The sequence below is a fragment of the Sessilibacter sp. MAH1 genome (assembly GCF_054658315.1).
In genome coordinates, this window is record NZ_BAAGIC010000003.1 from 115,343 (window position 1) to 230,685 (window position 115,343).

Sequence of the window (115,343 nt, forward strand, 5' to 3'; positions counted from 1 at the left end):
TTAGATGTGTGCAAGTCGTACGCGGCTCTAAGCCGTTAAGTATTTAATCTCGGAGAAATGCGTGGAAATTCTCTACATTCTCGTTCCCATTGCACTGGTATTTGTGTTCATTGCCATAAAAGTTTTATTCTGGGCAATTAACAACGGTCAGTACGATGACTTAAATACCGAAGCTCATCGGATTTTATTCGACGAGCAAGAATCCAAAAAAAAGCCATCAAATCCCGTTGACGAGAAATCATCTCATTAAATGGCAGACGATTTTCTGGCCGCATTCATTCATAACGTTTTCGATGTTACATGCCCGATATTAATTACGCACTTATAGCCACTACTTTTATTTTGGGTTTTTTCGGTAGTGGCCATTGCATTGCGATGTGCGGTGGAATTTGCAGTGCACTCAGCTTTGCTTTACCGGCTGCAAAAATTGGCCTAAGAATTAAAATTATTCTTGGTTACAATTTAGGGCGTATTGCCAGTTATATGACTATTGCACTGGTTTTTTCTGCACTTACCGAAACCTTTGCAAAATCATTATCACCAAATTTCTCTCAAGTATATTTATCAAGCTTAAGAATCATTGCCGGATGCTTACTCATCGCTATGGGATTGTATCTTGCGAACTGGTGGCGGGGTTTAACCCATCTTGAACGAGTTGGGCAATTGCTGTGGAAGCATATTGCACCGGTTAGCAAAAAATTCATTCCAGTAACCAGTTTCTTAAAAGCTGTTCTTTACGGAGCCGTTTGGGGATGGTTGCCATGCGGTTTAGTGTATAGCGCCTTGGCTGTGAGTGTGGCGGAAGCAAACACCTTGAACTCCAGTTTGGCTATGGGTGCATTTGGTTTGGGAACCTTGCCTGCATTATTTGCCACCGGCATGTTGGCCGACAAATTTAAAAAGATTTTAAACAATAAACATTTAAGACTTTTCTTTGCGTTATCGATTATCGGTTTTGGTGTGTGGACGCTCATGTATTCTGGTGGTCATAACCATGCACAGCATAATAATTCTGGAAACGATCATTCTACCCATATGCATAACCATTAATAGGAATCTCTGATTAATTTATAAATGAGTAAATGAGAGGTTCCAATAGTGTGTAGCTGACTAAGTTGGTTTAAATTACGTTGGTTTAAATTAAGTTGACCTGACTTGATCTAGTTTAGATGAAATTGGTTTGGATAAAATTGGTTTCGCTTAAACTTGCTTAATATTATTTAATTCAACACATCCGAAGAAAAAATTCTGCTAGAGCGTTATTATGATAAAAGTGAAAGGCAAAATAGCTGGAATTGATGTTGATCTAGAAATAGACGGTTTGAGTCAAGAACTGTTTAAACAATTCACACAGCTGGTAAGTTCTTCTTCGGCAACGTTGGCTTCTTCACAGGAGAGCACCGAGCTTTCGCACACGTCTGATAATCAGCACAGTGAAAACGGCCAGCTTACAAACAGTCCTCCTTACTTTCCTGTCGCGCAACAATCCGCACAGTTAGCACTTCAATACCTAAAAGAACATGGCGATACCAGTTCTAGTGTGTTGATTGACTACTTAAGTAGTCATGGCTGCTCTGATCAAGAAATAAAAAAATCGCTTATGGCTCTGCGTGAGAGTGATGATGTGAGAACTTATAAGTCCGACGACGGCCAACAACGCTTTTACCAATTCATCAGTAAAATCTAGTTTACGTTGCGCAACGAGCTTCTCTTTTAACTCTGCTGTTTACTCTGCCAATAGTTTGCCTTCTGTTCTATTCATCTCTAACCCTTTTTGATTTTATAAATTCACTATTTACGATTCTTAATAGTTAATTCAAAAAATAGAAGCCGCTCGTGCTTTTTATAATTTTTTACGAATTGATACCGTGCTTCTGGATTTCAGTGAAGAGTGTATTTGCTGTAAAAATGTGTGCTGCTTGAATTTGTGTTATTTCGCCGTATATTTTTCTGTCAATATTTCTTGCTGTAAAAACCATTTGTCGTAAATGCTTCTTGTTTTTGTATGCGTAATTTTGATTTAAATTCTATTGGTCATTTTTAATGAAAGACTTTGTCAATACTTCAATAATGATTTTTCATTCAAGCAAATGAACGTTGCTTTTTTAATGGCTTGTTCTATCTTTATCTGTATATCGAAATAAGTGTATCTTTCTTGAATATTTATAAACAAACCTAAGCTTACAGCTCGAATTTCTGCATTTTAGTTTTAATGCAGTCTGTTGGAGTTTTTATTATAAATAAGACAGACGTTGTAAAAGAAAATACGTTTAAATCATTTTTAATGCGCCGAATTCTAATTGCCCATATTTACGGTCGTATTATGTTTCTGTTTCGATCAAAAATAATAATTATGCGCTAATTCATTAGACGCAAAATCACCTTATATTTATTCACTAGGAAACACAGCATGTTCACAAAATCAAAAGTCTTTATGGCTTTCGCTTCGGCAATGGTTTTATCCGCTTGTGGTGGTGGTGGCAGCAGCAGCTCATCTACACCCGTAGAAAAACTGTCTGCGGATCTAACAGCCACTTTAGAATCTGTCAGTGGTGGCGAAGGCCTTGCTGCGTTTACACTGCCAGACTCTGATGACTATGAAAATATTCCTCAAGATCCTAATAACCCATTGTCGGCAGAAAAAGTGGCGTTGGGCCAACGGCTTTATCATGAAACCGCTTTAGGTACTAACGGTGTCAATCCTGATCGTGTGGGTACTTGGTCCTGTGCGTCTTGCCATCACGCAGCAGCAGGATTTAAATCGGGTATTTTACAAGGTATCGCCGAAGGCGGTGAAGGCTTTGGTATGGCCGGTGAAAGTCGAGTACTTGCCGAAGGCTTTGATGCGCAATCAAGCGATCCAACATTAAGACCCGATGTGCAACCGGTAACTTCTCCGGCGGTATTAAACGCAACCTATCAAGAAGTTATGTTGTGGAACGGCCAGTTTGGCAATATGGTTGGCGGCTTGGTAAACCTTGGCCTTGCTGACGAGGTATTGGCAACACCCGGCACGCCAAAAGCGCAAAATAATCGTCAATTAGCGGGCATAGAAATTCAAGCCATCGCAGGTCTTGGCGTACACCGTATGAGTGTAACGGGCGATTCCATCTTGCAAACAAACAGTGAGTATCAAACGCTATTTAATGCTGCTTATCCCGATGGTAGCAGCGATGTTTTAGGCGATGCCGGTAAAGCGATTGCCGCGTTTGAACGTACCATTATTGCTAATCAGTCACCGTTTCAACGCTGGTTGCGCGGCGAAACCGATGCCATGAGCGAGCAAGAATTACGCGGTGCGATTTTATTCTTTGGTGAAGCGGGTTGTGGCGATTGTCACCGTGGCCCCGCGTTGAGTTCAGAAGTTGGTGCAACCGAAGATCAAGTATTCTTCGCAATCGGCTTTTCGGATTTTGATCCGAATAATCCTGCTGTTACTGGCGTGGTAGATGATGCTACCGCGCGCGGACGCGGTGGTTTTACCGGTGAATCGGCCGATAACTTTAAATTTAAAATTCCACAGTTATACAATCTAGCCGATACCAACGTGTTTGGTCATGGTGGTTCATTTAACTCTGTGCGTGATGTGGTTGCGTTCAAAAATACCGGTTTATCTCAAAAAGTATTGCCGGTGGGCGTAATAGACAATCGAGTAAGTCCTTTGGGTTTATCTGAGCAAGAAATTGATGATATAACAACATTCTTAGAGTCTGCGTTATACGACCCTAATTTAACACGATATTCTCCAGAGTCAGTTCCATCTGGCAACTGTATTCCTGTTAACGACGCAATTGCTCAAATCGATTTGGGTTGTTAATTGAGCTAGTCGTGAAAAAACCTCGACATTTTAGCCGAGGTTTTTTTATTTTATAAAGCGCTCAAAGCGAGAAATTTTTATTAATGATATTTTTAAAAAAATTAAGCGAGCAAAATCCAGAATTTACCTGATCTGGTTTCTACTCGATCTAGACGTTATGCGAGTTTCATAATATAAATTTTTCTTCCTTGATAAACGCTTTCTTTTATTATTTGCCAACCTAATTTTTCGTAGAAGCCGATTTTATCTTCGGTAAATAAATAAAAGTCTAAACCATTCTTTTTAATAATCTCTGATATAGACTTTACTAGAATAAGCCCAAAGCCTTGGTTTCTAAATCTAGGATGAATATAAATATCACCCAGCCAAGGCCCTAGAGATGGCTCACAGGGTAAATCACTGGATAGGAACGATGCCGTTCCCACCAATTCATTATTGTGAAACATACACCACGATTTTGGCGCATTTGTGGAGTGGTTACGACTGCTGTCTAGCAAACAATTTCGGAAGTCTTCCTGCGTATCGTGAGGGTACAAGTGATTCCATTCTTCAAAGTGCCACTGGCTAATTTGTTCTATGTATTGCGGGCATTCGTTAATATCCTTAATAACGATTCCCGCGGGGAGCTTAGGCGTTAACAGCCAAACACTTTCATAGACTTCTGAGAGATTGCGTAAACCTTGTGGTGGAACTTCATGGGCTAGGCGTGTTGTCTCGTAATTATCGGCGTAATGAAGCAAGATTTCATCATCGGTTACCGAAAACGGCGGCCCGGCCATCTCTGATTGATTGTATTGGTAGGTAATAATTAATTGTTTCGCTCTAGCTGCAATGGTTTGCAGATGCTTTGCGTATTTTGGTCGCATTTCGGTTGGTAATGCGACCAATGCAGCGCGGTCGTAAATAGCCTTGATAAATGCGTCTTGGCTCGAAAATAATGTTCGTAGCGATTCGGTTACTATTTCTGGCGATAATTGAAAGAAATCGCCTACAAATGCAATTAGGTTATCTTTGTGATAACGTTTTAATGCTCCAATTTCTTCAATTACCGGTGATAATTGCATTTCTGTAAATAACTGATTGATGGCTTGTTCACTAAGATCAATACCTACCACCTTAAAGCCTTGTTCAACCAGCCAGTGAATATCGTGGGTTTTACCGCATAAAGGTACAAAGACCACGTCACTCGGTGCTAAATTTAACGCCGTGACAAACTCGAAAAGATGGCGGTTAACATCACCCTCATGAAATCCTATTTCATTTTTTTGCCATTTATTGAGCCAAAACTGATGGTCCATTAAGTAATACTCTTTGTTCGCATGTAAATCGTTCGCATGTAAATCGTTCGCATGTAAATCGTGTGTGGAAATAATCTATGGTTGTTAAAGTACCATTTCGAAAATATTTATTCAAAATATAATTTTGTAATCGCCAAGTGTATTTTCAATAACGTAATTTTGTTTGATCTCTGTTTTTGGCAGTGTTTTGAAATAACGTGTTTTTATGATATGCGTAAGAGTTTTGGAATGAAAGATAATTCTTTTTTTTGATTTGCTGGTTTTTATACAAGATTTTGGTTTTTTATAAAAAAATAACGAATTATTTTTTTGAAAAAACATTATCTTTTATAAGATGCATTTATTTTTAATATTTTTTGCATGTCTGCTTTATTTGGTTGGTTTATTGGCTACATTTAAGACAAATAAATATCAAATTGTTGAATGCATTCGTCAGTTTTTAAAAAGCGACTGAAGCAAAACAACAATAAACATGCTGAGGTTGATTGTGAAAGTATTAAAGAGCGTTGGTGTATTTGCGTTTTACTCTATACCTGTTTGGGCGATGACCGCCTTTGCTGAAAGTGACGGACATAAATCGGCGGTAACTCCACCGTTTGGTGGCTGTGAAAACTACGGCCCGCAAGCCCCAAGAGATATCGATTCTTTGTTAGGTGAGGATTCTACGGAATTTAGGCTTGCCATGCCGAGCACCGAACTCAATTTATGCAACATTCATTTACACACCAATGCCGAACATAAAGCTAAGGAGTTTTCCATAATGGGCGGTGAGGGTGATCATACCGGTTACCAATGTACAATCAGCACAGAGTTAACTACGCGAGAACAAAAAATTCCATCGGGCGATATCTGTGGCGGTCTAAAACCCGGTGATACCATAGAAGTACATTGGGTTCATACTTCTTGCAATACCGAGCCCGGTGCAGGTTTAGGCTCTTGTTCGTCACAAGCGTGTTTAAATCCCGAATTACGTGTTGAGGCGCAGGTCTTTACTTTGGTGAACGATTGATCAGCCATGCAATTTTCCGATTTTGATTTAGCGCCCAATAAATTAAACGGGAAATTCCAACCGGCAAGCCTGCCAATTTCAACCGGTGCGCCAGTTGAATACTTGGGTTCAACCACCGGCCCTAAATATAACGATCAACAATGTTCACCTTATCAGGTGACATGGAGTGTTAGGCCGCAGTGCGCAAAGTTGGATATCAATAGTCTGGGCAAATGGTGTAAGACAAATAAATTCGATGAGCATCACGCTCATGGCGTTCGAAAATTGGTCGTAAATCCGAGTTTAATATCCACCATTAAATGACAGATTAACATTGGTATAGGCTGAAATGCATTTACAGGCTGAGGAATTTATCGAGTTATTTTCTGAAATTAAACGTAATCTTTAAAATCAATTTTCACCGTTAAAGAAACTCCCATTAACCTGAAGCTTGCAGTAAAACAAACCGGAGCTCCCAGTAATAAAAAAGAGTGGCTAATTTCAAGAAAGATTTGAGATGTAAATTGTGAAGGAATTAAAGTTTTCAGTCTATGTCCTCTGATTAAATCACCGAAGAGTTAATCAGAGGTTCTTTAAGTTTAATGCCTCTGTTTTTGTTAACAGAGGCATTAACGTTTAAACATAAATTCCGAAGAAAATGTATTGATCGAATTAATTTTCAATAACGGTCACAGCGTGTTTTAAATTCAAGTCAATAATTTCTCGAATATGACTTGCCAACTCTCTGAAGAAATTTCTAGCCGGAGAAGTATTTCGCCAAACTAAGCTGTGGTGTCGAACAATGGGTTTACCTAACAGCTCGCACACGTGAAGCTCTTCGGGTCTGTGTAACTCAGAATTAACATAAAGCCCCGGCATAAATGCCACACCCATTCCCATAACAACCATTTGTCGCAATGTGTCCAAACTGGTGCCTTCGTAATCTCTTAAGACCTTTGCGCCCAGTTTTTGGCAGATTTCCAGCACCTCGTAATGGAAATGATGCGTATTTTCTAGAGTCAAAACCTTTTCTTCACGTATATCTATTGGGTTGATAAATTTTTGACCGGCTAATCTGTGATCACTGGGTATTACAAATTTGAGTGGTTCTGTGAATAATTCTGACGAAACTAACTGCGGCGAGTCTAAGACAAACGGCGAAATAACCAAATCGTACTCGCCACTTAATAGACCTTCTTCAAGATTTCTTGGTGCTTCATCTCGCACGTAAAATCGTAATTTTGAAAACATTTTGTGCAACTGAGGCAAAATGCTCGGTAATAGGTAGGGGCCGAGCGTCGGTGGAACTCCTAAACGGTAAGTTGTCTCCGATCCCTCCGCAATATTGCGCGCTTTTTCTTCAAATCTTAAAGAAGCCTGTAGAACTGCCTCCGCGTACTCCAGCAATGCTCTGCCTTGGGGCGAAAGTTGAGTGCCAACTCTAGAACGTTCAAAAAGAGTAACCCCAAGGTTTTTTTCCAGTGTGCTAATTTGGCTCGTTAACGTCGGTTGGCTGATTCCAAGCACTTGGGCCGATCGCCGAAAATTGTTCTCGTGGGCCACGGTTACGAAATAACGTAATTGATTCACCGAAGGCATTTTATTGTTGGGCATATGTTTATCCGCACATGAAAATTAATGCTTGATAGGAAAGTGTGATCACCAGTTCCTATTTTTTTCTATAGAGCTTTCATTCCAAACTAAGTTAACAGACTTTTTAACGATTGTGATTTACCTCAAATTTTTAATCTTTTGGAGAAATTTCTATGCAGCATGTAATTTCTGGTATTGCCAAATTTCAAAGGGAAATATTTCCAGAAAAAAAAGCGGCGTTCAAAAAACTTGCTACCGGGCAAAACCCGGAAGTGTTGTTCATAACTTGTGCAGATTCCCGCATTGATCCTAACTTAGTTACGCAAACTGAGCCAGGTGATTTATTTATATGTCGCAATGCCGGCAATATAGTTCCCCCGCACAGTAATCAAACCGGCGGCATGACCGCATCGATCGAGTTCGCCGTCGCGGCTTTGGGTGTTAGTCATATTGTTGTTTGCGGTCATACCGATTGCGGCGCAATGAAAGGTGCCTTGGAGCCCGAAAAATTAGAGTCCTTACCTCATGTATCGGAATGGTTGGGACATTGTCGATGTGCTACGGCGGTTTTAAAAGAAAAACACGGTCAATTAAATAAAGATCACTTGGATGAATTAACCAAGGAAAACGTAATTCAACAATTACAGCACCTTAGAACTCATCCTGCGGTTGCTGCAAAATTAGCCAGCGATCAAATCGAACTTCACGGTTGGGTTTATGATATCGCCACGGGAAAAATTCATTGCTTCGACTCTGCAACTCGTTCATTCGTTGAAATGAATGAAAGCTATGCAGAGCAAAAAATAGCTTCAAACAGTTAATTGGAGATACTGGAAATGAAATTGGATGTATCATTTCAAGATATCAAAAGTGATTTACCAGCGAGTATTGTAGTCTTTTTCGTAGCTTTACCATTGTGTTTAGGTATTGCTCTAGCTTCAGGTGCACCGTTATTTGCCGGAATTATTTCGGGTGTTATTGGTGGTATTGTAGTCGGTGCTGCCAGTGGTTCAAGATTGGGGGTAAGTGGTCCGGCCGCGGGATTGGCCGTTATCGTTTTTGATGCAATCTCTTCTTTAGGTGGTTGGGAAGTATTTTTAGTTGCCGTAGTTTTGGCGGGTATCTTTCAGCTGATTTTAGGTTATGCAAAGGCTGGATTTATCGCGTACTTTTTCCCAACGTCTGTTATTGCGGGTATGTTAACCGGTATTGGTTTGCTGATTATTCTAAAACAAATTCCGTATTTGTTTGGTTGGCATGCCGACTTTTTAGGTGAACAATCTTTTACGCAAATTAATGGAGAAAATACTGTAACTGCTATTGAGCATGCATTAGCATTAATGTCGCCAACGGCAATTGCAATTTCTTTGATATCACTGGCTATTTTAATTTTTTGGGATAAATATTTAGCCAAAAGCCATAAAATATTCCAGTTAATTCAAGGGCCAATTGTTGTTGTATTACTGGGTATATTAACGTCTTACCTCTTGGCTCTAAACGGCAAACCGTTAGACCAAGCTCAGTTGGTGACTCTACCAGTTATTGAAAGCTTTGATGAGCTAAGTGCGGTAATCGCTTTTCCAGATTTTAGTAAAATACTGAGTGTGGAAGTTATTGGCGTTGCCTTGGTACTTGCTATTGTCGCCAGCATTGAAACCTTATTAAGTGTTGAAGCGACGGATAAACTTGATCCAATGCGTAATACCACGCCAACCAATCGCGAATTAAAAGCGCAAGGTTTGGGTAACATTGTTTCTGGTTTATGCGGTGGTTTGCCAATAACCCAAGTGATCGTGCGCAGTTCTGCGAACATTACCTTCGGTGCTAAATCAAAACTTTCAGCGATTATGCACGGTTTCTTTTTGCTGATTAGTGTTGTGACTGTCGCAAACATGCTGAATTTAATTCCGTTAGCGTCGCTTGCCGCAGTTCTGATGGTCGTCGGCTACAAACTGGCTAAACCATCGGTATTTAAGTTGATGTTTAAGCACGGTCCAGAACAAGCATTACCATTTTTAACCACTATTGTCGCAATGTTGTTTACCGATTTATTAACGGGTGTTGTTGCCGGTTTGGTTGTGGGTGTTTTCTTCACCTTAAAACACAGCTACCGCAACTCTTACCACTTCAGAGAAATCGTTGATTCTAACAGTGACAAAGAAACCCATCATATTGTGTTAGCAGAAGAAGTCTCGTTTTTTAACAAGCCGAGCATTCTTAAAAAATTGAATGAAATCCCTAAAGATTCACGGGTGATCCTCGATTTTTCTAACTCAAAATCGGTGGCATTTGATGTAGTTGAACTGGTAAAAGAATACGTTGCGCAAGCAAAATATCGGAATATAGAAGTAGAAACCATACAATTTAAACCCACTCTATAGTCCGATTTTAGTAAAAGTCTTTACGTTGCAATAGGCTCAGGCCTTTGATGAGAGCGGGCACAACCGCTCTCTTTTTTTAGCTTTCTAAAAAGTTCTTTTTTTAAATGCAGCCCTTTTAAATACAGTCCTTTTAAATTCAGTCCCTTTAAATAAAAAAAGCAATTAAGAATAAAAATCCAATGCACCCGCAGGCCAGGTAATATTTACTGGTCATCATATCAATATTTTCTTCATGCTCTGGTGATCCGAGGCAAAGATACAAAAAGCTTCTGATCGAAAATATTGCGTTCAAAGAAATAACGACCATCCAACCGAACATAATTAACGATTCGTGCGAAAACACGATTTCGGCTAACAGGTCTATACCTACGTATCCCAGTGATAACGGAAATCCTGCGCTCAATAAACTGAAAAACAGCAGTGTATTTGCGAGGCGTGGATAAGAATTGTAATTTCCCTGCGGTGAGAACAGTGACAGATGACCAACCCTAGATTCCAAGGCGCCAAAGGTTAATATCACGCCCGGAGTTGCTAAGGTAAATACCGCAATAATGTACAGTTTTGCTTTGGCTAAGCCATCAAACGGTAGCATGGCGATAAACGCTATGAACAACAATTGACTGGCGGCCATTGCTGCAAAACCACGTTTGGCGTTGACCTGAAACGCAGCTGCCAATGACGACAGCAATGCAACAATCAAGAAAATACCGTGAATTAAGCTGCTAGACTCCGGAATAAACAACGCGCTTTTGCTGGCAAACAAACCTTGTACCACCAAAAAGCCCGCGCAAATACCGGTAGAAGAATTTTCGTAAAGTTTTCCATACCAGCTTGCTAATGGGAATCCACCGAGAATTAGCAAGTAGGCTGCAATGGATAATCCTTGAAAAGCAGCACCTTGTGAACCGGTAATCAGGTTGCTAACTATAAACAGAGCAAAAATCACCACCCCATAAATTATTAACAGACGTAAAAGCACAGGCTTATTCTTTTCGCTAACGACTAAAAAGATATACGCAAGAAAAACCAAACCTAGGCTAGTAAGTGCATTATCTGTAAATATCAGCAAGCAACTGCAAATCGCAAAGATTAATACACTGATAAAACCTCGGTTGGTGGTAGACCAAGAAGGTGAAAACACCGATATTAGAATGAAACTGATTAATACCACCAAACTTTGTAAATAAGGTGTTAAATCTAAGTTCGAGTGCTCGTTGAATAATCCCTTGGATATTAAGGCGCAAGCCATAACAATGGCTGCTGCCGATAACACAGAAATAAGCCAGGTACGAAATTGCTGCGGATTGTTACTGTTAGCGATTGATATCGCATCATGAGACGGTGAATGTAGAGAATGATTAATTAAGACGTTGCTCATGCTTCGTCTCCTTTAACGGTATTTTTGTTGTCGGCCGCAGCATTCCCAAGTATTGCCGCAATGTTGTTATCTAGGCGATCAAAACTCAGAATGATAATTTTTAAGGTACCAAGAAATCGGTCTTTCCAGAAGGTTTCGAGGAGACCACGTTCCAGCGAAATACGATAAATAAATTGGCGAAAACGGCTGACTTTATGATCGTATTCTTGAGTTGCGGCGAGTGAATGGCCAAGCATTTGATTAATCAGCTTGTAATCTTGTAATAAGCTTGGCGCACGTAAAATTTGCAGCGCTCTTAAGCTTGCATGGGTTACCACGTGAATTAGCGCTAATATTTCCCAACCTAAGGCAATTTCACAAACAATAATTCCCAACTGAGTTACCGAGCCGTAGGCTAATTTTGATTTAATATCGTTTTGCACCTGCCATGATAAAAAGCCGATTAGCGCCGTTAATACACCAATTACCAATAACAGTGTCATTAATAACTGACTTTCGGCAAAAAAGTTAATGCTGCGTAAAAGCAATAATGGGCCTAAGTGTACCGATAATGCACCATAGAAAATCGCGCTCGACGGCGTTGGTCCTTCCATTGCGCGAGGAATCCACGAGCTGAACGGAAATAAAGCTGCTTTACCAGAAGCCGCAAATAATAAGCACAACCCTATAATTAATAAACCATCGTGTGGTGCTTCTATTCCGTACCAATAGGAGTTTTCTAATAACTCGAAATTAGAGTGATGGGTAAAGTAGTGAAGTAATAGCGCAGCGGTTATTAAACCAATGTCACAGCAACGATAAATAATAAAAACATACAGTGCATTGCGTGGCGGGCCGTCTCGTGTGGTATAAAAAGCAATTAATAATACCGAAGAGATACCCACCAGCTCCCAGCCAATAATTAATATTTCTAAAATACCGGCAAAGGCTACGATTAAAAGACCACAGCAAAATATCGTAAATAATAAATAGAAACGATGAAATCCCGGATCTTTATGAAGATATCGTTTAGAGAAATAGCAAATAGTGCCTAATAATGTTAGCGACAACAGCCCGTACACAATCGATAAATAATCGGTTACAAAAATAATTTTGTAATTGTAATCACTCGAACCAAACCAGTTGCTAATATGGTGGCTAGACGGGCCGTGCAAAATAACATTAATACTTAACACCAACACGCCCAACAAACAGGCCAGTATTGGCAGCATCACTAAATAATAGGTAGTTTTTTCAGCTTGAACACCGGCTGCCGAAATATTTTTTATGGCAAAAAATCTCAGCAATTGCAAAACTAAAGAAAATGCTGGAGCAAAAATTAACAATATCAGTACATTATTCATCTTTAAATCCCTTTCGGGTTTTGACTAACAATATGGGCGCAACCAAGATGGTCTGAAACACCTCGGAAGAAAGATTCGGAGCGATCAATCACAGGGAAACCCGTGGCGGTCACTGTGTGTGGTACAAATTTACCTTTATAAAAATGAAATAACTCGCCAGTTTGAGGATGCCAAGAAATCAGTTGAATCCAGCCATTGCCAACTAAACGTCCAATCATTGGATATTTATCGGCAATTTCAAGTAAGCGCTCAGGTGTTGCCTCAACGATGGTTAATAATCTAACCGGCTCGTGAATCTCTACCATCTGCCAGGTTAAACCTGTTCTTAAATCGGAGGAGTGACCATTCATGACACCCACTAATCCGGCGATATTATGTGGCAGCTTTGTGCCGCAACCGTATACAACCGGATCGGTAACGCTGAAATAATATTCCAAATTAATGCCTGCACCCACGGGGCCTGCGGCTTGTAAAATATTCGCCACGATGGTGCCGTCTGAATCTTGCTCGGGATCGTAGGAAATTAAAAAGGCACGACGATCCATGTACAGATTTCGCGTTTTCTCACGACGTCCAATAATACAAACAGCGTTGGTAGAATGACCGTACTCGGGTCGCGGCTGCGCTAAATCGGTGGAGTGACGTTGCACGACTTTTAAAGCTTGTTGCACAGTGATATTGGCAGGAGCGTCGTTAAAGCGACGACAACGCTCGTGGGCACTGTGAGCACAGGCGTCGAGCAGCGCGTCCTCCATGGATTCCAACTGGTCTCGCAAATGGGTGGCAACGGTTTCTAGCTCGTAAAAGGTTAGCGTATCGTCTGCGGTGTTGTGGTAACCACCAACAACGTGGGTTGTGTCGGGAATATCAAGACCACGCTGCTTTAGATTAGCGCGCACCGTTGGATGATTCGCCATCATTGCAAACGCTCGCGCATTAGGGCCGCCGCGGCCACCACCGGTTGCACCGCAGTCGTAGGCGGCTTCGTGGGGGTTATTCATGCTCGATGAACCATGACCAATAATCGTAATTAACGGCGCAAAATGTTTGGTAAGTCCCATGGTGCGCAGCAGCTTTTCAACGATGTCGGTGGCTTCTTGAAGCGTGAATCCGGGCAAGAGTCCGGCGGCGTTACGTTGATCATTAATATTGCCTTTATCATCTTCACGAAACAGCTTAAGCGTGGTTTTGGGTCGGTCGTGATGATGGCCGGTAATACGATGCAATAGATTGTGAGAGAAACTGGGAAACAAGGTATGGCTTAACAGCGATGCCACATGTAAACCACCCATGGCAACGGTCCAAATACTGCTGCTCAATAACTTTAAACGACTGCGTTGCAAAAATTTAAGCCATTGGCCCTGACGCAATCGTTTTGAGCGATAGTTTTTTTCGTTGTCAATTGCTATCTCTTCGACAAAATGTTGAGGCGTTGCTGTAACCGGGCACAGTGGTCGCGAGTGAACATCGTCAAAACCTTTGTATTGCATCACCACGCCAAAAAATCCGGGGCAGCCATAGGTTTCAGCTTCGGGTAAAATTTCTTCCAGATGGCGACGAGTTGACTCTTCTCGGTCATCCATACAGAACACCGCCTGAACCTTAGGTACCGCTTTTGAACTATGATCACAGGATTTGTCGGCGCAGACGTCGGTCGCCATCAACGGTTTTTGATGCTCCGTTAATGCATTTAAAATGTGGTTGCGGTGATGGCGTTCAAATGCGAGGTGCAATAGATAAGAGCGCTCAAAGTGATTAAATCGCTCATGCTCAGCGAGCCACGCAGACGCTTTTGTTTTATCGGCAAACAACGCCGGTAAAAAAGTAAAAGCCTGCGCACTGACAAAAGCTTCGTACACCAAAGAGATTTTGCTGTCGGTAACCGTTTCGGGTGTCGTCCACGTTGCTTGGTAATCGGTCATAGCAACGGTGCTTTCACGCTCGGCTTTGTAAGCTGCCGCTAAATCAAGCGTTAGTTGCACGGCTAAAAAGTCGATGAGTTTACCCGGAACAGGATTGATCGGTAACTTATCGGGATGACACTCAAATTGGCGGAACATGCCTGCCCAACCGCGCAATGAATGCAAGGTCTCAAAAATAGTCTGTTCCCAGTGCTCTTTGGGAACAGCCATTGTTTCTAAAAGATGAATAACGGTCTGGGCGCTGCTCCAATTATTGTCAATTTGTTTCTTGCATTGCTGCTTAACCGACTTCAGCCAACTTTCTTGTAACACAGGCGTAAGCATGTAAGCCTGGAAAGCCGCGAGAAAACCTTGTCCGCGCAACGGTAAGGCGTGATTCGATACGCCTTGATCAACAAACGCAGACGCAAGCTTAACCAGAAGAGGATGTACCCAAGAATCGGTATCAATACCGGTGCGAGCCAGATAAAAATCGCGAGCACGGGGGTAAGTCACGGTTTTGTGTTCGGGTTTTACCACTTCTGCTAAATACAGCCACAGTTGCTTTAAACTGCCTTTTTCAGGAATCTTCGAGGCTTTGCAATATATGGTAGAGCTTGCCAGAGTCGCAGCACTTGCGTACAAGGCATGAGGTTTATCTAAACTGCTGTGTTCGTGCAGCCACCAACGCACCGAGCTTGATGAAGGAACATCGAACAAGGTTGTTAAACGCCAAACTAAATAATCGCGTCTGGTAGGACCGCCCGGGAAAATAACCGCATCGAGATTTTCGATTTCCGCTTCCAATACCGCACTAATATCGTCAGGTAAAATACGGCCGTTATTGACCGCGGTACGATAATACATTTCACTCATAAACGAATGTGCTTGAAAACGATTACCGGCTTCACGCACGGCATCTTTAAAGCTCAAATGCTCAAAGGTGTGTAACGGGTTGTGATGCACAAACGCATGAATAGGAGCCTGTTCGGGAAGATAATGCGCTACCTTGTCGATTAATTCGTGAACAAGATCTTCGGCGGCCAAACTCTCAATTGACGCTTTCCCGAGTGTTGAATTCATGACTGTCATAAAGCTATACCTTCATACGTACCGCAAGAGGATGGTCGCTAACTGCACGCATTGTATCCATGCCCACAATATCCATTTTTAAGTCTGGTCGAACACTAAAGACTACGTCCAGTCCACTTAAGAAAGTGTGGTCTACTAATTTTGCGTGAGATACATCTACTTGAACCAAAATATCTTTATCAGGAATTGCTGCTACCGTTTTTTTCAATTTAAGCAAGCTTGTGAATGCAGCGTTACCAGAAATACTAATCACCCAAATATTACCTTGTTTCTTACTGGAAATATGGCTTTTAAACAGTGCAATTGGGCCAACACCGCGAATGCCATGAAAAACCACTTTGGCGATAAGTCCTGCGGCCACACCCATTAATAAGTCGGTTAATAGGGTCACCACTACCGTCAACGAGAATAAGAACAGCTGATCTTTACCAATTTCATTGGCATGCAACACTTCTTTTAGCGAAGCCAAGCGTAAACCCGTCACAATCAACATCGCAGCAAGGGCTGACAGCGGAATCAACTGAATAAGATCGGTTAGCACCGCCACATACAACAATAAGAATACGCCATGGAAGAAGTTGGCTCTATGACTTTGCGCTCCGGCGTCAACATTGGCTTTGCTGCGCACAATTTCAGAAATCATAGGTAATCCACCCAAAAACGCCGCAATTGTATTGCCAACCGCAACAGCAAATAGATCGCGATTTAAATCCGAAGGGTGTTTGTATTCTTTGATAGCATCAACGGCAACAACGCTCAAGGTTGATTCGATAGAACCCACCAACGCAAACATTAAAATGTATTTAATCGAAGTTAGAGAAAATATTGCCGAAAAATCTGGAAAGGTGAGGCCGTCTAAAATCGAGTCTGGTAACTGCACCATAAATTTCGATCCGGTGGCTACTGTGCTACCAAAAAATTGAGTGCCCGCATCCGAAGGTAAGCCAAAATAGACCGCCATAGGTACCGCTAAAAACAACACAACTAAATGCGCAGGAATCAGCTTCAATTTACCAAAAGCAATCTTCGGCCAAGCCAGTAACACAATAAGAGAGACAAAACCGATTAAACTCACCACAAAATTTGCATCAATAAATGAAGCAGGAATTTCGGCGATAAGACCAATAGCTTCGTGAGCTTCTGGCTTAACACCCAAGGCAACGTGAACTTGTTTAGAGACAATGATAATACCAATGGCCGCAAGCATACCGTGCACAACCGTCTTCGACATAGCAATGCCGAGACCTGCCGTGCGTGCGAGCGCTAATATCAATTGCAAAATCCCAGCACCAACGCCCACGGCAATGGCTTGGTGGTAGCCTTTGCTCATATCACCTTGGCCCAATTCAACCACCGCGCCTAGGGCAATAACAATAAGACCTGCCGCCGGGCCTTTAATCGTAAAGCGTGCGCTACCAATCCAAGAAACAATCAGTGCGCCAACAATTGCGGTAATTAGTCCGGCAAACGGAGGAAAACCACTTGCGGTAGCGATACCCAAACACAACGGCAGGGCAATTAAAGAAATAATAAATCCGGCTTTAATATCCGCCAGCCAAAATGCCGGCGAATTTAGAGAGGTAGGTTTAGACATAGAAATACCCAAAGAAATTAAAATGTAATTTAAATTGAGTGTCTTCACGAATTTTGCACGCAAGCAGACCTACTTCGAACTCTACAGAACAAAGAAGATTTAAATTTGTGCATAATTCTTCCGGGTGCAAAAGCGCCTAAGCAATAAAGCCTATAAACACACGGAAAGAAGTCACGAAAGACCGTTAAAGAATTAAAAAATTATGCGCGAGCAGGCGGTGCTCTTGAGTTGTAAATGGAACTGCTGGAGTACTTATAATAAGGAAGGATAAAAATATTTGGCGTATACGAATAGACTACGGGCGATAATCGATAGGTATAAACAAAACTGATGCTGTCTAAACCTTCATAAAACTTATAGCTCTCATATCTTTCCGGTTGATCATCGTTAATATCAATTTCGGGTAAATCATCTAAAAAACCGAAAAAGGATGCCGACGGTAATTCGTGGTGTGAAGAATTAGGTGATAGCGAAAAAGAGCTGGAAAAATAAAAAAGGCAGCAGAAAGCCAAAACCCAAAGGTGCTTTAGGTGGTAATAATGCAAGTATTTTTTACTAAGCATTGATCGTAAAAGCTCCGGTTAAAGGGATAACAACTGCAATAATGTTACGTTTGGTTAACTGACTACAAAAACTTCAGATTAGCCTCTCTAAAAGTCAAGCAGAGGCAGAAATTGAGATTTCCAATTTCGTCACAATTTTATTCATTTACTGTATTTAAAAGTGGCGACACATTCTTGCTGTTTAGTGTGGCTATTGTAGTGTGGTTACTGATTGAGGAATAACTAGGCATTATTCGCCGTAAAATAGCTACACTCAATTAAACAGATTGTTACCGCCTTTTATAAACATCATGTTAAACAATGTATTGAAACTGATTCTGTGTTTTGTAGCGCTGGATGCCTTTTTAAAAATACTTGTAGAAAATTTATATACCGTTGGTTTTTTTAAATATCTGAGGTTGGCAAAAAAGACTTATAAACCATTGAGAAGTTCTTAGGTATTTAAAAATATTTTTAAGGATTAATGTGTCACAAATTTAAAACATAAACACAGTTTGTGAAAAAACTGTGACGGTTTTAATCTTCTCAAATTACCTTGTAGTTTTTTTGAAAACTATTTAACCAATTTATCTAAAAAAAGGGAGTTTAAATAGTTATCAGTTTTGTAAAACTGTTGCTTGATTAAAGTGCTTATCAAATAAAGCATATATATGGCGATAAAATACCATAATTAAATCAGTAAAAATTTAAAGGTAAATTCTTTGTTCATCAGCAAGGATATAAACATATATAAACAAACCTCAAGAAAACCTCAAAAAAATCTCAAAATATCGAATTTTTATAGCTTTGTTAAACATGCCTTTGCGCATAATCGCATATTGAGTATTGCATCACATAGATTTTTTATGTTGCTTTAATAGGTGATTTTTAAACGTATTAAATTTACAACAAATTGCCCAAATTAAAACGGATATTCTCTTTTGTGAATGTGTATAAGATGTATGCATTTTTAAGAAATGATGAGATCAATTATTCTACAGATGTCTTTAATTGATTCTTCATGAATTAATTGCATTGAGAAGGTGAAAATTTAACTTTCAATTTTTATCCGTTTTAATAACTTACTGTTACACAAAACGACAATACGCTTTTGCGGTGTCAAAAACTCTAGGTCGATCCTAGAGCAAGGTAAATATTCTTTTAAAGTTCAACAAATTTTCTGCGTGAATGACACTAAAACTCAAACTATTGAGCGATACCGAGTTTGTGCGCGTAGTCAATGTTGGTTAGCAGCAACAAATACCTGCAAACCAAGTCCTATCCGAAAATCCTACATGTGTATATGACCAGTTATTGATCTCGAAATTATTACTCGTATACATTCCTAAGTATCTTAAGTTGTTCGGGAACAAGTTTGCCATGCACAAATCGTATTTTCGCTACTGGGGTAAGTCTCGTGCCAAAGATATATCCGGTAAACCCATCGTGAACCCAGATTATCACCTACTACCATTTCACTCGTTAGACGTTGCTGCTGTCGGTTACGAGCTGCTATCACCCAGCGGCCCATACAACTCGGTGTTAGCGCAGCAATTAGAGGTAGATGGCGAGTGGTTGCAGAATTGGTTTAGCTTCTGTTTGGCATTGCACGATTTGGGTAAATTCTGCTCAGGCTTTCAGCAACAGTGCGCGGGATTGTCTGATCGGTTAGTTCAAGAGCCTAAGCCGTATTCCTATAATCTACGCCACGATGCTTTAGGTTACCTGTTACTTAAAGAAATCAATAATTTACCTAAAAAAATCGACAATCAATGGTTATCGACTAAAAACCAGCGTTGGTTAAACATTACGGTAGGCCACCACGGTAAACCCGTCGATCAACGAGATGAGAAAAGTCGAAATATTCATACCTATGCCAGCGAGCAAGATATTCAAGCGGCCACGGAATTTGCGCAAGATTGCATCGAGTTATTTCAGTTAGATTCATCAACTCATCCCAAAGTAAAACCAAATAAAATCAATCAAGCCTCTTGGATGTTAGCAGGCATCAGTGTGCTGGCAGACTGGATTGGCTCAAACCCAGAGTTTTTTCCTTATAGAAATTTCGAAAATCCAGACAATTCAGAAGACTTACAGCCAGAAAACATAGAGCCAGAAAATATCAATTTACAATATTATTGGCAAAAGGTTGCCTTGCCTCAGGCTCAAAAAGCATTAAATTCCCCCGCGTTTGCGTTTAAAAAGAAAAACCCCTTTACCGGTATTACTCAGCAGTTTGATTACATTAAAACCCCAACGCCTTTGCAAGCAAAAGCCGCTCAAATCGAAATTTTAAATAGCCCGCAATTATTTATTTTAGAAGACGTGACCGGTGCCGGAAAAACCGAAGCCGCAATGATATTAGCTCATCGATTAATGGCAGAAAACCTTGCCGACGGACTTTATGTGGGTTTGCCAACCATGGCTACCGCAAATTCGATGTATCAACGCTTGGCCAAAAGTTATCGCGCTTTGTATGACGAGACTGAATTGCCGTCATTGGTACTGGCCCACGGCGCCAGTACCCAAAATCAAGATTTTTCTGATGCAATTATGTTATCTGAGCAACAGCAAGACAGCGATTACATTGCCGACGAAACCTCCGCCAGCAATTACTGCAATGCTTGGTTTGCCGACAGCCGCAAAAAAGCGTTAATGGCCGAGGTGGGCGTGGGTACGATTGATCAGGCCATGCTGGGTGTGTTGCCGGTACGCCACCAAGCTTTACGATTATTAGGGTTACACCGAAAAATATTAATTATTGATGAAGTACACGCCTACGACGCCTACATGACACAAATTTTAGAAAGGCTAATTGAATATCACGCCAATACCGGCGGTTGCGTGATTTTGTTATCTGCCACTTTGCCCAATAATCAGCGAGATAAATACAACAACGCCTTTATTAACGGTTTAAGTGCGAAAAACAATTTAAAACAAGTCGGAAAAATTAAAAGTAAAGCAACGCTCGACAGTTTTCCGTGGTTTACACGAACCTCTCTGAAAATAACCGACTTTAAAGAAGTAAAAGTCGGTACCAGAAAAAGCGTAGAACGCACCGTGCAGGTGGATTTAATCCATAATGAACAACGCGCAATAGATCTAATTATTAAAGCGACCAATAATAATCAATGCATTTGTTGGATTCGCAATACCGTAGCGTTGGCGCAAAAAACCTATCAAGAGCTAAAAAATCACCCAGATTTACAAGACACCGAAATTACGCTCTTTCACAGCCGTTACGCATTATTAGATCGCCGAAAAATCGAAGAAAGTGTACTCAAAAAATTTAACAATCAATCGGAATTTAACGGACGGAAAAAACAAATATTAATCGCCACCCAAGTGGTGGAGCAAAGCCTCGACCTTGATTTTGATTACATGATAACCGATCTCGCACCCATCGATTTAATTATCCAAAGGGCGGGGCGCTTACAACGCCATGTTCGCGATCAATACGGTAATCCCGCTGAACAAGAACAACGTTCCGCACCGACACTCACCGTGTTAACGCCAGAGCTGGATTCGGCAACGCATCGAAACTGGCTAGAAGCCTTATTGCCCAAAACTTCCGGCGTTTACCAAAATATTGGCCAACAATGGTTAACCGCAAAAATACTCAGCGATAAAGGGCAATTTACCCTGCCCAACGATGCACGCTTACTGGTCGAAAGCGTTTACGGTGACGACTGTGAACAAATCCCCGAAGCGTTAACGAAAGCAACCGAAGAAGCCATTGGTAAAGACAAAGCAAAATCCAGTACCGCCCATAACGCGGTGTTAGACATTGCCGATGGCTACTCTGCAACAAATGGCAGATGGGACGACAAAGCAGACTTTGGCTCCCGACTTACGGAACAAGAGACCGTAGAAGTCGCCCTAGCAACCCTAGAAAACAACCAACTCGTTCCTTACGCCAAAGGCGAACAACATGCCTGGGCACTGAGCATAATAAAAGTACCGCAAAAGCAATGGCATCAAGCACAAAACACATTGGACGAAAAAACGAAAGACACCATTTTCGAGCTAAAGCAAACAGTTAAAGCACTAAAGTGGCTTGAGGTGTGGTTGCTGGTTGATAAACCTCAATTTGATTTTTATTCAGACGAGTTAGGTTGGCGTAGCAATGAATTATTATTTAATCCACCTGTAAATAATAATGGTGAAATAAACTGATACACCTTTTTATAAAATAGCACTATATGTGATAACCAAAACACCCCAGATGGAGCTGACATGTGAATTTAATTACTACTCCTTGGTTAAACGTTATTCGCGCCAATGGTGATTTAGACGTCATTACACCTGCGCAATTGGTTGAAACCGATAATCCCGTTCTTGATTTAAACAGTTGTCGCCCAGATTTTAAGGGCGGTTTGTATCAATTATTAATTGGTTTATTCCAAACTTTTTTTGCGCCAGAGGATAATGATGACTGGTCGCAATGGTATGAATCGCCACCACCCATTGATGATGTTATTCAAGCATTCGCAAATTACGTTGATTACTTTGAGTTGTTTTCGGAAAAAATCGCTTTTTTACAAGATTTTGATTTGCCCGAAGCAGAAGCAAAATCTGTGTCTGCGTTATTAATTGAAGCGCCGGGTGCGAAAACCATTAAAGATAATCTGGATCATTTTGTTAAGCGCAATCAGGTCAATGCCATTTGCCCAGAATGTTTATCGGCGGCGTTATATACCTTACAAACTAATGCACCTAGTGGTGGTGCCGGGCATCGTACTGGAATGCGTGGTGGTGGCCCGTTAACTACCTTGGTTATGCCCCATGATCCAAAAGCCACGCTTTGGCAAAAAATCTGGTTAAATATTTTAACCGCGATTAACGAACCCGATGACTATTCAGACGTGTTTCCGTGGTTAAAACCCACCAAAACCTCTGAAAAAAAAGATACAGGAACGTACATAACTGAGGTGCATCCGTTACAAATGCATTGGGGGATGCCACGACGTATTCGCATTAATTTAGATTCTATGCACGAAGGCGATTGTGATTTATGCGGTAAGCATTCCCAGCAATTGATTAGCGAATATCGTACAAAAAATTACGGCATTAATTACGACGGTGAATGGATTCATCCACTGACACCACACCGTGAAGACTCTACGGGTAAAAAACCAACCTTAAGTATAAAAGGCCAACCCGGCGGTGTAGGTTATCGCGATTGGTTAACCTTAAATTTTACCTATAAAAATGGCGATACCTTACCTGCCAAGGTCGTGAATGTTTTTTATTCTGGTGAGCGTGTGGACCTTTTAAAAGAAGGGTATCCCGATATTGCCAAAAGCTTTGGCCTCTGGTGTTTCGGTTACGATATGGACAACATGAAGGCCCGCTGTTGGTATGAAAACCAAATGCCAGTGGTGGGTATCAATACCCATTTAATCTATGCCGATAAATCGTCGTTTATCGATTTAGTCGAGGCCTACGTTAAAAAAGCACAGTTTGTTTTAAAATTCCTAAAAGAAGCCTTAAAGAAAGCAAACTCTGATACAAAATTTGTGGACGATCAATTTTGGTTAGCAACCGAAGACGTGTTTTTTAAACAGATTATCGACATTTCTAAATACGACCAGTTGGCTAACAGTATTCCTAAAAAGGTATTTGATCGTTGGATTTATACCTTAAGAAATACGGTTTTTTCAATTTTCGATCACAAGACTCTTGATTACCCAGTCGATGAAAAAAATCTAAAGAATATTGCCGCCGGTAGAGCCAGTTTAACCAAAAAGCTAGGTGATAAAAAAATTATGGATGATTTCAATAGCTACATACTGAATGAAGAAGGTGACAGCTAATATGAAAATAAACCCAACCAGTTTAAGTGAATTAGAAGTTAACTTTATTGTAACCTGGCGGAAAAATTTAGAAGATATCCGTGGTGACCGGGCTCAGTTACGCAGAGCGGCAAACCCGCAAGATGTAATTAATTCTCCAGCGTTTTATCGCTTTTTAAATTTTTTAAAAGTGATTAAGCCAGAATTATATGGCACCGAAAAATTTACCGAAAACAAGTTGTTGCTATTGGCCATTGTGGCAGGGCTTATCGCTAGAGTAAATCCAGAAGGCAAAGCTCCATTTGCGCAATCATTGGGGCATGGTGAGCGGCAATATTCCGAAATTCGTTTTCAGCAATTATTGCAAAGCCGCGATGAAGAGGAATTTTTCCGTCGTATGGGTACCGCTATTCATTTTGTAAAAGGTGATGTATCGGTAAAAGATGTTTGCGGCTGCATTAGCAGTTGGTACAAAGAATACAAAATGTCATTTAAAACTAAGGTTTCTGATCAATTTAAGTTTCAAATGGCAAGCAAATACTATCAAGTTTGATAAATACTATTTTAACCGGTAAACAGAATTCGAGATTATTATGAAAAATTTCCTTCAGTTGCATTTATTAACTCACTACCCACCCGCTAACTTAAACCGTGACGATTTAGGCAGACCTAAAACCGCGAAAATGGGTGGCGTTGATCGTTTGCGCATTTCTTCACAAAGCTTAAAACGCCATTGGCGCACGTCAGATATTTTTGCAAGCGCTATGGCGGGTCACGTGGGTACACGCACTAAAAAACTTGGTGTTAAAGCCTATGAAGATTTATGTGCAAAAGGTCTCGATGAGAAAAACGCGATAAAATTTGCCCAAGCCATTGCCGGGGAATTTGGTAAGCTTAAAAAAGAAGACAAAGAAAAGCCGCTTGAAGGCTTAGAAATTGAACAGCTTGTACATATTAGCCCGGCAGAGCAGCAAAACATTGATAATCTTGTGGCCGAAATCGCAAAATCCGGTACTGCACCCACTAAAGAACAATTACAATTATTTCGCAAAGACGAAACCGCTGTAGATATTGCATTATTTGGTAGAATGCTGGCTTCAAAAGCGGAATATAACGTAGAGGCCGCCGCACAGGTTGCTCATGCGTTAACCGTGCATGGTGTAACCATCGAGAATGATTTTTTTACCGCCGTTGATGACTTTGATCAATACAAAGCCGATGCGGGTTCTTCACACTTGGGCGAAACCGGTTTTGCAGCGGGTCTTTTTTACACCTATATTTGCATCAATAAAACCGAGCTTTTAAATAATCTCGACGGCAATACCGAACTTGCCAATAAAGCGCTGCAAGCGTTAACCGAAGCTGCTATTAAAGTTGCGCCCAAAGGCAAACAAAATAGTTTTGGTTCTCACGGTTATGCCAATTATGTGTTGGCCGAAATTGGCGATCAACAACCACGTTCGTTGTCCGCTGCATTTTTAAAACCCATTATGCAAGATGCGGATTATCTTAAGGCGTCTATTGAACAACTTAATCGACAAAAAGAAAATTTCGATAAGGTTTACGGTAATTGTTCCGATGCTAAATACGCATTAAATGCGTTAGAAGGCGAAGGTTCAATGAGCGAATTAATGGCGTTTATCTGCGAATAAGAGGTGATTATGAATTACCTAGTTTTTCGCTTATACGGCCCCATGGCCAGTTGGGGCAAAATTGCGGTGGGTGAATCTCGCCGTACCGCGATTGCACCTAAAAAGTCCGCCATTACCGGTTTATTGGCCTCGGCGTTGGGTATTCGCCGTGATCAAGAAGAACAGCAACAAACGCTGGTTAATAGTTTCACCTTGGCGACAAAAATTCTTCGCCAAGGTGAATTGCAATCGGATTATCACACCACGCAAGCGCCAGATTCCGCCGGTAAATTCGTCTATAAAACTCGGCGCGACGAAGTTATTACCGGTAAAGATCGGTTGGGTACGGTGTTGTCTACTCGGGGTTATTTGTGTGATGTGCATTGTGTGATTGCCATCGCCTTAACGGAGCAAAGCTCGTTATCGTTAATGGATTTGCAACAAGCATTAATTACACCGAAATTTCACTTGTTTTTAGGGCGTAAATCCCATCCGTTAGCGGCACCGTTAAACCCAGAAATTATCGAAGCCGATAATTTTTACGGCGCGTTTAATTTGTATGAGGTAAAACCGGTACTTAATATTGCATCTGAAAAACAAATGAGCAGTTTCATTCCCGATTTTATTACCGACAAGCGTTGGTTATCGTCTGATGAATACGTGAAATATTATTGGGAAGGCGACGACAATCATTTTCGTGCAGCCAGCGACGAGTTTAAACCCGAACAGATACAAACCTTGTATCGTCGCGACGTGCCATCATCCCGTAAACGTTGGCAGTTTTCCGAGCGCACCGAAAGCCATTGGTCTGAAAAAATCGTGGTTGAGGAGAAAAATTAATGTTTTTATCGAAATTCAGTTTAAAAACACCGTTACAGCAACATCAATTGCACTTGATATTAAGCCAACAGGTTTATGGCTTGCACAGATTATTAAAACAAGCTTTTAACGACTCGTTTTATTTGTTTCGCGAAGAGGTAATTCAAAGCGTCGGTAATAACAGCCAGCGTTTGTATTACGTGTTATCAGCCGAAGAGCCAAAACCCAATAATGAAGTATTTGATGTAGAAACCAAACGCTTTGAGCCGCATTTATTGGTTGATCAGCAATTGGAGTTTCGCGTGCGAGTAAATCCAGTGGTAGCTCGAAAAACGCCGGGTAAAAAAAATTCGCCACGTCACGATGTGGTAATGGATGCTCAACGGCAATATTTAATGAATTTATTAAATATTACCGACGCATTCAGTGTTAAAAACGTAAAAAAATCAGAACTAAAAGAACGCGTATTAACCGAAGTAACCGGTTATACCGCTCGTGATTTAGACTCGGAACTAAAAATTGCGACCGAAAATGCCTTAAAAACCTGGTTAGACAACAAAGCCAAAAAACACGGTTTTGAATGTTTGTCTTTTCAGGCCGATGGTTATCAGTGGCAATCATTACCCGAGAAAGATCGCAGAGCGGGTTTTAGCACCGTCGATTACCAAGGCATTTTAAAGGTCACCGAGCCACAAGCGTTTTTAGCTCAGCTCTACAAAGGCTTTGGCCCCAGTAAAGCGTTTGGTTGCGGATTAATGATGATTCGGCCAGCCTGGTAAAAATCACCAACAGGGAGGTTGTTGTGGCGTTTATTCCTTTAAAACCCATTCCCATAAAAGACCGGGTTTCGCTGATTTTTGTCGAATACGGACAAATTGATGTGAAAGACGGCGCTTTTGTGGTGATCGATAAAAACGGTATTCGTACCCACATTCCTGTGGGAACCGTTGCTTGTATTTTATTAGAGCCGGGCACGCGAGTTTCTCATGCTGCAATAAAACTCGCCGCCACCGTGGGTACTTTATTGGTTTGGGTGGGCGAAGCAGGCGTGCGCTTGTACGCCAGCGGCCAACCCGGCGGCGCGCGCAGCGATAAATTATTGTATCAAGCCAAACTGGCGCTGGATGACAATTTGCGTTTAAAGGTGGTTCGCAAAATGTACGAAATGCGCTTTGGCGAAGAACCACCACAAAAACGCAGCGTTGATCAATTGCGCGGAATAGAAGGTGCCCGCGTTCGCGAAACCTATAAAATATTGGCCAAACAATACGGCGTAAAATGGAGCGGGCGTAATTACGACCCCACCAATTGGAATGCCGGAGATCACGTTAACCAATGTTTAAGCGCGGCCACCAGTTGTTTATACGGCATTACCGAAGCCGCCATTCTTGCTGCTGGTTACGCACCGGCGGTGGGATTTATTCACACAGGCAAACCGCTTTCATTTGTTTACGATATTGCCGACATCGTTAAATTCGAAACCGTGGTGCCGTTGGCATTTCGCATCGCGGCAAAAACCGTACATGCACCTGATAAACACGTGCGCCGCGAATGTCGAGAATTATTTCGATCCAGCAAATTATTAAATCGAATTATTCCCATGATTGAAGAAGTGCTTTCCGCTGGAGAAATCGACCCGCCGTTACCGCCGGAAGAATCTATTCCGCCTGCCATACCCGTGCCCGAAAACATCGGCGATAAAGGCCATCGTACTTAAGGAGCACGTATGGCTTTTACCGTTGTTGTAACAGAAACCATTCCACCGCGGCTGCGCGGGCGACTCGCCGTTTTTATGATCGAAGTGCGTGCCGGCGTTTATATTGCTGATTTAAGTAAGCGCGTACGAGAAAAAATCTGGCAATACATCGAAGCCGATATCGAAGGCGGCAATGTAGTAATTGCCTGGGCCACCAACACCGAATCGGGCTATGAATTTCAAACCCTTGGTGAAAACCGAAGAGAGCCAGTGGATTGGGACGGATTACGCTTGGTGAGCTTTAAACCCTTGGATTATAGCGAGGAAAATACCGATTAAAGTTAGTCTAAAAAACACACAAAGTATTTGGTAGAAAAAACAGGGTAGTATTTTTCTTTTAAAAACAATCATATACAGTAAGAGTGTTCCCCACACACGTGGGGCTAAACCGAGACGTCAGTCTCAAAAAATTAAATAAAATCTGTGTTCCCCACACACGTGGGGCTAAACCGACCTTGCGCTAGCCGAAATAGATTCAATAAAAGTGTTCCCCACACACGTGGGGCTAAACCGGGGCTACCGCCAAAGCGAAATATATCGCCATCGTGTTCCCCACACACGTGGGGCTAAACCGCGCTGTCTCAAGGCCGCCGGTTAACCCTAACGGTGTTCCCCACACACGTGGGGCTAAACCGGACTCCTTCACATAACCGTTAAAAAACGCAATGTGTTCCCCACACACGTGGGGCTAAACCGCGTACGCCATTCGTGCATTACTCGATTTGTACGTGTTCCCCACACACGTGGGGCTAAACCGAACGTGCCATAATAATAGACCCTGTCGGAAACGTGTTCCCCACACACGTGGGGCTAAACCGGCAACACCCCTACGGTTACAAGATACTTTGAAGTGTTCCCCACACACGTGGGGCTAAACCGAGCGTTTGGTATGACTGGGAGTCAGGAAATAAGTGTTCCCCACACACGTGGGGCTAAACCGTCAGGCATATAGAAATCAGGCGTTACCTGCCGGTGTTCCCCACACACGTGGGGCTAAACCGGAGGCTGTCAACAACTTTCCTCAGCTAATAGGGTGTTCCCCACACACGTGGGGCTAAACCGACCGCGATAATGTTTTGACGTGTCTGTCTGAAGTGTTCCCCACACACGTGGGGCTAAACCGACATTGGCCCTCAGTGTTAATCACAACCTCATGTGTTCCCCACACACGTGGGGCTAAACCGCGGAAATATTGCCAATGGTGTCAAATAAGTGAGTGTTCCCCACACACGTGGGGCTAAACCGTTCATATTTTCGCTCTGCCAGATCCTGAGCGTGTGTTCCCCACACACGTGGGGCTAAACCGATGATGCTTGGCATTATCAGGTTCTATTGCTGGTGTTCCCCACACACGTGGGGCTAAACCGAAACCGAAGCTTCACAACCAACTGAAACTTTAGTGTTCCCCACACACGTGGGGCTAAACCGACAGACGTGAAGACGATTGTGCTAAGCGTAATGTGTTCCCCACACACGTGGGGCTAAACCGTAAATTGCCCCACAAGATTTGAATCTAATGATGTGTTCCCCACACACGTGGGGCTAAACCGCAATTTCATTGATGATAAAACATCATCAGCACGTGTTCCCCACACACGTGGGGCTAAACCGTAATCGAGGGGGAAATTGTCAATGATGGCCAAGTGTTCCCCACACACGTGGGGCTAAACCGCCCTATAAAGAAATGTTCGAAGCTGGTAGCAGGTGTTCCCCACACACGTGGGGCTAAACCGTCGCCTGATTTTTGGGGTGCTGATTGTTGCTCGTGTTCCCCACACACGTGGGGCTAAACCGACAGAGCGATTTATGCCGCCGCCACACCAGTTGTGTTCCCCACACACGTGGGGCTAAACCGAGTTCGAAATTCCTAAATCTGCCCGAATAGAGGTGTTCCCCACACACGTGGGGCTAAACCGGTAAACCCTCTGAAAAGGTTAGGGAATTGATCGTGTTCCCCACACACGTGGGGCTAAACCGTCGACGGCGGTTTGGTTGATGCCGTTGTTGATGTGTTCCCCACACACGTGGGGCTAAACCGCCTGTTAAATCCTGTGCAGTTTCCTGACTCTGGTGTTCCCCACACACGTGGGGCTAAACCGAAACCCAAACCCTTTAATAATAGTGTTTGGATGTGTTCCCCACACACGTGGGGCTAAACCGTTCACTATGCAAAAATTGTTCGGCGGTATGGGGTGTTCCCCACACACGTGGGGCTAAACCGTGGCTGGCGTAGGTGTGCCGTAAAACGTGAGTGTGTTCCCCACACACGTGGGGCTAAACCGGTTTTCTGGAGTCCTGTTATATAGAGACCCAAGTGTTCCCCACACACATGGGGCTAAACCGATTGCCGCAAGTAGCGCGGGCATTTGTTCCGGGTGTTCCCCACACACGTGGGGCTAAACCGTTTTTACGGGCGCCTTCCGTGGCTTCTGCGATGCGTTCCCCACACACGTGGGGCTAAACCGGACATCGAAATTAAATTCCAGATTACCGAAACGTGTTCCCCGCACACGCGGGGCTAAACCGACTGGGGTATGGAAACTGTATTTACATCCAGTACGTTCCTTGTGCACTTGGAGTGCTTTACCCATCAAACCGAGATAACCAACGTTGGGTAAACGCTTTGTTGTCTTTTCCTTCTGGATCATAAAATAAGGTCTTACTAAATTCGGCACGTGTCGGTTTTAATGCTCGACCTAAATTAATATATTCTTGGGGGATAAAATCAGGCGACCCGATTTGGGGAATATTACCCGCTTGGAAAATAACACCGTTACTGTAAGGACAAGACAAGGTCGATTGGCCTGCATTCGCTAACACGGCTTGAGCGCCGCCAGCTTTTTCTAAGATACGGTTAGAAACCGCTGTTAGAAAGCCAATCGATTTAGTTCCGTCACCGGCCTGAATTTTGGTCATCGTCAGAGAATAGGCGTTAAAGCAGGGATAATTAAATAATTGTGAACCTATAACTTCCAGTGCTGCATCCATTCCGCCAACATTAAAAGGTTCTATAAAACTCGGGCCAGCATAAGCGTGCTCTACTTCCATGGCATTGCACATTGAGACAAACTGCTGAATAAATCCGTTAAGACCGATTTGATCAAGAATAGAAAAAGGGTAGGTAATAAGTAAGTCGCCTAAATAAGTTTGCCTTTCAACTTTGTTGCAAGCACTACTTAATGCCCAAAATTGGGCTTTATCTTCTTCACCGCCCGCCTCAATTTCGTAGTCTGCGTCAGGGTCTACCATTGCTTCGATTAAAGCAGGGTCAATATTTTCTCCGGGTTTTAATCTGCGCATAACGCGATCGTTGGCAACCGCGTAGCTGCGAAATTGCCCTTGAGCTTGTGTTAGATAGGTTTGTACGCAATCGGCCATTGCTCGAACACGACCGGGTTGACCGGGGCCACCAATATAAAACTCCATTGCCAAGCCTAAAACGGCGGATGGATTGCCACTTCTCGGGTAATAGACAACAGGCTCTTGCGTGATAGTGCTGTAATCAAATGTTGGCATTCTGAAGGTCCTTAAATAATTTGGCCGGGGTTTTTACAGTTACAGGCTGCCTCTCTATCTTGAAGCGTTCCTCCAATGCGATAAATGTCGTAGTTCTCGATCCCTCCGGCAATCTCTTTGTAAGCCTCATCTTGCTTTTTGTCGCGCCGATCATTTCTGAATTTATACTCTATCACGCGTTCTATATTATCAACGGTAGGTGGTTTGGCGGGATTTTTCACAATGGTTAAATCCGGCCTTCGAATATAACCCTTTCCCGGTTTATAACCCATTACCTCTTTTGTGCGAGCCATCCAATTATGCGAAGGTTCTGTACAGTCTGGGTTATTCGGGTCGCGGTGCATTAACGGTTTAGGTATACCGTTGGTCGCCAATCCCATATCGTAGGATATTTCAGACTTATAGCGGCTTTTGTAGTTAAGCGCAGCGTCGGCGGTAGTAAAAACGCCATGCACACAGGCTTGATACAAATTTTGATCCGACGAGCCTGCGCTGGGATTTTGATTGCAACAACAGGCAACGCTGCAAAGAACCGATTGATCTAAAGCCTTTTGCTTTTCGATGGGTTCTGCGGGTAATTCTGTTTGAGTTTCGCTAATAATCAGTTCTTCGCGAGTTGCCTTGCCGGAAGCGAGTTTATTTTTAAAATCGTTTTTAACTTGCTCGGCGCGGATTTGAATTTTTTTAATTTCTTCGCTGATACGATTTGTGATTACAGCCATCTCGTTCATTGAAAAACATTCCGAATGTGACAGTAGTGTGCAAGACATAATATGACCCACACAAGAATCTTGGCATTGCGTACTCATAATTAACGTTACCTAGTATCGAAATCCATTTTAATCTAGGTGCAGGTTTATAAATTTAAATCGCAGAAGAAATAATTTTGAAGCGTGAATAAAATCACATTTTGAAATATTTTAAAAATAATTACTGATGCTTATTTGCATTGATCAAAAAATTTTTAAAGAAATAAATCGGAAAAGAGTAAAATTAATATTTCTGTGACGGTGTGGTGTTTTCTTAAAAAATTATTGCCTAATGGAAGCATAAAATATATTTACAACAATCGCACTCAAATTATTTTTAGGTTTAATGGAATGGTAGATGATTAATTTGCCTGAATCTCTGATTAAGTCGTGGATGAGTTAATCAGAGGTTCTTTACGTATGTACGCTAGATAAAGTATTTTTAAAATCTATAAGACACGCCTATCGATCCAAATGCATCGCCTTCGGTTTGTTTTTCAAATTCGTGAGAGCGAATAATATTAGTGAAGGTAACGCGCCAATCTCCTGCGCCTGCAACCAATCCTAATTGTACGTCGCCAATCCATTCATTTTTGTCAACGCTATGGCTGTTGCCATCGGTGTTGCCATCTAAGAATATATTGTGTTCAACGTAGCGGCCAAAAACGCCGGTAAAAAAGTACCAATAAAAGTCTTGGTGATTATTAAAATAATTACTGCCGGTAGCGCTGGGTCTTAGTAGAGGTGGGCCGTAGTCGGCGTTAACGCCTTTACCGATACGAAAGGTGGCGCCGGTTCCGACAGATCGGTTTGAGCTGCCAAGAATGGTGTTAATTTGTGGCACTACGTCTATGCGGTTATCTAAAATGGGAATCATCCATTGGCGTTGGAACTGTATATCTAAGGTAAATTCGTTGTGCAGTTGATTGTCCCAACCTTCTGGGCGCTGCACGCCAACCAATTTATGCGCGGTTTTTTGTGCGGCTTCCGCGCCTGAATCTGGACCTACTAAACCGACGATAATTTCTGATTTATCAAGGGTTCGATATTTTCCTTCGTTTGAGTCTGCTAATAACCCGGCGCTAAAATACAACCAACCGGCGTAGGGTCGGTCATCTTCGATTAATTCTGATCGTGAAATATCGGCGGGTGCGTAAATTTGTTGGCCGATGGTAGTAACGTAACGAATGTCAGTGTAGTTTGTATCGTAGGATAACTTTTCGGCAGCTCTCTGTGCCCAGTGCGGCATATAGGTATCGCTGACGTAGCTAATTTGCGAGCCGTGGGTGTAATTGTCGTCTTCGCCGGGGCCAAATAAATCATTTTCGAAACTTATTGATACAGTGCCCTTGCGATCTGCACCGTAACTGGTGATTGAGTATGCAGAGAGCAACACCAATATGGCGGTTGCTATTTTTTTCTTGTGCAATGTTTTTTTTCTCATGGTTTTAATGTGAAGCTTGCTCTTAGTTTAATAAATTATTTAATTGCAATGTGTTGAGCAATGCTTGTGCCAGTAATTTTTGTGTTTGTAACTGATTGATTTTAATAAATTATTTTTAAGTTTTCGAACAGTTGCTTGAGTTTAAAAAAATAGTTAGGTATTTTTTGCAAACTTTTAAAGTGGCTTTGTAAGAAAGAAATAGGGCAATGTATGTGGATATTTTATTAAAAGAAACTCTATTTGTTCGAGGTTTCTAGCTATTTATTCATCTGTATTTAAATATAATGGATTCAGTAATTGTTAGTGAGAAAAATCAAGTTCTGGCCCCGGTTGTTTTAACTCGTCGCTGATAATTTCTAATGCTGTGCGTAAGTCGGCAAGGCTTGTGTGTCCGCCGGTGCAAAAGCGGATAGCTTGAGGAGCATTAAAATGTCCGGCGGCAAATGCGGTTGAAGGTTTTACCAGTACTTTGCGGTTGGCAAGGCTTTTAGTAAATTCTTGCGCGCGTCGGGTTTCTGGTAAGGGGAGCCATACATTGTAGCCTTTTTCTGCGGCTTTAAAGGATGAGTCTTTCAAAAATTCGCCCACGAGCTTTTGGCGTTTGTCCATAATGTCGCGTTGGCTGTTAATAATATTTTGGGCGGTTCCGTTGGTAATCCAACGGCTAACAATTTCTGCCATCATGGGTGCCGCCATCCAACAGCTTGCTTGCACGGCGCTGCGAATGGCTCTGTCGACGGCTTGCGGCGCTAATAAATAGCCAATTCTTAAACCGCCGGTTAAAGCTTTTGAAGTACCGGTTACGAATACACTAATGTCGGGATGTCGATTGGTAAACGTTGGTAATGTTTTATCTTGCAAGCAACCTTGCACGTCGTCTTCAATAACCCATACTTGATGTTCTCGCAGAATTTCCGCGATGCTGTCGATGCGTGCTTCGGTCATTACTTCGCAGGTTGGATTATTAATGCGTGTGTTAACGTAAAGTATGCGCGGTTTAAAACGCTGGCAGGCGAGTTTAACGGCTTCGGGTAAAACACCTTGGTCGTCCCATTCCAGTCCCACGTGGCGTAAACCCAATTGCTGGGCAACGGCGCTAAATCCGGGATAGGTTAATCCGCACGAAAGTGCTGTGTCACCCGCTTGGCAAAGCGCTGCGGTGGCCGAGTGAAAACCGTGTTGGCCGCCGTTGGTGATAATTAAGCGTTCCATTTCGGCGCTTTGAATACCGGTAATATCCAACCACTGTAATCCGGCTTCGCGATGGTGAAGCATGCCGCCCGGTGGTTGATATTCTAAAATGTGTTGCAGTATTTTTTTATCTTGGCTGAGCAGTTGTAACTCTTGGGATAAGAGTTCTGCCTGATTTAACGGCAGCGCAAAACTGAATCCTAAATCGATAACGCCTTGCTCAGCATGGCTGATTTCAAAACTGGTACCGGAGCCGGTGGTGCGCACAAAGGTGCCACTGCCAATTTTGGATTCAATTAAATGTTTGCGTTCGGCCTCGGCATAAGCGCGCGTCACGGTGCCAACGGTAACGCCGAGCAGGTCGGCTAGCTTGCGATGGGTTGGCAGTTTTTCACCGGGACGAAGCTCACCTTTGGCAATGGCGTCATCAATGGCTTGAGCCAAGGCTTTGTACTTAGGAGATGAGTACTTTTCGAGGTTGGGTTGCCAAATTGTCATGGTGACAAAAATCCGATTGACCTAGTTTAATTTGCCTATAAACTCCTTTGTACGCGAACAATCTGCGTAATTCAACTCATTCATTACCTTATTTGAGTAACTTTTATTAGTTTAATACGAGTTTATATTCGACTAATAAGAGTTTAGCGATCTTTTGTCGATATTACCTCAATATTGTATGCATACAATTTAACAAGGAGATTTCTCATGCGTTTTCCCATCTATCAAGTCGATGCGTTTACCTCTGTCGTGTTTGCCGGTAATCCAGCGGCGGTGATGATGTGTGAGAAACCTATGCCCAAATGGATGATGCAAAAACTCGCGGACGAAAATAACTTGTCTGAAACCGCATTTTTATATGCCCAAGAAGGTGGCTTTAATTTGCGTTGGTTTACGCCAATCACAGAAGTGAATTTATGTGGCCACGCTACTTTAGCCAGTGCGCATATCTTGTTTAGTGAAAATCTGATTAGCACTAAGACAATCAGTTTTTTCACAAAAAGCGGTGAATTAACGGTGACTCGTGCCAGCACTCGGTTTGGCGACGGCTATGAAATGAATTTTCCTGCAAAAACCTTTGTTCACGATACAGCACCTGGTTACGTTTTAGAGCGTTTGGGTTTTGAGCCCATCGAAACCTTTTACGCAGAAGATAATTGGGTATTTGTGTGCAGCGAACAACAGGTGCGAGAATTTGATCGTTCGTTTATTGATTTAGAAGGCAAGCACGGTGTTATTTTAACGGCGCAATCTAACCTTGATGATTTAGATATTGTTAGTCGTTATTTTGGTTTTAAATCTTTAGGCATTGAAGAAGATCCGGTCACAGGTTCTGCTCATTGTGCCATTGTTCGATACTGGACGGCGGTGCTCGATAAAACTTTATTGGTGTGTGAACAGGCCTCTGCACGAGGCGGTTTTATGGAGTGCGATTTAAGAGACGATCGAGTATTGCTACGCGGTGTAGCGGCAACCTTTATGAAAGGTGAATGTTTTCTCGATGCTATTGAACAAACCGATACCGATGCTGATCAACAGGGGCCCAGTTGTGAGTGATACCAGTCTTTTTTCTTCTGATTTAGTAACAAACACCGGCATTACGCTGGGTTATTTAACATCATTATTAGCCTATACGTTTTCGGTTAATATTACTCCCGGCCCCAATAACATAATGTTAACGGCATCGGGTATTAATTTTGGTTACAAAAAAAGTTTGCCGCATTTGTTGGGCATTACCACCGGTAGCTTTATTTTATTTTCATCGGTGGCATTAGGTTTGGGCAGTGTTTTTAAGGCGTTTCCTTTTTTACATACGGCGTTAAAAATTATTGGTTCGGCGTATTTGTTGTGGTTGGCCTATAAAATCTTTACTGCCAAAGGCGACAAGTTTAGTAGCGATAGAGCAAGACCATTAACCTATTTTCAGGCTTTAGCCTTTCAGGCGGTTAACCCCAAAGCTTGGACTATGTCGATCACGGCGGTGTCTGCGTTTAGTTTGATGGGCGATTTATTGTGGGTGAGTTTAATCGCTATTGTGATTATGCAAACCGTTATGGTTTTTCCCTGTTGTTCGGTTTGGACATTAATTGGCGTGAAAATAAAACAATTTATTCAAACACCTAAAAACCTGCTGATGTTTAATCGTGTACTAGGCGCTCTAACGGCATCTTGTGTGATTATGATTTTCTCGTAAATGCATTGATTATTCATAGGAAACTCTGATTAACCTAGAGTTTCTCGCGACACAAGGATGTGTCGTCAATTTCAAGAACCGTAAGTGATTAAAATTGTGAAGAAATTGGAAATCACATTTTCAATTTCTGCCCTCTGATTAAATCAAGGATGAGTTAATCAGAGGTTCCCATAAGTAAAAAAAGCTAGCGAAATGCTATCTTTTATTGGGCGATAGAAATTGAGTGCTTATATTTTTCTGTTTTTCTTGCTAGAAATGATCTTCATTATTCCGATTTTGTAATAATTTCTTCCAGCACCGCAAATAGAACCTCTGCGCCAATGCGTGAAACTTCATCGTCGTAAATATGTTCAACATTAACGCCTTCTTGGCCGCCAGCCAAATCGCTAATGGCGCGAATAATAATCCAATCAATATCATTGACATAAGCCACATGCGCCACAGAAGCCGATTCCATTTCGGTAACTTCGGCGTTAAATACGTCTCTGACCCATTTGCGATATTCGCGATTATCTAAAAAGACTGAACCGGTTACGCCGTTACCGCTAACCGTTAATACGGCTTCACGTTCATCCAATACTTTTTGTGTTGGCATGTTGGCAATAGCCTTTTTGGCCGCGTCGAGTAAACGCGGTGTTGCCGAAAAATAGGCTTTATCTTCTGGCTTTTCTTGGCCTTCTTTAATGACCACCACTTCATCTGGGTGAACGTAACCAAACGATTTGTAGTTGGGTAAATGAGGGTCTTTTTGACGGCGATTGTCTTGATCGTCTAAAAATTTGCGGTAGTAGTTCGGTAATAAATATTCACCGGGATTTTCTGGGTCGGGATTAATGTAAACGCTTTCATCGTGGTAGTACCAACGCTCGGGAACAATCACATCTCCGGGTTGCCACTGGGGATTTACCGCTCCGGCAATGCCCATGTAAACCACTTGTTTTATGGGAAAGTAATCAAACGCCATTTGCATAGACATAGCAGCATTGGCGATGCTCATGCCTGTGGCAAACACTAAAATCGGCTGATCACGAAATTTACCCAAACGATAGGTAACGCCTTTAAATTTTAAGGTGCTATCGATATTGGCTTCGCCGTGATTTTGCAGCGTTTTTAAAATGCCATTCAATTCTGGCTCGTAAGCCACTACAACGGCGGTAAATTCAGGCGTTTGGCCGGAGAATTTTTTGGGGCCAAAGGTTTCAGGAACCTCTTTTGAGCCACAAGCCGTAATCAAAAGCGTAATGCTCAGTAAAACACAGTATTTGTAGGCTTTAATCATAGAGTTATCCGTATTTGTGATTGGTTTTCAGTTATGACGACTGATTATGGTGACTCCAGACTAGAATGGTGATTATTTTTTTGAATGACTTTAAAAGCCGTGTTCTGAAAAATAGTGTTTACAAAAATAGGTTGTTTTACAAAAAACAGAATGAGGCTTCAGAGGAGCATCGGTAGGGTTTTTTAACGACAGTTAAAAACTAGAGAAAACTTCGACTAACCGAGACAAGAGTTTTCTGCGGTCTAAGGATAAACCGTTCATTTCAGGAACGATAGGTGATTAAAATTGTGCTGAAATCTGTGAAGGAATTTTAAATCACATGTTCAATTTCTGTTCTCTGATTAAATTATGGATAAGTTAGTCAGAGGTTCTTAACGTTAAATAAATGACGAAGGTCTAATTTATTCGGAAAAAGCAAAGACTTTGAATAGGTGTTTACTCTGGTATTAATAACAGAAACTCCGGCAATACCGGAGTTTTTAAGTTTTGCGCAAATCGATTAACTGTACTGTTCTAACTTATGTTTACCGGCTTGGCATTGATAGGTTGGCCCTTGAATTGGCTGATATTCTTTGGTTTTAACAGTGCTGACAAATTGCCATTGGTTAATGGCCGCTTCTGGCGTTAATTCTAGAAGCATCCAACCGCGTTGATGACTATTTTGGTAACGCAGGTTTTTATTAATTTTTACCAAACGTTCAGAGAGCTGCTCTGGCGAGGTTGTAGAAATATAATTTTCCATTCCCGGAGAGCTTACGCTAGACGTTGCAAACTCCACAGCGACGGAATCTGATTCGCCGTCGGGAATTAAATCGAACGCCCAAGCATTGTGGGTATCGCCCGCCAAACTTACGGCATTTACCGCGTGGTTTTTCAATAATTGCAGGTAGCGTTGTCGTGCAACATTGTAGCCGTCCCAAGCATCGGTATTAAATGGAATACCCATTTGGCCTAAAAGAATAATGGCATTAATGATGTTGGCTGGAATGGAGGCTTTGCCAGACAAGATGTCGCGTACATCGGGAATTAAGACTTCGCCGGTTAATACCTGCTGCCCCAGAATTTGCCATGTGGCGCCGCGTTGTTTGGATTCATCCAGTGTGTTTTCGAGCCAGGCCTCTTGGGCTTTACCCAGTAGGTTGCGCTGTGGATTATTGAGGAGCTTTTCGCGAACTTGTTTTGCGTCGGGTAAAAATGCCCAGCCAGCAGGCAGGTTTTTAGGATCAAGTGCGGTAATGGTTTCCCAATCTAAAATTGGTGTCGGTGGATTTTTGGTAAGATCAAAAGGCACTGTAATCATTTGAATATGTGCAGGATCAACCTTTGCCATTTGATCAGCGCTTAGCACTGGTACGCCTGAGCCACCGGTGGATACCGAAGAAACATCAAATGGAATTTGTCGCCAAATCATTTCTTGTAAATAGTCGATGGGTTTATCACGACCAATCACTCGGGTGTCGAGCATGATTAGATCGGCGAGGTTACCAATTTTAAAGTTACGGTAGGTAATGGCTGTATTTTCGTTATTTTCTGGATCGCGAATCGGCAACCACTCTCGATAGGCCTGAATTGCATAGGCTTTGCGTTGTTCCCAATCGCCCTCGTCGGGTTGGTGGTTTTCTGCGCCGCCTATCCACGCGTCGTTGGCAAGTTCGTGATCGTCCCAAACGCAAATAAACGGCGTTTTAGCGTGTAGTTTTTGTAACGACGGATCGCGTCTGTACAAGCTGTAGCGTTGACGATAATCATCAAGCACTAACAGTTCCCCGGGTGGTAAGAGTTTGCGTTGCTGGCCGACTAAATCGGGATCATTGTATTTTTCAACATTGTATTCGTAGATGTAATCGCCCAAATGCACCACGGCAACAAGATCGTCTTGCTTACTGATTTCTTCGTAAACGTTGAAATAACCAAAACCAAAGTTGGAGCAAGATACAACCGCGAATTTTGCGGAATCTATGTCACCTTCGGGCAAAGTTTTGGTTTGGCCCACCGGGCTTAGGGTTTGACCAACATTAAAACGGTAGTAGTAGGTTGTATTAGGCTTTAGCGCTTTAACGTCTATTTTAACGGTGTAGTCGCGTTCTGCACTGGTAGAAACGCTGTCTTCAAAAACAATGTTATTGAAGTTTGGTTGTGTAGAAACCTGCCAAACGACGTTGATCGCATCCTGTGGTGTTTCGGTGGTGGGTGTAACGCGAGTCCATAAAATTACCGAGTCGGACAGCGGATCGCCACTGGCGACGCCATGATCAAAGCTTACCGACGGTTGATCGATGGGGGAGGTGCATCCGGGTAATAATGCAGCGCTACTGGCTGCTGCCGAAACAGAGGTAAGAAATTGGCGGCGATTAAGTTTTGGCATAACACGTCTCTACAATACAGGCAGAAAAAATACGGGCAGAAAAATGCGCGAATAATTCTGAAAAAATTTGTGCACAAGTCACCGGCACTTCATTCAGAATTTTTTGAAGATTAAACGATGACAACGGTAAAAATAAAATGCCCAGAGTCTTTATTTTCGACACTGGGCACAGAGCAATTTTTACAGGTTTAACGTTGAGAACCTTTAATTCACCCAATAGAGTGCCGCTAAAGGAACCGAAATTGAGCGGATTTTTTCAATGGTTATCCTGCAATTTCTGCCCTCTGATTAACTTCTCTCAGATTTAACCGGAGATCAGTTAATCAGACGTTCTTATCCTTAGAAGAAGCGTTTGGTTGCTTGGATTCCAAGAATTTGTGGAGCGCCCTCAACAAATGTTGGGTAACCAAATACATCGCCGGTGTTACCCGCGTCGATGATGTATTCTTTATCAAACAGGTTATTGGCGAAAAGCTCCACCGACCAGTTTTCATCAAGTGCTGCGATACCGAAGCGCAGATTAACCAAACTTACTGCGCTTTCTTCAAATTCGTTTTCAATGTCGAAGAAGACATCATCACGATATACCCAGCTACCACTGGAAGTGAATTGCAGAGCGTCACTCAACGGACGACGATAAATGTAGCTAATTGCCCCGGTGGTTTCTGGTTGTAAACGGAATTGGTTGCCTGCGAACTCACCGTTTTGAGCGTCATCATCAATTTCGGCATCAATATAAGCAAAGTTTGCCAAAAGAGTTAAATGCGCATCAACCTGCCAAGTGACATCGGTTTCTAAACCAACGTTTGATGCATCACCAGCGTTTTGTGGAACTCGCTGACCGGCGTCGTTAAGAACGGTAACTTGGAAGTTTTCGTAATCTTGGTAAAAGGTGGCGACAGAGTAGCTCAAACGTTTGTCGAGCAAGCTGCCTTTGATACCAATTTCGAAGTTGGTAATTTCTTCTGAAGGAATTAGGTTTTCTCGGCCCTCTGAGAAGTCCAATACTTCAGAGCGTTCACCTTCTGCCCAGCTCGCATAAACACTAAAGTTGTCGTTCACATCGTAGCGAATGTTGATGCGTGGCAGGATCACGGTATCGTCGGTGTCACCACCAATGGTTGCGCCACCGGTGTTAAACATGGCGCCGCCGAATAAATCTAACGGAATGCCCAGTGCTAAAAGTGTGGCTTCATCAAGACCGGTTGCGGCCTGTGTTGCAGCAGATACCAAAACAGAAACCGGTAAGTTTGAGGTGTAGGTTGATTCACGTTGTTCATCAACGTAGCGAATACCGGCGGTGATTTCGAGTTTCTCAGTGAGCTGGTAAGAAACGTCGGCAAACACCGAAGTTGCTTGGTTATCGGCACTGTTCGAGAAAAATGCTTCGTAAGGAAGTTGATTAACAAGACCACCGGTTGCAAGGGAGGTCGTCACTGACGCGCAACCCGGAATGCCGGCGCCTGCAAAAGCACCAACGCAGCTTAAGAACAGACCTTCTTCGGTAGCGATTGGTACGGTTTGCGTGGCTTGTTCATCGAAATAGCTCAAGCCAAAAAAGCCGGTTAAACGATCGCCACTGAAGTTAAAACGAAATTCGTGGCTGTTTTGATCACCATCAGCAGTTTCGCCAAAGTTCAAGAATTCGAAAGGCGTACCGTCGGCATCAAAGACTTCTACCGAGTCATGGTCACGATAGGCGCCGATGTAGGTAAATGCCCACTCATCGTTAATGTCCCATTTTACGGTAGCATTAAAGTCGTTGGTTTCGCGATCTACACCAACTTCGTTGTCGCCTAAGTTGGTGGAGTCAAGCACGCTAATGAATGCGTTGTCGGTAAATAGCAGCTCTTCGGCAACGAAACCTGTACCCGGGTCATCGGCATCTTCGTAGTTGTATACAAAATCGATGGTTAGGTTATCGTTAGGTGTAATGCGAACGCTTGGGCGAATGGCGAAGCGCTCGTAGCCGTTGAGGTCGTCACCGGCATTATTTTCTGTGTAGCCGTCGCGTTCACGCGAAAGTATCGCAAGACGACCTTGAACCAATGAGTTACCACCGGTCACGAAACCGGTAACTTCTTGTGTGTCGAATTCGCCAGCGCGTGCGGTAATTTCAGCTTCAAATTCTTCTTGCGGCTTGGCGGTGATAAAACTGATGGCTCCAATGGATGCAGCCGTGCCAAACAAAGTGGCCTGTGGACCTTTAACAACCTCAACGCGTTCCATGTCGTAAACTTCGAAATACGAACCGCGCGAGCGAGAAACATCGGCGCCGTTTAAATACACCGAAACACGTGGCGCAATGGGGGCGCCGCCGTCGTCTGAGGTGATGCCGCGAATGACATAACCGTTGTTGTTAACGCTTTGCTGTTGAACTACAAGTCCGGGAATTAGATCGGAAAGCTCATCGAATTGATCAATACCGAGTTCGTCGAGTGTGCTGCCACTTAATGCCGAAATGGTGATAGGAACATCCTGGATACTTTGCTCACGCTTTTGCGCGGTAACAACAATTTCAACCAATTCTTCTTTTTTCTGGGAGGCTGATTGAGCAAAGGTTTGGTTGGCAAGAGTAATAGCAGATAGCAGGCTAAGTGCCACAACTGAACGAGCTGGGAACATGAGGTACCTCAAATTCTGATTTATTGTGTAGTTATAAAAGAGCGATACTTTGCGACAAAATTGCTACAGTATTGCGACAAAAATCAAGATAAACCAGTAAATTCTTATACGAACTGTACTTTTATGCACTGGTTTCAAAATTCGCAAATTTCTGGCGCAAATTAGTTCAAAAATCGGCTTTAAATTTCGTACAAAAGTTTATCGCTCATACATTTCAGTTTTCAGCACATTAATCAGCGACAAGGTATTTTAGTGCTCAATAGTGCTAATTTTTGTTGGGTTAGGTTATCAATAGAGTAATTTTCGACAGTATTGGCTGAATTAATCGCCATTGATCGTTCAATGGTCAACGATTACAGATATACATTTTGGGATATGCTATTAAAATCAAGCTGATGTGGTACAAGCTTTTAGTACTAGAATAGATGCACGAATTGTTTACGGGGTTTTACACTCAATAGACGACTTTTCAAGAGATATTGATGTCTCACGACAGTATCCAAAATCATCGAGTGGATTTTTTCATCGATGGACAATAACAAACAACCAGTAGGAGTGATGTGGCATGATTCATACAACTAAAAAGTTCGCGAAAATGTTTACTGTAGCGGGCTTAGGCGCGGCGGCATTGTTGTCTGCATCGCTTGCGAGTGCAGAAATGAGTTTGGACAAAGGCCTATCTCAGTTAACTTTTTTGACGACTAAAAACTCTGCGGTAACTGAGGCTCATACCTTTAAAAATATTGTGGGTACTATTTCTGACGACGGTAAGGTGACTGTAGATATCGACTTAACCAGTGTTGATACCGCAATTGCGATCCGCGATGAGAGAATGCAGAACATTTTATTTGAAACGGCTAAATTCGCGACAGCAACATTTACCGCAGATGTGTCGGCCGTACTTGCTGAAGTCAATCAAAAAAGTATTGCTAAGGCGACTGTAGAAGGCGAGCTTTCTTTACACGGTAAAACTGTACCGGTAACTTTTGACGTTTTAGCCAATGAAATGGAAACCGGTGTTGTGGTTTCTACATTAAAACCAACCATGATTAAAGCAGATCAATTTGATTTGTTGGCAGGCGTACAACAACTTCAAGAAATTGCTAAGTTAAACAGTATTACTCCGGTTGTTCCTACGTCGTTTGTATTAACATTTAAAAATTAATACGGCATATGTGGGAGTTATTCACTCCCACACGCTTTTACCAAATTACAGTTGTTTACAGCGCTTTAAATTCCGCCAAGGCTTTGTGGAATTCACTAATAATACTAATACCGGGCGCAAAATCGTTGGTCATTACCTTGGCTAGTGCCGGAATATCTCGATAACCGGGCATTCCTTCAATATTATTACTGAGCATTCTTAGGTGAACATTGGCGGTTATTAAAACATCGCAGTAATTTGGAATTTCTTGCTCAGAGTCGTACAACCAGTTACCACCGTTTTTAATACTTTCCAAAATGATGGTTGGAATTTTCCAGAAATTTAAAATTTTTTCGGTAATTTTTACGGAGTATTTCTCTGCGATATTTTGAACTTTACTGAGTTCATTGACATCGTCGACAAATTCGCTCACGTATTGATAGGTTACAAGGTCACCTAAACGAAATAATAATCCACATAAAAAGGCGGTGTCTGGATTTAAATTGCAGTTGACGTGTACAGCAATAATTTTTGCTAAAATTGCTCTTTCTAACGATTTTTCCCAAGACGAATAAAATAATTGCCGCAATAAAGAAGACGGTGTTTCAAATAGCTCTTTACTGGAGTAATAAAATACTAAGCTTTTTGTAGTATTTCGCCCTAATCTAGAAATAGCGTCTTCGATGGTTGAGGTGCTTTCTAGTCCCTTGTATAAAGCGCTGTTTGATGCGGCAATTAATTTTGTGGCAATAGATGTATCGTAAGAAATAATATAAGCAATTTCTCGGTTTTTAGTTTCTGCATCTTCACAGGCAATGCGAACTTTTTCGGCGACCTCGGGAAGCGTTGGAATAATTAAGGCGCCGCGCTCAATTTCTCTTTGTACCTTTTCAAGAAGAGTTTCTTGGTTAAAGTGGCCAATAACCACAATCTCTTCGTGATCCCACTCAGAACTTTTTTTGGCTTGCTCAAAAATAGACTCAACAAAATTATGCGGTAGTTTTAAAAATCGACCTGTGATGCTCTTGGTGATGGCTTTGTAGCGTATCGGGCGCAAATACGCCAAGGGTTTAAGTGCGCGTGCGGTGCCGCTGGTAATTAGCGATTCTCTACCGTCATCAGCAATGATTTTTACTGCACCTTGAATTAAGTAGTAATCATGTGCGTCGTCACTTTCGTTGTCGAAAAGAACCAAGTTCTGACCGAGTTCAATAATTTGGGCAAAGCTCATAGCAAGAATTAAGGTAGATTCTTGAACATGATCAAAGGGTGTTAAGGTGCTGAGATATTCGCGATTAAAAACCTGTGTAGAATTATCTTCACGCCTAGGTTTGATAGTGTTTTCAGGCTTTTTTTCGCGACGGAAGTATTTCGTAAGCATGTTGGTTCTCAAGCTACATCAGTGGTTACTAAAGGAAACTCTGATTAACCTAGAGTTTCTCGCGGCACAAGGATGTGTCGTCAATTTCAAGAACTGTAAGTGATTGAAATTGTGAAGAAATTGGAAATCGCATTTTCAATTTCTGTAATCTGATTAAATCATGGATGAGTTAATCAGAGATTCCTAAAGTGTAGTAGAGAACTTTTATTTTTTCTGATTTTGATGGTAAAAATGTAGGTCGATAATTTGAGTGAGAGTTAAAGATTATTGGCTAGATTAATTCCAAAATAATGCAAACTTATTTTGTAAAAAATCAATCTGTAGTGGCGGTCAACCATTCGACCGGTTAATTGATTCATGTTGAATTAATCGTGGTTTTATTAACGGCGGGCCGCTTTGACCGAGTGATAATATAGGAAACTCTGATTAACCTAGAGTTTCCAGCGATACAAGGATGTGTTTTCAATTTCTGACCTCTGATTAAATCAGCGACGAGTTAGTCAGAGGTTCTTATAGTCATGTTGAGTTTCAGGAGTTGCGCAATCTATACAAATAAATAGAGCGGGTTTGTGTTTAATTAAAAAAAGGTCTAAATGCCACTTCGACGATCTTTGACGTGACGCCTGTCATCGGGTTTCTTATTTTTGTTGTTTCTTCTTTGTTGCCATAATTCCCATAGATTTCTTCTGTCGGGATTTTGACGTCGATCGGCGAATTGCTTATACGAACATAGACAGTCCGGCTGCGTACAGCCCGGCAGTGGTAGGCTTGGAGCTTCAGTCAACAAATACATTTTGCCATTCATAGCCTTAGCAGACTCACAGCAGCCCGGTAGTGTGACAATAGACACGCTTTGGTAATTGCGTTCGGTTTTTGTCTTATTGGGTTGACCAAAACCTTGAGGCTCTTCAACGGGTTTATTGCGCTGATAACGAACAACTGCAAGAGCAATGAATAACAGGCCGACACCAAAAAACAGAACCACAGGTGGTGAAAATTGAATCATGAATAACTCTTAATGATACTGTGTGGGGAATGTAGAATTCACTGATATTTTCTAAAAGTTTTTATTGAGCAATTGTATATTAGCTAATTAAGCCAATCAGTTAACTTTGACCAAATTAATACTAAATCGATTTGTTATCGTCAGAAGAGATCACAACTTTGACACTGTTTTAATATTAATGCGGTATTTGTTCACATTAAGATACTGCGTGTTTATCTTTTGATCCAATATTCGCAGTTGGTTTTTACAACTTTTATTCAAAGTCAATAGTGGTTTTTAAACATAGAAATTGTCAAGGTAACAGCCGATAATTTTTGAATTAAAAGTCAAAAATATAAACGCAAGAGGTTTCTATTTCTTCTCTTTATCGCTAAAAAGTATAGAAGTGTTTAATTTTATAGTCGGATTGGTTTTTTTCCGAATTACTTAAGTAATTACTGACTTACAAGGATGGGAAGGTCTTGAACTTGTGATGCTATACCAATAGATAACAGAACAATGGCAGCTTTTTGATAAAGATCGATATACCTTTGGTCTAGCAATATATTGGTAGTGAAAATATTTTTTAGTCGAAGAATTACTAGAAATTTTTTGATAAGAATGTTGTTGAGGTATTTGTCTTAAAAACTCTAGGTTGATCAGAGTTTTTCATAAATACGAGGTGCGAAACTTCTTACAAAACCAAGGTTTTGTAAACTTCTATTCGAAATACAACAACATATAAAAGTAATACAAAGGCCGTATAAAATAAAGGCCGTGTGAAATAGAAAATAGAGTTTAGATTAAAAAAGGCAGCTATTGTGCTGCCTTTTTTGTGGTAATCAATTAAGTAATGTTGCCAGTAGTACGAACTCGTCGGCTGGATTTTTCTTCCGGTGCCAACGCTTGTCGAGCTTTTTTCCGACGTGCTGCTTCGCTGTCGATGATATTTTTTAAGGCTATTAAAAATCCGGTTACTAAAAATGCACCCGGTGGTAATACAGCTACCAAAAAGCCCGGATAATTATCGCTGATGCTGATGGTCCAATTGCGACCAAATTCACCCAGCAATAAATGCATGTCGGCAAACAGAGTTCCGTTGCCTAATAGTTCACGAACCGCACCAACCACCATTAGCACAAGCGCAAATCCTAAGCCCATCATAAAGCCATCAATCATAGATGGAATGGGTTTGTTTTTGCTGGCAAATGCGTCTGCTCTACCCAAGATGGCACAGTTGGTCACAATTAACGCAATAAAAATCCCCAGAATTTGGTACAGCTCGTAGGTGAATGCTTGCATTAATAATTCGGCACAGGTTGTGAACGACGCGATAATCATTACAAACGCAGGCAGTTTAATGGCGTCGGTCACGGCGTTACGAATTAAAGATACTGCGAGGTTTGAGCCAACCAAAACGACCAGAGTCGCAATTCCTAATCCTAGCGCGTTTACGACCGATCCACTGACCGCCAATAAGGGGCACAAGCCCAACAGCTGAACAAGTGCTGGGTTGTTTTTCCACAGACCGTTTTCGGTAATTTCTTGATAACTGACCTGACTCATGGTGATTCCGTTAATTCGGTTTGAGTTTCAAAGAGCATGTCTTTGTGTTCATCGACAAACTGCAACACTTTTTCAACTTGTCGAACCACAGCGCGAGGCGTAATGGTAGCGCCGGTAAATTGGTCGAATTCGCCACCGTCTTTTTTCACCGCCCAAACACTGGGATTGGTGAGAGATTTACCGTTAAAACCATGAACCCAGTTGGTTTTTTTGGTATCTACCTTGTCGCCAAGCCCCGGAGTTTCTTTGTGCGAAAGCACTCGAACACCGGTAATGTTCATGTTGTGATCAACACCAACAATTAAGCGAATCGCACCACTGTAACCGTCTGGCGCGATAGCTGGCACGATAACCGCGTTAATATGCCCGTCTACGCGGGCGATATTGACAACTTCTGGTTCTTTTAAGCCCAGTTGCGCCAGAGCCGTTTCGGGAATCTGTTTGGTATCGGCCAGAAGGTCGTTGTCGTGTTTGGTTACAACTTCTAATAATGCTTTTTGCGCGGCCGCTCGTTCACTTGCGGTGATTCTTTCTTTGGTGCCTTGAAAGGTTACTGCCAGTAAACCCGCGGTACAAATAGCGAATACTGTTAAAATAATGCTGTTTTTACGAATGGCTTGAGTAATCATCACACGTCTACCTTTTCTGTTGCGCGACGCGGTTTGCTGTGACCATAACTGCGCGGTACGGTGTAATAATCGATAAACGGTGCGGCAAAGTTCATTAGCAGTACCGAAAAGGCTACCGCATCTGGATAGTTACCAAAGTGGCGAATCAGAAATACCAGTAATCCTATGCAGCCACCAAAAATAAGTCGTCCTTTATTGGATACCGCTGAGCTGACCGGGTCGGTGATGATAAAGAATGCACCGAGCATGGTTGCGCCGGAGAATAAATGCGTAAGCACTGGTGCCGAGCTCTCTGAACTACCGTCGTAAAATACGATCGACATCAACGCGAGTACCGCCAACATGGAAACGGGTGCGTGCCAAGTGAATATTTTGCGCCATAGCAAAAATAAGCCGCCCAACAAAAATCCTGCGTTAACCCATTCCCAACCGGCGCCGGCAAAAAACGCTTCCGAAAAAATAGGTTTTTGAGAATAAATATCGGCAACCGTTAGGGATTCTGATTGCTTAAAGGCATCTAGCGGAGTCGCCCCTGAATATCCATCTATCGTTGCGCCGGTAAAGACCTTCGCCAAGGCTTCACCAATGCTGGGTAGATCACCCAAATTAACCGGCGCTGCCCATTGTGTCATTTGTACTGGAAACGATATCAGTAAAACAACGTAGGCAATCATTGCCGGGTTAAACGGGTTAAATCCCAAGCCGCCATAAAGCTGTTTGGCAACAACAATGGCAAAGAAACACCCGACAAAAATCATCCACCAAGGACTGTAGGGTGGTAAGGCTAAACCTAAAAGAACCGCGGTAACCAAGGCGCTAAAGTCTTTTAAATAAAAACCGATAGGGCGTTTTCGCAAATATAACACTGCGGCTTCAAAGCCTAGGCAAAATCCAATGGTTAACGTCAAATTGATAACGACGCCAATGCCAAAGAAATACACCATGGCCAGCGCGCCGGGAATTGTTGCCAAAACCACGGTTAGCATTACACGCTGTGTGCTGTTGGTCGCGTGAGCGTGTGGAGATGATTGACTGATGAAGCTCATCGAAAATATAACAACCTTTTTAATGAATCTCGTAGAGATTGAGTAACTGCTGGCGGTCTGCCTGCGCGCAGACCGTTTCTCGAACCGCTAAAGCTTAAGGGTTTAGTTGCTCCAACTCCTGTTGAGTGGAGGCAAGTTTGGCTTTGAGCTTTTCAACACCTAATCCCAATGCTTCAACTGTGTCGGCGTTCTCGGCTTGTGCGGCGGCAAGTTTTTGCTCGGCCTTGGCAATTCGTCCCGTTAAACTTTCGATTTGATTCTCCAGTTTTTCTTTGGGCGACATGCTGGCCATGGCTTCTGCTTTTGCTTTGGCGCGTTCAATGGCCGCCGCCGCTGGATCATCGGGAGCCGGCGCAGTTTTTTCAGTACTGCTAATAGACTCCGCCTGTAAACCTTGCAGTTCAGTGCGTGCTTGTTCGAGTTTTTCTGTGAGTTTATTAACACCAATTAACAGCGCAGATGCATTATCGGCACCTTCACTGACGGCTTGCTGATGTTTCTCTTGGGCTTTGCTTAAGCGGTTTTCAAGCGATTCAACATTCGACTGTGCTTTTTCAAGCGGTGACATGGCGTTTTTCGCTTGGGCCTTGGCTATGGCTCTCGCTACCGGATCATCGCTATTCGTATCAACCGTTGACGCGGTTGGTGTGTGCTGGGTTTCGCTTAATTTTGCTTGTGCTTCTTGTACCTTCAGTTCGGCCTGTTTTACGCGAGCCGCCATTTGATCTACTCGATCACTGCCTTCGGCAACGGCTTCGGCATGTTTTGCCTGCGCTGACTCTAAGCGGGTTTGCGCAGACGCAAGCGCTCGCTCAAGACGTGCTCGTGTATCTTCTGGTGATTCGGTTGTAGCAGGGGCAGCAGCAGCTGGCGGTGTTTTCGCTTTTTGCTCTGCCATTTTCTGTTGCGCTTCTTGAGCCGCTTTTTGTCGAGCAATACGCTTGGCTTCTTTTTCGGCCTCGGCCTTGGCGATACGTTCTTGTTTGAACTCAAAGCGACGACGTGATCGATCTGATTTAGCCTTTTCTTCGCGTTCAGTTCGAATTGCGCCTTTCGAAGCGCGGTAGTACTGCACCAAGGGAATATGGCTTGGGCAAACAAACGAGCAAGCTCCGCACTCAATACAATCAAACAAATTGTGCGCCTGAAGCTTTTCGTGATCTTCCGAGCGAGCGTACCAATACAATTGTTGCGGTAATAAACCGGCTGGACAGGCTTCTGCACAAAGTCCACAACGAATGCAGGGTTGCGCCGGTGCTACCGGAGGCATTTCTGCGTAATTTGGCGCGATAATGCAGTTGCTGGTTTTTACAATCGGAATTTCAGCGGTTTCTAGGGTAAATCCCATCATCGGGCCGCCCATAATCAACTGCGATGCTTGGCGCTCTTTAAAGCCAAACTCACTAAGAGCGTCGGCGACAGGTGTCCCGATACGTACAATAACATTGCCTTGTTTTTGTAAGGCGCCGCCAACAACCGTTGTAATGCGTTCGATCAACGGTTCGCCGTATTTCACCGCACGATATGCCGCGTAAACGGTACCTACATTTTGCACCACGGCACCAACATCAGAAGGTAATTTACCGCTGGGTACTTCTTTGCCTGTTAAGCGTTGGATTAATTGTTTCTCGCCGCCGGATGGGTATTTTCCGGGAAAGGCAACTACTTGCACGTTAGTGCCTTTAGCCGCTTCTTTAAGCGCGGTGAACGCTTTGGGTTTATTGTCTTCCATGCCGATAACAACATCGGCGGGATTACCCAATAAATGCGCAAGCAGTTTTACCCCTTCAATAATTTCTTGGGGATAAGTCTGCATCAAAATATCGTCGGCGGTGATGTAAGGCTCACACTCGGTGCCGTTGATAATAAGGTGTTCAATCTTACCGCGACCGCCAAGCTTCACCGAGGTTGGAAACCCGGCGCCACCCATGCCGACAATACCAGCACTCTGGATTTTCGCGATTACCTGCTCTTTGGGCAGCTCGAAATAATTCTCACAAGGCTCGTAGGTTACAGACTCGTCAAGATTGTCTGAACGAATGACAATGCTCATAGCTGGTAAGCCAGACGGGTGCGGCACCGGTAATTCTTCAATGGCGGTAACCGTACCGCTAATGCTGGAATGAATATTAGCGCTGATAAAGCCTTTAGCGCTGGCCACTAGTTGGCCTTTTAATACTCGCTCACCAATCGCGACCAAAGGTTTTGCCGGTGCACCTATGTGCTGGTTTAACGGCAAAATAATTTTCGCGGGCGCGGGCAGAGCACTTAATGGCAGATTAAGTGACTGGCTTTTGTTTTCGGGCGGATGAACGCCGCCCGGAATCGGGAACAACTTGCGTTCGCTTTGGCTGCTAGTAGCAATAATCTGATGAGTCACGGCTTGTGCAGTCACCTAAAAATATCCTTGGGCAAAAAACGTTATGCGGCTTGATGAGCGGGTTGCTTGTCGGTAGCAATAATGTTGCTGTTACTGGCTGGCTTTTCCCAAGTCCAGTTCTGCACCGTGGTTGGGATTGGGATCATGTCAATACAATCCACCGGACATGGCTCTACGCATAGATCGCAACCGGTACACTCGTCAGAGATAACGGTGTGCATTTGTTTTGCAGCGCCCAAAATGGCGTCCATTGGGCACGCTTGAATGCATTTTGTACAACCGATGCACTCGTCTTCACGAATGTACGCAACACGCGTAACCTCGGCTGACTCAGCGCCACCGGTATCAAGTTCTGGTGCATCAACACCCATTAGCTGAGCGATGGCCTCTACGGTAGCTTGGCCACCGGGAGGGCACTTGTTGATTTCATCGCCTTGAGCAATTTGTTCTGCGTAAGGTCGGCAGCCTGGGTATCCGCATTGACCACATTGTGTTTGTGGCAGTAAGGCGTCGAGCTGGTCAACAATAGGATCGCCTTCAACTTTGAAGCGCACCGAGGCAAACCCTAAAAGGGCGCCAAACACCAAAGCGAGAAAACCCAAAGCAACAAGCGCAGTAACAACCGCGTTTTCAGTGATTAATTCCAACACGAGTACTCCTTAGACTAAGCCTGCAAAACCCAAAAACGCTAAAGACATTAAGCCTGCGGTGATCATACCGATGGCAGCGCCTTTAAATGGGGTAGGTACGTCGGCAACAGCCAAACGCTCTCGCATCGCTGAAAATAGGATCAACACCAGTGAAAAACCTACCGCTGCGCCAAATCCATACAGGCTGGACTCGAAGAAGTTAAGGTTTTTGTTGGTGTTTTGTAGCGCAACACCTAATACCGCACAGTTAGTGGTAATAAGTGGTAAGAAAACGCCAAGTACGCGATACAACAGCGGACTGGTTTTTTCGATGAACATCTTCGCGAACTGCACAACAACCGCGATAACCATAATAAACGTAATGGTTCGCAAGTATTCTAGACCGAGTGGCTCAAGCAGAAATGTATACACCAAATAACTGCAAATAGATGCCAATGTCAGTACAAAGGTTGTAGCGCCAGCCATGCCGATCGCCGTCTCTAATTTATTTGAGACGCCCATGAACGGGCATAAGCCTAAAAATTGCACAAGTACGTAGTTGTTGACCAGTACGGTGCCTAATAATATTGCTGCGAATTCAGCCATATGAATGCGTGTATATCTCGTTGAAATCTAACTGTTTAGGGCGCAAGTGCGAGAGACTTTGCTTGGGCGCGGATTGTAGCAGTAAAGAACAAAGACATCTAAACAGAAGTGCTTGTATTCATTATCTATAAAACGAATTAAAAGAAATTCATTAACTTTTAAACTCGATGGAATTTGCAGGTTTTATTCAGTACATATTTTGAACTAAGTTGCCTGCCAATGAAAACCTAACGACCAAGATTGGTTGCGATTGTGAATGGTTTTGTAGAAACGAATTTTGATTGAGATTGGTTATGCTGAAAATGTGCGTATTAGTCTTGATCGCAACAGTCTTAATGTTCTGTTTGAATCCTTTAGCGCTGATAACGAAGATTATGCCGGATAATAAGACCTAGCTGAGAAATGGATGGCATTCTACAGGTTTGAATAAGTGCAAGGCCTCTGATTCACTCGTTCATGAATGAATCCAAAATGGGGTGAATCAGAGCCTTCTGGGTTTAGCGCAGCTGAACGACGGTTAAGTTACTGCCTTTTTGAGTAAATTCGACCTGTTTAAGGGCAGACATTCCAAGTAAGACTTCTTTACCGTCCATGGCAGGATTGACGATGGCGTCAATATTGGTGAGTTTGATGGGACCGAATTCAATTTGGTCTAGCTCGGTTAAATAACCGGTAGCGATGCCGTTGGCGGTTTCCATTCGGGTTTCTCCCAAATTTTCCACATCTAAAACACTGGCCAGTTCGTCAGAGATCACCACGTGGGTGGCGCCCGTATCTAACAAAAACCTTACGGGTACTTGGTCTATTTTCCCAGAAGTTGAGTATTGGCCACTGAAGCCATTAATGGTAATGCTATTTTCAGAGCGATTACTCGCATAAAGCAAAATGAATATAACGGCCAATATGGCAAGCCAAAGACCCCACATCATAAATTTGCCAAAACGTTGAGTTGCATCTTCTATCGGTTGATTCATTGGTTTGTCTTAGTAGGCTTGTGATCGATTTGTCTGAAAATTAATCGGTACTGATTTTGAAAATATAAGTGAGATCATTGTCGCATATTCGAGTAACCAATCTGATTAAAAAGTAGTAAAAACGATTTTTAGGGTGGTTGTCTCGATTCAATCGTTTTGTCTATAACTCTCAAACGTGCCCGCAGTTGTTAAAAAGTCTCAAAGATAGATTTTAAATATTTAATTTTCAGTCTGACGGGAGAGAATTTGCGAACTCAATTTTTTTCATTAACTTTTTGCTGATTTTGTTTCATACGATTGTGATCTTTTCTCTTTAATTTTTGTGAATACGATGTTTCTAGTGACGAAAATGTGAACTCTATTGGATTGCAAGTTAAGTAGTAAAAATTGCTTTGATTTTGAGCTGTTAGATGTCAGGGTTATCTTTTTGTTGGGTTTCGATTAACCTTGTCATAAGTCCAAATGTATTTAATATTTATGCGCATTTTGTAAGAAAATTTTATATACCTGATAGTTTGAATTAACAATATTTTCGAGCGATTTGAACATAAGTTATTGGCCTTCATTATTACCGTAACTGAGTGTATTTAGCGGTAAATACTGATCGTGTAATAAGCACATGCTGTTTAAATTTTAATGTGTGAAACCTTTCTCGAAGTAAAACATTAGTATTACCAGTCAAGACAAATTAGAGGTATAACTGTAAGGGAAGGCAGTTTAGGTCTGTATCGGGATATACGGTCATTTCGATTTATAACGCTCATCATTGAGCGTCATCAAACAGCTTTATACATTCGAATTTTCATACCTTTATTGCTAAAAATTGTGACGGTGTTTTGAATTGTGGGTGGAACAAAAATTCTTAGAATTGTTCTTAGCTCAGTCTTTTTGAATCTGCATACTTAATTTATCGTTTTATCTTAGTGAATAATCATGGATCGGTTTACGTGCAATGGTGTTGCGAATTACTGCAAGTTATACGTATTCATTAACTGCTTAATGGTAAACGGATAGGGTTTATGTTGAACAAATCTCAAGGTAATGTCGTAGAGCTTAGGCCCTCCACTAATATGTCCAACAAACCACAAAATAAAATGGTTCGTTTGCCGGCTGCCGTTCACCTGTTAAAAGAGAAAACGACCTACTTTCTTCAGTCTTCTATGTTGAGTTTGTTCGACAACGTTGACGACACTCTTTTTGAACTTGCCGACAAGTCTGATAACAACCAAGATCAGAACTTATACTTCGAATCCATGCGTCAAATGCGTTTGCGTCGCCGCGACATGGAAGGCGAGTTTATTCAACGTATTCACGCGTCTTTCGACCAACTTGCCGATCCTGAAGCAGAAAATCGAGAAAACAGCTGGGAAAAATCTCTTGATATCGACAATTTGTCGCTGGTTAATAACGACCAGTTGGAGCAAAACGTCGCTATTGAAGCAATGATCAATAAAGCTGTAGAAAAGTCAGCTACAGCGTTACAGCATCTAACCTTACGTTTAAACAGTCTTGTGCCAATACAAGTGACTCAACGCACCAACCCAATGGGCCCTAACGAGGTTTGTAATGCGTTCGTTGCCGTTGCGGAAGGTTTAGAAGCCAATATCAAAATTAAGCTAGTATTGCTTAAGTTGTTTGATCGCCATCTTGTGGCTGAGTTGCCTGGTTTTTATGCGCTAATTAATGATGTATTGGTGCAACGTAACGTTCTACCCGAGTTAGGCGAAGGTTCTTCTCGTCCTAAGCAACCAAATTCTCCTCGCGGTTATCAAAAACAAGTTGTTAGTGATCAGTCGCAAGACGCTGTGGCGTCTGAAGACGTGCTACAAACGTTCCGTAATCTTATGTCGAGTGTTCAAGGTGAGTCTTCTTTACCTAGCACCGATGACGGCGTAGTCGTTCCTCAAAATACTTTGATTCATTTGCTGTCTCAGCTGCAAATTCGCCAGCCAACCAATGCAAGCCGAGCTGTTGAGGTTAATAACCTACAGCGAATTATCTCGGCAAATAACCAAGGCGCAATCGGCCAGATTGATCGTGATGTGATCAATCTCATCAACATGCTGTTCGAGTTTATTGTTGATGACCGCAACCTTGCTGCCGAAATGAAAGCGTTGTTGAGTCGATTACAGATTCCAATGCTTAAGATTGCCATTGCTGATAAGTCATTCTTTGATCGTGGTGGTCATCCTGCTAAACGTCTTCTTAACGAGATGGCAACAGCAGCACTTGGCTGGGTACCTAACGCAAAAGGTCGCGATAATCTATTATCCAAAGTTCAAGAAACTGTTAATAAAATCTGCGATGACCCAAATGTTGGCGCCGATGTTTTTGAGCAAATGCTCACGGATTTCTTATCCTTTGTAGAAAAAGAGAAAAAACAAGCCGCAATTCTTGAAAAACGCACCCTTGATGCAGAAGCTGGCAAAGCTAAGGCAGAGGCTGCGCGTAAATTGGTTGAAAAAACCATCGGCAGATTGAGCAACATTGATCAGCTCTCTGAAGCAATGGGAACCTTGGTTCATGAAGCGTGGGCCAATGTGATGTTTTTAATTGCGTTAAAAGATGGCACCGACAGTCCGCAGTGGGTTTCTGCGCAAAGTACCGTTCGTAATTTGGTTTGGAGCCTAACGGCTACTATTACCTCAGAAAACAAAGTTAAGCTGGTTAAATTATTGCCCGAGCTGCTAAAACGTCTTCGTGTTGGTCTTGAGAGCATCAGTTACAACGCTTATGACATGGGTAAACTATTCAAGCAACTTGAAGTTGAGCATTTGGCGCAATTGAAAGGTTTGCCTAAACCTGTTGAACCTAAGGTTATTAAGTCTGAAGAAGCTGCCAAACCGGTACACAGTTCTGAGTCCACATTGGCTAAATTAGCAAAAGCTCGACAAGAAGTTCGTCGTCCTGTTGCCGAAAATGCTTTGCATCACAGTCCAGTTGGCCCAGGTAGTGTGAATACTCCGGTAGTTTCTAAACCCGAACCACAACCTGTTGTTGAAGTCGCGAAAGTTGAAGAACAACCAGTGGCGGCGCCAACGCCCCGTGGCCCAGAACCTCAGTTTTTGGATCAGGTAGATGGTTTATCGCAAGGTAGTTGGTTTGAACTTAAAGAAGGTTCAGCACCTATTCGTTGTCGATTGGCTGCCATTCTTCGTCCAATGGGTAAGTATATTTTCGTTAACCGCAGTGGTATGAAGGTCGCTGAAAAAGATCGTCCAGAACTTGCGCTATGTTTGCAAAGTGGGTCGATTCGTATGCTCGACAACAGCATGTTGTTCGATCGTGCACTTGAGTCTGTGATCAGTAATCTACGTCAAACCTTATACAGTCTATTCCCCGCTTTCCATTATTCAAAACTTCCTCTACTATTTCTCACTTCGTTTTAAACCTATAGTTTGCTCTTAGAATCTTAAATTTGAATTGATCATCCTATAATCTAATGTGATCAATCTTGGGCTTAGAGTCTAAGCTATGTGTTTAAGGTATTAAGACAATGAAGCTACTTGGAAGTAAAACGGAGAGTCAATTTCGCGAAGAATTACAGCGATCTAATGAAGCACTCCAAAACCCTGACTCTAAGCTGCGAAAGGTGTTAGAACGGGGAGGTCATAACATCCAAAGTGCATATGTTCTTCACTATATTCCAGAGCAGCTCGAAGATCTATATACAGTATTAGTAAGTTGCTCATATCTTTTAGAGATAGAGATTGATAAATACGATGACTCTATTCCTCCAATAGTGAAGAGGCGCGAGTTGAAATCTTATCTAATTGGTCTCAGTAAAGTTAATCAAATTAGACTGGCGACAGCGTACGACTTGGCATCCACTAAGACATAACAAGTCAGCCGAGAAGGGATGTGGCAAAGCCTTATAGCTCTATCTTGATAATCAATTCGTTAATTTGCAAACTCCACAAATTTTCTATGACCGGGTTAGAATAGAGCCGCTCAAGAATCTTGGTGGTGTAGACATGATTGATAAAAACGGTTGGTTATTACCTTGCGAAGAGTTTGAATTCCGCAAGGTTCTATCACCCAATTACAACCAGCGTCCTTCAAACGAAGATATAAGCTTGCTGGTTATTCACAACATCAGTTTACCTGCGGGTAACTTTGGAACTCCGTTTGTGGAGGATCTATTTTTAAATCGGCTAGAAAAGTCCGCAGATCCAAGTTTTGAAGAAATACACACCTTAAAAGTATCCAGTCATTTGTTTATTCGTCGCGATGGTGAGGTGATTCAATTCGTCTCTTTCTGTAATCGTGCTTGGCATGCTGGAGTTTCGAGCCATCTGGGGCGTGAAAACTGTAACGATTTTTCCATTGGGATTGAACTTGAGGGTACCGACACTGAGGCGTACACCAGTATTCAGTATCAGGTGTTATCTATAATTACAAAAAAAATTATTTCGGCTTATCCGCAAATTAACGCCGACAATATAGTTGGTCATGAGCATATCGCTGCGGGAAGAAAAACCGATCCGGGCGCATCGTTTGATTGGCCACGTTTTAAAAATAGTGTGTTTTGAAAATAGTATGTTTTGAGAGTTTTTACCCGTTAATGCAGTTGATGCGTAATATCGCCATACAGAGGCTGGAATGACTTTAATTGTTTTATTGATCGCGTTGGGTATTTTACAGTTTGTCGATATTGGAAAATATATCCACAAAGACGACTGGTTTCATCGTTGGATAGACGCCGTGAAGAGAAAAAATACGGTAAAACCCAATAATCTGACCGCTCTTGCTTTATCGATTTTTATTCCGTCTCTTTTATTGTTAATTGTGGTGATTGTTTTCAAGAAATTATCCATATTACTGTTGATAGCGCTGTCAGTATTAGTTTTAGTATACAGTTTTGGTCGTGGTGAATTTAACAGCGTCGCCAAAAAATACTTAGTAGCTTGGCGCTCTAATGATTGGTCGTTAGCATGCACCTATGCCAAGCGCTTAGATATTAACTGTGGCGAAGTTGAAGCCAATGATTGGTCGGAGATGAATCACCGGGTGACCAGCGTTTTGGCGTATCGAGGTTTCGAGCGATTGTTTTGCGTCATTTTTTGGTTTCTCTGGACTGGTATTGTCGGCGCATTTATTTATCGCTTAATGACATTGTATCGTGATTACTGCGACGATACCGAAGAATACGAAACACTGAAAAAAGCAATTTGGTTTGTTGAGTGGATTCCAGTTCGTGTATTCGGAATTACGCTAGCCCTAACCGGCAACTTCTCCAGTTGCTTTGCTCGGTGGAAGCATCATTTTTGGTGCGGCGACCGAAGCTCGATCTGGATGATTACTTATTACATAGAAAGTGCGCTTAATATCACACGTGTTGATATCGACAATCCCCGCTGCGGCGAGGTTGAGTTGCAAGAGCTTTCTCAGTTGTACACTCGCACGCTGATTTTTTGGGTGTGTTTTATTGCTGTAGTGACTATTTTTATTTAAATTATTTTATCTAAATTGTTCGAATATAAAATTCTGATTAAATTATGGATGTGTTAATCAGAGTTTCCAATATTAATTAAGAAAAGTTGGACATTGTCATGCCTTCATTTGATGTGGTTTCAGAGGTCGATAAACAAGATTTAACCAATACGGTTGACCAATGTAATCGTTTAATTAAAAACCGATTTGATTTCAAAGGCGTTGATGCAGATTTCGAACGCAGTGAATACGTGGTTACCTTGCGTGCCGACGCTGAATTTCAAATTACACAAATGCTCGATATTTTAAAATCAACCTTACACAAAAACGGAATTGATATTCGTTGTTTGGAAGAGGGCGATTTAAATATGTTGGGCAAACAAGTTAAGCAGCCTATTACCATTCGCACGGGCTTAGATTCGGATTTGGCCCGTAAAATCGTCAAAATGGTAAAAGACGAAAAAATGAAAGTTCAGGTACAAATTCAAGGTGATCAGGTACGTGTAACGGGCAAAAAACGTGATGATCTGCAACAAGTAATTACGTTGTTAAAAGCTTCAAGCATTGATATGCCGCTACAGTTTAATAATTTTCGCGATTGAACATATCAATATAAAGGGTTTTTGGGGGATTTTCGTGAGCTTAGCGTTTCCCCTGAAAATTATACGTATCTCCTGAAGACAAGCGTACTCCACCGGTTTCTGTGCCTGATTGCATCGGAGGACAGAAATTGAAAATAGGATTTCCAATTTCATCACAATTTCAATCATTTACGGCTCTTGAAATTGGCGACACATCCTTGTGTCGTTGGAAACTCTGAATTAATCAGAGTTTCTTTAATAATAAATTTGCTGTAAGCAAGGATACCGTCAATTGGATTGGTTCACCGCGGGTAATTCAGTAACGGAGTTGATCGCTCTTGCACTTATTTTGTTGGCTGGTTTTACTTCGTTTGTAACCGCATCTATGGGTGTTGGTGGTGGAGTGTTGCTTCTTGCGGTAATGACCACGTTAGTACCGGTCGCCGCACTGATTCCTATTCACGGGTTAGTGCAGTTGGGCTCTAATGCCAATCGTGCGTTTCTAACGCGTAAGCACATCGATCGCTCGTTGTTGTTGTGGTTTGCTACAGGAGCTATTGTCGGCTCTGTGGTTGGCTCCTTTATGGTTATTCAACTTCCGGTTGTGGTCATCGAATTCACCGTTGGCGGTTTTATTTTGTTTTTGGTATGGGGCGGTAAACCCAAAGCTCGCGAGTCAACACCGATTGCGCGTTTTTTGGTGGGTGTTTTTACGACATTTTTAAGCTTGTTTGTGGGTGCGACAGGGCCTTTGGTGGCGGGTTTTATTCAGCGAGCAGGCAGCCCAAAATTGGTGATGACAGCAACATTTGCCTCCTGCATGACCTTGCAAAATATACTTAAGGCGACGGTATTTTCAGTAGCTGGATTTGCGTTTTTTCAGTGGTTACCGTTGATTCTATTGATGATTGCATCTGGATTTGTCGGAACTTGGTTGGGTTTGAAAATGCTGGATAAAATCCCAGAAGCACGTTTTCAGATCATTTTTCGAATTCTTATAACGGCCTTGGCGTTACGTTTAATTGTTCAGGCCGTTATATCGCTGGATATGTTTTAATCTTTTATGACAGGCTGAGGTTTCTCTAGCAACCTGTCGTAGTCACTGTAATTTTAGCTTTCGCGCCATTTGAATAAGCTGGTTGAAATGGTCATGAAAACAATAGTCATAATGCCAAGTATGAGCAAATGATCACTCACATCCACTAAGCTTGCACCGTCTAACATAATTGCTCGCGCTGCTTGCACCATGTGAGTTAATGGCAGTAATTCGCTAAATCCAGACATCCATTCCGGTGCGCCATCCAGAGAAAACCAAATTTCTGAAAGCAGCATCATGGGAAACGCAAACATATTTAATATACCGTTTGCTAATTCCTCGCTCGCCAAACGGCTGGCAACAATTAGGCCCAGTGACAACAGCGATAACATGCCAGTAACACCGACAATAAATAAATCGAAATAACTGCCGAGCATGACAAAATTAAGTACAAAATCCGCAACCACAAACACTAGTGTGCTGACTAAAATCATAATGATTAAGCGTGATAAAACTTGTGCGGTTAAAAATTCGATAGGGCGAATTGGTGATGCTTGCAGTCTTTTTAAGACACCATTTTTGCGATAGCGAACAATTACATAACCAATACCAAACAAGCTACTGAACATTAGGTTCATGCTAATAATGCCGGGAATAGCCCAATCTACGTAACGAATTTTATCACCGATAATTTCGTCTTTTTGCCAAGTGGTTATGCCTTGATTGGCAAGTAGCTCTTCAACCACCGTCGATTTTTGAGAATTTGGATTTGCCCAAAATTCCTGCTTAGCGTTATCTAACAACAGATCAATTTGATGGTAGCGTACTTTTTGTAATGCCTTGTCTTGATCGTTGTAATAAACCAGCTGAATGCTGGGTTGTTGCAACAATTCCCAAGCGGGTGCTTGGTCTCCCAATATACCAACTTTAAATAAAGGCTGATCGCCGCGAGAGAACGCTAAGGCTACCACAGCAATGATCAGCGGTGGCATAACGAACGACCATATTAGTGAAGCTCGATCGCGGTAATATTCTTTATTGCGAGCCAAAAACAGACTCAGGATTCTTTTCATTTTTCTACTCGATGTTAGCGCTGCTCAAAGGGTTCACGAATTTAAGGAAATTATTCGCGTAAACTGTGGCCGGTAATTTTCAAAAATAAATCGTCGAGTGTGGGGTTGCGAATTTGCAGAGACGATAGGTTAGCGCCGCAATTAATTAATTCTTGCAGTGATTGTTCAAGGTGTTTACTGACAAGAATAACTTCGTCAGATTTAGTTTCTACCTGCTCAAACTTTTCGAGATGTTCCGGGCTAAGATCGCCGTCGCGAAGACAAATGTAAGAAATACCAAAATGTTCTTTAAGCAAATTTTTAGGTGATCCTTGCGCGATAATTTTGCCTTTATCGACGATGACTAATTCGTCACATAACGACTGAGCTTCATCCATATAGTGAGTTGTGAGCACAATGGTTTTGCCAGATTTTTTTATATCATTAATAAGATGCCAAAAGTTTCTGCGTGACTGTGGATCAAGACCCGTAGTTGGCTCATCCAAAAAAATAATTTCTGGGTTATTGATCAGAGCAATTGCCAGTAATACCCGTTGGCGCTGACCGCCCGAAAGCTTGGCCGCCGGTTGATGTAAAAACTCCGATAAATAACAGCGCTCTACCAGCGTGTTAATGTCTTGAGGATTTTTATAAAAGCCCGCAAACAGCTCAAGTACTTCAATGACAGTCAGAAAATCCATCAAGGCAGTAGATTGGAATTGAATTCCAGCCTCGTCTTTAAATGCCGGATTTTGGCTGATACCTTTGTATAAAATCTCGCCGCTGGTAGGTTCGGTAATGCCTTCAATCATTTCTATGGTTGTGGTTTTACCTGCGCCGTTAGGGCCGAGTAAACCAAAACAGGTGCCTTGTTTAATGGCAAAAGATACACCATTCACCGCCGAGACCTTTTTAAAGCGTTTGTGCAGGTCTTTAATTTCCAGAATAGTCGTCATAAGCGTTCAAAATTATCTTACGAATTAGTTATGTTTGGATGCAGGTTAGTCGCGATTTGTTGCAATAACGCGTGTTAAGTCTTTTCTTATCAGCATCAATAAAATCAAAGAAGGAATTACCATGAGAGTAGTCACAATAAAAAATACCGACCAACTGCCCAGCAGATCGACCATGTAACCGCTGGCACCCGCTAGGCTGATTCTGCCGAAGTTGCCAATAGACGCAAATAAAGCATATTGTGTTGCGCTAAAACTCTTGTTGGTAATAGCCGATAAAAATGCCACTAAAGCAACTGACGAAAACGCCGCAGTGAAGTTATCGACAACTAATGTAATCATGAGCAACCAAGGTTTAGGTCCGGTCTCGGCAATAATAGAATAGAGTAGATTGCTCGATGCCATGGCAATGCCGCCAATCAATAATCCACGTATCACGCCGAAACGGCTGTTAAAAACACTGCCGACTAGGGTAAAAGTAACGGTCAGCAACCAGCCGAAGGCTTTGGTGATGTTGGCGATTTGTTCGTTAGAAAAGCCAATTTCCTTGTAGAACACAATCGACATTCTTCCTAAAAAGGCTTCGCCGAGCTTAAATAAGAAGACAAACAATAACAGTGCAAGAGCAACTCTTACGCCGTTATGCTGAAAAAAATTCTTAAACGGTGTTGTGAAGGTATCGTGAAGCCAAGACTCAATATTGGTTTCTGGCGATACTGTAAAAGCTCGTTGCCTTGATGACTCGCGAGATTTCTCTTGTACAAAAAAAGTCGCAATTATTAACACACAAAGCACGGCGGCCATTACTAAATAGACCTGATTCCAACCAAGCGCATCAGCATTTTTAAATGCTAAGTATCCGGGGCCTGAATAACCCGTCCACCAGCCTATGATCGACATGGCTGCGGCTGCCGGAAATTTATCGGCTTCATCGCTGTTAAATTGATCAATCCGAAATGCGTCTATGGCGATATCTTGCGTTGCAGAGCAACAAGCTATGGCAAAAGCTAGTACTGCGAATAAAAATAAATTTTGCGTTGGTTGCAATTGAGCAAGGCCCAATAAAATAAATAATGTGATTAGCTGTGTACTGATTACCCAGCTTTTACGGGAACCAAATCGAGATAGGCCAGGTATTTTTAAGCGATCGATTAACGGTGCCCACAAAAAATTTAACGCATAAACGAAGGTAACTGTTCCTAAAAGGCCAATTTCTCCCCGACTGATGCCACTGTCTTTTAACCAGCCGCTGAGGTTGCTACCAATAAGTGCTGAGGGAAAACCGCTGCAAATACCCATGATAAATATCCACAACATGCGTTTGTCGAGATACAGTTGCAGAGATTCTTTAAAAGAGTGGGGCATGGGTGAGAACCGAATGAGGTGAGCACTTGGATGTGTGTGCCTGATTAATATTCGATTCGATTATACCTACTTGGGCTGGGACTTGTGGTTTTTAGGGTCGCCACAGATAGGTTTTTAAGTTAATTTTGTTATTTTCGAACAAAATTTGTTCTTTTTCGAGCAGTGAGCGCTGTATTTCACCATGTTCGCCGGGTTGTGAAATGCGACCTTGGCTATTTATTACTCGATGCCAAGGTAACTTTGTATCGCTGGGAAGATTCTTTAGCACCATTCCGGCCCAACGGGCAGCGCCGGGGCGACCGGCTAAACCTGCAAGATGGCCGTAGGTGACCACCTTGCCTTTGGGCACTCGATTCAATACAGCATAAAGCGCGAGCGTTTCGGGCGACATTATTTAAATTTGTAAACCAAGTTGACCGACGTGATGGTGTCTTGGCTTTCGTCACCAGCTGCAGGCTCGCTGTTGTAACGGACTTCATAGCCAAGCTTTAGAGCTAAAGAAGAATTAATAGCTACATTCAATCCTAATTTATTTTGAACGAATGTATTGTCATCACCGGATTCTACTCGAGTAACGTTACTGAGTGATGTGGTCTCGGTCAATTGCTGGTTATAGGACGAGGTTACAAGGAAGGTTGCTCCGCTTTGGTCCTCTCCGGATTCTTCCAATTCAGTTTGTCGATAACCCAAACCCGCGGAAACGTCCCACTGCAATTCTTCTGATAAAAAGATTTTGTAACCCGCACCTGCACCGACCGAATTGATTTCTTCAAAGGAATCGAACTTATCATTGAAATAACGTAGATCGCCGAATAAGAAGGTTCTTTCATTCAGTAAGTACTTGCTGTCCCACGCAGCGGTGTAGGATTCCGCACTTTTTTCGTTTTCACTTTCTGCAGAGGTAGCGTCTAAATTTCCGCTATGTTCCCAGCGTTTACCTTTATTAGTAATTTCTAGTGCACTGTTTAACGTTTTCGACTGCGAATTTCCATCTACTAAAATGAGACCCGCTTCGCCGACGCCACCCCATTCGCCCGCAAAAGATGCATTGGCAAAGGTCAGAATGGCGGCAGTGAGTAAATGTTTTCGCATAGAAAATAGCTCCTTGGTTGTGTTAATTCTGTAACTATAAAAATCTCTTATTAACTTCTCCGTGAGCTAATAAAAGGGCAAAATTGACGATGCGATTGCCAATTTCTTCACAATTTCAACCGCATACCGTTCTTTAACTTGGCGGTACATCTTTTCTTTTGTCACTGAGCTTTTATCACTGGAAACGCTAGGTTGATCTGAGTTTCCTATACAATAATAAATTCCTCAATTGCCTGTTTGATTTCAACCGCCTGTTTGAATAGTCAAAATGCAATGAGTTTAAAAATAGGTCGAGCATTCTATAGTGAAATGCGAAAAATACCGAATCTAATCTTGTCGCAATTTTTGCATTATCAAATAACACGCTTTCAAGTGATAAATGCTGTGTTTTTATTTCACTTAAATTTCTTGTGTTTATTGGAGGCGGTGCTGTTTATTTTAATATCGATAGAAGCCTCTGATTAACTTTTCCATGATTTAATCAGAGGGCAGAAATCGACAATGAGATTCCCAATTTCTTCATAATTTCAATCACTTACTGCTCTTGAAGTTGGTGACATATCTTTGTGTCGCTGGACTTTTATCAATGGAAACTCTAGGTTAATCAGAGTTTGCTATAAATAACGGATATTTTAAATTCGAAAATTGTCTGTCAATGTTATCTCGGGAATAATTCAAAGGTAGACTAATTTGAGTATTCTATAAGTACATTAGTCATTAACTCTCAATTAGTCATTAGCTCTCAAAAGACGCTAGAAATATCGGTAAATTCATCAGAAAAATGTGTGCTAACCGTTTGCTGTGGGAATTTTAGCAAATCGCGAATACTAGCAACTTAAGCTGAATCTATGATTAATCAAATATATGATTGCCATAAAAGCACATTGATAGCGGAAGAAATAATAATCACACAAATAAAATGTTAGAACGTAAAATTCCTGTCAATTATTTATTTTCATCATAGAAGTCACACTAGATTCGTTAGAGTTTTCTCTATTTAATCCATTCGCTCTGAAATTTATTACCACCGTATTCGATGTTTGATTCATTCAATCACTTTCAAAATAAACGTTGGTAAATAGGCATTTAGCGATCAGCTGGTGCGTTCAAATTGGTGTGAAATAACTCCACTATTCTATATCGCTCGAATAGTCACCGGTGTCGATAAATTCCTTAAATCATGCCGAAATTCAAAGGCTCATTTTAATCTGAATCTGAATGTATCGTTAATCCGTTATAGTAGTGAGGGTCGAACGGTATTTACGGAGTTGTCACTTGTCATTATTCCATATTCACCGAGCAGCTTTTCGTAAGATCCGTGCAATACAAGAACTGTTTCGCGTTGCCATTGAATACCCAGCCGATGCCCTCATATATTGAGACTGCCACAAGCGATGCTAAATATATTTCGACGGAATTGAATTTGCGATCAATAGCAGGGTTCGCAGCCTCTGATCAGTTTTTTGTTTTAGATCGGTGGGTAAACGTTGAACGTGTAAATTCCGGTTTTTAAGTGATATCAACAACTTATGATGGTCGAAAAAGGCAATATATTTCTGCGCTGCTCGGTAGGTTGGAGTAATCAGAATGTGCTCCAGTAATGGTTTTAATCGATTTCACACACAATAATCTTGGGAGTAGCCAATGCCTTTATTATTAATTTTCATAGTTGGGGCATTCTTTACCGAATTATGGGTGTTAGTGCAGGTTGGAGGACAGATTGGGGCATTTACCACTGTCGTTGCCACTCTGGTGACCGCTGCATTGGGTATTGCCCTGGTTAAGCGTCAAGGTCTTCAAACCTTAGCGCGAGCCCAAGAGAAAATGACTCACGGTGATTCACCAGCCCAAGAAATGCTAGAGGGTGTTGCCTTGTTTGTGGCCGGTATATTCCTGTTGTTGCCGGGATTTGTCTCTGACTTTATTGGGCTTTTGTTGTTAATACCGCCATTTCGAGCGGCTTTTGCCAAACGATTTTTGAAAAACACCCAGGGTTACACCTTTATGAGTTCTCGTTTTAGATCGCAATACCGCGCCGGAAGCACCTACGACGGTGAGTTCACTTCTTCTACTTCTGAAAACGATACGGCCGAGAAAAAAAATCAAAAATTTTTGCCATGAAGGTGTTGAAATCGATTTTCAAAGCCCCATCTCCACAACCACTAAGATTGCAGGCCTTGAGACTTAAGTATTTAAGGCTCATGTAATTGCGAATTACATAACCGAAACACCAAGACTTTGGCAATCCGCAAGAGCGGGTTGCTATGAACACTTTCAGGAGACATCAAACATGAATATCCGTCCTTTACACGACCGTGTTGTGGTTCGCCGCAAGGAAGAAGAAAAAACTACTGCTTCTGGTATCGTTTTGCCAGGTTCGGCGACTGATAAGCCAAATCAAGGCGAAGTTTTGGCAGTGGGTAACGGTCGCATCTTGGACAACGGCGAAGTTCGTCCAGTTGACGTTAAAGTTGGCGACATCGTGGTATTTGGCAAGTACGCCGGTAGCGACACCATCGAAGTAGATGGCGAAGAGCTACTTATTTTGACTGAATCTGACATCAAAGCGGTTTTGGTTTAATCGCTTACAAACGACACGTTTGAATTTGAATAAGAATCTAGAAGGAAAGTAATAATGGCCGCTAAAGAAGTTAAATTTGGTGATGACGCTCGCGTAAAAATGCTTGCGGGTGTAAATATTCTTGCTGACGCAGTTAAAACCACCCTTGGCCCTAAAGGCCGTAACGTTGTACTGGAAAAATCTTTCGGTGCACCAACTGTAACCAAAGACGGTGTGTCTGTTGCTAAAGAAATCGAGCTTGCAGACAAGTTCGAAAACATGGGCGCACAAATGGTGAAAGAAGTTGCTTCTAAAGCTTCTGATGACGCCGGTGACGGTACCACTACTGCAACAGTATTGGCTCAAGCAATCGTTAACGAAGGCTTAAAATCTGTTGCTGCTGGTATGAATCCAATGGATCTTAAGCGCGGTATCGACAAAGCGGTTGCCGCTGCTGTTGAACACATCCGTTCAATCGCTCAACCTTGTGCAGATTCCAAGTCTATCGCCCAAGTAGGTACTATTTCTGCTAACAGCGATTCAAACATTGGTAACGTTATCGCAGAAGCGATGGAAAAAGTGGGTAAAGAAGGTGTTATCACCGTAGAAGAAGGTTCTGGTTTAGAGAACGAACTCGACGTAGTAGAAGGTATGCAGTTCGACCGCGGTTACCTTTCTCCTTACTTCATTACCAACCAAGAAAACATGACCGTTGAAACTGAAAGCCCATTATTGCTTTTAGTTGACAAAAAAGTATCAAACATTCGCGAACTTCTTCCAGTTCTAGAAGCCGTTGCAAAAGCGAACAAGCCACTTGTTATCATCGCTGAAGACGTAGAAGGCGAAGCCTTGGCAACGTTGGTTGTTAACAACATGCGCGGTATTGTTAAAGTCGCAGCGTGTAAAGCGCCTGGCTTTGGTGATCGTCGTAAAGCCATGTTGCAAGACATCGCAACCCTAACTGGCGCTACCGTGATTTCTGAAGAAGTGGGTCTAGACCTAGACAGTGCTACTCTTGAGCACCTAGGTACCGCTAAGCGCGTAACCATGAACAAAGAAACCACCGTAATCGTCGACGGTGCTGGTGATGCTGCAGAAATTCAAGCACGCGTTGCCCAAATTCGTGCTCAAATCGAAGAAACTTCTTCTGATTACGATCGTGAAAAACTTCAAGAACGTGTTGCTAAGTTAGCAGGCGGTGTAGCAGTAATTAAAGTTGGTGCTGCTACCGAAGTTGAAATGAAAGAGAAGAAAGCTCGCGTAGAAGACGCACTTCACGCTACTCGTGCAGCGGTTGAAGAAGGTGTTGTTCCTGGCGGCGGTACCGCGTTAATTCGTGCCGTTGCGGCAATTGCTGACCTTGAAGGCGACAACGAAGAACAAACCGCTGGTATTGCGATTGCTCGTCGTGCCATGGAAGCTCCACTTCGTCAAATCGTTGCTAACGCTGGTGAAGAAGCGTCTGTTGTTGCTAACAACGTACGTAATGGCGAAGGTAACTTCGGCTTCAACGCAGGCACTGGTCAATACGGCGATATGTTAGAAATGGGTATTCTTGACCCAGCAAAAGTAACTCGTACTGCACTTCAAGCAGCGGGTTCTATCGCTGGCTTGATGATCACCACCGAAGCCATGATTGCTGATGCTCCTAAAGCTGAAGGTGCTGACGCTGGTATGGGCGGCATGGGCGGCATGGGCGGAATGGGTGGCATGGGCGGCATGATGTAAGCCCCGGCTCCTAAAAAGCTTATTCTAGATAAAGGCTCGCTTAATGCGGGCCTTTATTGTTTCTACAGCATTGTTTTTTGCGACGTTGTTTTTACAACATTGTTTTTACGACATTGCTTCTACAGAGACCTTTGATTAACTCATCCCTGATTTAATCTGAGGGCAGAGGTTGGCAATACGATCCCCAATTTTTCACAATTTCAATCACTTACCGTTCTTGAGATTGGCGAAACATCGTAATAGCACTGGAAATTCTGAGTTAACAGAGTTTCCTACAGTGTGCATTTCTAAAAACTCGAAAGAGTTTGGTCTTAATCGATACGCTCACCTCGTTGTGATGACCATCATCACAAACCTATTCTTACCTATCTAAATTCTGTTAATTGCAGCGACAACCACAACTATGACGATTGTTTTGGCGCAGTAAAAATCGGTATTGCAGTGCTTATTTACCGATTCAGATGTGAACACAACGAAGATTTTTAAGTCAGACATCGTTACTATAGTCACCTCAGATTCACTCATCCATGAGTTAATCAGAGAGCAGAAATTGAAAATACGATATCCAATTTCTTCACAATTTCAATCACTTACCGTTCTTGAAATTGGCGATACATTCTTGTGTCGCGAGAAACTTTAGGATAATCAGAGTTTCCTATATTGGCAAAATGTCGTTCGTTGATTGTCTGAAGGCTCGTGACGCAAATCTTTTGTAATAATCAACACAGGTTTGTTAAATCACAGTAAGATTGTATCCAAATAACCGGCGACAACAGTCTTTTTCATAACCACACAATGTTAGAAGAATTATGGTGCACTCAAGAAAGGAACCCACATTATCATCCTCCGACTTAACAACTACCTTGGACGATGAACCCCGAGCTTCCGCGACGCGCAAAGCTGTGCCGCCTGCGCCAGGTAGCGCCCCAAGACAACCGAGTTCTAATCAAACCGCAAGTCATGCCGCTACTCACCGAGCGCCACCAACGGTTGTAAAATCTAATTCACCGCTAGCAGGGTTTTCGTTATTTGTCGGCTTTTTAGGGCTAGGTTTAGCGGGCTTCGCATTTTGGATGCTAACCCAAGCGCAAGCGCAATTTGATGAACAAATGAAGGCAGCAGAATCCCGCATCACAGGCCTAGAGCAACGTCTAGAGCTTTCTGATGATGAATCCACCCAATCGGTTACTGCTTTGCAAGCGAACTTAAAGAAAGCGGTTGAAGATATTCGTGCTTCAGAATCTGAAATTCGTAAACTTTGGGATACCCGAAACGTCAACAAAGATGCCATCGCAGAGAATACTAAAGCAATTGCCGGCGCCAAATCTGCAAGTGCTCAAGCGTCTAAAAAATTAGAAGATCAACTCGCTCGCCAGCAAATTTCGCAAACCGAAAAGGTTGCTCTCATCGAGAAAGAATTGGCATCGTTAACGACTCAGCAAAATACTTTGGCTGCGAAACTACAAAATACAGCTGGCTTAGATGCACTTCGTAATCAAGTGAAAACGCTAGAAACTAAACTTGCTGCATTAGATCAGCTAAGTACGCGAGTGATTAGTAACGAAGAAGCCATCGATGCCATTGATGCCTACAGACTTAATATCAATAGACAGTTGTTGGAGCTTCAACAAAAAGTCTCTACGCCATAAGACAAATATTTTTGTGTATTAAAAATATAACTGACAATTGAGTCTGCTTCACCTTACTGAAAAAGCAGCGTGTTGGCCTACCCATTTACACGCTGCTTTTAGACCTACCGAAAACACCATTCAAAAAATCTAATCACAATCACACTTAAGGAACCTCTGATTAACTCATCCATGATTTAATCAGAGGACAGAAATTGAAAATGCGATTTCCAATTTCTTCACAATTTCAATCACTTACAGTTCTTGAAATTGGCGACACTTCCTTGTGTCGCGAGAAACTCTAGGTTAATCAGAGTTTCCTTAAATAAGATTACATCTGTAATTGATTTTAAAGTCGTCCAATTTTGCTAGCATTCACTACCATAAAAATAAATGATCGCTGTGACGAAGCTTGTGTGATCGATAAAATTATAAGGTGATTTATGAACACTGCCGAAAAAATAACAATAATCTTTGCCGGAATCTTCTTTTTAATCGGGTTGCTTACCGGAGTATGGAAGTATCAGCAAATGATGCAAACCAAAAATGCTAGAGCTCATCCTTATGTTGATATCAGTCATAGAGCTTCGCTGCTTTACTCATTCGCTGCACTATTAATTTTACAATTTCTTAAAATCAGTCAGCTACCCAACTGGTTAGAACTGATTTCGTCGCTTTCGATATTACTGTTCTTCGCTTCAGCAATTCTCTTTTATTTACTGCATGGACTTTTAAAAGATACTACTAATCAATTTAAACCGCCTTTTAATATAGGAATGTTTTCTATTCCGGTGACTTTATTCAAGACTTACATGATTTTACTGGTAATTGTTGAGATATTGGGTTTTATTATTATCTTTTACGGCGCAGTCGTAGAAATTCTAAAATGATGAGCAGATTACTTCTGGATGACTCTGTAATGGAGGTGAAAATATGGCTAAATTCTTAATAACAGTTTTTCGAGACATTGGCTTTGATGCAAATGTCGTTGTGGATCAAGCCATGATGAAGGCCATAGATGCTTTAAATTCAGAAATGATAGCGTCGGGGGTTCAGGTTTTTGTAGGCGGTTTGATGCCAATTGAATACGCAAAATCTTTTAAATATGATACAAACAATGTAATTACCGAATCTGAAGAGTCCTATATCAAAGCTTCTGAGTTTATAGATGGCTTGTGGGTGTTAGAGTGCCCTGATCTTAAATCCGCTCAGGAATGGGCTCGAAAAGCTGCCATGGCGTGCCGTGCCTCTGTAGAAATTCGTCCCTTTTATGGTTAATCAATTGCAGTTTCAGATAATAAGTTTTTAAAATGTTTGCTACGTTTTTTTGACGCTATATCTACTTCCATAGTCTAAAATACCGGATCAATTACAGTCTTAGAAATTAGTCCACTCGCTGTAATATGGAAGCAAGATCACCTTTAATCAAAGAGTTAGTAACACGTGGCAATGACTCCTGTTTACTTTGATTTTTTTGGTTTGGCTGGCGTTTGTAACGTCTGGCTTACTGTAATTATCAGGCTCTATCTTTTTTCCAACTTTTATCTGCGTGCGCGAATATTTCTTGAGCAATGGCTTTGAATTTTTCATCGCCAGACAACTTATAAATAGATTCAAGTTCTGACAATATATTAGGTTCGGCAAGTTTTATTTTTTGTTTTAACTCTGTAAGTACAGTTTTTCTAGCTTTTTGAATTAAATTTATTAAAGCTTTTGTGTATTCCATGGTGGTGTTCCTACGGTTATAGGTTGTCTAATTGATGCTGTTCTAGCTCTGCTGATATGCATTACCTACTCTTTGTGGTGTGCCCACAGTTCTTCTTTTAGTGGCGAATGTAATTTATTTAGAATGATTATTTCTCGGGCGTATAAGTTCATGATTGCACGCATGAAGAGGGTAGATTTTCGCCGGTTTTATAGATGCACGGGTGGAAGTGGTTACAAATAGAAAGAGGTGCTTAAACTTTGAATGAATGGGAACACATATGAAATGTCTATGAGTTTGAATGTCTAGTCAAGATGTTTTCAATATTAACTTTGAATAGATTAATTTTGACTAAAGCCTTCTGAGCTTTTTGATGTGCGTTTATCACTAATTTTTTGAGTTGAAAAACTAATGAGTAAACTAAAGTTTTAAGTAAGTATGCTTTATTAGAGATTAATAATTCATGCTTGTGTTGGATTCTAATAAATTTTGTTTTTTATACTTTGTATCGCAAATAAAACACCAGTTGGTTTGATTTGTTTTGTTGTTTATACGTCCCGAAAATGATAGTTTTTGGTTTTATTTACCACTCATTAAATTGAAGTTGTATCTATTGCAGTACTTCTCGATTTATACTTCGTCTTTGTAACAGTTTTGATGTAATTATCTCGTTAAATTAAAAAAGGATATTTTATGACCGATAATGTTTACTCCGCTCCAAATTCCGAATTATCGGCTGATTCGGGTGAATTAATTAAGCCAACATTGGCTCAGGTTCTTTTTTCTCCAAAAGGCAGAACAACTAGAAAAACATATTGGTTAGTGTTTTTAGGTATAATTATTTTTGCAATATTGTTTGGTTTTATCTCCGTTGTTCTAGGTTTGAATGAGTCTTTGATTGGGGTGATAACAATTATTCTATATATACCAATAATCTGGATTTCTTTTGTTGTGCAAGTTAAGAGATGGCATGATCGAGACAAATCTGGTTGGTGGATTCTTATTAACTTGATTCCGGTAATTGGTGGTATTTGGGCATTTGTCGAGAATGGTTGTTTGCAAGGCACCGAAGGTGTAAATAAATACGGTCCTCCAAGTATATAATTAACATCCATTTCGGGTTAGTTCATTTAGATCGCTGTTATTAAGTTAAGGAACCTCTGATTAACTCATCCATGATTTAATCAGAGTACAGAAATTGACAATGCGATTTCCAATTTCTTCACAACTTCAATCACTTAATGTTCTTGAAATTGGCGACACATCCCTGTGTTGCGAGAAACTCTAGGTTAATCAGAGTTTCCTTAATAACAGCGATTAATTGGGTAACCGACTCAGATTTAATCATCATTCTTTCTTTTCTCATTTCAATTTATGCAGTGGTAATTGTCTCTTTGGTTTTATCACGTTCAACCCAGAGCATAAGTTGATAATGCAGCTTACCGCGTTTCAACACTTCCCTACGCTTTAACACTTCCCTAGGTTTTAACGATTCCCATCTTTTTTGGTTCTTGTATTTAATGACATATCTTTGTATCGCTAGAAAAGCTGTTCGCTGGTTTTAATTAGCAAATTTACGGCAATTGGTTCGATGAGTTATTAATCTCTGTTGATAGGTGTTATCAGTGTCTGCTGCTTATGAGGGAAGCTTTTGGTTGCCTTGTATGAACATTGCAAGAGCTGATGTTAAATACGGTGAAGTTTATGAAAACTGGCTGCGAGAGCAGTTTAGTCAAACTTTGAAGGCGAATTGAATAAAATCTGAGCTTTAGATTAGCTCGACCAAAGTTTAAGTGGCTACACACTCACACAGGAGAAATACCCGTTTGAATGTTGTAGAATTGCGCCCAAATCAACCAAAACTAGCCGATAAAGAGAAGTGCGCAATGACCACTATAATCCGTCAACAAGACCTTATCGACAGCATCGCCGACGCCCTCCAGTTTATCTCTTACTATCACCCCAAAGACTTTATCCAAGCGGTTCATCAAGCTTACGAGCGCGAAGCAAACCCAGCGGCTAAAGACGCAATGGCGCAAATTCTAATCAATTCGCGTATGTGTGCAGAGGGGCATCGTCCTATTTGTCAGGACACTGGTATCGTTAGTGTGATTATGAAGATCGGTATGAACGTACAATGGGACGCCGATTGTTCAATTGAAGATATGGTTAACGAAGGTGTTCGCCGCGCATACAACCACCCAGACAACAAGCTTCGTGCTTCTGTTCTGGCTGATCCAGATGGCGCGCGTAAAAACACCGGCGATAACACTCCTGCCATGATCACCTATAAGCTCGTTCCGGGCGATAAAGTTGACGTTCATGTGGTAGCAAAAGGTGGTGGCAGTGAAGCCAAAACCAAGTTTGCCATGTTGAACCCGTCTGACTCTGTTGTGGATTGGATTCTGAGCGTATTGCCAACCATGGGCGCTGGCTGGTGTCCTCCTGGTATTTTGGGCATTGGTATTGGCGGTACCGCCGATAAAGCCATGGCTATGGCTAAAGAAGCACTGCTTGATCCAATTGATATTCAAGACTTGCAAGAGCGCGGCGCCTCTAGCCGTGCTGAAGAATTGCGTTTAGAGATCATGGATAAGGTCAACAAGTTGGGTATTGGTGCCCAAGGTCTTGGCGGTTTAACCACCGTTTTAGATGTTAAAGTAAAAGATTGCCCGACTCATGCTGCCAACAAGCCAGTTGCAGTTATTCCAAACTGTGCTGCTACGCGTTTGGTGAAGTTCACCCTAGATGGCTCAGGCCCATCACTGCAAACTCCACCAAGCCTAGACGATTGGCCAGAAATCACTTGGGAAGTAGGTTCTGCACGCCGTGTTAATCTTGATGAGCTAACCAAAGAAGACGTGGCAGAATGGCAACCCGGTGAAACCGTATTGTTGTCTGGTAAGTTGTTAACCGGCCGTGATGCTGCTCATAAGCGCATGGTTGATATGATTGCCAAAGGCGAAGAGTTACCGGTTGATTTCACTAACCGCATGATTTACTACGTAGGCCCTGTTGATCCAGTTGGTAACGAAGTTGTTGGCCCTGCTGGCCCAACGACGGCCACTCGTATGGACAAGTTCACTCGTACTATGCTTGAAAAAACCGGCCTTGCTGGCATGGTGGGTAAAGCAGAGCGTGGTCCTGCGGCTATCGAAGCGATCAAAGACAACAAAGCGGTGTACTTGATGGCTGTTGGTGGTTCTGCCTACTTGGTATCTAAGGCGATTAAAGCGGCAAAAGTGCTTGCCTTTGAAGACCTAGGTATGGAAGCTATCTACGAGTTTGAAGTAGAAGATATGCCCGTTACCGTTGCCGTAGACAGCAAAGGTGAGTCTGTTCACCAAACGGGTCCAAAAATCTGGAAAGCAAAAATCGAAGAAGGCATTATTGAAGTTAAATAAGCAGCCGTCGTGTGAAAAGGCCGGAGATCTCCGGCCTTTTTTGTATGTGAAAATTGCTTTTAATCGTAAATGTTATGGGAGGCTCACATGGGCGATAATCCGCTATTGACCGAACAACAAATTCAGCAGCAATTACAGTTACTGTCTGGCTGGAATCTTGAGACAAAAGATAAGGTTTCTCAGCTAGTTAAGCAGTATTCGTTCAGTGATTTTCAAGGTGCAACCGCGGCCGCGCAGATACTTGCCAATTTGGCTGATGCTTTTGATCATCATCCAAAACTGATTGTAGAGTGGGGTAGCTTAACCGTTATTTGGTGGACGCATTCGGTGGCGGGTTTAACGCAACGTGATATTGATATGGCGTCCAAAACTGACCAGCAATTGATGACGGCGTAACCATTTTCAGATTTCTAAAATAAAGACTTGCGCCTGACAATAATCATGGCATAAATCCATTGAATATATTCTTCGTTTATGAATTGTAAGAATCTCTGATTAACTCATCCATGATTCGATCAGAGCGCAGACATTGAACATGTGATTTCGAGGTTCTTCACAATTTCAATTACTCACAATTCTTGAAATTGGCGACACATTCTTGTATCGCTAGAAACTCTCGTTTAATCAGAGTTTCTCGTAATCATTTCAATAAATTTTGGAGAGCAAAATGTTAAAAACAACCACTTCTAATATTGACGGTCATCAAATTACGGAATATCTCGGTGTTGTTGTCGGTGAAGCTATTTTAGGCGCTAATATCTTTAAAGATTTATTCGGCGCAATTCGCGATATTGTCGGCGGTCGCGCTGGTGCCTATGAAAAAGAAATGGGTAAAGCTCGACAAATTGCCTTTCACGAAATGGAAGAGCAAGCCATGAGATTAGGCGCCAATGGCATTGTTGGTATCGACATCGATTACGAAGTCATTGGCGAAAAAGGTGGCATGATGATGGTGAGTGTCAGTGGTACAGCCGTTCGGTATCGCTAAACAGAATGGATTTCTCTATGTCGCAGGTTTGGGCAGTAATTGTTTCTATAATCATTTTAATGGTGATTTACGGATACGTTTCCGCAAAAATATCTTCTCGAAAGGAGGCTAAAGTACGGAAACAATCTTTACCTGTTACTGAGGACTATATTACCGTTCATAAACGCTATAATGTTTATTTAACCGATGGTAAAAATTTTGAACAAGTTGAATTTGTTGGCGAAGTGAACGGCAGTGATGGCGTTTTTACACTGGGCGGTTATGAAGGTATGCTTGTTTTAAAAAAGAAAGACGGTAAAAAGGTTTATCTTAAAAAAACCATTGTGAAAATGGTTGAAGAAGTATAGCTCTTGGAACCTGTGATTAGCTCTTCAATGATTAAAATTGACGACACTAAATTTGACGACACATGGTTGTGTCTCTGGAAACTCTCGGTTAATCAGAGTTTCCAATTGATAGGCAGCATATAAACATTGCTACATTAATTGTATTTAATGATATTCAAAAAGGTTTATTTTGAGCAGTTTTTTTTGGCACGACTACGAAACCTGGGGTGCAACCCCTTCGAAGGACCGTCCTGTTCAGTTTGCAGGTATTCGTACCGATCTCGATTTAAATATTATCGATGATCCGATTAATATTTTATGCAAACCAACGCCGGATTTTTTACCGCATCCAGAAGCGTGTTTAATTACGGGTATTAATCCGTTGATGGCTTTGGAAAAAGGTCTTGATGAGCGAGAGTTTGTCTCGCAAGTTCATCAACAATTGTCGGCACCAAACACCTGTGGCGTTGGGTACAACAGCATTCGGTTTGATGACGAAGTTACGCGTTACAGTTTATGGCGTAATTTTTACGACCCCTATGAGCGCGAATGGAAAAATGGCAATAGCCGCTGGGACATCATTGATATGGTGCGCTTATGTTATGCCATACGTCCAGAAGGTATTGAATGGCCAACGGTAGAGGGTGTCGTCAGTTTTAAATTAGAAAATTTATCTGCTGCCAATAATTTAATTCACGATGCCGCACATGATGCGTTATCGGATGTGTACGCAACTATTGCTTTAGCCAAATTAATTAAAACCAAACAACCTAAACTGTTTGATTATCTGTTCGAGCTTCGCGACAAGCGTAAAGCGTTCGAATTAATCGATGTCGTCAATACCAAACCGTTATTGCATGTTTCGTCACGCTTCCCGGCGGTTCATGGTTGTGCGAGTCTTATTGTTCCTTTAGCAATGCATCCTAAAAATAAAAACTCGGTTATTTGTTACGATCTTGCTCATAATCCAGATTCGTTACTGAAATTATCCGCAGACGTTATTTTAGAAAAACTCTACACACCCACCGCCGATTTAGCAGAGGGCGAAACGCGTATCGCGTTAAAAGAAGTGCATTTAAATAAAAGCCCGGTTTTAGCAACGCCTAAATTGCTTGATGAATCTGCTGCGCAACGATTAAATATTGATTTAGATTTTTGCCGCGAAAATTGGCGAAAACTAAAAGGGCATACCTTAACGAAAAAACTCAATGATGTGTTTAGTGCTAATCCGTTTAATAAATCGATAGAAGCGGAACAGTCTTTATACGATGGTTTTATCGGCAATAGCGACAAAAGTAAATGCGAACAGGTCAGAAAGGCGTCTGGTAGCGAGTTAGCCAGCACGCTTATCGCCTTTGAAGACAAACGCTTAAACGATATGTTATTGCGTTATCGCGCGCGCAATTTTCCAGAAACCTTAAGTTATGAAGAGCAAGAATTGTGGCACAGCTATCGAGTACAAAAACTTACCGAGCCACAGCCAGGTTGTTTAACCCTGGATGAATTTCACGAAAAAGTGTTTACCTTACAAGAATCTGGTCAGTTATCTGCTCAAAAAATACAGCTGTTAGAAGACCTATCAAATTACGCAGATATGATTTTATAGCAAGAAACCAGTTTTATAAAAGCGAACGTCTTAAATATTAAAACCCTGTTTAGGGAGTTATATTGCTTTATAAAACAAATGTTTTCTGTCGCGAAAAGTATTCTATATGTTGGATTAAAGGCTGTAGATGACCGGTAAACACACGCATTTTTTAAAAAATGGTTGTGAATATCGCAAAATTATTTTTTTATCGCTGGGTTATCAGATGTTAAAATAGCGTGTGTCGTCATTTAGCCGCAATTATCTAACCACTCGCCTAAGCTTAGTCACTGGCAATAGCGCCATCTTTATTTCATTTCTATCGCCTTAATTGTTACTTAATCTTGGTCTTATAGTGTCTTAACTAGTTACTATAGAAATCGATGCTTAACTGAGAGTTTCTGGTGCTGCAGTAATATGACCTCACTTTCAAGAACGGTAACTGATTGACATTGTGAAGAAGTTGAACATTGTATTTTCAAAGCCTGTGCGCCGATTAAATTATGAAGTATCTAATGGCATGCTTCAGTAGAGGCCTAGTTGGTGATTTTATATAAGCCTCAGTGACTATTGTTACCTATCAGATGAATTTATGAATGACGGTTCAATCGTATTTTCCTACCTATTAGCGTCATTGTATTGGTGAGATTAGAGTATTCTCATAGAAGAAAAAAATTCAAACTATTTTAGTCTGTGATGTATAGTGATTGAAAATTCCTACAGATATCGTGTAACACTGTGGTTTTTGAAGAAGCTCTGGGAATTATAAATATAATTAAGGTTAATCCATGAAAAAAGTGGCAGTATTTGTTGATGTTCAGAACGTTTATTACACGGTTAAGCAAGCGTATAAAAGGAATTTCAATTACAACGAGTTTTGGTCAGAAATTTCACAACTTGGCGAGGTTGTAAAAGCCTACGCTTATGCGATTGATCGTGGTGATCGTAAACAAGAAGAATTTCAAAATATTCTGCGAGCTATCGGTTTTGAAGTGAAGTTAAAACCTTATATTCAGCGATCAGATGGTTCAGCGAAAGGCGATTGGGACGTAGGCATTACCCTGGATGTCATGGACGTCTCAGACAGTGTTGATATCGTTATATTGGTCTCCGGTGACGGCGATTTCGATTTGCTGGTAGATCGCGTTAAAAATAAGAAAAATAAAATCGTCAAAGTATATGGTGTTCCACAATTAACAGCCTCGTCATTAATGAACGCGGCTTCGGTGTACGAACCCATCAATGAAAAACTTCTTATGAATTGAAAATCGTAATTTAACCGTTTTAGTCTTCTTGAATTTCTCTTATTTATGGCTGTTTCAAAAACCTCTGAAATGCATCAGAGTTTTTTTTAATTGTTTCTAGGAAACTCTGATTAACTCATCCATGATTTAATCAGAGGACAGAAATTGAAAATGCGATTTTCAATTTCTTCACAATTTCAATCACCTACAGTTCTTGAAATTGGCAACACATCCTTGTGTCGCGAGAAACTCTAGGTTAATCAGAGTTTCTTCTACCTAAAAAGACAATAAGGCACCCGCAGCAACGGTACTTGCTTCGGCATCAGAAAATCCATCTTGCGACGTTGTATGCTGGGTATATTCGGCAATAAATTGCAAGCCCGGTGTTATGTCGCGTACCAGAACAATCGATGATGCTTCATTTTCTGCACCGGCAAGGTCTTTATTTTCGGTCACTCCATATTGCACCGATAATCGGGTTTTACCAAATTGATAACCAGCATTTAATAAATAACCTTCCGTTTCGTATTCGTTGCCTTCACTGTCTGTGGCGCCAACAAACAAAATACCATCACCCAAAGCGTCACCAATAAAAGTAGACGCGTTGGCGGTAAACTTACCTAAAACCAGTCTGCCACCAATTTCAAAACCTTCTGCCGAAATCTCTTCATCGGTATCGGAACGACGCGCATCTTGTTGCACGAAAGATGTCCACAATTTACTGCCTCCGGCAAAATCGTAGGTTAATAAACCCTGGAACATGGGCGTGTCGTGAACGTTATAAATAGGACCGCCGGTATTGATTGGATCAGGCTGAATATCTACCGGTTGAATAACACCAAATTTGGCTTGAAAGCCGTTTACAACTGGTGTTGCGTAGGTAATTTGTGGTTGAAAACTGAAATAGGTATAGCCTGCCGCCACAGCACCAAAGGTAGTGTTAAGTGCACCGGCGGCCTCTGCCTGCGTACCGACTCCAGGCACGGTAATATCTGAAAGTGTCGCGTGTAATCCAAATAATGCCGCATCCCGACCAAGCAATACCGATCCCCAATCGTCTTCGACTTTTAAATACACATTACGAACATCGCCCACGTTTTGAGCACCCGCGATGCGGCCACCAAAGCTTGATGGATTTGATGTACCCGGTGCAAAACCAAAATGCGCAGTTAATTTCATTCCGGAGTCTGTAGTGTGAGTGACAATGGTATTTAACCAGCCGGGTAAGAATCCATTTTGAACGGAGGCGGTATCATCATTATTGACTGCAAATTTACAAGCGGAAAACGTACTCCACTGTGCGGAGTCAGGCTTAAAATTACAGTTTGTTTGCGTGTAATAACCGCCAACTGATCCCGAGATATCCACATTCCATCCACCTTCACTGAAAGAGATGGCGTGGCTAGGTGCGCTAACCGTGAGGTAAGTCATTAATGAAAGAATAGCAGCGCTGGTATTTTTTAATCTCATTTTATGCATACCTTATTTTTATTGTTTTAATTAGAGAAATTTCTGATTTGTGAGTGCACGTATTTATCAGAAAATAAACATTGAATTATGTGGTTTTTTGATTTTTACCGTTTCAATGGTTTATTGAAATGGATAACGATCTTTTTGAGCCGTAGAAAAAATCGGATAGAAATTTACGCTAGCCCAGGGTGGCTGTGTGCAACACAGTTATTTAAATCGCAACTTCTATACCAGCCAAAATGATCATTATTTTTTGTAAAAAATCGATAAAAAGCGCTGATAACCGAGAGGTTCTTATAAAAACACTGACTAAATCAGGCGGAGTGAATCGGGCGTTTCTATAGATTCGAAGGTGTCTGCAACGATGAGCGACAGACTGTCGCATAATTATAACGGGTACGATCAATGTGTAAGACACTGTGTCGCAACCAGCAATAACAGATTTGATTCATTCGATATTCGCGGTCCTAAATGAACGTATTTAGTTGTTCTTAGCGGGTTATTTGTTTAAATGTTGTGGCAGAGAAATTGCCATGAATTTTATGAAATAAAAAAGATTTCCAAATCGATCTTTATTTCAATGGTAATTAATTAAAAATAAGAATAAGGAATGATCTTCATGAATCGTATCAAACACTATGTTCTCGTTTTATTGTGCGCGACGCCGCTATTAGCCCAAGCTGCCATGCCAGGTATGAAAGGTGTTCAGCATATCGGCTTTACTGTTCCGAGTGTTGATGAGGCAGTAACCTTTTTTGTTGATGTAATTGGCTGTGAGGCCTTTCATACCATTGGACCTTTTGGGCCGTTTTCCGATAATTGGATGACCGAAAATTTAAATGTCAATAAAAAAGCGGTTATCAAAGTAGCGCAGATGGTTCGTTGCGCCAACGGTACCAATTTCGAAATCTTTGAATATCAATCACCCGATCAGAAAAAAGAATTTGTTAAAAACAGCGATTTAGGTGGTAACCATATCGCGTTCTATGTTGAAGACATGGATGACGCTGTTAAATACTTAAAAAGTAAAGGTGTGAGAATTTTGGGTGAGCCGCACTTATTTACCGATACCGGAATGAAGGGTTTAACTTGGGTGTATTTCTTAACGCCTTGGGGACAGCAGCTAGAAATAGTCTCTTACCCAGAGGGGCAAGCATACGAACAATCGACCAATCGCAGACTGTGGGACCCAAGACAATAATCTTTAAAACGCTGATTAAATCAAAAACGAGTTAATCAGCGGTTTCTATCGACAAAGCATGGGCTCAAGGCTCGTGCTTTTGTATTCATTATTGCATTATAACGGTCGATACAATGAATAAAAACAACACAGGTTTAATTGGCCTTACTACTTTTCTTTTTTTACTCCTTTTTTCGCTAAACTCTTTCGCACACTTTAATCCCATTGTTAATCGCAGTTTTCACGTGGTATTCAACCCTTCTCAATCGGTTCAGGTGTACGCACGCATTCCTCTACCTTTACTGATTATTCACCCTCAATGGGGCGGTATAGACAGTGGTGAAGCATTGCCTTGGACGGAATCCAAACTGGTTGATAGTCAATGGCGGTATTATTTGGATAACGACACTATCGATTCCCATTGGGGTGAGTTTACGGAGTTTGTACTTGAGGCGTATTCAATAAATACAATTTCGGGTACCGATTTGAAGCCTTATGTTAAAGAGATTAGTGTTCATTCTGAACACTATAATCGAGGGTTCTCTACGTTTGAGTCCGCAACATCGGCATTTGATGGTCGTAATAACATTACATTTGCCGACGACAAAGAAGTATTCGATGCCGTTGTTGACGTTTATTTTGAAATAAACAGTGTTAATGCAAGGCAAGATTTTATTATTGAAAGCCAACAAGGGAAGGATCTTGGTATCGAAAATCGCTTGTTTAATCATGTTTCTTTCTACGAGCGAGACTCAGCAGGCGACACGCAAATAATCGACACACAGCATAATCTTGGTTTGCTGAGCGAAAGTTATCATTTCGAAAGACCTATTGTAGACAAAATTGCTACTGCCGTGTATCACGGTATAGAACATATTGTGCTGGGTTGGGACCATTTATTATTTGTAATTTTATTGGTGTTGGTTTCGGTTTCTGTAAAGCAAGTTATTCAACGTGCAACCCTATTTACCATTGGTCACAGTATTACTCTAACCATGGGGGTATTTGGTGTTGTACCCGCTGTTGATTGGTTTATTCCGTTGATTGAATCGTTAATTGCGGCTTCTATTCTGCTTGCGGGTGTTTTTATTTTATTGAACCAATCATCAAGATTTAATTTAAAAGTCTGTTTTGTACTGGGTTTAGTGCACGGTTTTGGTTTTTCATTTGTCTTAAAAGAAGGGATTTTTCAACAGCAATCCATTGATTATTTTAATTTATTTGGCATTAATTTAGGAATTGAAGTAGGTCAGGTTTTAATTTATCTCGTCGCGTTCCCGTTGCTGTATTTAATGCAAAAATATTGTACGGTCAATACTTTGCTTGCCCGAAAAGCAATGGTGATTCCCTGCGTTTTTATATCGGGATATTGGTTGGTTTTGCGACTTTTCGAAACCTCTGAGTTTGTATTATAAGAGCGTTGCATAGTTTAATACTTTTTATAACACGAAACTCTGATTAACCTAGAGTTTCCGGTGGCGCAAGGATGTGTCGCCAATTTCAAGAGCAGTAAGTGATTGAAATTTTGAAAAAATTGAAAATCGCATTATCAATTTCTGTCTTCTGATTAAATCATGGATGTGTTAATCAGAGGTTCCAGCAGTCTTTATCAAGCATCATTATAAATACGTTAAAAAAAGGCGGGCAAATGCCCGCAAAGCAACAACTGTGAAACGCAGTTTCGGCAGCTTAAAGCTCTTTTTGCGCCATTTGTTTTGCGATGTATTCCGCTTGACGAATGGCAAGAGCAACAATGGTGAGGGTAGGGTTTTCGGTACCGGCGGAAGTAAATTGGCTACCGTCGGATACGAATAAATTTTTAATGTCATGACTTTGACCCCAGCGGTTTACTACACCGTCGCGAGCTTTTTCACTCATGCGATTAGTGCCCATGTTATGACTCGCTGGATAGGGCGGTAAATTATTGACTTTTAATGCGCCTATGGATTCAAATAATTCTTTAGAGCGTGCGTATGCATGGTTACGCATACGAGTATCATTAATATGATCGGTTTTATAAACCACGGGTACGGGTAAGCCATATTGATCTTTTTCGGTCGGATGCAGGGTAATATTGTTCGACTCAACCGCCATATCTTCACCGCAAATCCAAAAGCCTGCCATATTGTCATAATTTGCTAATGAGCTGGATACTTCTCGACCCCAACCGCTTTTTCCCGGATTTAAAAACGCCGACATAAACGGCAAACCTAAATGGAGAATTTCTAATTCATAACCGGCGAGATGACCACGTGAGGCATCATGGTCTTGCCACTCTTTAACGATACCGGGCACCACCGTACTTTTGTACATATGTACGGGTTTTTCGAATTCTGCATACACGCCTCCAGTAACGTGGGTCATATAGTTTTGTCCTACTTGACCGGACGAGTTTGCTAGGCCGTCTGGAAACAAATTTGATGCAGAATTTAGCAACATGCGTGGTGATTCAATAGAGTTACCGGCAACGGCTACTAGGCGAGCTTTTTGAAAATGTTGAGCGCCTTTTTCATCGGCATAAAGAACACCGGTGATTTTTCCGTTTTTATCGTGTTCTATTTTTAATACCATCGAATTTGGGCGTAATTCCATGTTTCCGGTGGCTTCAGCCCGCGGAATTTCGGTGTACATGGTGGACCATTTCGCGCCGATTTTGCAGCCTTGCATACAAAAGCCATTGACTTGGCATGACGGACGGCCGTCGCGGGCCTCAGTATTAATTGCTAAGGTTGCTTGCTCACAGTGGGCGCCTATTTTTTTCGCACCGGCTGCGACAACCTTGTAATGATTACTTTCACCGTGAAATGGCATTCCTGTCGCTTCTGTGCCGCAAACACCCATTTTCTTTTCGGCTTTTTCGTAGTACGGCGCCATTTCTTTTAGGCTAATGGGCCAATCCAAAACATTAGCACCAGGCACGGTACCTAATGTGGATTTCATTTTAAATTCGTGTTCTTGAAATCGCATGGCAACACCGGCCCAGTGCATGGTGGCACCGCCAACGCCTTTAACAATCCACGCAGGTAGATTTGGAAAATCGGAAGCAAGACGTGACGGACCATCGACAATGCGTTTATCCAGCCACGAAATTTTATCGAACATGCGCCATTCGTCGTTTTCGATATCGGCAAGAGTAAAGCGTTTCCCCGCTTCAAGTACCACCGAGCGTATGCCTTTTTGCGCGAGCTCATTTGCGAGTGTACCACCGCCGGCACCCGAACCAATAATTACTACAAGGCTATCGTCGTTGAGGTCAAATTTTGTTGTCATTATTATGTACTCCGTTGGTCTCTTCTTTAAAGCCAGTCGATGTCGTTATAGCCGCGGCGAATGTAACCACCTTGTTCCCACGCAGAGCCGCCATAGCCAAAGTGTTGCCACAATTCTGGATTGTTATAAATTCCCATCATTAAATTGCCTTTAATGGTTTGGAAAAAGCCGCTGTTTTCGATCGCACGCAGCACTTTCACGCGATCGGCTTCAGATTTAATATCCACAAAGTCTTTGCCAAAATATTTTTGGCTGAGTTGATCTAAGGTGTTAACACCTTCGAGAAGCTTCTCTTTTAATTGTGGATCATTATCGGCTTTGTCGGCTAATGGCAGCATGACTTGGCTGTAGTATTTATCGTCTAGCTCATCGTGTGGGTAGATATCGCGAGCCATTCGATGCAGTGTTGCACTGGCTTTTTTACCAACGGCTTTTGCTGCCCAAGTATTTGCGGAAAATAAACCAGAGCTGGCTAAACCGATTCCGACCGTGGTAATGCCGGCTTTATTTAAAAATTGACGGCGTGATAGCGATGTAGGACTGTTTGAAGCAGTGTTATTTGATGTAGCGTTTGGATCTGAAGATTTAACATTATTATTGTTATTCATGTTGAACTCCTCCCATATTTCCGAGATAACTGGAATATGGGTTTTTATTATGAATGTCTAATGATTATTATTTAATGTTGTAGAAGTGTTTTGTTTGTAGCTGTCTAACCAATCTTCCATAGAATCTATTATTTGAGGTTCTATTTTTTTTGTAAGAGCGATACCCGACTCTTTAAGGATTTCATCCAGTGCTATGTGTTTGTCCTCCTCAATAAAATAGTTGATGTCATTGCGTTGATAAAATTCATTACAAATTTGCCAAAGGTATGTTAAAGGGCCTTCGGTTAAAATAGCGGCTTGTACTAAAATTGCTACGTCTTGGTTAACGCTATCTACGGATTTTATTTGTCGCCAACGTTGTGCAGTACCAGCAATTTTTTTGTTATTAACAGTGACATTGTAATCACCGTTACAAAAGGCTCCGTTTATCGAACCGTAGCTCGCATTAATTCCTAGGCGTGATAATACATGAATAATAGGTTGGCAAATTTCTAAATAACTGTCGCGAATCGATACCGCTTTTTTGGCACTTCGAAAAACAATCGCCACATTGAGCATTCCGGGATATTGCGGTGTTAAATCGCCACCGGTCTCTCGTAATACAATAGGCCAACCAATATAATTAAAGTATTTTTGCGTTAACTTAAAGTTGGCTTTATGAGAAAAACTTTTTGGAACTACCAAAGACTGCTCGCAACGCCAAATTAAAAAATCGGCATGTGTTTCGCCGTCAACCACCGATTGCAATAAATTTAATTCTAAATCTAAACCTATTTTTGCGTTCAAAATAGGAATGTCGCTTACACCTTCTTTCAATTTGGCTGTTGAAAACTGTGTTTGCTTCATGGCGTTAACTCTGTTCAATCGCATTACATAGGTCTGTTAAAAAAGCACCTGCCGGAGCACCATCAACAGCTCTATGATCAAAAGTAAGCGATAATCCCATGATCTTGCGAATAGCAATACTCTTGTCTGCCATCACCCAGGGTTTGTCTTTGGTTTGGCCCACGCCCAAAATAGCGATTTGCGGAATATTGATAATGGGTGTGAAATGACTAACACGCGACAAGCCTAAATTACTGATGGTAAAGGTTCCTCCCGTCATTTCTGGAACGGTAAGTTTGTTTATTTTCGCTCGCTGAGCTAAATCTTTTCTCGCGTTGGCGCGGGTTTCTATATCCATTTTATCGGCGTTAAAAATGGTCGGTGCCACCAGTAGATTGCCTGGCAAGGCCATCGCCATACTTAAGTGAATGTTTGAATACAAATGAATTTCTTTCGGTTCAACTCGGCCATTTAAATCGGGATGTTGTTTTAATGTATTGATAACAACATCGGCAATTAAATCTTCAACCGATATTTTAATACCCGATTCTGCGAGTTTGGCTTTTTTATCGAACAAGGCCGTTGCATCACATTCGGCGTGATGAGTTAGTTGCGCGGCTTCATCCAAACTCTTGCGCATGTTGTTGGCAATCATCGCGCGCACGCCGCGTAGTGGAATTATTTCGGGTTCGATATTTACAGATGCCGTCATAGTTGTTTCTCTATATTGCTCGATAATCAATTGGAAATTCTTTATGAAGACTTCCAGAAATACTCTTGAATTAAGGAATTAGCGATACGTCCTTGTGTCGCCGAAAACTCTGGTTTAGTGAGAGCGTTTCAAAATTTATGCGTTTTTAACGTTTACGCAGTAATAGTGGCAACCACGTCACCCTTTGCGACAACTTCGTCAATGTCTTTGCCGATGGATAAAGTGCCGCTTGCAGGAGCAGAGAGTTCGTGCTGAATTTTTTCTACCATTAATTCCGCAATAACGTCTCCTTCATTTACCGAGCCGCCGTTACTTACAAACCAACTGGTAATGACGGCTTCGCTGTCTTCTTCCCACATATCTTCAGGAATACGTACTTCAATAGACATATCTAGTTTTTCTCCATTAATTCAAAGGCGGTGATAATTTTTTCTGCGTTTGGTAAGGCCCATTGCTCCATGGGTCTTGCAAACGGGATGGGAATATCCGGATAAGCAACCCGTTTAGGTGCTGCTTTAAGAGCAACGCCTTGTTCAACAACTGAGGTGATGATTTCGCCGGTAACACCGTAGCTGTGATAGTCTTCATCAACCACAATTAAACGTCCGGTTTTTTTCACGGAATTAATAATGGTTTCGCGATCCAAAGGTACCAATGATCGAATATCAATAACTTCTGCGCTCACACCACGTTCCGCTAACGTGCGGGCGGCTTTTAATCCGTGGTGCACACCAGAGGTTAAACCCACAATGGTTACGTCTGTGCCTTCTTTGACGACGGCAGCTTTACCAATGGGTATTTCGTAGCTTTCTTCAGGCACATGTACAATCGCGTCGCGTTCTGTACCCAACCAACCCATGCCTTGCAAGGCTTTATGGAACATAAAAATAACTGGGTTATCGTCGCGAATGGCTGCGGTCATTAAACCTTTTGCGTCGTAGGCGTTCGATGGTGCGACGACTTTCATACCTGGTAAGTGCGCAAAGGTTGCGTGCAAGCATTGCGAGTGTTGACCGGCATCGGAATAGCCGCCACCGGTTGAGGTCATAAGTACTACCGGAACCTTTACTTCGCCGCCGGAAAAATAGGTATTTTTTGCCATAGAGTTATAGATGGCATCAAAGCAAACACCGAAGAAATCGACGAACATTAATTCTACAATTGGGCGCATGCCGTCAGATGCCGCGCCCACGGCGGCACCCATAAAAGCGGTTTCAGAAATTGGTGTGTCGCGAACGCGCTCAGCGCCAAATTCATGGAATAATCCACGGGTGTTGCCAAAAACACCGCCCAATGGTCCGATATCTTCACCCATGACAAATACGCGTTCATCGATACGCATTTCTTGAGCAATTGCCTCGGCCATAGCGCGCGCAATTGTCAATTTACGTTCTTTGGTTGCAACGCTCATCGAGTGGCTCCTTTTCTTGTTATTATCATAAAAATGATGAATAGAATTACGTGAAACTCTGGCTACTTTTTAGAGGCAGTTGAATTTGTGTGTCTCAATAAATTCACCAGAGTTTATTGTGTTGATTCTGTTGTAGATCTTGTTGCGAATTAAATGCCGGGCGTAACAATGATTTTTACGTTTTCTTCTTTGTTGTTTACCAGCTCTTCAAAGCCATTTTCAAGAATGTTGGCGAGTTGAATTTTTCCGGTAATTAACGGTTCTACATCTAAACGGCCGTCGGCAATAAACGCAATGACATCGGCAAATTCACCGTTGTAGGCTAAAGATCCAATGACTTGTTTTTCGGTAGAAACAATATCGAAGAAATTAAATTGTGTCGGTTCTTCAAAAATACCGACCATAACGCAACGACCCGCTTTGCGAATCGAATCTATTGCCACTTGTGCGGTTTTAGTAAGACCAATACATTCAAAAGAAACGTCTGCGCCATAGCCACCGGTGAGCTTTTTAATTTCGGCAATGGCATCAACTTGGCTTGGATCGATAACTACTGTTGCGCCAACTTCTAGGGCTTTCGCTTTGCGGGCTGAGGACATTTCAAGCGCAATGACGCGAGCAGCGCCAGCGGCTTTGGCACACATAATCGTACATAAGCCAATGGTTCCTGCACCAACAACGACGACGGTTTCACCCAATAAATTACCGGCTTTTTTAACCGCGTGCATACCGACCGCTAAGGGTTCAATTAAGGCACCGGCTTCAGTTGGAAAACCTTCGGGTAATTTATACAAAAGATTGGCCGGAACATTGACGTATTCGGCGAAGGCGCCGTTGTTCATTAATCCGGTAAAGGCAAGACTTTCACAGATGTTGTACATACCGTCTTTGCAGTAGCGACATTCACCGCAGTGTTGGCAGGCATCGGCGGCAACACGTTCGCCAACTTCGTAACCTTTAACGCCTTCACCAACGGCTACGATTTCTCCGCTAAATTCGTGACCTAAAATGCATTGGTCTTTAATGCCGGTCAGAGGATGAGGTTCGTTCATGGGAATAAATACGGGGCCTGCCACGTATTCGTGTAAATCTGAGCCACAAATTCCGCACCAGTGAACTTTAATTTGTACCCAGCCAGCTTCTGGGCTACCTGGAACAGAAACTTCTTCTAAGCGAATGTCTTTGCGGCCATGCCATACGGCGGCTTTCATGGTTAACGCTTGATTCATAATGGTTATCTCCGAGAGGAAAGAATTAATTTCGAATTATTGTTATTAAACAAACACTTTCTCTAACGCTTCTTCTACTGGTGCGTACTCGCTGTTTCTGGCGAATTCAATAGCAGCATCGACTCTTTCATGGGCTTTTTTCACCATGGCTTCATCGTCGCTATTGCTCCAATCAAAATTGGCCGCTAGATGCTCACGGAATTTTGGAATGGGATCTTTTGCAAATAACGCATCTTTTTCACCTTTCGGGCGATAGCCTTCGGCATCTCCCATAAAGTGACCTGCCAATCGATAGGTTTCGATTTCGATCAAACTTGGGCCGCCACCCGAACGTGCTCGTTCTATGGCTTCACCGGCTGCTTCGAAAATAGCAATGGGATCGTTATTTTCTACGGCATAACCCGGCATTCCATACGCGGCAGCGCGCTGGTCGTTCCGCTCAATGGCGGTGGAGGCCGTTTTGGCAACGGAAATTCCCCAAGCATTGTCTTCAATAATAAATACGACCGGTAATTTCCAAACCGACGCCAAATTCAACGATTCGTGGAATGCGCCTTGGTTTGCCGCGCCTTCACCAATATAGGCAATCGCCACACCTTCTTTATTTTGCAATTTACGCGATAGCGCAGCGCCTACGGCCGGGCCCATGCCTTGAGCGATAATGCCTGAACACGAAAAATTTACCTTGGCATCAAAGATATGCATGTGGCCGCCGCGACCGCCGGATAATCCTGTGGCCTTGCCGAAAATTTCCGCCGTCATTTTGTTGAGGTCTACACCTTTGGCAATGGCAACGTGGTGTGGACGGTGGGTTGAAGTCACAATATCGGTTGCTGTTAAGTGCGCGCACACTCCTACAGCGCAGGGCTCTTGACCATTGGATAGATGCATCTCGCCGGGAATAGGGCCATTGGCCATATTGAACGCTGGCGATTTGCCTTCCATATATATTTTTTCGATGGTTTCCTCGAAGTAGCGGCTAATGAGCATGTGCTCATACATCCACAGCTGTTGTTCCCGATTGGGCTTCATGGAAATCACTCCTTTGTTATTGTCGATGTGTGGAGACCACTGCAACAGAATTCCAGTGGAATAGCTGGAGCAGAGCAACCGACGTACCAAATGATTAATTCATTGATTTATAAGGATTAATTTCAACTTGCAGACGCGAGTCGATGAACTTGAAAACAGTGTGTATCAGCCGATGCGACACTTTTTTGAAACACTGCGACACTTTGATAATTAATTGAACAGTATCAGTTAGAATCAATTAACAGAGTCTTTTTATATCGATAAAACAGATTGGTTCTTGGGTGATAACGGTAGACAAGGGTGATTTCCCGATCATAGAATGAGACAAATAATAAAAATTACATGAATAAAAAGCCGCTACCATGACTGTACAAGAATCTTTTCCATCTCAAAATTCGCGCGCAGGTCAATTGCCTCGTAAATCCACTTTCAGTGAAATAAAGCGATCCTGGCAGCGTTGCACCGAACAATATCATTTAGAACCCGGTGCCAATATTGGCATTCCCAAGCTCAGCCAACATGAAATCACCAATGCCCGTGAAGCATTGGATGAATTACTGCACGTGGCGAATCCGGTGTTAAATCGCTTGCGGCAGTTAGGGGAAAATTCCGGCTATTGTGTGCTGATCTCCGATGCCAATGGTGTGGCTTTGCGCCAATTTATCGATACTCAACGTGGGCGGGAGTTAGCCGACAGCGGTTTAACGGTTGGAACGGTATGGTCTGAAAATTTGGTGGGTACCAACGGTCTTGGCACCTGCTTAGCCACGGGCGATTCGTTAACGGTTTATGCCGATGAACATTTTGATCGTAAATTTCGTCGCTATAGCTGCTCTACAGCACCGTTAATTTCACCCAAAGGCGATATTATTGGCGCTTTAGATATCTCCACCTACGCTCGCGGCGATAAATTAGGTCAGGGTCTAGCTCTCAATATTGTCTGCGAAACCGCCGATCAAATTGAAGCGGCTATGTTTAAATCGGCCTACGCGAATTACCATTTAATTTCGTTAGTCTCATCACCCTTAGTTGATCCGGTGCAATCGAACGCAATATTGGCGGTGTGCGACTCGGGCATGATTTTGGGTGCGACAACGCAAGCATTACTGCAAATGGGATTTGTCCGACGCGATTCTTTGGTGGGTCATGGTATTAAAAATATCATTAATGGCTCGCTTGAAGACGTTGTGCAAGCACCGCAGCCGTTACTTTCGAATCATTACGCTTGGTTGATGTACCAACGCGCCCCCAAACCGAAATCCATCGACGCTGGTCATTATCGGTCTTCAAAATTAATAACCAACAAAAAAGATTCGCCACTGTACGATGCCGCTGGTAGTGATCCGCTATTATTAAAAAATGCCGATATTTGCCATCGAATTATTAATCGCAATATTAATGTGCTTCTGCAAGGCGAAACTGGAACCGGAAAAGAAGTTTGGGCTCAAGCTATTCACAATAGTAGTGAGCGTAAAGATAAGCCGTTTGTAACTTTAAATTGCGCGGCCATTCCCGAGTCTTTAATTGAAAGCGAATTGTTCGGTTATAGCGCCGGTACTTTTACCGGTGGTTTAAAAGGCGGAAAAGTTGGCAAAATAGAAGCCAGTAATGGTGGTACCTTATTTTTGGATGAAATTGGCGATATGCCGTTGGCGTTGCAGGCTCGTTTATTACGAGTTCTAGCTGAACAAGAAATTACGCCGCTCGGGCAAATACAAGCTAAAAAGGTTTCACTTAATGTGATTTGTGCTACGCACAGAGATTTACACGAAAAAGTTGCTCAAGGACAATTTCGCCAAGACCTCTATTATCGTATCAGTGGTGTTAAAGTTTTATTGCCGTCGTTAAGAGAACGCAGCGATAAAATGGAATTAATTGATAAATTATTGTTGGAATTAACTCACGGCCAAGGTGCTCAACTAACTGAATCTGCCGAATACGCGTTAATTCACTATCAATGGCCGGGTAATATTCGCCAATTAAAAAATACGCTTCATTATGCCTTATGTATGTGTGAAAACGCAGTTATCGACGAAAACTGCTTACCCGCCGAGATACTTAACCACGGTGCGACTTTTGCCAATTACGGCGTTGATAGTTACGGTGGCGACGTATTTGAAGGCAGTTTTAGTACGGATTTTTCCAACGAATCGAGTGTTTTTAATTCGCACTCCAATCCGGCAATTATGTCGCCTTTGCCTCAAGCCTCTTGTGCATCAAAAATTCCCCAACGGCATTCTGTTTTTACTGACGTCAGTTCCCAAACTCCAACCGAAGCGAGCAAAACCGAAGAAGAAATTCGCATCATCAATGCGTTAGAGAGTCATCGCTGGGTGGTTAGTAAGGCAGCAAAGGCTTTGTCTATGAGCCGTTCAACCTTACACAGAAAAATTAACAAGTATCAGATTTATAATAAGTCACATTAAATAGCGCTCTGGCTTTTACACGGAAAGTGAGAGCATCTTGTTAAATTTATGACCAGCCGCAAAATATTAAGCGTATTTAATGGTTTGTTGGCTTAATTTGCTCTAGATCGCGATGGCCCGTTCCAACTTTTTTTGATCAAATCCCACAGCACCACTGTGCTGTTCTAGTCGAGTAAATTGCAGTTGAAATTTGCTTCTGTGCAAATTCGATTCGAAAATACGAATTTTGCGATTTAATTTTATCGCATTTTGTATCAGTTTCTGTTTAAAAGCTTCGTTGGTTTGCGCGCCGAAATAAATCTCGGTAAGTTCGCTGGGTATAAATTTAACAGAACTCCAACCTTCATCTTTAGCTTTTTCAAGGTTCTCAGTCGTATTGGGCATCAATCGAAAACATCGCCATTCTTGTTCCGCGGCAAATTGTTTGGGTTTCATCAGTAATTTGGCTCGAAAGGAATCCGTAGACAACTCGACACGTTTTTTCGAGCCGATAATATCGAGCATTTGCTCTTCTAATGTGCTGATTTCCGGTCGAACATCAGTGTAATTGACTCTGGTGGCGTCGCTTAGGGAGCTGTTTTCGGCGCAGGAAAATCGCAGGGCAACACCTTGATGATTATCGGCGTAGTAGCGCCAGCAATTTAGGCTATCGATACGAGCATGAAGTGAGCAGATGCGAACACGTAAGGCGTAGTTGCGCCATTGTTTTACCTGCTTTGCTAGTGATTCCCGTCTGGCTTCAACCACTTGCGCGAGCAGCCCTTTAATCACACCAGCGGCTTCTTCCTCGTCACTGAATCTCTGCTCAGCCCGCCAGCGTCGAATGGCTTGTAAGACTTGACCTTCGCCGACTGGAGTATCGGATTGGAAGATCAGCCGCAACGCTTTTTTGGTCAATGCATCCAACAGCTCGCTATGGCTGAAACGCAATTGGCTATGGTAATCAAGCTCGCACGTATCGTTGAATAAATGTGGGGCATTCCAGCGAAGCGAGTGCGTGGCGAGGATTTTATCCGCTGTCTCGGCACTGCAAAACTTAATTAAAGAGTTAGGCGTTTGGATGGCCACGAACTATCCTTCTTTACACGTTAACAATCACTGGTGCCCCACGAATTGACTGTGCACTGGGCAACAGTTCTTGTATCGGCATTGCCGTGAATTTGTTTACTGCCAAGTTGGCTAAGTTGATATTTTTGTTGATATTGGATGGGTTGTTTATCTCAATCTTGATCGCAATCGCTAGAAAAGATCGTTTTCATTACGAGAAGTTGAGCAATCCAATCCTAATCCGCGTTAAAATTCGCGCTGCGGCTTGTTCCTTTATCGAATAAAGCTTAGCGTAAAATTTCTAAAAGTTTTGAGGAGTTGCTGTGAATCTCACGGGAAGCCATATTCTTTCTATTTCTCAGTTTGATCGTGAATCTATTGATCGTATTTTTGACGTTGCCGACACCATGGCTCCTTACGCGGCGCGTAAAAAGGCTACTCGTGTCCTAGAAGGCGCGATTTTGGGCAATATGTTTTTCGAGCCAAGCACGCGAACGCGCGTGAGCTTTGGTTGTGCGTTTAACCTTTTAGGTGGCAGTGTACGAGAAACCACCGGCTTTGAGACTTCGGCTATCGCCAAGGGCGAGTCTTTATACGATACCGCGCGTGTGCTTTCTGGTTACAGCGATGTTATTTGTATGCGCCATCCTCAAGCCGGCTCTGTGGAAGAGTTTGCCCAAGCCAGCCGGGTTCCGGTCATCAATGGCGGTGATGGCCCCAACGAGCATCCGACCCAAGCGCTTTTAGACTTGTACACCATTCGTCGTGAACTCGATGGCAAGGGTCGGCAGATTGACGGTTTGCGCATTGCCATGATTGGTGATTTGAAGTTTGGTAGAACCGTACACTCTTTGGCAAAATTATTAACGCTCTACAAGAACGTTACCTTGGTGTTGGTTGCACCCAAGGAATTAGCCATGCCTGAGCCCATTGTTGAGATGCTGCGTGAGTGCGGCCACAAGGTCACCATCACCGAAGAATTATCGGAAAGCATCAAGAGTGTTGATATCGTCTATTCAACACGCATTCAAGAAGAGCGCTTTACCAGTAAAGATGAGGCCGATCTTTATCGAGGCCGTTTTCGTTTAAATCAGGCCATCTACACGCAATTTTGCGAGCCTAATACCGTCATTATGCATCCGTTGCCACGCGATTCTCGAATGGAGGCAAACGAGCTCGATAACGATCTTAACCAAAATCCTAATCTTGCTATTTTCCGCCAAACCGATAACGGTATTTTGGTGAGAATGGCGTTATTTGTCTTGGTTTTAGATGTTGCCAATCTTGTTGATCAATACTCTCACGATGTACGTTGGTTTACCGGCAATCGTTAATATTTTTTAGCTGACCATAAGGTTATTCGTGTTTTTATTGACGAAAGTCGTTACCCAATAATTAACGCGCGTTAATTCACCTTATTTATGAGCCACCGAATTGTTCGGTGGTTTGTTCCACTCATGCAGTATTTTTTTACCCTCTCTGAAAACGTAAGTAAAAATTAATGGTGTAATTAATGGCGTCAGAATTTTTAATATTAATTACTGATGCGTCATTTGTTTTACACAACTCAGTGATACCGTTAAATCTTAGGGTATTCCTAAGAAATTCTTGAATAACGTTTCTGTGATTTAAACCTAGGGCAGAGGATGTAAACTGGAGATTACCTAGTGTTTCCTTTAGGAACCTCTGATTAACTCATCCATGATTTAATCAGAGAACAGAAATTGAAAATGTGATTTCCAATTTCTTCACAATTTCAATCACTTACCGTTCTTGAAATTGGCGACACATCCTTGTGTCGCGAGAAACTCTAGGTTAATCAGAGTTTCCTATAGTTTTTTGAAAAAAATCAAAATAGGCAGATGATTTTTGAGTGATTAATCAAGTCTTATTCAATTTGATCGACGATCATTTTTGAATTTTGATTATTTTAAATAAGTAAATCGAAAAATCATCTGTTAAACGATGGTTATGTAAATTGGTTATGTTTTTGAGATTCTTGCTGCCAATGCAACTTACATAAACAAATTTTTTGTGAACGAATAGACGCTTTGAATGTTTAGATTTTTCTATGATTTTAAACAGGTACTTCAGCAGGTTTTCTAAAAGATTATTTACTGTTAAGTTTCACTTAATATTAGATCGATAAACTCCTTTTTAAGTGTTAAACCAAAACAGTTATTCAATTATTAAATTGGTTTGTTTGTTCCAATATTTTTTGAGTTTTCTTAATTTTCGCAAGTAGACGCGAACAATATGTAATTAAATTGGGGAAATTTAAATTAAACACTGATGGTAACTATGCCAGCATCGTTTTGATTCTAGTTGTTCAATTTTTGTCACTCAACGCGCTGTTGGTTTTGCTCATAGATTCAATGCTCAGGCGAGTACATAGGTGTAGATAAAGATGTCGCAAAAAAACAATAAGTGGGTTTATAGAATCACCTTGTCCTTAGCGACAATCGCTGGACTGTTTTCCTTAACCTCTCACGTGAGCGCTGAAGACTCGCTTACTCAGCAAGACCATCGCTGGATTTTAGCGAAATACGATTTAAACGGTGACGACACCATTACCGCTGAAGAAATTACGTCTAAAAAGCACAAAGTGTTTCAATTTATGGATGCCGATAACAGCGGCAGCGTTAGCATTGATGAATACATTTTAAGTGACACTATGCGTCGCGAAGCATTGCTTAGAGCGCGCTTTGATAAATTAGACTTAGACCACGACGGCACCATTGATGACGCTGAGTACACCTCGTATTTGGGATTATTTGCCAGTATTGATGGCGACGGTGACGGTAATTTAACAAAATCAGAAGTGATGGCGTCACAAGCCGAAACAGTTGAATATAAAACCCGCTGTGTTTGGGTGCTGTGTTTGCGAACCCAAAGTAACTGAGTTCGCAGTTAAACAAAGCTGTTAATCAAAAACGTAATCGGATAAAAAACTGTGGTGATTGCTGATTTTATAACGGTGATTACTGGTTTTGAGCGCCGCTGTTTTCGATGCGTCTAAAGAGCGCACCAATACAATCAACCAATTTTTGCGAGCGGTTTTGCTGGCGCATCGCTTGAAGTAAATGTGGGCGAAGCTCGGGCAAGGCCATCAGATCTGCAATCACGCGAATAAAGGTTTCATCACCGAGTTTTGCCAGCAACTCCAAAAACTCCAGTCCTAAACTAGCGTCTGCCAAATCATCGCAGCAACGCGAGGCGATCGCCGCAACTACTTCCACATCAACCGTTTCCATCACCGCCATGGATTTGGTCAGTGCTTGATGGCGCAATCCCTTGGCTTGACTGAAGGATATACCGCGAATGGCTGCGGCAATGACGCCTTTTGTCTGCTCGGGTTGTTTTAACTCTTCGTGTAAGCGATTAATCAAAACCTGTGTGAGTGCAGCGTCGATCTGCTCGTGCTCAAGCAGTTGCCCGAGTCCAACAAAGGCTGGTGCTGGCACCGACTTTAAAGAATTGCGCAACAACTCTTGATTGTCTTGCCAGCGCGCCGCCACATCGGCCAGACCCTGAATACCAAGATGTTGCCAGCCTTCATCGGAGGGTGACTGTAGATACTTGAGTGTGGTTTCATAAAAACGGCTTGGCGGTCTTTTCAGTTGCGCGCTAATTTTCGAGTGAAAACTGGCTTTGCGGTCTTCGGGTAGATCAAACGCGTAGGGATTGTTCTCTAACACCGCGTGCAACTGCTTACCGGTTTTTGCTGCGTGCCAGTTGGTGCCCACAGAAATTAGCAGCTGTTGCAGGAATTTGTCGCGGTCGGCGGGAATGAGATAACCTTGTTCATCCAAGGGTAGTTTAAGTGTCCACACCATGGGACTGTCTACGTTGGTCTTTCCCCAGAACACCACACCGATCCAGGCGCTTTTTAGGTAGGGTAAAGGATAGGGTTTTTCTAATTTATCTGCGCTGGTGAACTCACTGCGTGACAGCGAGCGGATTCTTCTACCCAAATCGTAAAAACGTGCTTGTGCACCAAGGTATTCGAAAAATCCACAAATACCTTCAACCTTGGTAACCATCTAACTCCTCTCAACTCTACTCTGGATCAATCGCCGCTACTGTACTTAACTGTTGTTGTACTTAATTGCTTATGTATATAGGAAACTCTGATCAACCTAGAGTTTCTTGCGACACATGGATGTGTCGCCAATTTCAAGAACGGTAAGTACTTGAAATTGTGAAGAAATTGGAAATCGCATTGTCAATTTCTGTCCTCTGATTAAATCATGGAAGAGTTAATCAGATGTCCCTACAAAAGATCAGCGAGATTGCTGCAAAAGGGGCAGTATTACAGTTATAGGCGTAAAGTGGTAGGCGAGTTGTTTGGTAAGGCTTGTCAGTTGTCGAAATAATGTTAGTAAAAACAGAGCGCTAGACAATTTTCAATTTGCAGAATAAACAATTGCTGTGCGGATGTTTGTCTATACTTAAGTTGATATCTTGTTAATCCGCTAAATTGCTAGGGTTTTAAATGACCGACATTCTGCCATTTCGACAATCGCCCAACGCGATTGCGCATTGCTACCAAAATGCTCAGGTCGATTTGAAATTGATGCTCACCGGACACGTTCATCAAGCAATTCCCGATGTTGCCCAAAAAGCTTACCAAGAACATTGGCAATGTTTGAGTCAGTATGGCTCTGAGCGGTTTGATATGTTGTTTGATAAGAGTTGGCTGGTACGGCAAGGATTTGCTGAACTGATCGACACCGAACCCGAGAGAATTGCTCTTGCCAGCAGTGTTCACGAGCTGTTTGTGCGTTTTCTGTCTTGTTTGGATTTAAAAAAGCGTCCCCGAATTCTTACTACTCATCGCGAGCATCCGTCTATTTTGCGGCAACTCATTCGCTTGAAAGAGCAGGGTTGTGAGCTGGTATTTATCGACAGTGATTACGCCACCTTGGTGGAAAAAATCTCTCAAGCCATTGATGATAAAACCGCGGCGGTATGTATTTCGTCGGTGAACTACGTTACTGGTCATCAAACCTTTGAGCTGGACACGCTACCGCCTATTTGTGCCAACTACGGTACCGAGCTGTTTGTCGATGCCTATCAAAGTGTGAATGTACTGGAATTCTCGATAGCCGATTACAACCTTGAAACCGCGTTTGTTGCCGCCGGTGGTGGCAAGTATTGTCAGATGGGCGATGGCGTGTGCTTTATGCACGTACCCGAAGGCTCGGACTTTCGCCCGGTGATTACCGGTTGGTTTGGCTCTTTTGATCCCGTGTTGGATTCGCCAGCCGCAGAGCCTCTGGTGTACGCCGATGGCGCCTGCCGGTTTGATGGCTCCACCACCGATGCGTTACCGCATTTTCGCGCCGAAAAAGTCTTTGAGCACTTTAAGCGCGAAGGCTTAACACCAGAGTTACTTTACGAAATTAACCATCATCAGCTGGGCTATTTAGTGACCGAGTTTCTGCGACAGGATTTCGACCCTAAGGTGATTCGCATGACCTCGTCGGTAGAGTACATGGGTGGCTTTGTCTCTTTCGCTACCCGTATCGCACAACCACTGCATGAACGTATGCGAGATATTGGTGTTATTTGTGACTATCGCGAAGATTTTCTGCGCCTTGGGCCTGCACCTTACTTGTGTGATGAACAATTGCGCGATTCGATTACGGCTATGAAAGAAGCCTTGGTATCACTGGGTTATTGAGCGCAGCATTTCTTGTATTTTTTGCCGCTCCCACAAGGGCAGTTGCCGTTTCGGTCTGGTTTAATATCATCCATGGCCAAACCTTGGGTGAAATACCATAGGCCGTCGATTTTTTGAAAGTGCGAGTGTTCGTGATGCTGGCGTAGCGTTTTTGGTGCGGACTCTTGCTGGCGTTGGTAAAACGCAACGAACTCGACTTCACCTGAAGTGTCTTTTTCAGAACCTTTTTTGGTTTTAAGAATTTTCAAGCTGCACCAAATTTTGTCGGCGCTGTATTGCTGTATCTCTTCATTTGGGTCGCTGTTTAAAGCCGTCCTAGAAAGATAATCCCATCGCTGAAAGACAAATGCACAAAAGCGTGAGCGCATTAACGCACTGGCGGTATCTGCGTTACTGCGTCCTTCTAAGAGCGGTTCGCAGCATTGCTTAAACGGTTTTCCACTCTCGCAAGGGCAGGCATCTTGTGCGGTAAATTGTTGATTATTTTGAGTGGTAATCATTTTGAAATTTCTGTATGTTTGCGCGTTTTCGCCAGTGGTCGGGCCTTTTTAGGGCATCGCTATTGTCGTTTCAAGTGCAGACACATTCAATCGGGCAAAAGCAAACTTTTACATGGTAAATTTTGATGATATTCGTCCTTACGAGGACCATGAAGTTAGGCCAACCATCAAAAGACTGTTGAGGGATAAGGAGCTGCTTCAAGCGGTGGCTCGTTTTCGTTTTCCGGTTTTAAGTCAAAAAGCACCTTGGTTGATGCGTCCTATCGTGCAACTGTATTTGCGTAAGCAATTTGGCGGTGTAAGTACTGTGCTCGAAGTTCAAACCACTATTGAGCGCTATGTTAAGCGAATGCTTGATACCAGTTCTCGTGGTCTTACGGTTTCTGGCATTGAAAAGCTCGATCCTAAGCAAAACTATTTATTTATCAGTAATCACCGTGACATCACCATGGACCCCGCCTGTGTAAATTGGGTGTTGTTCCATCATGGTTTCACCACATTACGTATTGCGATTGGCGACAACCTACTGTCGAAGCCTTACGTTTCAGACTTAATGCGTTTGAACAAAACCTTCATCGTAAATCGCTCGGCAAAGTCGCCGCGCGAAAAGCTCAAGGCCGCTAAGCATCTTTCGGCGTATATTTTCCATTCTTTGACCGTTGATCAATCTAATATCTGGATTGCCCAGCGCGAAGGGCGTGCTAAAGATGGCCGCGATATCACCAATCCGGCAATCATTAACATGCTGACGCTCAATCGCCCCAAGACCGAGGCGTTTGGTGATTATGTGCAGACGCTAAAGATTGTGCCCATTGCAATTTCTTACGAATGGGACCCCTGTGACGTCGCTAAGGCTCGCGAGCTGTATCACACACGAGTGCTGGGCAAGTACGTAAAAGCCGAGCACGAAGACGTGGCCAGTATTGCCGCTGGTATTTCTGGGCAAAAAGGTCGCATTCATTTGGCTTTTGGCGATGTTTTAGGCAGTAATTTTGAATCCGCCGAAGACGTTGCGGCTGAGCTTGAGCGCCAAATTCAAAGTAATTATCAGATTCATCCGAGTAACCTTGCGGCCTATATTCGCTTGCACGGTGAAAGCCCAGATATTTTATTAGCCAAAGAAAGCTTCGAACCGGCCCAGTACAAGGCCGATGAAGAAGAGCTTTTAAAGCGTGTTTCTGCGCTTCCCCAAGAGCAGCGCGAAATCTTCTTGGCCGGATACGCAAACCCGGTAGTGGCTAAGTTTGCCTTACAAGAACAGGCTCGCGACCCTAATCTTGCACTGTCGCACGGCTGATTCTTACGCCAAGCATTGCCAACTTTGAGTACCTTGGGCGAATTTTATTAAGCATGCCCTAGGTACTGCGATCTAAAAGCGGTAAATTTACCGCTTATTCCTAACTTTGCGATTCCAATCCTGTTCATGCTCAGCGACGATATCAAAAAAACCATTCAAGGCGCCTACAGTCAATTTTTGAAAACCCGCGGTCTACAAGCCCGTTACGGCCAAAAATTGATGATCGCTGAAATTGCTCGCACCTTGATGGCCGTTGAGATGGACGACAATCACCAGCGCCGAAATGACGGCCATGTGTGTGTGATTGAAGCGGGTACAGGAACGGGCAAAACCGTGGCCTATCTACTTGCCGCTATTCCCATTGCCCAGCTTCTCAATAAAAAGCTGGTGATATCGACGGCGACCGTCGCGCTGCAAGAGCAGATTATCTACAAGGATTTACCCGAACTAAAGCAAGACAGTGGCTTGGAGTTTTCTTACTGTTTGGCCAAAGGGCGAGGTCGGTATTTATGCTTAACCAAGCTCGATAAGATGCTCTACGATCAGCAGATTACCAGCGATCCCACCCGTGCTCTTTACGAAGATGAGCAGCCAGATTTAAGACCCGAAGACATGGCGTTGTATCAAGATATGATTAACGCTCTTGCCAGTGGCGATTGGTCTGGCGATAAAGACGACTGGAAAGACGAGCTTGAAGATAAATTGTGGTTTCGCGTTACTACCGATCATCGTCAATGTACGGGAAGACGCTGCTCAAACGTAACGCAATGCAGCTTTTTTAAAGCCCGCGACAACATCGGTAACGTTGATGTAGTGGTTACCAACCACGATATGGTTTTGGCCGATTTAGCCCTGGGTGGCGGTGCGGTTTTACCTGCCCCCGAAGACAGCATCTATGTATTTGACGAAGGCCACCATTTGCCCGACAAGGCGTTGGGTCACTTTTCCCACCATTTGAGAGTCATAAGCACTACGCGCTGGTTAGATCAGTGCATGAAAAGCGTGGGGCCGATTCTGAACGACTTGGGAGAGTCTGCCGAGATCAGCCGTTGCGTAGAATCCTTACCTAACGATCTTAACGCCACTAAGGCCAACATGGAGCGTCTGTGGCCTCTGCTGCAAAACTTAGCGGGGGATTTAGCCGACAGCAATGAACACAGCCCGCGCTATCGCTTTCCTAGCGGTGTGGTGCCCGAAGATTTGCAAACCTTGGCCGAAGAATTACGCCAAGACTTTTCGCGTCTATTGGCTAAGTTTGAAAAGATCGCTCGCGAAGCCGACGAATTATTAGAAGATCGACACGGGCCAATTCCTAAAGCAGACCTAGAAAACTGGTTTCCAGTATTTGGTCTGTGGCAAAGTCGCTGCGAAGCCTGCGTGCAATTATGGGCCAGTTACGCCATTGCCGATCAAGCCTCCTCAATGCCTAAAGCGCGCTGGCTGACGTTATTTGATACCGGCGCCTATGTTGATATTGAAATCTGCTCTAGCCCAATTTTAGCGGCCAACAATCTGCAAAATCATTTATGGCGCTCGTGTTATGCGGCGGTGGTAACCTCTGCAACCTTAGCCGCACTCGGACATTTCGAGCGATTTCGTATGCGTTCTGGTACACCCGAAAATTCGGTTTACCAAATTGTGCCCAGTCCGTTTAACTTTGCCAACGCGGTATTTTCGGTGCCTAAAACTGCCACGGATGCGGGAAATGTCGCCGAACATACACAATCTATTATCGAGCAATTACCGCAATTAATAGATCCCTCTCAAGGCAGTTTGGTTTTGTTTTCGTCGCGCAAACAAATGCGTGAAGTTTTCGAGCAATTACCGTCACGATTACAAAATAGTATTCTGGTCCAAGGTGAGCGCTCCAAACAAGAAACCATTCGCTCTCATAAACAACGTATTGATGATAATGAAGGCAGTATTTTATTTGGTTTAGCCAGTTTTGCCGAAGGCTTGGATTTACCGGGAAAATATTGCACACACGTTATTATTGTGAAAATTCCGTTTTCCGTTCCTGACGATCCCATAGAGGCAGCGTTGGCGGAATGGTTAGATTCGCGTGGTGGTAATGCGTTTATGGAAATGAGTGTGCCTGATGCTTCTATTAAGTTAGTGCAAGCCTGCGGACGATTACTTAGAAAAGAAAGCGACGAGGGTAAAATTACCTTATTGGATAAACGTCTGTTAACTCGCCGCTACGGTAAGGCGTTGCTTGAAAGTTTACCGCCTTATAAATACGATTTTAGTTAAGCACGCTTAGGTAAACATTTTTACTAAAGGAAACTCTGATTAACCTAGAGTTTCTCGCGACACAAGGATGTGTCGCCAATTTCAAGAACGGTAAGTGATTGAAATTGTGAAGAAATTGGAAATCACATTTTCAATTTCTGTCCTCTGATTAAATCATGGATGAGTTAATCAGAGGTTCCTAAAAACATTGTTACTAAAAGAAATTCGGATTAAATCACTGACGTTCTTGAACTTGGCGACACAGTCTTGTGTCGCTGGATATTCTAGCTTAACCCGAGTTTCCAATTTTTTAATCATCCCATTTAAAACCACTTAGCCTTCTGGTTCTACTTCGATTTGTTCTTTTAACTCTTTTTGTAACGGGTCTTCATTGGGTTCATCCAATAAAATATCTTCGGTGGTGGGTGCTTCAACATCGGTTTGTTTAGCGGTGCCAGTGGTAATGAGATTTTCTAACTCTGGCAGCTGAGCGAGTAGTTCTTCTTGCGTTAATTCTGTGGCAATTTCATTGCCTTGCAAATCGAGAACATTGTATCGAGTGCCTTTATCGGTATTGAGGATTTGAATTTGGTGTTCATTGGTGGCCAGAACTCCTGTTGGATAAGATGAATTATCTTTTGCAGCGTATCCCATAGACGTCACTAAAAGACCTGCTAGCAGTAAACCGGTTTTTGTTAATGAAATTTTTTTTGAGAAAGTCATCATAAGAATATGCTCTTAAAGTTGTGTTAACGGCACATGTGTTTGTTATTATTTTTGATGTTGATTTTTAAAAAACGTTCTATTTAAATTTCAGTAGAGAAAAGTCTGATTAACCTAAAATCTACGGCCGCATACGGATTTTTCGCTCACGCAAAACAATATATGCAATACGACAACTAAGAATCGGAACGGGTTGTCAATTTAGAAGCGACTTTTATCGAATAAGAATCTTGGATGTTTAAAAGCGCCAAAAACAGTAGCAGCCTGGTTAGAGTTATAAATTTTAGTGCTTTTTGTATTTTTTGAAAGTTTATTCGACCTCAGCTAGTGCGTATTAATTTCTGTAAATTAAAGTCGAATTTTTAATATTATAAAATGGATTATTTAAATAATTTTTGATGGCTATTCGTTTGATAAGCATGTGTTTGATAAGCATGTGTTTGATAAACATGTGCCTTATAAGTAAACGTCATACAAATAAGCATCTTACAAATGTCTGCTGTTATAAATATCTACAGTTATAAATGGCTGGCGTGTAAATAAACACCATACCAATAGGTACTCTTAAAGCCAATAATGCTGCACGATGATCGTTGCCTAGTTTTTGGTTAGGTTAGTGTTTTCTGCATTAGTCCGTTAATATATCGAGTGGATATTTGCCTTTACGTGGTTCGTTTTACGGTATTTTGATCGCTGTTGGTGCGAACTCGACTGTCGGCCCAAAGTATTTAATGAATCAACGTTAAAAAGGGTTTGTTGTTTAAGATTCAGTTTTTACCATTGATTTAGAGCGGCCAATCTTCGTGTTAAAAGGTCATTAAGGCGCGGTTCGTTGCCCGGCATTAAAGCACTTAGAATTAACTCAACGGGAGCATTTAATTGCGTTAAATAAAAAGTCGCTTTTTCGCAAACTTGTTCTTCTAACAATGTTATAAATGACAAAGCACTTTGTTCGAGTCGTTTGCTTAAATCGCAAGGCGTTAAGGATAAAAACTCCGCCACTTCTTCCAGTGTGCATGTCGCAAAATTCAACCTCTGACTAATAATTTGTTTGGCGTGAGAGATAAAATCGCCGTTGGTAAGAATTTCGCTGTTTAGGGTTTCTATGTGTAATTCTATGTCTTTTAGCAGCTCCCGATCTGCTGTGACAATCGAAGAATCTAGGTATTTTGCATCAAAGGTTACACCGTCAAAGGGTTGATCAAATTTAACGGCGCAGTCAAAGAAGTTTTGATAGGTTTCGTAAAAACGCCCACCCGGATTAGCAAAGCTAAAGCTTACACTGCTTGGTTGCCATTCCGAACCATTGAGTTGCAGTATCAAATGATACATTTGTGCGGTGCCAAACAGGCTGCGTTGGTGATAATGGTGGCCATCAATTAGGTCGTGTATTTTAAAAATACTAACGTTATTGCCTTCTGTGCTGGATTGCCATGGGCCAGTGTCGCGATAAAAAGCAGAATATTCGTTCGCTTTTAACAGTGCTTCGCGGAAGTTTTGGCACAACGACATAACTCGTGTCGGAATACCAAGGTGTGGAGTTTGTAGGTGATGAGCCATTAGCAAGCCTAAATGCTTGCAGTGCATATCGTTGGCGATGTGCTCAAGTAGGCAATTGAAGAGCTGCGACGGAACGAATACGTCTGGATTTTTCAGTAAATCAGGCGGCAAACCCAATTTAATGACTTCATCTAACAAGTCGAAGCCTAGGTCTTTAGAAGCCGCTTCTAAACTCAGTAGAACATCTGTGTCTTGAGATACTATTTGCTTCATGTGGGTAACGTCTGCATTCACTTTTACAAATCCATTTTATCAGTTTGAATAACAGCAAATCTTGTTCCCGTTTTTAGGTGCTCAGCCACAGGACACAATTTGTTCAACTTAAAGTCTTGGTGAATGAGTATTCTGTCAAACAATCATGAAGAGTTTTAAGTCGTTTCATCAATAACGTAGCAGTTTTTACGATTGATCTTAACTGGCAGAATTGGAGAGATGTTTATTTTGGCAGGTGTACTGGGTGGGCAATTGAAAAATTGGTTTGAATATTTTACAAAAAAAAGCCCGGCGCTAACCGGGCTTTCGAAAATCACTTCCTCAAATTAGAGGCGCAATTTATTAATATTTATCGTAGCAATTGTTGTGTTTTTCACATTTGGTACGAACATTCGGCCAGTTTTCATTGCCGCGTGTAATTGCTGCTGCTTTATCGCTGGACCATTTTTTGTAGGCGGTTTTGTTAAAGTTTAAATACAGTTTGTCATCGACAATTTCCCAGTAGTTTGGATTCACGTCTTTGGTGAAACCGTGAGAAACTGCGAACGCACAGTAACCACCGTATTGTGGGGCGTATTTTTCTGGATTATCAATAAACTTTTGACGATTTTCTGCGGTGGCAAACTTCCAAGTTGCGCCTTGCCACTCGTAGGTAAAGTCGTCTGAACCTAGCACGGCTTTTTCACCCGGTAATAACGAGAAAAACGCTACTGGGTCGGCACCTTCAATTGCGCCATTTTTACTGCTGTAAATTGGGTTGTCGGCGGCGTAAGAAGATGAGCTTAAAACAACTGCAATTGCCATTATTGCAGCAAAGCAGTGATTAATAATGGATTTAATGTAAGTCTGAGTCGCCATAAAAAATCTCGAATTCGATGAATATTGTAATTACCACTTGTTATTGCTGAGTGGTTTGTTGCAGAAAAATTACTAACGTCTGAGTAATCTTACCTGCATGGACAAATCCCAGTCTTGATTTATCCCTAAATCTATCACGAAATGGTAACGATTGCGGGGTTTTTAAAATATTTTATGACAAAAATACGATTAGAATATTCGGTATTCGTGATATGTAATTTATTAATGTACCAACGGTACGGTTTTTTTCAGAAAAATAGGTTTGGCCTTAACTAGGAGTCTTTGATTATTGCCTTCGTGATTTAATCAGAGAATAGAAATCGAAAATGGAATTTCCTGTTTCTTCACGATCTCAATTACTTACCGCTCATAAAATTGCTGAGTCATTCTCGTGCCGTCGGAAGCTCTCGGTTAATCAAAGTTTCCATTGATATAATTTTGAATTCTCTAAATAAAAATATGCGAATAAGAGATGGTATTAAGCGGTAAATTGTAAAGGTGAACAAATATAGATAGGCGTAAATGCTGCGAAGATTTAATTTTTTAACCTCTTGGAATTAAATCAGAGAAAACTTAATTCCAAGAGGTTGATTCAAGACATTATTTAACGGCTTTTAAAATGGCTTGTAATGGATGCGGTATTTCGTATTGATCCATACGTTTTACTTGGCAACGACAAGAGTAACCGGTTGCCATTTGTTGCGATTCTTCACTACGGCTTTTAATTTTTTCTGACCAGCTTAACTCGTATATTTTTTGAGAGTTTTCTTGGTTTTTGGTCTCATGTCCGTAAGTGCCTGCCATACCACAGCAGCCCACGGCTTGTTCGCGATATTTTAAGTCGAGTTTGGTAAATACGGTTTGCCAATCTTTCATGCTCGCCGGTGCGTTGGTTTTCTCGGTGCAGTGACCAAAGAGCACAAATTCCGAATGCTCAAAATTAACCTCCGGTGCTTCAAACTCTTGCTTGGCAAGCCATTCTTGAATTAATAAAACATTGGGGGCTTTATCGCCGAGAACTTTTTTGTATTCACTGCGGTAAGCCAAGGTCATTGACGGCTCAATACCAACCAATGGAATTTCCGACAGCGCAATGTGATTTAAAAACGCCGAAGATTTGTTTACCACTTTTTCGAACGCTTTTAAAAATCCGTGTACATGCAGTGGCTTACCGTTGGGTGAGTAGGGCGCAAGCATGGGTTTAAAACCGAGTTTTTTCAGTAACTTTAAGGTATCAAGAAGTAATTCGGTTTCAAAATAGCTGGTAAAAGCGTCTTGAACAACAATCACACTTTTATTTTTGTCGATCTCTTTTAGCGAGGCGATGTTTTCTGGCACCGCGTATAAAACGCCAATATCACTCAATGCTCGATCGAGATCTACACCGGTTAACGACGGGCTATCAACCATACCAATAACGCGGGCAAATAATTTTTTAACGGGCGAGAAATTAATAGCGTTATTATAGAGCCACGATATTCTCGCAAGGTATGGAATGGTGAATTCTAAACTGCCAATAAAATAGTCTTTTGCCGGGCGTAAATACCGTGCATGGTAAAGCTCTAAGAATTTACTGCGAAATTCAGGTACATCAACATTAATGGGACACTGACTAACGCAGGCTTTACAGGCTAAACAGCCCGACATTGCGTCATAAATTTCGTGGTTAAAGTCGTATTCGCCTTTTCGTTTGGCTCTTAGGTTCATCAGCTTTGATGGCAACGACAATAACCACGAAGCGTTTTTCGCGTTGTGACTTGCCACAACGGGATCAATGTTGCGTTCGGCTAATTGTTTTAACCATTCGCGAATTAATGCCGAGCGTCCTTTAGGAGACTGCACTCGCTCACGAGTTGCTTTCCAACTTGGGCACATATTGTCGTTGGGATTGTAATTGTAGCAAGCTCCGTTACCGTTACAGTAAACCGCTTCACTATAAGCTTGCCACGATTTTACCGGAATTTTTCGGTCTTCTTGGCCGCGTGTTACCGGCTCGTCTAACTTGGTCAACTCAAGTCCAGTATTTGGGGTAGCGATTTTCCCCGGATTTAACTGATTTTTAGGATCAAATTCGGCTTTAATGCGCTGTAGTTGTGGGTAGAGTCCGCCAAAAAATGTGGGCGAGTATTCAGAGCGGAAACCTTTACCGTGTTCGCCCCAAATTAAGCCTTTGTATTTATTGGTTAACACCACAACCTGATCGGAGATTTCTCGAACTAAAGCTTCTTGTTTGGGATCTTTCATATCGATGGTTGGGCGTACGTGCAATACACCGGCATCAACGTGACCAAACATGCCGTATTGCAGGTTGTGGCCATCTAATAAAGCACGAAATTCTAAAATATAGTCGGCGAGATTTTCTGGCGGTACGGCGGTGTCTTCGACGAAAGGAATGGGTCGTGCCTCACCTTGGGTTTTCCCTAATAAACCCACCGATTTTTTACGCATTGCCCAAATTTTGCCAACGTCTGCTCCGTAGGCGATTGAGTAACCAAAGCTCGGGCCGTCTTCGCCCGCTTTATCTAGGCTATCGGTGAGTTTTTTAACATTGGCGTTAAGCTCGTCTTCGTCATCACCGGTGTATTCAACAAAGTTTACCGCTGCAAGTGCTGGTGAATTCTCACTGGTATCGGTATCGAAGAATTCTCCCACAGTGTTCCAAATAATATCGCTTTGGGCGAGCGACATAACCTTAGAATCTACGGTTTCGATAGACGTTGGCCCGGCTTTCATTAATGCAGAAGCGTGACGTAATGCCGAGTTGAAGTCTGCGTATTTTACGTTAACTAACGCACTGTATTTGGGAATTTTCAGAAGATTAATTTTGGCTTCGGCAATAAAGCCAAGGGTACCTTCGGCGCCACACAGAATATTGTTTAAATTAAATCGACCTTGTTCATCGCGAATGTGTGCGAGATCGTAGCCTGTTAAACAGCGATTTAATTTCGGGAATTTTTCGATGATTTCGTGATGGAATTCTTTTTCAATGGAATCCACCACGCGATGAATTTGCCCGATTCTATCTTGGCGAGCTTTAACCGCTTTTAACTCATCTTCGTTTAGCGCTTTGGATGTCCACTCGGAGCCATCCAGTAATACGGTTTTTAATTCTAAGACGTGATCGCGGGTTTTGCCGTACACGCACGAACCTTGGCCGGAGGCATCGGTATTGATCATGCCACCAATGGTTGCTCGGTTACTGGTTGATAATTCTGGAGCAAAAAATAACCCCACCGCTTTGGCGGCTTCATTGAGCTGATCTTTTACAACTCCCGCCTGAACGCGCGCCCAACCTTCTTTGGCGTTAATCTCTAAGATTTTGTTCATGTGTTTAGAGACATCAATGATCAAACCATCGGTCAGAGATTGACCATTGGTGCCGGTGCCACCGCCGCGGGGCGATAAAACCACGCCTTTAAATTGGCGCATGTTAGAAAGCTCGGCAATTTTCACCAGATCATTGGTGTTTTTGGGATAAATAACACCTTGCGGTAATACTTGATAAATGGAGTTATCGGTAGCGAGTACGGTTCGATTCGCATAATCTGGACAAAGATCGCCTTCAAATCCGCAACTTTTGAGCGTTTCAATAAACGATAAATAAAGCGCTTGGACAGGAGAGGTGTGGGTAATAGCTGGAATCATAACTGTGTTTTACTCGCTACTTTCAAACCTGAAACATCTAATATTGTTTGGGCCGATTCGATCGGAGCGGTAGTTTAGCGCCGCTGATTGCTTAACCCAAGGGGTTGACGACTTTCAACGGCAATTTTGTGCAAATATTAATCTTGTTTTAACCGTCTTAATGAGCTTTTTTATCTCTACAGTCCTGTGGAATTGACGTACTTACAGCGGAAAATTGCGTGTATGTAGTGAACGTGTTTGTAGTGAACGTGTTTGTAGTGAACGTGTTTGCAGTGAACCAGGGGATCTGGAGAAAAAGCTGTTGGTAGAATGAGTCATCGAAATACGTAGGTACCGAGACCTGTGTCGAGATGTACTAGGGCGTTGAGGTGCCAATTGTAGGCTGATGATGAGATATCAACACATCCTTGTGTTGGTAAGCATAAAGGAAACTCTGATTAATCTAGAGTTTCTCACGACACAGGAATGTGTCGCCAATTTCAAGAACGGTAAGTGATTGAAATTGTGAAGAAATTGGAAGTCGCATTGTCAATTTCTGTCCTCTGATTAAATCATGGATGAGTTAATTAGAGGTTCCTAAGCTGTATTTTTGTGCTGGAATTTAGCCGATTGTTTTATGAGTTTGAGTAACTCGCAGCCGGATTTATTTCTTGGGATTCCGTTTCACTCACCTGTGCCGTGTTTTCCAATTCTGGAAATGATAAGCCGCAGCCTTTTAAAATCACACGCGATAAAAAGTTGGTGATTCGTTCAATATCTTCACTTTCGTATTCCGCCCGATTCATCAAGGTTAATACTTGGGTTTCAAAGTCGGCGTAATGCTGGGTTGTTGACCAAATCATAAAAATAAGGTGCACGGGATCAACGGGGTCCATTTTTCCGGCTTCGATCCATTCGTCAAACACTTTGGTTTTGGAGCGAACCCATTGGCGCATATCGGTGCGAATATACTCGCGAATGTGCGGCGCGCCCTGAATGATTTCCATTGCAAAGAGTTTTGATGCTCTAGGATGTGTATACGACAGTTCTACCTTGGTACGAATGAATTCATGCAATACCGCCGCTGGATCGTCGTCAGCAGAAATATTAGACAGTACTTCGTTCCACAATTGTGTAATGTATTCCAATACCGAGCGATACAAATTATTTTTATTTTTAAAATAATAATGAATGTTCGCTTTTGGTAAGCCTGCGCGGTCGGCGATGGCTTGAATACTGGTTCCTTTAAAGCCATGCAAAACAAATTCTTGCTCGGCCGCTTTTAAAATAACCTCTTCGTTTCGTTCACGAATTTTTCCAGGTTTGTACTTCTTTGCTGTTGCAGTCATCTGTGGACTCTTAGTCTTTTGGCTAGAGTGCTAAAGGTGAACCTTTGCGTTTTAGCCCCATCCCTGAGATTTACCCTTAAAACACGGTGTTTATTAAAGCGTTTTCTTGTTATCAAATACCGATATAAGAGAATTACGTCGGTAAAGTTTTTGTATTTCGAAAAACACGAGAATTAAAAACACGTTTTAACGAAATTTTAATATGGGTGTTATTGTTACTTTTTCTAGGTTTTTACAAATAAACAAATCGACCGCTTTCTTTCATCTGCTATTGATTTGGGTTCTTCGAAAAACTGAAAATAAGATTTCCAATTTCTGGCAGATACTCAATCTCTAACGGTTGAAGCAGAAGCTGACGACTAGGGCGGTCACTTCTAACGGTAGTGTCGATTAAGATTAATTTGTGAACCTGTTTGTTATAGAAATCTCTGATTAAATCACGGATGAGTAAATCATAGATTCCTAGAGAAACTCCCAAGAGAGTGTCTTGGGAGTAACAACACTATTACTTCAAGTCAAAAACGTAGCGGGCAATAAATACCGCAGCGAGTAAATAAGTAATAACTGAGACTTCTTTATATTTGCCTGTTCCAAGTTTTACACCAACGTAAACAATAAAACCTAGTGCAATACCTTCGGAGATACTGAACGTCAGCGGCATGGCAATTAAGGCCACAACCGCAGTAGCCATTGAGGCAAGATCGTCGAAGTCAATCTGACGGAACGAGTCCATCATTAAAATACCTACCATAACCAGCGCTGGTGTGGTCGCCATGGTTGGAA

90 protein-coding genes, 1 pseudogene and 1 CRISPR repeat array (1 of these 92 cut by a window edge) are annotated in these 115,343 nt (G+C 42.3%); of the genes and pseudogenes, 44 read left to right on the top strand and 47 right to left on the bottom strand.

Annotated elements, in window-relative coordinates:
* Window positions 1-61 precede the first annotated feature (61 nt).
* From ccoS to ACYQ28_RS04000, 4 genes are all read left to right on the top strand, one after another.
* Window positions 62-250: a cbb3-type cytochrome oxidase assembly protein CcoS gene (gene ccoS / locus ACYQ28_RS03985; RefSeq protein WP_460048409.1), complete on the top strand. Its 189-nt coding sequence runs from the start codon at window positions 62-64 to the stop codon at window positions 248-250.
* A gap of 50 nt (window positions 251-300) precedes the next feature.
* Window positions 301-1,050, top strand: coding sequence for a sulfite exporter TauE/SafE family protein (locus tag ACYQ28_RS03990; RefSeq protein ID WP_460048407.1), 750 nt, complete (start codon window positions 301-303; stop codon window positions 1,048-1,050).
* Window positions 1,051-1,264: 214 nt separating this feature from the next.
* Window positions 1,265-1,687 (top strand): hypothetical protein, encoded by a 423-nt coding sequence (locus tag ACYQ28_RS03995; RefSeq protein WP_460048406.1) that lies wholly within the window; start codon window positions 1,265-1,267, stop codon window positions 1,685-1,687.
* A gap of 723 nt (window positions 1,688-2,410) precedes the next feature.
* Complete coding sequence (locus ACYQ28_RS04000; RefSeq protein ID WP_460048405.1) at window positions 2,411-3,817, top strand: cytochrome-c peroxidase; 1,407 nt, start codon at window positions 2,411-2,413, stop codon at window positions 3,815-3,817.
* Window positions 3,818-3,972: 155 nt separating this feature from the next.
* Here ACYQ28_RS04000 and tmpT read toward each other — a convergent pair whose 3' ends face one another.
* Window positions 3,973-5,115: a thiopurine S-methyltransferase gene (gene tmpT / locus ACYQ28_RS04005; protein ID WP_460048404.1), complete on the bottom strand. Its 1,143-nt coding sequence runs from the start codon at window positions 5,113-5,115 to the stop codon at window positions 3,973-3,975.
* A gap of 682 nt (window positions 5,116-5,797) precedes the next feature.
* Between tmpT and ACYQ28_RS04010 the strand changes: the two are divergent.
* Window positions 5,798-6,427: pseudogene (locus ACYQ28_RS04010) on the top strand (delta-class carbonic anhydrase).
* A gap of 348 nt (window positions 6,428-6,775) precedes the next feature.
* Here the strand turns inward: ACYQ28_RS04010 and ACYQ28_RS04015 are convergent.
* Window positions 6,776-7,717 carry a hydrogen peroxide-inducible genes activator gene (locus ACYQ28_RS04015; protein ID WP_460048403.1) on the bottom strand — a complete coding sequence of 314 codons (942 nt, stop codon included), beginning with the start codon at window positions 7,715-7,717 and terminating at the stop codon, window positions 6,776-6,778.
* 152 nt (window positions 7,718-7,869) lie between these two features.
* Here ACYQ28_RS04015 and ACYQ28_RS04020 point away from each other — a divergent pair, with 152 nt between their 5' ends.
* Both ACYQ28_RS04020 and ACYQ28_RS04025 read left to right on the top strand, forming a co-directional pair.
* Window positions 7,870-8,517: a carbonic anhydrase gene (locus ACYQ28_RS04020; RefSeq protein ID WP_460048401.1), complete on the top strand. Its 648-nt coding sequence runs from the start codon at window positions 7,870-7,872 to the stop codon at window positions 8,515-8,517.
* Between the two features lie 15 nt (window positions 8,518-8,532).
* Entirely contained in the window at window positions 8,533-10,077 is a 1,545-nt protein-coding gene (locus ACYQ28_RS04025) for a SulP family inorganic anion transporter (RefSeq protein ID WP_460048400.1), read from the top strand.
* A gap of 145 nt (window positions 10,078-10,222) precedes the next feature.
* On the opposite strand, the gene ACYQ28_RS04030 is transcribed toward ACYQ28_RS04025, so the two are convergent.
* The 5 genes from ACYQ28_RS04030 to ACYQ28_RS04050 form a co-directional block, all read right to left on the bottom strand.
* Window positions 10,223-11,455: a hypothetical protein gene (locus ACYQ28_RS04030; protein WP_460048399.1), complete on the bottom strand. Its 1,233-nt coding sequence runs from the start codon at window positions 11,453-11,455 to the stop codon at window positions 10,223-10,225.
* Complete coding sequence (locus tag ACYQ28_RS04035; RefSeq protein ID WP_460048397.1) at window positions 11,452-12,798, bottom strand: proton-conducting transporter transmembrane domain-containing protein; 1,347 nt, start codon at window positions 12,796-12,798, stop codon at window positions 11,452-11,454. The genes ACYQ28_RS04030 and ACYQ28_RS04035 overlap by 4 nt, the downstream gene beginning before the upstream one ends.
* A gap of 2 nt (window positions 12,799-12,800) precedes the next feature.
* Window positions 12,801-15,791 (bottom strand): DUF2309 domain-containing protein, encoded by a 2,991-nt coding sequence (locus ACYQ28_RS04040; protein ID WP_460048395.1) that lies wholly within the window; start codon window positions 15,789-15,791, stop codon window positions 12,801-12,803.
* Window positions 15,792-15,795: 4 nt separating this feature from the next.
* Window positions 15,796-17,385: a SulP family inorganic anion transporter gene (locus ACYQ28_RS04045; RefSeq protein WP_460048394.1), complete on the bottom strand. Its 1,590-nt coding sequence runs from the start codon at window positions 17,383-17,385 to the stop codon at window positions 15,796-15,798.
* Between the two features lie 200 nt (window positions 17,386-17,585).
* Window positions 17,586-17,948, bottom strand: coding sequence for a hypothetical protein (locus ACYQ28_RS04050; RefSeq protein WP_460048393.1), 363 nt, complete (start codon window positions 17,946-17,948; stop codon window positions 17,586-17,588).
* 1,359 nt (window positions 17,949-19,307) lie between these two features.
* Here ACYQ28_RS04050 and cas3 point away from each other — a divergent pair.
* The 8 genes from cas3 to cas2e all read left to right on the top strand — a co-directional run bounded on the left by cas3 (window position 19,308) and on the right by cas2e (window position 28,207).
* Window positions 19,308-22,103: a CRISPR-associated helicase Cas3' gene (cas3, locus tag ACYQ28_RS04055; protein ID WP_460048391.1), complete on the top strand. Its 2,796-nt coding sequence runs from the start codon at window positions 19,308-19,310 to the stop codon at window positions 22,101-22,103.
* 62 nt (window positions 22,104-22,165) lie between these two features.
* Window positions 22,166-23,743 carry a type I-E CRISPR-associated protein Cse1/CasA gene (gene casA / locus ACYQ28_RS04060; RefSeq protein ID WP_460048390.1) on the top strand — a complete coding sequence of 526 codons (1,578 nt, stop codon included), beginning with the start codon at window positions 22,166-22,168 and terminating at the stop codon, window positions 23,741-23,743.
* Window position 23,744: 1 nt separating this feature from the next.
* Window positions 23,745-24,275: a type I-E CRISPR-associated protein Cse2/CasB gene (gene casB, locus ACYQ28_RS04065; RefSeq protein ID WP_460048388.1), complete on the top strand. Its 531-nt coding sequence runs from the start codon at window positions 23,745-23,747 to the stop codon at window positions 24,273-24,275.
* 40 nt (window positions 24,276-24,315) lie between these two features.
* Complete coding sequence (cas7e, locus tag ACYQ28_RS04070; RefSeq protein ID WP_460048387.1) at window positions 24,316-25,374, top strand: type I-E CRISPR-associated protein Cas7/Cse4/CasC; 1,059 nt, start codon at window positions 24,316-24,318, stop codon at window positions 25,372-25,374.
* A gap of 9 nt (window positions 25,375-25,383) precedes the next feature.
* On the top strand, window positions 25,384-26,193 hold the full coding sequence (gene cas5e / locus ACYQ28_RS04075) for a type I-E CRISPR-associated protein Cas5/CasD (RefSeq protein WP_460048386.1): 810 nt from the start codon (window positions 25,384-25,386) through the stop codon (window positions 26,191-26,193).
* Window positions 26,193-26,951 carry a type I-E CRISPR-associated protein Cas6/Cse3/CasE gene (gene cas6e / locus ACYQ28_RS04080; protein ID WP_460048385.1) on the top strand — a complete coding sequence of 253 codons (759 nt, stop codon included), beginning with the start codon at window positions 26,193-26,195 and terminating at the stop codon, window positions 26,949-26,951. Before cas5e ends, cas6e begins: the two co-directional genes overlap by 1 nt.
* Before the next feature lie 23 nt (window positions 26,952-26,974).
* A complete protein-coding gene (gene cas1e / locus ACYQ28_RS04085) occupies window positions 26,975-27,889 on the top strand; it encodes a type I-E CRISPR-associated endonuclease Cas1e (protein WP_460048384.1) in 915 nt (304 codons plus the stop codon).
* 9 nt (window positions 27,890-27,898) lie between these two features.
* Window positions 27,899-28,207 carry a type I-E CRISPR-associated endoribonuclease Cas2e gene (gene cas2e, locus ACYQ28_RS04090; RefSeq protein ID WP_460048382.1) on the top strand — a complete coding sequence of 103 codons (309 nt, stop codon included), beginning with the start codon at window positions 27,899-27,901 and terminating at the stop codon, window positions 28,205-28,207.
* An 83-nt stretch (window positions 28,208-28,290) separates the two neighbouring features.
* A CRISPR array of direct repeats spans window positions 28,291-30,454; the repeat unit is 29 nt; unit sequence GTGTTCCCCACACACGTGGGGCTAAACCG.
* Between the two features lie 57 nt (window positions 30,455-30,511).
* Here cas2e and ACYQ28_RS04095 read toward each other — a convergent pair.
* The 4 genes from ACYQ28_RS04095 to ACYQ28_RS04110 form a co-directional block, all read right to left on the bottom strand.
* Window positions 30,512-31,444, bottom strand: coding sequence for a type VI immunity family protein (locus ACYQ28_RS04095; RefSeq protein ID WP_460048381.1), 933 nt, complete (start codon window positions 31,442-31,444; stop codon window positions 30,512-30,514).
* A gap of 11 nt (window positions 31,445-31,455) precedes the next feature.
* Window positions 31,456-32,253 (bottom strand): VRR-NUC domain-containing protein, encoded by a 798-nt coding sequence (locus tag ACYQ28_RS04100; RefSeq protein WP_460048379.1) that lies wholly within the window; start codon window positions 32,251-32,253, stop codon window positions 31,456-31,458.
* A gap of 382 nt (window positions 32,254-32,635) precedes the next feature.
* Window positions 32,636-33,637 carry a lipid A deacylase LpxR family protein gene (locus ACYQ28_RS04105; protein WP_460048377.1) on the bottom strand — a complete coding sequence of 334 codons (1,002 nt, stop codon included), beginning with the start codon at window positions 33,635-33,637 and terminating at the stop codon, window positions 32,636-32,638.
* A 300-nt stretch (window positions 33,638-33,937) separates the two neighbouring features.
* A complete protein-coding gene (locus ACYQ28_RS04110; protein WP_460048376.1) occupies window positions 33,938-35,326 on the bottom strand; it encodes an aminotransferase-like domain-containing protein in 1,389 nt (462 codons plus the stop codon).
* Between the two features lie 207 nt (window positions 35,327-35,533).
* On the opposite strand from ACYQ28_RS04110, the gene ACYQ28_RS04115 reads away from it, so the two are divergent.
* Together ACYQ28_RS04115 and ACYQ28_RS04120 are read left to right on the top strand one after the other, a co-directional pair.
* Window positions 35,534-36,382 carry a PhzF family phenazine biosynthesis protein gene (locus ACYQ28_RS04115; protein WP_460048375.1) on the top strand — a complete coding sequence of 283 codons (849 nt, stop codon included), beginning with the start codon at window positions 35,534-35,536 and terminating at the stop codon, window positions 36,380-36,382.
* Window positions 36,375-37,019, top strand: coding sequence for a LysE family translocator (locus ACYQ28_RS04120; RefSeq protein WP_460048373.1), 645 nt, complete (start codon window positions 36,375-36,377; stop codon window positions 37,017-37,019). Before ACYQ28_RS04115 ends, ACYQ28_RS04120 begins: the two co-directional genes overlap by 8 nt.
* Before the next feature lie 265 nt (window positions 37,020-37,284).
* Here ACYQ28_RS04120 and ACYQ28_RS04125 read toward each other — a convergent pair whose 3' ends face one another.
* The 3 genes from ACYQ28_RS04125 to ACYQ28_RS04135 form a co-directional block, all read right to left on the bottom strand.
* The gene (locus ACYQ28_RS04125) at window positions 37,285-38,298 is read right to left on the bottom strand and encodes a 5'-methylthioadenosine/S-adenosylhomocysteine nucleosidase family protein (protein WP_460048372.1); all 1,014 of its coding nucleotides are present in this window, start codon (window positions 38,296-38,298) and stop codon (window positions 37,285-37,287) included.
* Between the two features lie 499 nt (window positions 38,299-38,797).
* On the bottom strand, window positions 38,798-40,663 hold the full coding sequence (locus ACYQ28_RS04130) for an alkaline phosphatase D family protein (RefSeq protein WP_460048371.1): 1,866 nt from the start codon (window positions 40,661-40,663) through the stop codon (window positions 38,798-38,800).
* Window positions 40,664-41,002: 339 nt separating this feature from the next.
* Entirely contained in the window at window positions 41,003-43,288 is a 2,286-nt protein-coding gene (locus tag ACYQ28_RS04135) for a TonB-dependent receptor (RefSeq protein ID WP_460048370.1), read from the bottom strand.
* A 565-nt stretch (window positions 43,289-43,853) separates the two neighbouring features.
* Here ACYQ28_RS04135 and ACYQ28_RS04140 point away from each other — a divergent pair.
* Window positions 43,854-44,453 carry a YceI family protein gene (locus tag ACYQ28_RS04140; protein ID WP_460048368.1) on the top strand — a complete coding sequence of 200 codons (600 nt, stop codon included), beginning with the start codon at window positions 43,854-43,856 and terminating at the stop codon, window positions 44,451-44,453.
* Window positions 44,454-44,508: 55 nt separating this feature from the next.
* On the opposite strand, the gene ACYQ28_RS04145 is transcribed toward ACYQ28_RS04140, so the two are convergent.
* The 9 genes from ACYQ28_RS04145 to ACYQ28_RS04185 form a co-directional block, all read right to left on the bottom strand.
* Window positions 44,509-45,813: an HDOD domain-containing protein gene (locus ACYQ28_RS04145; RefSeq protein ID WP_460048367.1), complete on the bottom strand. Its 1,305-nt coding sequence runs from the start codon at window positions 45,811-45,813 to the stop codon at window positions 44,509-44,511.
* A 589-nt stretch (window positions 45,814-46,402) separates the two neighbouring features.
* On the bottom strand, window positions 46,403-46,819 hold the full coding sequence (locus ACYQ28_RS04150; protein WP_460048366.1) for a hypothetical protein: 417 nt from the start codon (window positions 46,817-46,819) through the stop codon (window positions 46,403-46,405).
* 825 nt (window positions 46,820-47,644) lie between these two features.
* Window positions 47,645-48,364, bottom strand: a complete 720-nt coding sequence (locus ACYQ28_RS04155) for an electron transport complex subunit E (protein WP_460048364.1) — start codon at window positions 48,362-48,364, stop codon at window positions 47,645-47,647.
* Window positions 48,361-48,993, bottom strand: a complete 633-nt coding sequence (gene rsxG / locus ACYQ28_RS04160) for an electron transport complex subunit RsxG (protein WP_460048363.1) — start codon at window positions 48,991-48,993, stop codon at window positions 48,361-48,363. The genes ACYQ28_RS04155 and rsxG overlap by 4 nt, the downstream gene beginning before the upstream one ends.
* Window positions 48,993-50,039, bottom strand: a complete 1,047-nt coding sequence (gene rsxD / locus ACYQ28_RS04165; RefSeq protein ID WP_460048362.1) for an electron transport complex subunit RsxD — start codon at window positions 50,037-50,039, stop codon at window positions 48,993-48,995. The genes rsxG and rsxD overlap by 1 nt, the downstream gene beginning before the upstream one ends.
* 94 nt (window positions 50,040-50,133) lie before the next feature.
* Complete coding sequence (rsxC, locus tag ACYQ28_RS04170) at window positions 50,134-52,434, bottom strand: electron transport complex subunit RsxC (RefSeq protein ID WP_460048361.1); 2,301 nt, start codon at window positions 52,432-52,434, stop codon at window positions 50,134-50,136.
* Between the two features lie 26 nt (window positions 52,435-52,460).
* Entirely contained in the window at window positions 52,461-53,069 is a 609-nt protein-coding gene (gene rsxB / locus ACYQ28_RS04175; RefSeq protein ID WP_460048360.1) for an electron transport complex subunit RsxB, read from the bottom strand.
* Window positions 53,070-53,078: 9 nt separating this feature from the next.
* Entirely contained in the window at window positions 53,079-53,654 is a 576-nt protein-coding gene (gene rsxA, locus ACYQ28_RS04180) for an electron transport complex subunit RsxA (protein WP_460048358.1), read from the bottom strand.
* A gap of 497 nt (window positions 53,655-54,151) precedes the next feature.
* On the bottom strand, window positions 54,152-54,628 hold the full coding sequence (locus ACYQ28_RS04185; protein WP_460048357.1) for a retropepsin-like aspartic protease family protein: 477 nt from the start codon (window positions 54,626-54,628) through the stop codon (window positions 54,152-54,154).
* A 1,019-nt stretch (window positions 54,629-55,647) separates the two neighbouring features.
* On the opposite strand from ACYQ28_RS04185, the gene ACYQ28_RS04190 reads away from it, so the two are divergent.
* The 5 genes from ACYQ28_RS04190 to ACYQ28_RS04210 all read left to right on the top strand — a co-directional run bounded on the left by ACYQ28_RS04190 (window position 55,648) and on the right by ACYQ28_RS04210 (window position 61,699).
* Window positions 55,648-58,017 carry a DUF1631 domain-containing protein gene (locus tag ACYQ28_RS04190; RefSeq protein ID WP_460164689.1) on the top strand — a complete coding sequence of 790 codons (2,370 nt, stop codon included), beginning with the start codon at window positions 55,648-55,650 and terminating at the stop codon, window positions 58,015-58,017.
* A gap of 585 nt (window positions 58,018-58,602) precedes the next feature.
* Window positions 58,603-59,160 (top strand): 1,6-anhydro-N-acetylmuramyl-L-alanine amidase AmpD, encoded by a 558-nt coding sequence (gene ampD / locus ACYQ28_RS04195; protein ID WP_460048354.1) that lies wholly within the window; start codon window positions 58,603-58,605, stop codon window positions 59,158-59,160.
* A gap of 70 nt (window positions 59,161-59,230) precedes the next feature.
* Window positions 59,231-60,082: a regulatory signaling modulator protein AmpE gene (gene ampE, locus ACYQ28_RS04200; protein WP_460048353.1), complete on the top strand. Its 852-nt coding sequence runs from the start codon at window positions 59,231-59,233 to the stop codon at window positions 60,080-60,082.
* Between the two features lie 98 nt (window positions 60,083-60,180).
* A complete protein-coding gene (locus ACYQ28_RS04205; RefSeq protein WP_460048352.1) occupies window positions 60,181-60,663 on the top strand; it encodes a YajQ family cyclic di-GMP-binding protein in 483 nt (160 codons plus the stop codon).
* A 271-nt stretch (window positions 60,664-60,934) separates the two neighbouring features.
* Window positions 60,935-61,699 (top strand): sulfite exporter TauE/SafE family protein, encoded by a 765-nt coding sequence (locus tag ACYQ28_RS04210; RefSeq protein ID WP_460048351.1) that lies wholly within the window; start codon window positions 60,935-60,937, stop codon window positions 61,697-61,699.
* Window positions 61,700-61,752: 53 nt separating this feature from the next.
* Here ACYQ28_RS04210 and ACYQ28_RS04215 read toward each other — a convergent pair whose 3' ends face one another.
* The 5 genes from ACYQ28_RS04215 to ACYQ28_RS04235 all read right to left on the bottom strand — a co-directional run bounded on the left by ACYQ28_RS04215 (window position 61,753) and on the right by ACYQ28_RS04235 (window position 66,140).
* Window positions 61,753-62,751, bottom strand: a complete 999-nt coding sequence (locus ACYQ28_RS04215) for an ABC transporter permease (protein WP_460048349.1) — start codon at window positions 62,749-62,751, stop codon at window positions 61,753-61,755.
* A gap of 50 nt (window positions 62,752-62,801) precedes the next feature.
* Window positions 62,802-63,686 carry an ABC transporter ATP-binding protein gene (locus tag ACYQ28_RS04220; protein WP_460048348.1) on the bottom strand — a complete coding sequence of 295 codons (885 nt, stop codon included), beginning with the start codon at window positions 63,684-63,686 and terminating at the stop codon, window positions 62,802-62,804.
* A 45-nt stretch (window positions 63,687-63,731) separates the two neighbouring features.
* Window positions 63,732-65,048: an AmpG family muropeptide MFS transporter gene (locus ACYQ28_RS04225; RefSeq protein ID WP_460048346.1), complete on the bottom strand. Its 1,317-nt coding sequence runs from the start codon at window positions 65,046-65,048 to the stop codon at window positions 63,732-63,734.
* Between the two features lie 91 nt (window positions 65,049-65,139).
* Window positions 65,140-65,439: an MGMT family protein gene (locus ACYQ28_RS04230; protein ID WP_460048344.1), complete on the bottom strand. Its 300-nt coding sequence runs from the start codon at window positions 65,437-65,439 to the stop codon at window positions 65,140-65,142.
* Window positions 65,439-66,140, bottom strand: a complete 702-nt coding sequence (locus ACYQ28_RS04235) for a DUF481 domain-containing protein (RefSeq protein WP_460048342.1) — start codon at window positions 66,138-66,140, stop codon at window positions 65,439-65,441. Before ACYQ28_RS04235 ends, ACYQ28_RS04230 begins: the two co-directional genes overlap by 1 nt.
* Window positions 66,141-67,784: 1,644 nt before the next feature.
* On the opposite strand from ACYQ28_RS04235, the gene ACYQ28_RS04240 reads away from it, so the two are divergent.
* From ACYQ28_RS04240 to ACYQ28_RS04265, 6 genes are all read left to right on the top strand, one after another.
* Complete coding sequence (locus ACYQ28_RS04240) at window positions 67,785-68,261, top strand: FxsA family protein (RefSeq protein ID WP_460048341.1); 477 nt, start codon at window positions 67,785-67,787, stop codon at window positions 68,259-68,261.
* Window positions 68,262-68,430: 169 nt separating this feature from the next.
* Complete coding sequence (locus ACYQ28_RS04245; protein WP_460048339.1) at window positions 68,431-68,721, top strand: co-chaperone GroES; 291 nt, start codon at window positions 68,431-68,433, stop codon at window positions 68,719-68,721.
* Between the two features lie 54 nt (window positions 68,722-68,775).
* Window positions 68,776-70,428, top strand: a complete 1,653-nt coding sequence (gene groL / locus ACYQ28_RS04250) for a chaperonin GroEL (protein WP_460048338.1) — start codon at window positions 68,776-68,778, stop codon at window positions 70,426-70,428.
* Window positions 70,429-71,237: 809 nt separating this feature from the next.
* The gene (locus ACYQ28_RS04255) at window positions 71,238-72,077 is read left to right on the top strand and encodes a hypothetical protein (RefSeq protein ID WP_460048336.1); all 840 of its coding nucleotides are present in this window, start codon (window positions 71,238-71,240) and stop codon (window positions 72,075-72,077) included.
* A 422-nt stretch (window positions 72,078-72,499) separates the two neighbouring features.
* Complete coding sequence (locus ACYQ28_RS04260) at window positions 72,500-72,946, top strand: hypothetical protein (protein WP_460048335.1); 447 nt, start codon at window positions 72,500-72,502, stop codon at window positions 72,944-72,946.
* A gap of 43 nt (window positions 72,947-72,989) precedes the next feature.
* On the top strand, window positions 72,990-73,334 hold the full coding sequence (locus tag ACYQ28_RS04265) for a YciI family protein (RefSeq protein ID WP_460048334.1): 345 nt from the start codon (window positions 72,990-72,992) through the stop codon (window positions 73,332-73,334).
* Between the two features lie 238 nt (window positions 73,335-73,572).
* Here the strand turns inward: ACYQ28_RS04265 and ACYQ28_RS04270 are convergent, their stop codons facing one another.
* On the bottom strand, window positions 73,573-73,782 hold the full coding sequence (locus tag ACYQ28_RS04270; RefSeq protein WP_460048332.1) for a hypothetical protein: 210 nt from the start codon (window positions 73,780-73,782) through the stop codon (window positions 73,573-73,575).
* 672 nt (window positions 73,783-74,454) lie between these two features.
* Here ACYQ28_RS04270 and ACYQ28_RS04275 point away from each other — a divergent pair.
* The 7 genes from ACYQ28_RS04275 (at window position 74,455) to ACYQ28_RS04305 (ending at window position 81,329) form a co-directional block, all read left to right on the top strand.
* Complete coding sequence (locus ACYQ28_RS04275) at window positions 74,455-74,865, top strand: DUF805 domain-containing protein (RefSeq protein ID WP_460048331.1); 411 nt, start codon at window positions 74,455-74,457, stop codon at window positions 74,863-74,865.
* 782 nt (window positions 74,866-75,647) lie between these two features.
* Window positions 75,648-77,165: a fumarate hydratase gene (locus ACYQ28_RS04280; protein ID WP_460048330.1), complete on the top strand. Its 1,518-nt coding sequence runs from the start codon at window positions 75,648-75,650 to the stop codon at window positions 77,163-77,165.
* A gap of 87 nt (window positions 77,166-77,252) precedes the next feature.
* Window positions 77,253-77,561 carry a 4a-hydroxytetrahydrobiopterin dehydratase gene (locus tag ACYQ28_RS04285; RefSeq protein WP_460048328.1) on the top strand — a complete coding sequence of 103 codons (309 nt, stop codon included), beginning with the start codon at window positions 77,253-77,255 and terminating at the stop codon, window positions 77,559-77,561.
* Window positions 77,562-77,832: 271 nt separating this feature from the next.
* Window positions 77,833-78,153 (top strand): heavy metal-binding domain-containing protein, encoded by a 321-nt coding sequence (locus tag ACYQ28_RS04290; RefSeq protein ID WP_460048326.1) that lies wholly within the window; start codon window positions 77,833-77,835, stop codon window positions 78,151-78,153.
* 17 nt (window positions 78,154-78,170) lie between these two features.
* Window positions 78,171-78,500, top strand: a complete 330-nt coding sequence (locus ACYQ28_RS04295) for a hypothetical protein (RefSeq protein WP_460048325.1) — start codon at window positions 78,171-78,173, stop codon at window positions 78,498-78,500.
* Between the two features lie 169 nt (window positions 78,501-78,669).
* Window positions 78,670-80,085 (top strand): exodeoxyribonuclease I, encoded by a 1,416-nt coding sequence (gene sbcB / locus ACYQ28_RS04300; protein ID WP_460048323.1) that lies wholly within the window; start codon window positions 78,670-78,672, stop codon window positions 80,083-80,085.
* A gap of 767 nt (window positions 80,086-80,852) precedes the next feature.
* Entirely contained in the window at window positions 80,853-81,329 is a 477-nt protein-coding gene (locus ACYQ28_RS04305; protein ID WP_460048322.1) for an NYN domain-containing protein, read from the top strand.
* A gap of 255 nt (window positions 81,330-81,584) precedes the next feature.
* Here ACYQ28_RS04305 and ACYQ28_RS04310 read toward each other — a convergent pair whose 3' ends face one another.
* Complete coding sequence (locus ACYQ28_RS04310; RefSeq protein ID WP_460048321.1) at window positions 81,585-82,778, bottom strand: porin; 1,194 nt, start codon at window positions 82,776-82,778, stop codon at window positions 81,585-81,587.
* Between the two features lie 619 nt (window positions 82,779-83,397).
* Between ACYQ28_RS04310 and ACYQ28_RS04315 the strand changes: the two genes are divergently transcribed.
* Window positions 83,398-83,979, top strand: a complete 582-nt coding sequence (locus ACYQ28_RS04315) for a VOC family protein (RefSeq protein WP_460048320.1) — start codon at window positions 83,398-83,400, stop codon at window positions 83,977-83,979.
* A 113-nt stretch (window positions 83,980-84,092) separates the two neighbouring features.
* A complete protein-coding gene (locus tag ACYQ28_RS04320; protein ID WP_460048318.1) occupies window positions 84,093-85,373 on the top strand; it encodes a HupE/UreJ family protein in 1,281 nt (426 codons plus the stop codon).
* A gap of 274 nt (window positions 85,374-85,647) precedes the next feature.
* Here ACYQ28_RS04320 and ACYQ28_RS04325 read toward each other — a convergent pair whose 3' ends face one another.
* From ACYQ28_RS04325 to ACYQ28_RS04360, 8 genes are all read right to left on the bottom strand, one after another.
* A complete protein-coding gene (locus ACYQ28_RS04325; protein ID WP_460048316.1) occupies window positions 85,648-87,228 on the bottom strand; it encodes a GMC family oxidoreductase in 1,581 nt (526 codons plus the stop codon).
* A gap of 26 nt (window positions 87,229-87,254) precedes the next feature.
* Window positions 87,255-87,836 (bottom strand): gluconate 2-dehydrogenase subunit 3 family protein, encoded by a 582-nt coding sequence (locus tag ACYQ28_RS04330; RefSeq protein WP_460048315.1) that lies wholly within the window; start codon window positions 87,834-87,836, stop codon window positions 87,255-87,257.
* Between the two features lie 57 nt (window positions 87,837-87,893).
* The gene (locus tag ACYQ28_RS04335) at window positions 87,894-88,682 is read right to left on the bottom strand and encodes a lipoate--protein ligase family protein (protein WP_460048313.1); all 789 of its coding nucleotides are present in this window, start codon (window positions 88,680-88,682) and stop codon (window positions 87,894-87,896) included.
* 4 nt (window positions 88,683-88,686) lie between these two features.
* The gene (locus tag ACYQ28_RS04340) at window positions 88,687-89,373 is read right to left on the bottom strand and encodes a 2-oxo acid dehydrogenase subunit E2 (RefSeq protein WP_460048312.1); all 687 of its coding nucleotides are present in this window, start codon (window positions 89,371-89,373) and stop codon (window positions 88,687-88,689) included.
* Window positions 89,374-89,525: 152 nt separating this feature from the next.
* Complete coding sequence (locus ACYQ28_RS04345; protein WP_460048310.1) at window positions 89,526-89,762, bottom strand: biotin/lipoyl-containing protein; 237 nt, start codon at window positions 89,760-89,762, stop codon at window positions 89,526-89,528.
* A gap of 2 nt (window positions 89,763-89,764) precedes the next feature.
* Window positions 89,765-90,784 (bottom strand): alpha-ketoacid dehydrogenase subunit beta, encoded by a 1,020-nt coding sequence (locus ACYQ28_RS04350; protein ID WP_460048309.1) that lies wholly within the window; start codon window positions 90,782-90,784, stop codon window positions 89,765-89,767.
* A 149-nt stretch (window positions 90,785-90,933) separates the two neighbouring features.
* Window positions 90,934-92,013, bottom strand: coding sequence for a 2,3-butanediol dehydrogenase (locus tag ACYQ28_RS04355; RefSeq protein WP_460048307.1), 1,080 nt, complete (start codon window positions 92,011-92,013; stop codon window positions 90,934-90,936).
* Between the two features lie 45 nt (window positions 92,014-92,058).
* Window positions 92,059-93,045 carry a thiamine pyrophosphate-dependent dehydrogenase E1 component subunit alpha gene (locus ACYQ28_RS04360; protein WP_460048306.1) on the bottom strand — a complete coding sequence of 329 codons (987 nt, stop codon included), beginning with the start codon at window positions 93,043-93,045 and terminating at the stop codon, window positions 92,059-92,061.
* 362 nt (window positions 93,046-93,407) lie between these two features.
* Here ACYQ28_RS04360 and ACYQ28_RS04365 point away from each other — a divergent pair, with 362 nt between their 5' ends.
* Window positions 93,408-95,471 carry a sigma-54-dependent Fis family transcriptional regulator gene (locus ACYQ28_RS04365; protein WP_460048304.1) on the top strand — a complete coding sequence of 688 codons (2,064 nt, stop codon included), beginning with the start codon at window positions 93,408-93,410 and terminating at the stop codon, window positions 95,469-95,471.
* Between the two features lie 102 nt (window positions 95,472-95,573).
* Here the strand turns inward: ACYQ28_RS04365 and ACYQ28_RS04370 are convergent, their stop codons facing one another.
* The gene (locus ACYQ28_RS04370) at window positions 95,574-96,539 is read right to left on the bottom strand and encodes a DUF2971 domain-containing protein (RefSeq protein ID WP_460048303.1); all 966 of its coding nucleotides are present in this window, start codon (window positions 96,537-96,539) and stop codon (window positions 95,574-95,576) included.
* Window positions 96,540-96,841: 302 nt separating this feature from the next.
* On the opposite strand from ACYQ28_RS04370, the gene ACYQ28_RS04375 reads away from it, so the two are divergent.
* Entirely contained in the window at window positions 96,842-97,852 is a 1,011-nt protein-coding gene (locus ACYQ28_RS04375) for an aspartate carbamoyltransferase (RefSeq protein ID WP_460048301.1), read from the top strand.
* 1,073 nt (window positions 97,853-98,925) lie between these two features.
* The gene (locus tag ACYQ28_RS04380) at window positions 98,926-99,420 is read left to right on the top strand and encodes an EF-hand domain-containing protein (RefSeq protein WP_460048299.1); all 495 of its coding nucleotides are present in this window, start codon (window positions 98,926-98,928) and stop codon (window positions 99,418-99,420) included.
* A gap of 79 nt (window positions 99,421-99,499) precedes the next feature.
* Here the strand turns inward: ACYQ28_RS04380 and ACYQ28_RS04385 are convergent, their stop codons facing one another.
* The gene (locus ACYQ28_RS04385) at window positions 99,500-100,561 is read right to left on the bottom strand and encodes a DUF3549 family protein (protein WP_460048298.1); all 1,062 of its coding nucleotides are present in this window, start codon (window positions 100,559-100,561) and stop codon (window positions 99,500-99,502) included.
* A 452-nt stretch (window positions 100,562-101,013) separates the two neighbouring features.
* On the opposite strand from ACYQ28_RS04385, the gene ACYQ28_RS04390 reads away from it, so the two are divergent.
* Window positions 101,014-102,204 (top strand): aminotransferase class V-fold PLP-dependent enzyme, encoded by a 1,191-nt coding sequence (locus tag ACYQ28_RS04390; RefSeq protein ID WP_460048297.1) that lies wholly within the window; start codon window positions 101,014-101,016, stop codon window positions 102,202-102,204.
* On the opposite strand, the gene ACYQ28_RS04395 is transcribed toward ACYQ28_RS04390, so the two are convergent.
* On the bottom strand, window positions 102,198-102,704 hold the full coding sequence (locus ACYQ28_RS04395; RefSeq protein WP_460048295.1) for a YchJ family protein: 507 nt from the start codon (window positions 102,702-102,704) through the stop codon (window positions 102,198-102,200). The genes ACYQ28_RS04390 and ACYQ28_RS04395 overlap by 7 nt on opposite strands.
* Window positions 102,705-102,816: 112 nt before the next feature.
* On the opposite strand from ACYQ28_RS04395, the gene ACYQ28_RS04400 reads away from it, so the two are divergent.
* Complete coding sequence (locus tag ACYQ28_RS04400) at window positions 102,817-104,001, top strand: 1-acyl-sn-glycerol-3-phosphate acyltransferase (RefSeq protein ID WP_460048293.1); 1,185 nt, start codon at window positions 102,817-102,819, stop codon at window positions 103,999-104,001.
* 126 nt (window positions 104,002-104,127) lie between these two features.
* Entirely contained in the window at window positions 104,128-106,254 is a 2,127-nt protein-coding gene (gene dinG, locus ACYQ28_RS04405; RefSeq protein ID WP_460048292.1) for an ATP-dependent DNA helicase DinG, read from the top strand.
* 312 nt (window positions 106,255-106,566) lie between these two features.
* Here dinG and ACYQ28_RS04410 read toward each other — a convergent pair whose 3' ends face one another.
* The 6 genes from ACYQ28_RS04410 to ACYQ28_RS04435 all read right to left on the bottom strand — a co-directional run.
* On the bottom strand, window positions 106,567-106,959 hold the full coding sequence (locus ACYQ28_RS04410) for a hypothetical protein (protein WP_460048291.1): 393 nt from the start codon (window positions 106,957-106,959) through the stop codon (window positions 106,567-106,569).
* 771 nt (window positions 106,960-107,730) lie between these two features.
* Window positions 107,731-108,729 carry an AraC family transcriptional regulator ligand-binding domain-containing protein gene (locus tag ACYQ28_RS04415; RefSeq protein WP_460048289.1) on the bottom strand — a complete coding sequence of 333 codons (999 nt, stop codon included), beginning with the start codon at window positions 108,727-108,729 and terminating at the stop codon, window positions 107,731-107,733.
* 342 nt (window positions 108,730-109,071) lie between these two features.
* Complete coding sequence (locus ACYQ28_RS04420) at window positions 109,072-109,587, bottom strand: YHS domain-containing (seleno)protein (protein ID WP_460048288.1); 516 nt, start codon at window positions 109,585-109,587, stop codon at window positions 109,072-109,074.
* Between the two features lie 600 nt (window positions 109,588-110,187).
* On the bottom strand, window positions 110,188-113,232 hold the full coding sequence (ydiJ, locus tag ACYQ28_RS04425) for a D-2-hydroxyglutarate dehydrogenase YdiJ (RefSeq protein ID WP_460048287.1): 3,045 nt from the start codon (window positions 113,230-113,232) through the stop codon (window positions 110,188-110,190).
* A 614-nt stretch (window positions 113,233-113,846) separates the two neighbouring features.
* Window positions 113,847-114,560: a TetR family transcriptional regulator C-terminal domain-containing protein gene (locus ACYQ28_RS04430; RefSeq protein ID WP_460048286.1), complete on the bottom strand. Its 714-nt coding sequence runs from the start codon at window positions 114,558-114,560 to the stop codon at window positions 113,847-113,849.
* A gap of 505 nt (window positions 114,561-115,065) precedes the next feature.
* Window positions 115,066-115,343, bottom strand: the 3' end of a protein-coding gene (locus ACYQ28_RS04435; protein ID WP_460048285.1) for an NCS2 family permease. 1,042 nt of this gene lie beyond the right edge of the window; 278 of the gene's 1,320 nt are visible here — the last part of the coding sequence; its start codon lies beyond the right edge, outside the window; its stop codon occupies window positions 115,066-115,068.

Bases quoted from the DNA above. Each gene is read 5' to 3' on its own strand.
- ACYQ28_RS03990 (WP_460048407.1), top strand. From the start codon at position 301: ATGCCCGATATTAATTACGCACTTATAGCCACTACTTTTATTTTGGGT.
- ACYQ28_RS03995 (WP_460048406.1), top strand. From the start codon at position 1,265: ATGATAAAAGTGAAAGGCAAAATAGCTGGAATTGATGTTGATCTAGAA.
- ACYQ28_RS04000 (WP_460048405.1), top strand. From the start codon at position 2,411: ATGTTCACAAAATCAAAAGTCTTTATGGCTTTCGCTTCGGCAATGGTT.
- tmpT (WP_460048404.1), bottom strand. From the start codon at position 5,115: ATGGACCATCAGTTTTGGCTCAATAAATGGCAAAAAAATGAAATAGGA.
- ACYQ28_RS04015 (WP_460048403.1), bottom strand. From the start codon at position 7,717: ATGCCCAACAATAAAATGCCTTCGGTGAATCAATTACGTTATTTCGTA.
- ACYQ28_RS04020 (WP_460048401.1), top strand. From the start codon at position 7,870: ATGCAGCATGTAATTTCTGGTATTGCCAAATTTCAAAGGGAAATATTT.
- ACYQ28_RS04025 (WP_460048400.1), top strand. From the start codon at position 8,533: ATGAAATTGGATGTATCATTTCAAGATATCAAAAGTGATTTACCAGCG.
- ACYQ28_RS04030 (WP_460048399.1), bottom strand. From the start codon at position 11,455: ATGAGCAACGTCTTAATTAATCATTCTCTACATTCACCGTCTCATGAT.
- ACYQ28_RS04035 (WP_460048397.1), bottom strand. From the start codon at position 12,798: ATGAATAATGTACTGATATTGTTAATTTTTGCTCCAGCATTTTCTTTA.
- ACYQ28_RS04040 (WP_460048395.1), bottom strand. From the start codon at position 15,791: ATGACAGTCATGAATTCAACACTCGGGAAAGCGTCAATTGAGAGTTTG.
- ACYQ28_RS04045 (WP_460048394.1), bottom strand. From the start codon at position 17,385: ATGTCTAAACCTACCTCTCTAAATTCGCCGGCATTTTGGCTGGCGGAT.
- ACYQ28_RS04050 (WP_460048393.1), bottom strand. From the start codon at position 17,948: ATGCTTAGTAAAAAATACTTGCATTATTACCACCTAAAGCACCTTTGG.
- cas3 (WP_460048391.1), top strand. From the start codon at position 19,308: ATGCACAAATCGTATTTTCGCTACTGGGGTAAGTCTCGTGCCAAAGAT.
- casB (WP_460048388.1), top strand. From the start codon at position 23,745: ATGAAAATAAACCCAACCAGTTTAAGTGAATTAGAAGTTAACTTTATT.
- cas7e (WP_460048387.1), top strand. From the start codon at position 24,316: ATGAAAAATTTCCTTCAGTTGCATTTATTAACTCACTACCCACCCGCT.
- cas5e (WP_460048386.1), top strand. From the start codon at position 25,384: ATGAATTACCTAGTTTTTCGCTTATACGGCCCCATGGCCAGTTGGGGC.
- cas6e (WP_460048385.1), top strand. From the start codon at position 26,193: ATGTTTTTATCGAAATTCAGTTTAAAAACACCGTTACAGCAACATCAA.
- cas2e (WP_460048382.1), top strand. From the start codon at position 27,899: ATGGCTTTTACCGTTGTTGTAACAGAAACCATTCCACCGCGGCTGCGC.
- ACYQ28_RS04095 (WP_460048381.1), bottom strand. From the start codon at position 31,444: ATGCCAACATTTGATTACAGCACTATCACGCAAGAGCCTGTTGTCTAT.
- ACYQ28_RS04100 (WP_460048379.1), bottom strand. From the start codon at position 32,253: ATGAGTACGCAATGCCAAGATTCTTGTGTGGGTCATATTATGTCTTGC.
- ACYQ28_RS04105 (WP_460048377.1), bottom strand. From the start codon at position 33,637: ATGAGAAAAAAAACATTGCACAAGAAAAAAATAGCAACCGCCATATTG.
- ACYQ28_RS04110 (WP_460048376.1), bottom strand. From the start codon at position 35,326: ATGACAATTTGGCAACCCAACCTCGAAAAGTACTCATCTCCTAAGTAC.
- ACYQ28_RS04115 (WP_460048375.1), top strand. From the start codon at position 35,534: ATGCGTTTTCCCATCTATCAAGTCGATGCGTTTACCTCTGTCGTGTTT.
- ACYQ28_RS04125 (WP_460048372.1), bottom strand. From the start codon at position 38,298: ATGATTAAAGCCTACAAATACTGTGTTTTACTGAGCATTACGCTTTTG.
- ACYQ28_RS04130 (WP_460048371.1), bottom strand. From the start codon at position 40,663: ATGCCAAAACTTAATCGCCGCCAATTTCTTACCTCTGTTTCGGCAGCA.
- ACYQ28_RS04135 (WP_460048370.1), bottom strand. From the start codon at position 43,288: ATGTTCCCAGCTCGTTCAGTTGTGGCACTTAGCCTGCTATCTGCTATT.
- ACYQ28_RS04140 (WP_460048368.1), top strand. From the start codon at position 43,854: ATGATTCATACAACTAAAAAGTTCGCGAAAATGTTTACTGTAGCGGGC.
- ACYQ28_RS04145 (WP_460048367.1), bottom strand. From the start codon at position 45,813: ATGCTTACGAAATACTTCCGTCGCGAAAAAAAGCCTGAAAACACTATC.
- ACYQ28_RS04150 (WP_460048366.1), bottom strand. From the start codon at position 46,819: ATGATTCAATTTTCACCACCTGTGGTTCTGTTTTTTGGTGTCGGCCTG.
- ACYQ28_RS04155 (WP_460048364.1), bottom strand. From the start codon at position 48,364: ATGAGTCAGGTCAGTTATCAAGAAATTACCGAAAACGGTCTGTGGAAA.
- rsxG (WP_460048363.1), bottom strand. From the start codon at position 48,993: ATGATTACTCAAGCCATTCGTAAAAACAGCATTATTTTAACAGTATTC.
- rsxD (WP_460048362.1), bottom strand. From the start codon at position 50,039: ATGAGCTTCATCAGTCAATCATCTCCACACGCTCACGCGACCAACAGC.
- rsxA (WP_460048358.1), bottom strand. From the start codon at position 53,654: ATGGCTGAATTCGCAGCAATATTATTAGGCACCGTACTGGTCAACAAC.
- ACYQ28_RS04185 (WP_460048357.1), bottom strand. From the start codon at position 54,628: ATGAATCAACCGATAGAAGATGCAACTCAACGTTTTGGCAAATTTATG.
- ACYQ28_RS04190 (WP_460164689.1), top strand. From the start codon at position 55,648: ATGTTGAACAAATCTCAAGGTAATGTCGTAGAGCTTAGGCCCTCCACT.
- ampD (WP_460048354.1), top strand. From the start codon at position 58,603: ATGATTGATAAAAACGGTTGGTTATTACCTTGCGAAGAGTTTGAATTC.
- ampE (WP_460048353.1), top strand. From the start codon at position 59,231: ATGACTTTAATTGTTTTATTGATCGCGTTGGGTATTTTACAGTTTGTC.
- ACYQ28_RS04205 (WP_460048352.1), top strand. From the start codon at position 60,181: ATGCCTTCATTTGATGTGGTTTCAGAGGTCGATAAACAAGATTTAACC.
- ACYQ28_RS04215 (WP_460048349.1), bottom strand. From the start codon at position 62,751: ATGAAAAGAATCCTGAGTCTGTTTTTGGCTCGCAATAAAGAATATTAC.
- ACYQ28_RS04220 (WP_460048348.1), bottom strand. From the start codon at position 63,686: ATGACGACTATTCTGGAAATTAAAGACCTGCACAAACGCTTTAAAAAG.
- ACYQ28_RS04225 (WP_460048346.1), bottom strand. From the start codon at position 65,048: ATGCCCCACTCTTTTAAAGAATCTCTGCAACTGTATCTCGACAAACGC.
- ACYQ28_RS04230 (WP_460048344.1), bottom strand. From the start codon at position 65,439: ATGTCGCCCGAAACGCTCGCGCTTTATGCTGTATTGAATCGAGTGCCC.
- ACYQ28_RS04235 (WP_460048342.1), bottom strand. From the start codon at position 66,140: ATGCGAAAACATTTACTCACTGCCGCCATTCTGACCTTTGCCAATGCA.
- ACYQ28_RS04240 (WP_460048341.1), top strand. From the start codon at position 67,785: ATGCCTTTATTATTAATTTTCATAGTTGGGGCATTCTTTACCGAATTA.
- ACYQ28_RS04245 (WP_460048339.1), top strand. From the start codon at position 68,431: ATGAATATCCGTCCTTTACACGACCGTGTTGTGGTTCGCCGCAAGGAA.
- groL (WP_460048338.1), top strand. From the start codon at position 68,776: ATGGCCGCTAAAGAAGTTAAATTTGGTGATGACGCTCGCGTAAAAATG.
- ACYQ28_RS04255 (WP_460048336.1), top strand. From the start codon at position 71,238: ATGGTGCACTCAAGAAAGGAACCCACATTATCATCCTCCGACTTAACA.
- ACYQ28_RS04260 (WP_460048335.1), top strand. From the start codon at position 72,500: ATGAACACTGCCGAAAAAATAACAATAATCTTTGCCGGAATCTTCTTT.
- ACYQ28_RS04265 (WP_460048334.1), top strand. From the start codon at position 72,990: ATGGCTAAATTCTTAATAACAGTTTTTCGAGACATTGGCTTTGATGCA.
- ACYQ28_RS04270 (WP_460048332.1), bottom strand. From the start codon at position 73,782: ATGGAATACACAAAAGCTTTAATAAATTTAATTCAAAAAGCTAGAAAA.
- ACYQ28_RS04275 (WP_460048331.1), top strand. From the start codon at position 74,455: ATGACCGATAATGTTTACTCCGCTCCAAATTCCGAATTATCGGCTGAT.
- ACYQ28_RS04280 (WP_460048330.1), top strand. From the start codon at position 75,648: ATGACCACTATAATCCGTCAACAAGACCTTATCGACAGCATCGCCGAC.
- ACYQ28_RS04285 (WP_460048328.1), top strand. From the start codon at position 77,253: ATGGGCGATAATCCGCTATTGACCGAACAACAAATTCAGCAGCAATTA.
- ACYQ28_RS04290 (WP_460048326.1), top strand. From the start codon at position 77,833: ATGTTAAAAACAACCACTTCTAATATTGACGGTCATCAAATTACGGAA.
- ACYQ28_RS04295 (WP_460048325.1), top strand. From the start codon at position 78,171: ATGTCGCAGGTTTGGGCAGTAATTGTTTCTATAATCATTTTAATGGTG.
- ACYQ28_RS04305 (WP_460048322.1), top strand. From the start codon at position 80,853: ATGAAAAAAGTGGCAGTATTTGTTGATGTTCAGAACGTTTATTACACG.
- ACYQ28_RS04310 (WP_460048321.1), bottom strand. From the start codon at position 82,778: ATGAGATTAAAAAATACCAGCGCTGCTATTCTTTCATTAATGACTTAC.
- ACYQ28_RS04315 (WP_460048320.1), top strand. From the start codon at position 83,398: ATGAATCGTATCAAACACTATGTTCTCGTTTTATTGTGCGCGACGCCG.
- ACYQ28_RS04320 (WP_460048318.1), top strand. From the start codon at position 84,093: ATGAATAAAAACAACACAGGTTTAATTGGCCTTACTACTTTTCTTTTT.
- ACYQ28_RS04325 (WP_460048316.1), bottom strand. From the start codon at position 87,228: ATGACAACAAAATTTGACCTCAACGACGATAGCCTTGTAGTAATTATT.
- ACYQ28_RS04330 (WP_460048315.1), bottom strand. From the start codon at position 87,836: ATGAATAACAATAATAATGTTAAATCTTCAGATCCAAACGCTACATCA.
- ACYQ28_RS04335 (WP_460048313.1), bottom strand. From the start codon at position 88,682: ATGAAGCAAACACAGTTTTCAACAGCCAAATTGAAAGAAGGTGTAAGC.
- ACYQ28_RS04340 (WP_460048312.1), bottom strand. From the start codon at position 89,373: ATGACGGCATCTGTAAATATCGAACCCGAAATAATTCCACTACGCGGC.
- ACYQ28_RS04345 (WP_460048310.1), bottom strand. From the start codon at position 89,762: ATGTCTATTGAAGTACGTATTCCTGAAGATATGTGGGAAGAAGACAGC.
- ACYQ28_RS04350 (WP_460048309.1), bottom strand. From the start codon at position 90,784: ATGAGCGTTGCAACCAAAGAACGTAAATTGACAATTGCGCGCGCTATG.
- ACYQ28_RS04355 (WP_460048307.1), bottom strand. From the start codon at position 92,013: ATGAATCAAGCGTTAACCATGAAAGCCGCCGTATGGCATGGCCGCAAA.
- ACYQ28_RS04360 (WP_460048306.1), bottom strand. From the start codon at position 93,045: ATGAAGCCCAATCGGGAACAACAGCTGTGGATGTATGAGCACATGCTC.
- ACYQ28_RS04365 (WP_460048304.1), top strand. From the start codon at position 93,408: ATGACTGTACAAGAATCTTTTCCATCTCAAAATTCGCGCGCAGGTCAA.
- ACYQ28_RS04380 (WP_460048299.1), top strand. From the start codon at position 98,926: ATGTCGCAAAAAAACAATAAGTGGGTTTATAGAATCACCTTGTCCTTA.
- ACYQ28_RS04385 (WP_460048298.1), bottom strand. From the start codon at position 100,561: ATGGTTACCAAGGTTGAAGGTATTTGTGGATTTTTCGAATACCTTGGT.
- ACYQ28_RS04390 (WP_460048297.1), top strand. From the start codon at position 101,014: ATGACCGACATTCTGCCATTTCGACAATCGCCCAACGCGATTGCGCAT.
- ACYQ28_RS04395 (WP_460048295.1), bottom strand. From the start codon at position 102,704: ATGATTACCACTCAAAATAATCAACAATTTACCGCACAAGATGCCTGC.
- ACYQ28_RS04400 (WP_460048293.1), top strand. From the start codon at position 102,817: ATGGTAAATTTTGATGATATTCGTCCTTACGAGGACCATGAAGTTAGG.
- dinG (WP_460048292.1), top strand. From the start codon at position 104,128: ATGCTCAGCGACGATATCAAAAAAACCATTCAAGGCGCCTACAGTCAA.
- ACYQ28_RS04410 (WP_460048291.1), bottom strand. From the start codon at position 106,959: ATGATGACTTTCTCAAAAAAAATTTCATTAACAAAAACCGGTTTACTG.
- ACYQ28_RS04415 (WP_460048289.1), bottom strand. From the start codon at position 108,729: ATGAAGCAAATAGTATCTCAAGACACAGATGTTCTACTGAGTTTAGAA.
- ACYQ28_RS04420 (WP_460048288.1), bottom strand. From the start codon at position 109,587: ATGGCGACTCAGACTTACATTAAATCCATTATTAATCACTGCTTTGCT.
- ydiJ (WP_460048287.1), bottom strand. From the start codon at position 113,232: ATGATTCCAGCTATTACCCACACCTCTCCTGTCCAAGCGCTTTATTTA.
- ACYQ28_RS04430 (WP_460048286.1), bottom strand. From the start codon at position 114,560: ATGACTGCAACAGCAAAGAAGTACAAACCTGGAAAAATTCGTGAACGA.